Here is a 112,754-nt window from a genome sequence, read left to right as displayed (position 1 = left end):
AAGGAGCCCAGGCGCGCCAGGAAGGGGTTGACCCCGCCCCACTGCACCATGGTTTGCAGCAGCCCGGCATCCACCACGAAGCCGGCCGTGCCGACCAGTCCGAAGCGCAGCAGCCGACCCGTCAATCCTGGCTCCCGACTGACGCGCCTACCGTGCCGGGCAGGCCGCTGCACGGAATGCCGAGATAAATCAGCCGGCGTGCTTCCTGCCGGGTGTGGGTGACGTTCTCAAGGATGAGGCCGCAGGTCAGGGACAGGCTGGACAGGAGCCCCAGGCCGGCGGCCAGCACGGCGGTGGGCAGCCGTGGCACCAAGCCAGTTTCGACATAGGTCACGGCCAGCGGCACGGCCAACGCCACGGCCAGCAGGGCGAGCAATGCGCTGATCAGGCTGAAAAACAGCAGGGGGCGTTCGAGCCGGAACAAGCGCACGATGGTGTTCAGAATGCGCAAGCCATCGCGGATGGTGTTGAGCTTGCTGAAGGAGCCTTCTGGCCGCGCCTTGTACGGGGTATCGACTTCCGCCACCGGCATGCGCAGCTCGAGTGCATGCACCGTCAGCTCGGTCTCGGTCTCGAAACCCCGCGCCAGGGCGGGGAAGGATTTCACGTAGCGGCGGGAAAACACCCGGTAGCCCGACAGCATGTCGGTGAAGCGCCGCCCGAACAGACGGGCTACGAAGCCCGTCAGCATGCGATTGCCCAAGCGGTGTCCCAGGCGGTAGCTGTACTCTTCGATGCTTTCGCGGCGCCCGACGACCATGTCCAGGCCCTCGGCCAGCAGCAGGTCAATCATTTGCGGGCTGCTTTCGGCGTGGTACGTGGCATCGCCATCGACCAGGACGTAGATGTCGGCCTCGACGTCGGCAAACATGCGTCGCATGACGTTTCCCTTGCCTTGCAGGGGTACATGGCGCACCACGGCGCCCAGACTGCGCGCGATGGCCACGGTGTTGTCACGCGAATTGTTGTCGAACACGTAGATCGTCGCCTGCGGCAGAACCCGCTGGAAATCACGCACGACCGTCCCAATCGCCACTTCTTCGTTGAAGCAGGGTATCAATACCGCAAGACGCAATTTGTTATTCATAAAAGAACCTAGCTGGCCCAATAAAAGCGGAACTCCCCCATCCCCTGCAACAAGGATACCGTCTGTAACACAAGACCCAAAATCAACAAGGGCGCACGCCACCGCTGAAACACCTTTCCGAACGGCGCCGCACAAACCAGCGCCCAGCCGATCAGCAAAAAGACGAGCTGGAAGTAGCGGCCTTGCACGCCCTGGATGACGGCAGCGTTCGACGGCGAAAAGCTGAGCCAGAAGGCCAGGAAGATGACGCCTGTGAACAGCGCGGCGAGTGCCACCATGAACGCGGAGGCACGCAGATCTCGGGGCTGATGGCCGTCGGATGCGGCAATCGCAAGCATCGTTGCCAAGCCGGCCCAGGACAGCGCCCTGGGCGCATTGGTCATAAAGGGCGGCGGATACCCCCCCATCCGGCCCCAACCGTCCAGCCACATCACGGGCAGTTGATGGAGCAGGCTGTGAACAAAGTATTCCAGGCCGGCAAGCGGGGCATGCACGATGCTCAGCAGTACAGCCTTCGGGGCCGCATCAGTCCCCCAATAACGCCCCGGCATGAAGGGGTAGACGGCATTCCAGGCCAGCGTAAGCACCAACCCTGCACCAATGGCCGCCAGCAAGAAAAAACCTCGCCCACGACGACCGCCGAAATGCCGCGCCGGCACGAGCAGCGCCATGCCGGCCAGCAACAGATAAATCGGTTTCAGCAGGGACAACGACACCAGCATCAGCCCGAGGCCCAAACGCCCGCGGCGTGACAGGCGGGCCGAATCATCGAAGCGCAGCCGGAGGCACCAGGCGAAGAGCAAGGCCGGCAGGGCAAAATTGAGCGGGTCTGCGCTCACCGATGCCGCCAGATACAGCGCGGGGGCCGTGAGCGCCAGCATCACCACCAGGCGCCGCCCGCAGGGTGCCACCCAAGCCGCTGCTGCCATCAGCGCCACATACGCCAGCAGGTTGGCCATACGGCCAGCGATCATCTGCTCGAAGACTCCGCCTCCCAGATGACGCGCCACTGCGATCCCGGAGGCCTGTGGCAGGTACGCCAACGGTGAAAATGAGGCGCTGCTTGGAAACGAGGCCCGTGCCATGCCCTCGTTGTCTGCAAGCGCTGCCGAGACTTGCCTGGCCTGGCTGAGGCTGAACGCGGAGGAGCGTTCGAAGTGGGAATTCGCCCAGCGGGCGAATTCAAGTGCGGCTACGTCTATTTCTCCGCCATAGTCCTGCCCCTCACGCCGGTCAGCAAGAAACTGACCATGCGAGACCTGCACCGCCCGTTGCCAGTGATAGACCTCGTCTGGTGCATTCAGTGCCGGCGACAGGAAGCACATGGCCATGCCGACGCAAACTGCCAGAACCGCCATCGCTCCCAGCAAGCGGCGGGAGTATCGAAATGCGTGTCCGCCGTTGGCGAATGGTTGTCCTGGCTCCGGGTGGACAGACCCATTGGCGTGAAATGCCATGCCCCAAATGCCTCCTCTCACCCATTAGGGATCTTTTCATTAAGGTCTGGTCGGGCGTGCAGGCGCCCCCACCGCCACGCAATTGCCAGGCAAATCATGCACCACGGCGGCGCCGGCGCCGATGACCGCGTTGGCCCCCACGCTGACGCGGGGCCGAAAGCAGGCCCCGGTGCCGACATCGACCGCCTCGCCCAGCGTCACCCCCCCCGGCAGATGCACGCCGGGGCCGAGGCTGACGTATTCGCCCAGCACGCAGTCGTGACTGATGGTGCAGGCCAGGTTGATGCTGGCATGGCGTCCAATGGTGACATCGACATTGATGCAGGCGCCGGCAAACACCACACTGCCGGGCCCCAGGTGAACCCCTTCCGCCAGCCAGGCCCGCGGGTGGACCAAGGTGGCAAAGCGCAGCCCGGGGTGCTGCTGCCGCAATTGGGCTGCGATCCTGCGGCGAGCCCGGGAATCGCCTACGGCGACGATGCAGTGGGCGCCCGGGTGGGCGGCCAGCGCCTGCTGGCTGTCCCCCAGCCAGGGGGCAGGCAGGGGCATGGGATTCCCGGGGGCGGCGCCGGGGTCGGCCATGAAACCGAGCAGCTGCCAGCTGCCGGGCTGGGCCTGGTTGATGTCGCGCACCAGCTGCGCCACTTCGCGCGCGTGGCCTCCGGCACCGAAGAGGATGAGGGGCGTCATGGCAGCGGATTCTCTTCCATCGGCACCGGCAGCCCGAGCCGCTGGGCCACGCTGCGCAGGATGCGCTGGCGTTCGCCGATCTGCCGCTCGAGGGCGTACAGCTCGCGCGTGAACACCTGCCCGGCCTGGCCGATGCGGGTCAGCACCGCGGGGTCCGCGAGTATCTGGCGGATGCGGATTTCGATTTGCTGCGCCAGAGAAACCTCGGAGGCGGCGTCGAGCATCAGCATGGATTCGCCATCGACGTAGCCGGGATTTTGCTGCAGGGCATCGGTGGCCATGACGGCAACGCCGCACAGGGCGGCCTCTACGCAGCAACCGGTGGGGAAACCGTCGAAATTGCCGGGATGCAGGAGGTAGGGCTGGTTGGGCGAGACGATCAGGTCCATGCGGGCATAGAACTGACGCAAGTCCTGCGTGGTCAGCCGGCCGTGGAACTGGATGCGGTCGCCCAGCGCGCTGACGTCGATTTCTTCGGGTGTGAAGCCACCGCCCACGATGTGCCAGCGCAACCGGGCGCAGTCCGCCAACGCCAGGGCCGCCGCGATGAATGCGGGGTAGCCCTTGTTCGCGCCCTGGGGCATGTAACGCTCGGCCACGAAGCAGATGTCCAGCACCGCCTTGTCGGCCATGGCGTCGCGCGCGGGCGCCTCGACCTCGAGATAGAGCGGATTGACCACCACGCCGTCGATGCGGTGCAGGGGGGGCAAGGCCAGGCCACGCCCCGCGGCAAACCGCTGCACATAGTCCTGCGTGACGCCTTGGGTGACGATGAGGGCCTGCAACAGCGGGCAGGCCAGCACCGCGGCCAGCTTGGCGTCGCTCTCCGGCTCATCGAGGCCGAAGCCACCGCCGGGGTACAGGGTCAGCACGAAAGGCACCCGGTACTGCTGCAGCGCCGGCAAGAACTGGTGCGCGTTGTTCAGGAAGTTCAGGAACGCCAGCCCTGCTCCTGCCAGCCAGGCCGGTGCAAACGGCCGCACCCGATGGGCGAGCGCCGGGTAATGCTCGGCATAGCGCGCATGCTGCGAGGCAAAGTCGCCCAGGCTGGAGAGCACCGACAGCTGCGGAAAGGCCGCGAGGTGGGCGTTGTATTCGGCCACCCGAAAACCCGTGAGCAGGTTGGGGAAAAAATCGTCCAGCACGAGCCATGGGGCATGCGGGATGACGCTCAGGTCCTGCGGGGGTTCGATCAGGTCGCTGAGCGGAAAATGCGCACGCGGCATGACGTGCAATGTGGCGACGTCATCGGCCCACAGGTGGAACACGGCGTCGGTGTAATGCGCCACATCGGCCATGCTCGCCGCCAGCACGGTCAGGGCATAGTCGCCCTGGTGCAGGTGCACGGGAATGTCGAAGGCCAGTTCAAGCACCTCGCCCGACTGCCAGGCGCGGCCATGCACCTCGGGGCGGTCGCTGCTGTGGCCGCCCAGGATATGCTGGTTTTGCCGATTCTTGATGTGATACGACACGACCAGGTGCCGGCAGGGCTGGCGCAGCTGCAGGCGCAGGCGCAGGTGCAGGGTGTCGCCGTGCTGGGCTCGGGCTTCGGTGCCGAACATGCCCGCCACGCCCCAGCCGACCGCGAGCAGTGCGACCGCGCCCGTGCCTACGCCGGACGGCAACAGCGCCTCAGCGTCGGACGCGGCAGCGGCGGCCGGCGCATCCGTGGGCAGGTCGTGGGCTGCGTTGGCCTGGCGGATCCAGTCGTGGTCGTAATCGCGCGTGACTTCCGGAGTGGCTCCGAGGGCGCGCACTCGTCCGTGATCAAGCCAGAGCGCGCGCTGGCACAAGGCCTTGACGGCCGCGATGTCGTGGCTGATGAACAGCAGGGTGAGGCCGTCGTCCAGCATCCGGCGCATGCGGGTCATGCACTTGGCCTGGAACAGGGCATCGCCCACGGCCAGGGCTTCGTCCACGATGAGGATGTCGGGGTTGACGTGCACCACCACGGCGAACGCCAGCCGCACATACATGCCGCTGGAATAGGTCTTGACGGGCTGGTCGATGAAGGGGCCGATATCGGCGAAGGCGATGATGTCATCGAGCCGTTCGGCAATCTCACGCTGGCTCAAGCCAAGGATGGCGGCATTGATGACGATGTTTTCGCGTCCGGTGAATTCGGGATTGAAGCCGGTGCCCAGCTCCAGCAGGGCGGCAATGCGTCCGTTCACCTGCACTTGCCCGGCCGAGGGCGTCAGGGTTCCGCAGATGATCTGCAGCAGCGTGGACTTGCCCGCGCCGTTGCGCCCGATGATGCCCAGGGTCTGTCCCCGCGCCAGCTCGAACGAGACGTCGCTCAAGGCCGCGAACTCTCGGAAGTAGTTCTTGCGCCCACGCCACAGCGATTGCAGCAGGCGATGGTGCGGTTTGTCGTACAAGCGGTAGGTCTTGCCCAGGCCCTGCGCGCGGATCGCCCAGCCGCCGGATGGTATTTCAGATGACATCGGCAAACCCCTTGCGCGCGCGCTGAAAAATCCACCAGCCGGCCCAGAGCGTGGCCAGACACCCCGCTGCATGGGCACTCCAGTGAGCCCAATTCAAGCCCTGTCCATGGACCAGCAGGCTGCGGGTTGCCTCGATGGGCACCGTGAGCGGATTGAGCAGCAGCCAATGCTGCCAGTTGGGCGGCAGGCTCTCCAACGGGTAGAAGACCGGGGAGAGAAACAACAGCAATGTCGCGACGAATCCGGTGAGTTGGGCCAGGTCGCGCAAATACACCGTGAGGGCCGCAAGCATGAGGGCAATACCCGCCACCAGCGCCACCAGCGGCAGCCATGCCAGCGGCCATAACCAGGCGGTCGCCGGCAAGCCCTGGGTGAGCACCAGGGCCAGCAGCAGCACGGCCGAGCCAATGAGGAACTGCACGACCGCCGTACCCACCACGGCCAGCGGCAGCAGTTCCATTGGGAACACGACCTTCTTGACATAGCTGGGCTGGGCCAGCACGGCCGCAGGCGCACGCGACAGGCATTCGCCCAGCATGCCGTGCAACAGCATCCCGGCAAACAGGGACAGCGCAAACGCGGGGCTCAGCGCCCCGTCACCCACCTTGCGCACCGGCGTGAAAACATAGCCGAAAACGAATACATAGACCGCCAACATCACGCAGGGCAGCAGCAAGGACCAGAGCAGGCCCATCAGGGAGCCTCGGTACCGGCTGGCGACATCTCGCCGCACCAGTTGGCGGAGCAAAAAACGGTGATGCCAGAGGCTGCGCAGTAACTGCAGCGGGCTGCTCGACGGTCGCAGCCCAATGCTGCTGGAATGAGTGTTCACGATAGGAAGCGGTTCACACGGTGGCGGGGATGGCAGGGGCGTCACCCAGAAGCTTGGCCGCGACATCGGCGGCCCAAGCAAAGCCCGGGCCGCAAGAGTCCAGGAACCCACCCTGCCAGACCATCTCGGAAGCGTTGGCGGGCATGCAGGAGGTTTCGCCATGGTCGAAGGCTTGCGTCAGTGTGCGCAATGCGGCGGAGAACCCTTCCGGGTTGGGCGGCGAAGCCGACACCAATAGCGGCGAAACGCCGGAGAGATCCTTGTTCGCAAAGCGGTTCACGACCACCCGGGCGCCGAAGGCGGCCATCTCCAATGGCGGATAGCTGGGGTGTGGCGAGACCATCAGCGAGAAACCCACCGCCGTGCGGCACAACAGGTCGGCATAGGCTTCGATGCTCAGTTTACCAACGCTGTGCAGCGTGCAGCCGCTGCCGAGATCGATCGGAGCGAACGCTTCGCCTGCGGACAAAATGCGCCATTGGCGGGCCTGAGGGTAGTGCCTGGCCCAGAGTCGCAACGACGCCACGATCAGGCTGAAGGCGTTGCGCTCGGTGCCAGGACGGCCATAGACCAGCAGAATCCGCTCCTTGGCAAAGGTTTCGCAACGCGCGCGGGCGGCCGCAAGGGCGGGATGCAAGCGTGGCTGCAGGACCTCCTTGACGGGAAACGCATAGCCTTGTGCAGCCAGGTAGTCGGCAAGCCAATGCGAGTTCATCAGCGCGATGGTTCTGCCAGGCTGCTCATAGGTCGCCTGGGCCAGCAGGTAGCGCGACGACCATGGGTAGAAGCCTGGCTCGTAGTCCTGGATCAGGTACAGGAGGCGCCGGGCAGACGCCTCGGGCACCTGTGCTCGCTGCCAATTCAACAGTGCAAAGGCGTTGTGGGCCGTCCACCATGCCGTGGCCATGAAATGGTCCTGGGCATGAACAGCCAGCGTCTGTCCCCAGCGGGAGCCTGCGGCAACGATGTGATCGCACGGCGGTGACTCACTGGCCATGGGCACGATGGGCCAGGCACCGTAGTAGGCATCGCTGCGGGGCTCCGGCGTCGCCTCGTCCGTCACGATGATGCGCGCTTGGTCAAAGTACGGCCGCAGGGCATCGAAGACTTGCAGGGCGGTTTCGATGCCGCCAAATACGTGCCGTTGCGAGACCGCGGGCACCATCAGGTTGAGGCGGGTACCGCCCTGCGCCACGGCCGGCCGTGGATCGATCGGCAGGACCTCTGCAATGTCATGGTTTGGCGAGGCCGTGGACATAGCCTGCTGCTGGCGGTACGCCACGGCCAGTTTCTGCAGGCCGCTGCGCACGGGCTGGTAGCGCGCCAGTCGCGCCAACACGCGGGCCGTGGTTTGGGTGAATGAGTAAGCCATGCCTTGAACTGCTGCGCCCGCTTACTGCGCCCCGGGCACATGCCCACCGGGGACCCTTGGCCGCGGAGTACTGGCCGACAGGTCCAGGTTGGGGTTGTAGAAAGGATCGCCCTCCAGGCGGTATGGCGCGTATTTGAGCGCGGACTGCTGGAAATCGACTTCCGGCACATGGGGGCTGCGGGTTTTGCTCTCGAGATGCAGGAGCCTTGCCGCCGGCAGGTAGACGTTGAGCAGGCCTTGCTTGTGCGCGCGGATGCCCAATTCGACATCGCTGCCGCAGATTTCAAAGGCTTCATCGAACCCGCCCAGGGCATCGAAACGCGCGGTCGCCACGGCCACACAGGCGCCGGTATTGGCCAGGACATTGCGCGGCACGACACTGGACACGAAGGGCGTCGGGTAATGCTGAACCGGTTCGCCCTTGAAGACATGGTCGGCCCAGCCCCCCATGCCCACCACCACGCCAGCATGCTGAATGGTGCGATCGGGGTACAGGAGCAGGGCACCGACGGTGGCCACGTCGGGCAAGAGCGCATATTCGACCAGGCGCACCAGCCAATCGGGGGTGATGATTTCGGTGTCGTTGTTCAGGAAGACCAGCACTTGCCCGCGCGCGTGGCTGCGGCCAATGTTGTTGAGTCGGGACCAGTTGAAGGGAATGTCGGCGGCAATGACGCGTACGCGTGCGTCCTGGGTCAGGCGCTGGAAACAGGCCTGGGTTTCTGGTTCGGTGGAGCCATTGTCGAGCACCAGGATCTCGTATGCGATCCCGGTGGTGTGGCGATGGATACTTTGGATACAGGCGTCCAGCAGATCGGCCTTGTCACGCGTGGGGATGATGATGCTGGCCACGGTGCCCGCCGGCACGCGGAACCTCGGTTGGTACACAAAGGCGTGGTCGCCGTCATCGACCCGGTCAAACTGCTCCCCATATCGGCTGGCTAAGTGGCGTGCCACGGCTTGCCTGCCCGCCAGATGTGCGTAAGGCTTGGACTGCGGACTGGCGGAGGTGGAGGCGGCATGGATGCGCCAGTGGTAGAGCACTTCGGGAATGTGCTCGATCTTGGCGCCCTGCGCGGCCAACCGCAAGACGAGGTCGTGGTCTTGGCTGCCCTGGCTTCCCTCCAGAAGCCCTCCCAGTCGCTCCAGCCACGCCCGGCGCACGCACATGATGTGCCCCACATAGTTTTGCGCCCATTGCAACGTGGGGGACCACTGGGGTTTGAAAAGCGGCAGGCAGCGCCTGCCCTGCTCATCGAGCTTGTCCTCGTCGGAGTAAATGAAGTCTGGAGCCGACGGCGCATTGATGGCCTGCGCCAGCCGCAGCAGGGCCTGCGGCGCGAGGACGTCATCGTGATCGAGGAACACGACAAACTCGCCCTGGGCCAGCGCGAGGGCATCGTTCGTGGCGTGGACGATGTGGCCCGCCGTCTCGCGGCGCGTCACTTTGATTTTGTCGCTTTGATCTTGCAGCGTTTGCAGCCGCTGCCGCGTGTCCGCCCGGCTGGAGGCGTCGTCGCAGATGCAAAGCTCCCAATGCCCGTACCACTGGCCTTGCACGGAATCGACGGCCGCCTGCAAAAAATGAGGGGGGGTGTCATGCACCGGCATGACGATGGAAATCAGCGGCCGGCGCGGCAGCTCGTTGATCAGCATGCCGGCCCGCGCATGCAGCCCCTGCAGCTGCGAGGCTTCCGCCTTCAGCCATTGCCCATAGGCCGTCTTGACGCCGCCAGACTGGGCGCGGCGCCACCGAGCCGCCAGTTTCCGGACCACTGCGCGGGGCCCGGTCCTGCAGGCACGCAGAACCTGGGCCAGCTTGCGCAGGGGCACCGTCAGCCTCCATGAGCGCGAGGCTTGCATGCCTTGCGCCGTGGCTTGCCATTGCGCCGCTGCGGTACGGGCCGAATCCAACTCCAGCCGCAGCGCATCGACTTGCTCCAGCCAGCCCAGCTTTTGGCGCTCCAACTGCTGGCGCGCATGCTCGTGGCGAATGACTTGCTCCAGCCAGCCCAGCTTTTGGCGCTCCAACTGCTGGCGCGCATGCTCGTGGCGAATGAAGCGCGCCAGGTAATGCAGTCGATCAAGCGCATGTTCCGGTAGCGCCTGCCCCGCCGCGGCCCATTTTTTCTGGTAGGTGCGCAGCACGTGGTAAGCCTCTGCGTGGTTGCGCAGCGCACCGCCCAGGATGGTGTTGCGCCCATGCAGGCGATATTCCAGCAGGGCCTGGTCATGCAGGAATTGGAACGCCCGTGGCTGCTCCATGGCGACCCGCAGCGCGTAGTCCCAGTCCGGCACGTAACGCAGACGCTTGAAAGGCCCCAGCCGCTGCCAAAGCGTGCGGGACATGAAAAAATTGGACGTGGAAACCGTGAAGTTGCCCCACAGCAGCGTCTGAAGCGCGGGATTCACGCCACTGGACTGCGCGGCCCGCCAGCGCTGCAAGATGTCACCGTACATGGCATTCCACCAGTACGACTCGGGGAAAAAGTTGCCGTCGCCATCGATCAGGCGCAAGCCTGTGACGATGAAAACCTCATCGGCAGCCGCCTGCGCGGTATCCACCAAACGCTGCAGGCGCTCGGGCGCGTAGCGATCATCCGAATTCAGGATCGCGAGATAAGGGGTCCGGGCCATTGCCAGGCCCCGGTTCAGGGTGGCGTGCGAGCCGGCATTGGCCTGGGTCAACAGGCGAATGCGGGGATCACCGTGTTGTGCCGCGTAGGCCTGCAAGACAGCCCAGGTATCGTCGGTGGAACCATCGTCGATCACGATGAGTTCCCAGCGGGTGAAGGTTTGGGCGCGGACACTGTCCATCGCTTCAACCACATACTTGGCGTGGTTGTAGGCAGGCAGGATCACCGTCACCAGGGCAACTGAATCCGCATCTTCGGGACTGATGGCTGTCATTAACTTAGATAATTTTCAATGGAATGATTCGAAACACCCTCAGCCTCAGCGCTCCGCAATACCGCCGGCACGCCCCATGAGGCCATGCAGCAGGCCACGGGTTATTTTCTCCAGGTGCCGCAGCCTGGGTGCGGTGACCAGCACATGAAAACCCATCTTGAGCAGCAACCGCCAGGCAGACACCAATTTCCAATTCAATGGCACCCATGGCTCGCGATAAAGCAGCATGGCGTTTCGCGCATGGAAGTAATGCCGCAGGGGTGAGTGGCTGAGGTACTCACGCCCCAAAAAACGCACGGGCTTGTCGCCCAGCTGATGTTCCAGATGCGCCGCGCAGACACCGTACATGCGGTAACCGGCATGGCGTGCACGCAAGCACCATTCGACATCGACAAAGTCGATGAAAAAATCCTCACGCATGGCGCCCACATGGTCCAACACGCCCATGGGAATGAGACAACCCGAAGCGATGAGATGATCGACCTCCACCGCCTCGCCACCATCGAAGCAGTTCAGCCAGATCCTTCTCAGGCCGACGGTACGGACGAACGGGCTTTTGTTTTTGCCTCTGCGCGCATCGGTGTAATGGGGACCTACGGCACCCGCATGCGGCCATGCCTCGAGCGCGCGGAGCAACTGGGCAACCATATTCTGCGCTGGAATACTGTCATGATCCATGAGCAGCACGTGGCTGCCTCCCATGGACCTTGCCCATTCGATACCGCGATTCTGTGCATGGGCAATGCCCATGTTCTGTCCCAGGGCGATGCAATGCACCTGGCACGCAGGCCACTTTCCAGCCCAATCCAGAACCTCCGCTCCGGGACTGTTGTCCACCACTACGATGGAATGCACTTGTGGCAACAACGCGGCAAACTGCTCATGCAGTTTTTCCAGGTTGGGGCGATAGGCCACCACAACCGCTATGATTTTCGACATGCAGGCCATTGGCGTTCTTATCGTCGAGAGAACCTGACGTAAAGACCTTCGTCAACCCTGCCACCGGCCGAACCGCCGGCGATACAGACCGCAGCCCGATTCACGCGGGCAACTCTGCCTGCTGCAGCAGTTTGCCCGCACCGTCCTTTGCGGACAATGTGGGACGCATTCCCAGATCAGGCCAAGCGATGGCCAATGTTGGATCGTTCCACGCGATGCAGCGCTCGTACTGGGGCGCATAGTAATCGGTGGTTTTGTACAAGAAGTCGGCCGTATCACTGAGCACCACGAAACCGTGGGCAAAACCGGGCGGCACCCAGAGCTGGCGGTGGTTCTCGGCACTCAACTCGACACCGACCCATTGGCCGAATGTCGCAGAAGATTTTCGAATGTCCACGGCAACGTCGAACACCGCCCCCTGCACCACGCGCACCAGCTTGCCTTGGGGTTGTTGAATTTGATAATGCAGGCCACGCAGCACCCCTTTCGTGCTGCGGCTGTGATTGTCTTGCACAAAATGATGGTTGGTACCCGTGACCTCGTTGAAGGCGCGCTGGTTGAAGCTCTCGAAAAAAAATCCGCGTGCGTCGCCGAACACTTTAGGCTCGATCAGCACGACATCAGGAATGGCGAGGCGGGTAGCTTGCATAGGGAGCTCAATAGATTTTTTCGTTCAAAATGCGCATCAGATACTTCCCATAACCATTCTTGGTCAATGGCTGTGCCAAGCGCTCCAGTTGCGCGGCATCGACCCACCGATGGCGCCACGCGATTTCCTCGGGGCAGGCGATTTTCAATCCTTGCCGATTCTCAAGCGTGGCGATGAACTGACCCGCCTCGAGCAGGCTTTCATGCGTGCCGGTGTCCAGCCAGGCATAGCCGCGGCCCATGATTTCCACCTGCAACAGGCCTTGTTCGAGGTACAGCCGGTTCAGGTCGGTGATCTCCAGCTCGCCGCGCGGCGAGGGCTGGAGGCCCTTGGCCAGCTCCACCACCTGCGCGTCGTAGAAGTACAGGCCGGTGACGGCGTAGTTGGACTTGGGGGCCTGCGGCTTTTCTTCGAGCGACAGCACCCTGCCCTGGGCGTCGAACTCGGCCACGCCGTAGCGCTCGGGGTCGTGCACGTGGTAGGCAAAGACGCTGGCGCCCTCGGTGCGGGCGTTGGCATTGGCCAGCAGCTCATGGAAGTCGTGGCCGTAAAAAATGTTGTCGCCCAGCACCAGGGCGCTGGGCGCGCCATTCAGGAACCGCTCGCCGATCAGGAAGGCCTGGGCCAGGCCGTCGGGGCTGGGCTGCACGGCATATTGCAGGTTGAGGCCCCATTGGCTGCCGTCACCCAGCAGTTGCTCGAACCGCGGGGTGTCCTGCGGCGTGCTGATGATGAGGATGTCGCGGATGCCCGCCAGCATCAGCGTGCTGAGCGGGTAGTAGATCATGGGCTTGTCGTACACCGGCAGCAGTTGCTTGCTGATGGCCAGCGTGGCCGGGTGCAGACGGGTGCCGGAGCCGCCGGCGAGGATGATGCCTTTGCGTGTCGTCATGGGGCGTTTCACAAGATTTCGGTCAGCATGCGCGCCACGCCCTGCTGCCAGGACGGCAGGGTGAGGCCGAAGGTGTCGCGCAGCCGGGCGGTGTCCAGGCGCGAATTGTGGGGGCGCGCGGCCGGCGTGGGGAAGGCGCTGGTGGGCACGGGCGCGATCTCTTTCGCTTTGATTTCGATAGCTGCCTGGACTTGCGCGGCGTGCTCCAGCACGTATTTGGCATACGCATGCCAGGTGGTCTCGCCCGCCGCCACGCAGTGGTACAGGCCACCGTCCTCGGGGCGGCGTTGCAGCTGGCGGATGGCGTGGGCGGTCACGTCGGCCAGCAGGTCGGCGCCGGTGGGGGCGCCCCATTGGTCGTCGATGACGGTCAGGCGTTCACGCTCCTGCGCGAGGCGCAGCATGGTCTTGGCAAAGTTGCCGCCGCGTGCGGCATAGACCCAGCTGGTGCGCAGGATGAGGTGGCGGCACCCTGTCTGCTGGATGTGCTGTTCGCCCTCCAGCTTGGTGGCGCCATAGACTGACAGCGGAGCCGGCGCATCGGTTTCCACCCAAGGCCGCGTGCCGCTGCCGTCGAACACGTAGTCGGTGCTGTAGTGAACCAGCCAGGCACCCAGGCGCGCAGCTTCTTCTGCCAGCACGCCGGGCGTGGTGGCATTGAGCAGCCGGGCAATCTCGGGTTCGCTCTCGGCCTTGTCCACGGCAGTGTGGGCGGCGGCGTTGACGATGACGTCAGGCCGCAGGGCGCGCACGGTCTCGCGCACGCCTTCCGGGTTGGCAAAGTCGCCGCAGTGCTCGGTGCTGTCGTGGTCCAGCGCGGTGACCCGGCCCAGCACGGCCAGGCTGCGCTGCAGTTCCCAGCCCACCTGGCCGCTCTTGCCCAGCAAGAGGATGTTCATGCCGCAGCGCCTTCGTATTGCTTTTGCACCCACTCGCGGTAGGCACCGCTTTGCACCTGGGCCACCCATTCGGGGTGGTCCAGGTACCACTGCACGGTCTTGCGGATGCCGGTCTCAAAGGTTTCCGCGGGCTTCCAGCCCAGTTCGCGCTCGAGCTTGCGCGCGTCGATGGCGTAGCGCCGGTCGTGGCCAGGGCGGTCGGTCACGTAGGTGATCTGCGTCGTGTAGCTCTGGCCGTCGCTGCGCGGGCGCAACTCGTCCAGCAGGGCGCACACGGTGTTGACGATGTCGATGTTGGGCTTTTCGTTCCAGCCGCCTACGTTGTAGGTCTCGCCCAGCCGGCCCGCCTGCAGCACGCGCCGGATGGCGCTGCAATGGTCCTTGACGTACAGCCAGTCCCGGATCTGCATGCCGTCGCCATACACGGGCAGGCTCTTGCCTGCCAGGGCGTTGACGATCATCAGCGGGATGAGCTTTTCCGGAAAGTGCAGCGGGCCGTAGTTGTTGCTGCAGTTGGTGGTGAGTACCGGCAGGCCGTAGGTGTGGTGCCAGGCGCGTACCAAGTGGTCACTGGCCGCCTTGCTGGCGGAGTACGGGCTGTTGGGCTCGTAGTTGTGCTCTTCGGTGAAGGCCGCAGCAGCCGGCGCCAGACTGCCATAGACTTCGTCGGTGCTCACGTGCAGGAAGCGGAATGCTTCTTTTTGTGTAGCTGGCAGCGCTTGCCAGTAGTGCCTGGCGGCCTCCAAAAGCCTGAAGGTGCCGACGACGTTGGTCTGGATGAAGTCCTCGGGGCCGTGGATGGAGCGGTCTACGTGGGATTCGGCGGCGAAGTTGATCACGGCGCGTGGCTGGTGCTCGGCCAGCAGGCGTTCGAGCAAGGCGGTGTCGCCAATGTCGCCCTGCACAAAGATGTGGCGGGGGTTGCCCTGCACGCTATCGAGGTTGTGCAGGTTGCCAGCGTAGGTGAGCTTGTCGAGGTTGACCACGGGCTCGTCGCCGTTGGCTATCCAGTCGAGCACGAAGTTGGCGCCAATGAAGCCTGCGCCGCCTGTTACCAGAATCATGGGTGGAAATCCTTCGCCAGAACCGTCTGCAGACCGGACTGCCTGCGGGGACAAAGCCTTGGATTATCCCATCGGCATGCACATGCCTGTAACAAACTCCCGTGACGGGATTTAGGGCGCTGCACCTACATGCGCACGCTGGAGGGCGCCCACAATCACCATTCAGGCCAATGCACAAGGAGTCTCCTATGCCCCACGTTCCTCCCGACGACGACACCGACCCCGCGCGCGAATTCCCACGCATGGCCCGGGAGTCCGCACAGCAAATCTGGCTGGCTGGCCTGGGCGCCTTTGCCAAGGCCCAGGCCGAGGGCGGCAAGGTCTTTGAGGCCCTGGTGCGCGAGGGCATGGCACTGCAGCGCAAAACCCAGGACACCGCCCAGGAGCATTGGGGCGAGGCCGCGCAGCGCATGGGGCAGATGGCCTCGGGACTGGGCGAGCGCGCCGCCGGCCAGTGGGACCGGCTGGAGGGCATCTTCGAGGAGCGCGTGTCCAAAGCCCTGCAGCGCCTCGGCGTACCCACCGCGCAGGAAGTGCAAGCCCTGCACGAGCGCATCGACGCCCTCACGCAGGAATTGCAAGCGTTGCAGGAGCGCCAAGCCGACCGCGACGGCGTGACAACAGCGCCGCCGCCGTCGCGCCCATCCACCCACGAGGGTTGAACGACCCTCCGCATCAACCCGGCTGTGCACCCGCGGGCGACTGGAGTAGATTTCCGGAGCACGACAACGCCCCCGATGGGAGGAGACAGCCCATGGCGAAGAAAGCTCCCCGCCGCACCGCCGAGCGCATCCTGGAGTCCAGCCTGGCGCTGTTCAACCGCTTTGGCGAGCCCAACGTCTCCACCACGGCCATCGCCGCGGACCTGCACATCAGCGCTGGCAACCTCTATTACCACTACCCTGCCAAGGACGAGATCGTCAACGCGCTCTTCGCGCGCTACGACGAGGCGCTGAGCGGCCTGCTGCACGCGGGTGCGGACGTGCAGGACGTGGAGGACGCGTGGTTCTTCATGCACACGCTGTTCGAGTTGATCTGGCAGTACCGCTTCTTCTACCGCGACCTGAACAACCTGCTGTCGTGCAACCGCCGGCTGGAAGAGCAGTTCCCCGTGCTGCTACAGGCCAAGACTGCCGCCATGCACGATCTGCTGCAGGCACTGCGGCGCCGTGGCGCCTTGCAGATGGAACCGGCGGACGCCATGCAGCCTACCGCGACCAGCATGGTGGTGGTGCTGACCTACTGGCTCAGCTTCGAGTATGTGCGCGCCCCGCGCCAGGCACTGGAACCCGAGAGCGCGCAGGCTGCGCTGCTGCACGGCGCGCGGCATGTGCTGGGGCTGCTCATGCCCTACCTGGAGCCCACCCAGCGTGCGCACCTGGCGCGGCTGGTCGGGGCCTACGACCAGGCCACTTAACACCCGCGCTGGCGGGCCGTGTCAGGCCGGCAGCTCGGCAAACCGGCGCGCCGCGATCTCCAGCAGGCCGTCAAAGATCAGGTTTTCCACCAACTCGAACGGGCGCGTCATGCTTGGCGCCATCTTCCAGCCCGCGCCACCGGTCATCATGCAGGCGGGTTCCTGCCCGCAGTGCTGCCGCAGGTGCTGGTACATGCGCTCCACCGCGCCGGCAATGGCATAGGTGCCGCCGCTGGTCAGCGCATCGCTGGTGTTGGATGGGAACAGGCGCACCTCGCCCGTGGGCACGTGCAGCCCCGCGGTGCCGGACTCCAGCGCGCGCAGCATGATGCCGTGGCCGGGCAGGATCAGGCCGCCCAGGAAGCGCCCCTCCGCGTCCAGGGCCTCCACCGTCACGGCGGTGCCCACCATCACCACGATCAGCGGCCGCGCGGGCCCCTGGGCCAGCAGGCGGTGGCGCGCACCGATCATGGCCACCCAGCGGTCCGCGCCCAGGCGGGTGGGATGGTCGTAGCCGTTGATGACGCCGGCTTCCTGCGCCGACGGCACCACCCAGCGCGCGGGCACGTCCCACAGCTCCATCTGCTCGGCCACGCGGCGCTTGACCGCGTCGCCCGCCACCACGCAGCCCAGCATATGCCGGGGCGCGGGCAGGTGGGACCACGGGCCCTCGGCCAGGCGTTCGATATGGTCCAGGAATTCAGCGCCATGGGCCAGCAGGCCGGCACCGGGCTGCGCTGCGTCGAACAACGCCCACTTGAGACGGGTGTTGCCCACGTCGATGGCCAGGAAAGTCATGGCGCGGATTATCCGTTTTTTGCCTTTGCCTCCCGCAGAGCGCCGCAAATGCACGCGCTGCCGCCGGCGCGGGCGTTTTTCCGACATGGCGGTGCCGGACAGTACGGCTATAGTGGTCCCGACCGTTTCTGCAACCCCCAGAAGGAGAGAAAGCCATGGGTCTTTTCAGTTTCATCAAGGAAGCCGGCGAGAAGCTGTTTGGCGGCAAGGACGCGCAGGCTTCCACAGCCGCCGCGCCCACGCAGGCCGAGCTCAACGACAAGGCGGGCAAGGCCATCGAGGCCTACATCGCGTCGCAGAACCTGGGCGTGAGCGACGTGCAGGTCCAGTTCGAAGGCCCCGAGGGCAAGGTGACGGTGAAGGGCACCGCACCTACGCAAGCGGCCAAGGAAAAAGTCACCCTCTGCTGCGGCAACGTGGCCAGCGTGACCAGCGTGGACAACCAGATGAGCGTGACCAACCCCGAGCCCGAAGCGCAGTACCACGACGTGGTGCGCGGCGACACGCTGAGCGCCATCGCCAAGAAGTTCTATGGCGACGCCAACAAGTACCCGGTGATCTTCGAGGCCAACAAGCCCATGCTGACCCACCCCGACAAGATCTACCCCGGCCAGAAGCTGCGCATTCCACCGCTGGCCAAGTAAGCCCCGGCAATCTCAAGCCAAAACGGCTGCCAGCGCTTGCACATCAAGCGCTGGCAGCTATTTTTTTGAGAGCAAAAAACTCCAGCAACCCGCTCAGCCCTGCCGCCACGGCAGGCCGCGAAAGCGCCAGCCGCTGCGCCGGTTGCGCTGGCCGTTCTCGTCCGGCTCGCCCTCGAAGCCTTCCAGGATGTTGTAGGCCGTGATGCCCAGCTCGGTCGCGCGCCGCGCCGCGGCCACCGAGCGCACGCCGCTGCGGCACAACAGCACCGCCGTGCCGCCGGGCGGCACTGCCGCGCGCAACTGCGCGTCAAAATCGGCATTGGGCTGCATGCCGGGCCATTGCTTCCAGGCCGCGGCCACGGCGCCGGGCACGAAGCCCACCCAGTCGCGCTCGGCATCGGTGCGCACGTCCACCAGCACCGCCTGGCCGGCGCGCACCCATTGCCACGCCAGCGGCGGGCTCACGTCGCCGGCGTAGCCCTCGGCGGGCAGGGGTTGCTCAGAAGCGTGGAGGTCGGGCGTGGGCGTGTTCATGGCGGCCATTCTGGCAGACCATGGCCGCCGCGCGCCCATCAGTCCCAGGGCGGCGCGGGCTGCTCGCGCAGGCTGCGGCGCAGCGCGGCGTAGTCGGGCACCACGGTGGCCACGGTGTCCCAGAAGCGCGGGCTGTGGTCCATCACGCGCAGGTGCGACAGCTCGTGCGCGACCACGTAGTCGATGATGGCCGGGCGGTAGTGCATGAGCCGCCAGTTCAGCCGGATGGAGCCGTCGGCCCGCGCGCTGCCCCAGCGGGTGTTGGCGCTGGACAGGCGCAGCCGCGTCCAGCGCACATCCAGCAGCGGCGCGAAGTGGTGCAGCCGCTCGGTGAAGCAGCGGCGCGCATCGCGCATCAGCCAGGCCTGCACCGCGTCGCGCACCTGGGCGGGCGCGGCGCTGCGCGCCAGGGCGATGCGCAGCGCGCGACCGGTTGCGCCGCCCTGCTCCTCGAGCGCTCCACCGCGCGCGGCGAAGCCGTGCGTAGGGTCCAGCACCACGGTGAGCGGCTCGCCCAGGTAGGGCAGCACGGCGCCGTCGCCCCAGACGATGCGCGCGCGCTCTTCCTGCTGGCGGCGCGCCTGCTGCTCGCCAAGCTTGCGCAGGATCCACGGCGCCTTGTCGCGCAGCGCGGCATCCACGCCCGCCAGCGTGACCCAGGAGGGCGCGCGCACGGACAGGCCTTCGGGCCCCACGGTGAAGCCGATGGAGCGCCGGCGCGCACGCTGCAGCGCATAGGCCACCACCGCGTCGCCCAGCAGCACCTCGCGGCTGGCCGCCGGGTGGCGGAACACGGCGGGCGTGAGCAGATCGCCCAGCGGCGGCGCTGGCGCTACTAATAAAGGAGCTTCTGGCGCTTGCTGGACGGGCGCTATCGCCCTTTTTGGCTGTGGCACTCCGGAATCCGGGCTGCTCCCGCCGCCCAGGAAGTCCAGCGCCAGCTGCACCAGCCGCTGCATGTCAGCCGGCGGCGGGGGGGTAGGCGTCGGGGTCCAGGCGGCGCATCTCGCCCTCGATCCAGGCCTCGACCTCGCGCATCAGCTCGTCAGGCTTGCGCCCCTCGGTGGGGATGGGCCGGCCGACGGACACGTGCACCACCCCCGGGCGCTTGATGAAGGCCTTGCGCGGCCAGACCGTGGCCGAGGTCACGGCGATCGGCACCACGGGCACGCCGGCGTCGATGGCCAGGCGCGTGCCGCCGCTCTTGTAGTCGCCCTTGGCGCCGCGCTCGACGCGCGTGCCCTCGGGAAACATGATGACCCAGGTGCCCTTGGACAGCAGGCGGCGGCCCTGCTGCAGCACCTTGGCAAAGGCGCGGGCGCGCTGGCCACGGTCGATGTGGATCATGTCCAGGCTGCCGATGGACCAGCCGAAGAACGGCACGGAAAGCAGTTCCTTCTTGAACACGTAGGCCAGCGGGTGCGGCATGATCGCCGGCATCAGGAAGGTCTCGTAGGTGGACTGGTGCTTGACCAGCAGCACCGCGCCCTGCTGCTCGCCCTGGGGCAGGTGCTCCATGCCGGTGATCTGCGTGCGGATGCCCAGCAGCCAGCGCGCCGAGTCGATGCACAGCTTCAGCCAGGCGCGCGCCACGCGGTAGCGCGCCGCCGGGCTGCCGCCCAGCACACGCACCAGCAAGATGCCCAGGGTGTAGGGGACTACGGTGACGACCATCACCAGCAGATGAAGAATGGAGCGGATCAGTGCCATGAAGCAGTTTTCAGTGTTTTTGGCCTCTAGCGCCCATACAGTAAGCGCCAGCAGCTATCAATTCAATAGTCTTCGCATCACAGGGCCACGGGCAGGCTGGCGCCGTTCTGCGGGGCGATGAAATCCGCCAGCGCGCCCAGGCTGGCATGGGCGCGCGTGCCGGCGGGCCAGCCGGGCGGCAGGCTCTGGCGCGGGTCCAGGTGGGCCGAGCGACCGGTGCAGACCATGTGCAGTTGCGCGCCCAGCTCGCTCGCCGCCTGCAGGTGGGCCGCACTGCTGCCCGCCACCAGAATTTCCTGCCCCTCCGCGCCGTAGCGATCGCGGATCTGCTCCATCAGGCCCGGAGCGGGCTTGCGGCAGTGGCATTGCTCGCTCTCGGTGTGGGGGCAGTAGAACACCGCGTCGATGCGCCCACCCAGCGTGGCCAGCTGCCGGTGCATCTTCGCGTGGATGGCCACCAGGGTCTGCGCATCGAAGAGGCCGCGGCCCAGGCCCGGCTGGTTGGTGGCCACCACCACATGCCAGCCCGCGTGGTTCAGCCGCGCCACGGCCTCCAGCGCGCCAGGCACCGGCACCCATTCGTCGGGCGAGGCGATGAAGCCATCGCCCAGCGCGTTGAGCGTTCCGTCTCGTTCCAGGATGGCGAGTTTCATGGCGCGATTATCAAAGCAACGCTGCCGCGCCGCCCGCGTCCGCCGTCACCGGCGTAACGGTCCAGGCCCCACAGCCGCGCACGGTCACACCGCCAGGCGCGAGAGGTCGGCCACGCGGTTCATCGCCATGTGCAGCTTCTTGAGCAGGCCCTGGCGGTTCAGGCGCAACGCCAGCTCCTCGGCATTGACCATCACGTCGTCGAAGAACGCGTCCACGGGCGCGCGCAGCACGGCCAGGGTTTGCAGGCTGGCGGTGTAGTCGCCGCTGTCGAACTGGGCGTTGGCCTCGGGCACGAAGCGCTGCAGCGCGGCGTACAGGTCCTTCTCGGCGGGCTCCTGCAGCAGTTCCTCATTCACGTGCGGATCCACCTCGCCGGCCTTCTTCAGGATGTTGGTCACGCGCTTGTTGGCAGCGGCCAGCGCGGGCGCTTCTTCCAGTTGGGTGAAAGCACGCACGGCCTCCAACTGGCGGGGCACCAGGGCCAGGCGCTGCGGGCGCAGGGCGATGACGGCGTCCACCTCCTGCGCGCTGTATCCCTGCTCGCGCAGGGAGCCAGCCAGGCGGTCGTAGATGAAGTCGGCCAACTGGGCGCTGGTGTCCTCGATCTTGTCGCCGAAAGCCGGCACGGCGCTGGCCAGCAGCGCATCCAGATCCAGCGGCAACTCCTTCTCGACCAGCATGCGGATCACGCCCAGCGCATGGCGGCGCAGCGCAAACGGGTCGCGGTCGCCCGTGGGCAGGTTGCCGATGCCGAACATGCCCACCAGCGTCTCCAGCTTGTCGGCCAGCGCGACGACCACGCCCACGTTCTCGCGCGGCAGCGCGTCGCCGGCAAAGCGGGGCTTGTAATGGTCCTCGATGGCGTGCGCCACCTCGTCGGGCAGGCCGTCGCTCACCGCGTAGTAGCCTCCCATGATGCCCTGCAGCTCGGGGAACTCGCCCACCATGTCGGTGACCAGGTCGGTCTTGGCCAGCAGCGCGGCGTTGTCCACGCAGGTCAGCAGATAGTCCTGGGCGATCTCGCCTTCCTGGGAGTCCAGCGCCGCGTTGCCTTGCGCAAGCGCCGTGAACAGCTGCGTGGCGATGGCCTTGGCGATATGGCGCACGCGCTCCACGCGTTCGCCCTGCGTGCCCAGCTTGTTGTGGTAGACCACCTTGGCCAGTTGCTCCACGCGGCTGACCAGGGTCTTCTTGCGGTCCTGGTCGAAGAAGAACTTGGCGTCCGCCAGGCGCGGGCGCACCACGCGCTCGTTGCCCTGGATGACGGCGCTGGCGTCCTGCGGGCTGATGTTGCTCACCACCAGGAACTGGTGGGTGAGCTTGCCCTCGGCATCCAGCAGCGGGAAGTACTTCTGGTTGGCCTTCATGGTGAGGATCAGGCACTCCTGCGGCACGGCGAGGAACTCCTTCTCGAATTCGCAGACCAGCACGTTCGGGCGCTCGACCAGCGCCGTTACTTCGTCCAGCAGGGCGGCGTCTTCGATCGGCCGCACGCCACCGCCTACACGGTCGGCGGCCGCCTGCAGCTGGCGCGCGATCTCGGCGCGGCGCTCGGCAAAGCTAGCAATCACCGCGCCTTCGCTGCGCAGTTGCTCGGCGTAGCTGTCGGCGCTCTGGATCACGACCGGGTCCACGGAGGCCTCGAAGCGGTGGCCGTGCGTGGTGTTGCCGGCCGTCAGGCCCAGGGCCTGCACGCCGACGAGCACCTGCGTGCCGTGGAGCGCCACCAGGCCGTGCGCCGGGCGCACGAAATGCACGCTGGTCCAACCGTCCTGCAGCTGGTAGCGCATCACCTTCGGGATCGGCAGCTTGGCAATGGCTTCGTCCAGCGCCTTCTGCAGGCCGTCGGCCAGCAGCGCGCCCTTGGCCATGCTTTCAAAGAACAGCACCTCGGCCTTGCCGTCGTGCACGCGCTTGAGCTGCGGCACGCTGGCGGCGTCGGCGCCCAGCGCGGTCAGCTTCTTGAGCAGCGCCGGCGTGGGCTGGCCGCTCGCATCCAGACCCACGGCCACGGGCATGAGCTTTTGCGACACCGCCTTGTCGGCCGCGGCGGGCAGCACTTCGGTGATGTGCGCCGCCAGCCGGCGCGGCGAGGCAAAGGCGGTGAGCTGCGAATGTGCCGAGGTCAGGCCTTGCGCCTGCAGTTGCTCCAGCAGCACGCCCGCAAAGGCATCGCCGAGCTTTTGCAGGGCCTTCGGGGGCAGTTCTTCGACAAACAGTTCGACAAGAAGATTCTGGTGATTCATGGTGTGTTTCTCGCTGCGCGGCGCGTGCGCTCAGGCGGCCTTCTTGTTCTGTTGTTCCGCGGCCTTGGCCAGTTCGGCCAGCACCTCGTCGGCATGCGCCTTGGGCGCCATGGGGAAGCCCAGGCGCGCACGGCTGTCCAGGTAGGCCTTGGCCACGGCGCGCGCCAGGTTGCGGATGCGGCCGATGTAAGCGGCGCGCTCGGTCACGGAGATCGCCCCGCGCGCATCCAGCAGGTTGAACGTGTGCGCCGCCTTGAGCACCTGCTCGTAGGCCGGCAGCGCGAGCTGCTCGCCCATCAGGTGGTTGGCCTGCTTTTCATGGGCGCCGAAGGCGGTGAAGAGGAACTCGGCGTCGGAATGCTCGAAGTTGTAGGTGGACTGCTCCACCTCGTTCTGGTGGTACACGTCGCCATAGGTCAATTTCGCGCCATTCGGGCCCTCGGTCCAGGTCAGGTTGTAGACGTTGTCCACGCCCTGCAGGTACATGGCCAGGCGCTCCAGGCCGTAAGTGATCTCGCCCGTGGCGGGCTTGCAGTCGATGCCGCCGACCTGCTGGAAATAGGTGAACTGCGTCACCTCCATGCCGTTGAGCCACACCTCCCAGCCCAGGCCCCAGGCGCCCAGCGTGGGGTTCTCCCAGTCGTCCTCGACGAAGCGGATGTCGTTCTTCTTGAGGTCAAAGCCCAAGGCTTCGAGCGAGCCCAGGTACAGCTCCAGGATGTTGTCGGGCGCGGGCTTGAGCACCACCTGGTACTGGTAGTAATGCTGCAGGCGGTTGGGGTTCTCGCCATAGCGACCGTCCTTGGGGCGGCGGCTGGGCTGCACGTAGGCGGCCTTCCAGGGCTCCGGGCCCAGAGCTCTCAAAAACGTAGCTGTATGCGACGTACCGGCGCCCACTTCCATGTCATAGGGCTGCAAGAGTGCGCAACCCTGGTCGGCCCAGTAGGACTGCAGTTTGAGGATGATTTGTTGGAATGTCAGCATGGCTGTGTGTCTGAGAGAGCGGGCGCGCTCGCACGCGCGAACCGGCAATTTTAGGCGTCCAAGCAAAACGGGGGCCGCAGCCCCCGTCGTACCTGGCCCGAGGCCGTCACTGGCCTTGCCAGCGGCGCAGCACCAGGCTGGCGTTGGTGCCGCCAAAGCCGAAGCTGTTGGACAGCACGTGGGTCAACTGCGCGTCGCGCGTCTGGGTCACCAGCGGCATGGAGCCGAGCAGCGGGTCGGGTGTCTCCACGTTGGCCGAACCGGCGATGAAGCCCTTGTTCAGCATGATCAGGCAGTAGATCGCTTCCTGCACGCCGGTGGCGCCCAGCGAATGGCCGGTGAGCGACTTGGTGCTGGAGAACGGCGGCACGGCCTCGCCGAACACCGCCTGCATGGCACGCACTTCCTGCATGTCGCCCACAGGCGTGGAGGTGCCATGGGTGTTGATGTAGTCGATGGGTGCGCCCAGTCCTTCCATGGCCTGCTGCATGCAGGCGATGGCGCCGTCGCCCGACGGGGCCACCATGTCCTCACCGTCGCTCGTGGCGCCGAAGCCCACGACCTCACCCAGGATGGTGGCGCCGCGTGCCAGTGCATGCTCCAGGCTTTCCAGCACCACGGCACCACCGCCGCCGGCGATCACGAAGCCGTCGCGGTTGGCGTCATAGGCGCGCGAGGCCTTCTCGGGCGTGGCGTTGTACTTGCTGGACATGGCGCCCATGCCGTCGAACAGCAGCGACATGCCCCAGGACAGCTCTTCGCCGCCGCCGGCGAACATCACGTCTTGCAGGCCCCAGGCGATCTGCTGCGCAGCGGCGCCGATGCAGTGCGCCGAGGTGGAGCAGGCCGAGGTAATGGAATAGTTGATGCCCTTGACCTTGAAGTTGGTTGCGAGGCACGCCGAGACGGTGGAGCTCATGCAGCGCGTGACCTGGTAGGGTCCCACGCGGCGGATGCCCTTTTCGCGCAGCGTGTCGGCCGCCTCGATCTGGTTGGCGGGAGAGCCGCCGCCCGAGCCCATGATGAGGCCGGTGCGCGGGTGGCTGACCTGTTCGGGGGTGAGGCCGGCCTGCTGGATGGCGTCTTCCAGGGCAATCTGCGCATAGGCCGCGGCGTCGCCCATGAAACGCAGCTGCTTGCGGTCGATGCGCGCCTCGACGTCGATCTCAGGCACACCCGCCACCTGGCTGCGCAGGCCTAGCTCGGTGAACTGGGGCACGGCCTTGATGCCGGAGCGGCTGGCGCGCAGCGCCTCCTCCACGGTCTGCAGATCGTTGCCAATGCACGAGACGATGCCCGCGCCCGTGATCACCACCCGTTTCTTGGTCATGCTGCGCTTCCCTGTGCGTCGCCTTCGCGCAGGAACAGACCCACGCGCAGGTCGTTGGCCACGTAGATTTCCTTGCCGTCGGCCAGCAGGCGTGCATCGCCGATGGCCATGTTGAGTTTGCGCTTGATGACGCGCTTGAGGTCGATTTCGTAAGTCACGAGCTTCACGTCCGGGCCCACCTCGCCGGTGAACTTGACCTCGCCCGCGCCCAGCGCGCGGCCACGGCCCGGCAGGCGCAGCCAGGTGAGATAGAAGCCGATGAGCTGCCACATGGCATCCAGCCCCAGGCAGCCGGGCATGACCGGGTCACCCTGGAAATGGCAGGCAAAGAACCACAGGTCGGGCTTGACGTCGAGTTCGGCCACGATCTTTCCCAGGCCATGCGCGCCGCCGTCGGTGTCGATGTGCGTGATGCGATCGAACATCAGCATGGGGGGCAGGGGCAGGCGCCCGCTGTCCGGACCGAACAACCGGCCCTCGCCCGAGGCGATGAGTTGTTCGTACGAGAAGGAATCAGCCATTGTCAATCGTGCTCCAGACGGCCCGTGCCGTCGCGGTAGGTGGTTGTCGTTGATGCAAAAAAATCAGCGCGCGGCCCGCGGCCACGGGCGGCGAAGGCCCTCTATTATCCAGGCTCGCGCGCGCTCTGGCCTGTAACCGTGCCCCGGGAAAGCCCGCTGGCTACCGCGCCGGGATGATCTGGATCAATTTCCAGCCCGCGCCCGCCCTGTGCGCCCGCGCAGGCACCAGGCCAGCCCCGCCACTGCAAACCCGAGCGCCCACAGGGGCCAAAGCCCCCAGCGCGCCACCCACCGGGCGTACGGCGTGGCGGCGCCACCACGCCCCTGCACCTGGGCGCGCAGCACGCCGCGCTGATAGGCCGGCATGCGGTGCGTGACCTGCCCGCGGTGGTCGATCACCGCCGTGGCGCCGGTGTTGGTGGCACGCACCATGGGACGCTCGAACTCCAGCGCGCGCAGACGGCTGATGGCCAGGTGCTGGTCCACCGCCACGGTGTTGCCGAACCAGCCGATGTTGCTCAGGTTCACGAGGATGGTCGGGCTGCTCGCCGGGTCGAGAAAGCGCACGCCGATTTCCTCGCCGAACAAGTCCTCGTAGCAGATATTGGGCGCTATGCGCTCGCCGGCCCACGCCAGCGCCGGCTGACCCACCGCGCCGCGGTTGAAGTCGCCCAGGGGGATGTTCATCATCTCGGTGAACCAGCGGAAGAACGGCGGGATGAACTCGCCGAACGGCACCAGATGGTGCTTGTCGTAGCGGTAGGGCTGCGGCTGCTCTGGCGCAAAGCCCAGCACCGAGTTGGTATAGCCCTCTTCCAGGCTGCCCAGCGGGATGCCCAGCAGCAGCGCCTGGCCGCCCGCGGCATAGCGCTCGGCCATGCCCTCCAAATAGCCGGGCACCAGCTGCTGCGGCAGCAGGGGGATGGCCGTCTCGGGCGCCACCACCAGGCTGGCCTTGGCCGCGTGGATCTGGTCGTAATACCACTGCAGCGCCATCGGCACGCCACTGCCGGGCTGGAACTTCTCGTCCTGCGGGATGTTGCCCTGCAGCAGCGCCAGCGACAGCGGCGCATGCACGGGCGGCGGGGCACCGCAGCCCTCGACGGCGCAGTGGCGCTGCCAGGCGGCCCCTGCCCCCACGGCCGTGAGCGCCAGGACCAGCGCCCAGGCACGTGCGTTGCGCAGGTCGGCGCGGCGCGCCTGCGCCAGCAACATGGCCAAGAGCGCCGCCGCGGCACCGATGCCGTACACGCCCACGCTGCGCGCCAGCGCGGCCAGGGGCCCCTGCACATGCGCGTAGCCGCCTGCGCCCCACGGAAAGCCGGTCCACCATTGGCCGCGCGCCAATTCCGCCAACAACCACAGCGCAGCAAAAACGATAGCTGCCAGCGCTCTATGGACGGGCGCTAGAGCCCAAAAACATGCAGAAACCGCTGCGTAATAACTGCCGAGGAACGCCGCCAGCCCCAGCACCGCCAGCACGGCCAGCGGCGCGGCCAGTCCCCCATACGTGTGCATGGAGATGAACAGCCACCAGAACGTGCCCGCGAGCCACGCCGTGGCGAACACCCAGCCCAGCAGGCCGGCCCGGCGTGTACCACCGGCGCCCAGCAGCACATGCGCCCACAAGGCCAGCGACAGGATCTGCAGCCACCACAGCGGCTGTCCGCCCCAGGGCCAGGCCAGCGATGCGGCCTGCGCCAGCCCGGCCACCAGTGCCAGCACCCAGGGCAACGGGCCGCGGCGCGGTGCGTGCGCGGCCAGGGGCGGTGCGACGGCCATCAGCGTTCGGACTCGGGCGTGGCCGCCGCCGGTGCGACCTTGAACCAGCGCACCGACCCGCCCTTGGTGTGCATCACCACAAACTGCAGGCCGCCGAGCACCACGGACTCTCCCTTGCGCGGCATGCGGCCCAGCTCGTGCGCGATCAGGCCGCCGATGGTGTCAAAGCTCTCATCGGGGTCGCTGCCCTGCAGCGCCACGCCGAAGGCCTCGGCCACGCGCTCCACGGGCGTGTCGCCGCTCACGCGGAAGGTGCGGTCGGCCAGGCCGAAGATGTCGCCCTCGTCCTCGGGGATGTCGAATTCGTCCTCGATCTCGCCCACGATCTGCTCGATCACGTCCTCGAACGTCACCAGACCGGCGATGCGGCCGAACTCGTCGATGGCGATGGCCATGTGGTTGCGCGTGTTGCGAAACTCACGCCCCAGGTCATGCAGGCCCTTGCTCTCGGGCACGAACAGCGCCGGGCGCACCAGCGTGCGCACGTTCAGCCCCGGCGAGCGCCAGAGCTTGAGCAGATCCTTGGCCAGCAGGATGCCGATGATGTTGTCGCGCTCGCCCTGGTACACCGGAAAGCGCGAGTGCGCGGTGTGCAGCACCTGGTGCATGAGCTCGTCCACCGGCGCGTCGATGTCCAGCATGTCCATGCGTGGCGCGGGCACCAGCACGTCGCCCGCGGTCATCTCGGCCATGCGCAGCACGCGCTCCAGCATCACCCGCGCATCGGCATTGATGACGTCGTTGTCCTCGGCCTCGGCCAGCGTGGCGATGAGCTCGGCCGTCGAGTCCGGCCCGGGGTTGATGAACTCGACGAGGCGCTGCAGGAACGTGCGCTTGTCCTCCTTGTCGGAGGCGCGCGCAGGGTGGGGGTCGGACACGGGGACGGGTGCAGGTTGTGCAGGGAGTGGATCAGCCCCCAAGGATAGCGGATCGCCCCGCGCACCCGCGGGGCACGCCGGGGGCGCGCCTGCCTACTCGGCGGCCTGGTGGCGGCCGTCGCGCACGCCCTGGCGGATTTCCTGCAGGTCGGCCAGGAAACGCCAGAACTGCCGCGCCTGCTTCTTGAGCTGGTAGTCCACTTCGCCGAAATGCTCGGCCATGATCTCGGACACGCGCGTGTCGAAGCGCGCGGGCGGCAACTGCAAGTACGCCTCGGACTCGGATCCGTCGCGGCGCACCGTGGCGCCGGCATTGCGCGCGATCTTGAGCATGGCCGTGTTCTCGGTGAGCGCGTGGATGAACATCATGCTCACGCCGCGGTTGCGCGCCAGCATCACCGCGCGCTCGAACAGCCGCGCGCCGTAGCCGCGCCCGCGCGCCGTGGCCGAGACCGAGACGCCGAACTCGGCGCAGCTTTCGTACTCACCCGATGGCGCAAACGCCACATGGGCCATGGCGATCAACTCCAGGCGGCGGTTGAAGATGCCGAACACCTCGTCGCGCGAGAAGTCCAGCAACTCGGCGTAGCGGCGCACCTGGTCGTCGTTGGCGGCGTAGCCAAAGCGCAGGTAGCGGTCGCGCGGCTCCAGGCGCAGCAGGTGGGCGGCAATGCGCTCGCGGTGCTGCGGGCCGAGCGAACGGATGGGCACCATCACAGTGTTCATGGCAAAACCTCGGTGGAAGCGTCCCCCGGCGGCGGGGCGCAGCATTTGTCGCCCTGCATTCCAGGAAGCGCGAAGCCAGTCTTTGGTTGAAAGCATGATGCGGCCGATTCTAGGGTTTTCCCTAGGAATCTGGGGCGCATATGCTGCAATGCAACAAAAAAGTGGGGGAAATCGGATCCAAGGGAAAAATGGCCTCTAGCCCTTACCCAGTAAGCGCAAGCAGCTATCAATACAGGACTTCCTCTGTCCGCCACGCGACTGCCGTGCCTTTTTTATCTACACCGGCAGGGCGGTAGTGGCCTTGACCCGGTCCAGCACGAAGCTGGTCTTGCAGTCCTGCACGCTGGGGTGCTTGAGCAGCGTGTCCATGATGAAGCGGCTGTAGTGCGCCATGTCGGCCACCACCACGCGCAGCAGGTAGTCCATCTCGCCGGTGAGCGACGCGCACTCCACCACCTCGGGCCAGGTCTGCACGCTGGCGCGGAACAGGTCCATCGGGTTGCGCTTGTGGCTCTCGGTGTGCTTTTCCAGGCGCACGTTCAGGTAGGCGGTCAGTCCCAGGCCCACGCGCTCGGGGCGTACCAGTGCCACGTAGCGGTCGATCACGCCCTCTTCCTCCAGCCGCTTGGCGCGGCGCAACACGGCGCTGGGCGACAGGCCCACCTGTTCGCCGATCACGTCATAGGTCTCGCGGCCGTTGTCCTGCAGGCGGCGCAGGATGGCACGGTCCAGCTTGTCGAGGGCGGGGGTGCGTTCGCTCATGGCGGCGGATTCTAGGCAAGCGCCGCACGAGACGCACCCGCGTGTTCTTTAACGCGAAATGACTGCACATCGCATTGACGTTGCGCAACATTCCTGCATATCCACACTCAAACCCGTGCGCATTCGCCAGAAACATGAGCCCCGCCCCTCCTACAGTGAAGCGACACACCCTAAGGAGACTGCCGATGACTGCCGCCCTGCCCCTTCGCGCCACCCACGACGCCGACGCCTGGGAGAACCCCATGGGCCTGATGGGCTTCGAGTTCGTGGAGTTCACCTCGCCCACCCCGGGGCTACTAGAAGCGGTGTTCGAGAAGCTGGGCTTTACGCTCGTGGCGCGCCACCGGTCCAAGGACGTGCTGCTGTACCGGCAGAACCAGATCAACTTCATCCTGAACCGCGAGCCGGCCAGCCAGGCCGCGTACTTTGGCGCCGAACACGGCCCCTCGGCCTGCGGGCTGGCCTTTCGCGTGAAGGATTCGCACCAGGCCTACCGGCGTGCGCTGGAGCTGGGCGCCCAGCCGATCGAGATCCCCACCGGTCCCATGGAACTGCGCCTGCCGGCCATCAAGGGCATCGGCGGCGCGCCGCTGTACCTGATCGACCGCTTCGAGGACGGCAAGTCCATCTACGACATCGACTTCGACTTCCTGCCCGGCGTGGACCGGCGCCCGGTGGGGCACGGCCTGAACGAGATCGACCACCTCACGCACAACGTGTACCGGGGCCGCATGGGATTCTGGGCCAATTTCTACGAAAAGCTCTTCAACTTCCGCGAGATCCGCTACTTCGACATCCAGGGCGAGTACACGGGCCTGACGTCGAAGGCCATGACCGCGCCGGACGGCAAGATCCGCATCCCGCTGAACGAAGAGGCCAAGCAGGGCGGCGGGCAGATCGAGGAATTCCTGATGCAGTTCAACGGCGAGGGCATCCAGCACATCGCGCTGATCTGCGACTCGCTCGTCGAGGTGGTGGACAAGCTGGGGCTGGCGGGCGTGCCCCTGGCCCCGGCGCCCAACGACATCTATTACGACATGCTGGACACCCGCCTGCCGGGTCACGGCCAGAACGTGGCGGAACTACAGGCGCGCGGCATCCTGCTGGACGGCACCACGGCTGACGGCACACCCCGTCTGCTGCTGCAGATCTTCTCCACGCCCATGCTGGGGCCGGTGTTCTTTGAGTTCATCGAACGCCAGGGCAACTACCGCGAGGGTTTCGGCGAAGGCAACTTCAAGGCGCTGTTCGAATCGCTGGAGCGTGACCAGATCCGGCGCGGCGTCCTGCAGACCCAGGCGTGAGCCCTGGGCGCGGCCCGCCATGGAATGACGCACTGCAACAACGGCTTTCTATACTGAGCGCCCTTTCAAAGAGACTCGGGAGAAATTCAATGTTGCGTCGCCGTCAATTGGTGGGTTCCCTTGCGCTGTGCATGGCTTGCGCCGTACAGGCACAGAACGCATCCGCCCCCATGACCATCGTGGTGCCCTACGCGGCCGGAGGCCCGCTCGACAAGAGCGCGCGCATCCTGGCCGAAGGGGCACAGGCCCAGCTCGGGCCCATCCAGGTGCAGAACAAGCCGGGCGCCGGCGGCAACCTGGGCGCAGACACGGTGGCCAAGGCGCCCAAGGGCGGCAACCTGCTGGTGATGGGTGCGGTCGCCACCCATGCCGTGAACCCCTGGCTGTACAAGAATTTCCCCTACGACCCGGTCAAGGATTTCACGCCCATCGTGCTCGTCGCCCGCACACCGAACGTGCTGGTGATGAGCGCCGAACGGGCCAAGGCGTTGGATATCAGCACCACCACCGACCTCGTGAAGTACATGAAGGCCCACCCGGACCAGCTCAAGTACGGCTCGGGCGGCAACGGCAGCATCGGCCACATCGCCGGGGAGATGTTCAAGTCGCTCACCAACACGCGCATGCCCCATGCGCCCTTCCAGGGCGCGGGTCCGGCGCTCAAAGCGCTACAGGACGGCGGCGTGGACATCGTGTTCGACAACCTGGCGTCGTCACTGCCGCTGATCCAGGGCGGCAAGCTTAAGGCGCTGGGCGTGACATCGCTGGGCAGCGACGACGCCCTGCCCCACGTGCCCAGCATCAACAGCGAGGTGCCCGGCTTCAACGTGTCCACCTGGTTCGGGCTGTTTGCCCCCGCCACGCTGCCCGCCGCCGATGCACAGAAATACGCCACGGCGTTCTCGAAAGCCATGCACTCGCCGGCCGGCAAGGCGCAGTTCCAGAAGATGGGCCTGACGCCCGAAGAACTCACGCTGGGCGGCTTCGGCAGCTTCGTGCGCTCGGAACTGGGCAAGTACGAATTCCTCATCAAGGCCGCCAAGATCCACATCGACTGAACGCCGTCCTGCACTCCCGCCCGCCGGCCCACACCAGGCCGGCGGTGCACGACGACGGCGTGGTTCCAACAAGGAGACAAGCACCATGGGACAAGCCCCCGTCGTCTACGGACAATCCAGCCGCCCGCCGCGCGGCGACTATTCGCGTGCGCAGGAGGATTACACCTGCGCGCAGAACTTCGCAGCCTACACCGCCGCCGACCACGACACCTACCACCGCCTGTACCAGCGCCAGTCGGCCCAGCTGCAGGGCCTGGCGAGCGAGGCCTTCATCCAGGCCCTGCCGCTGCTGGGCGCCAAGGAGCGCATCCCGCGCTTCGATGACGTGAACGAGCGCCTGTACCGCGCCACGCGCTGGGAGCTGGTGGCCGTGCCGGGACTGATCCCCGAGGTGCCGTTCTTCTCGCTGCTGGCGAACCGCAAATTCCCGGTCACCGACTGGATCCGCACGCCCCAGGAGTTCGACTACATCGTCGAGCCCGACGTGTTCCACGACCTGTTCGGCCACGTGCCGCTGCTGTTCAACCCGGTGTTTGCCGACTATGTGCAGCGCTATGGCGAAGGAGGCCTGAAAGCGGCGGGACTGGGCGCCTGCGAGATGCTCTCGCGGCTGTACTGGTACACGATCGAGTTCGGCCTGATCCGCGAGCAAGGCGGGCTGCGCGCCTGTGGCGCGGGCATCCTCAGCTCGCGCGGCGAACTGCCCTACGCCGTGCACAGCCCCGAGCCGCAGCGCCTGCCACTGGAGCTGGAACGCACCATGCGCACGCGCTACAAGATCGACACCTACCAGCAGACCTACTTCGTGATCGACAGCTTCGAGCAGCTGTTCGAACTCACGGCGCAGGATTTCGCGCCGATCTACGAACGGCTGCGCGGCCAGCCCGAGTTCGCGGCCGATGCGCGCGAGCCGCTCCCGGCCTGAAGCGCGTCGCCGACACGCTCAGGGCTGCTCGAGCAGCGCCAGGCAGTCCTGCAGCACGCGCGGGTGAAACGCCATCTCCACGTGCGCCACCCCCTCGATGAAGCGGTTGTCCGCGCCCTGCAGCATTGCGGCCGCGGGCGGATAGACCACGTTGTCGCAGTTGGAGTACCAGCACACGAAGACTGCGGCGCGTGCCGGCGGCTCGTCTTGACCCAACTGGCGCACCCAGGGGCCGTGCAACCGCATCTGCCGGCCATTGGTGCTGCGTGCGCCGCGCGCGGGCCAGGTGCCGTGGTGCGGCGATCCCAGCGTGACGATGCGGTGCACGCGCTGCTCGCTGCCCGGCACGGCGCGCAGCCAGGCGCGTGCGGCCAGACCGCCCATGCTGTGGCCCACGATCAGCGGCACCCGCCCAGTGGCCTCGGCCACGCGGCGCACGGCATCGTCGATGGTGCGGCAGTAATCGTCGATGGAGCCGAAGGCGGGCTCCAGCGTCACGGCCACAAAGGCATGGCCGCGCGCACGCAGCAGCGCCAGCCAGGGCGTCCAGAACCCTCGGTTGCACAGGAAGCCGTGCACCAGCACCACGCCGCGCGGGCCGGGCACGTCCGACGCGCGCGGTGGCAGCCAGTCCGACACGGCCTGGTGGCGGAACGGCTGCCACCAACCGAAGACCAGGCTGGCCCAGCGTGACTCGGCCCACCAGGCGCGCAGCAACTGCCCGGCGCGCGGACGCGGCGTCGCATCCCCCCGGCAAACCCAGGCCATCAAGAAAAATTGCGGCGCCATGCCCAGGCGGAACATCAGCGGGACCGCGGCCACGCCCGCCAGCGCCAGCGCCGGCGAACGGGCCCAGAACCAGGCCATCCAGCCCGCGATCAACAGCAGATGCACGGCCACCGCCCAGCGTTGCCAACGCGCGTTCGTCATGAAGCTCCCTTGTGGTGGTTGTGGTGTGTCGCTTGGGTGACCTCTGCGGCATCCGGACTAGGACAAGCCCGGTATGGCGCGTGCAAGGCCACTTCCACAATCGGTGCGATCTTGCCCCATACCGCAACGAGGACCCTTGCATGGAACGAATCTGGCTCAAGAACTACCCCGCTGGCGTGCCGCACGACGTGGATGCCGATGCCTACCCCTCGGTGGCGCAGATGCTGGAGGAGTCCTTCCACCGCCACGCCGACAGCCCGTTCTCGGTGTGCATGGACCGGTGGATGAGCTACCGCGAACTCGACCGCCTGTCAGCCCGGCTCGGCGCGTGGCTACAGGGCCAGGGTCTCGCGCCCGGTGCGCGCGTGGCCATCATGCTGCCCAACGTGCCGCAGTTCGCGGTGACCATGGCCGCCGTGCTGCGCGCGGGCTACACGTGCGTGAACGTGAACCCGCTGTACACCGCGCGCGAGCTGGAGCACCAGCTCAAGGACTCGGGCGCCACGGCCATCGTCATCCTGGAGAACTTCGCGCACACGCTGGCCGAGGTGATCGACCACACGGCCGTGCAGCACGTGGTGATCGCCTCCATGGGCGACCTGCTGGGCGCCTGGTACGGACGCTGGATCACCTTTGCCGTGCGCCACCTGGCCAAGATGGTGCCCGCGTACGAGCTGCCCCTGACGGGCGGGCGCCAAGTGATCAGTTTCAAGCGCGCGCTGGCCCTGGGCGAGCGGCGCACGCTGACCCCGGCGCGCGTCGCGCCCGACACGCCGGCCTTCCTGCAGTACACGGGCGGCACCACGGGCCTGTCCAAAGGCGCAGTGCTCACCCAGCGCAACATCGTCGCCGCGACGCTGCAGGCCGAGGCCTGGTTCACCCCCGCGCTGGGCAAGATCGGCGACCTGAGCCGCGCCAACAGCATTGCCGCGCTGCCGCTGTACCACATCTTCGCGCTCACGCTGTGCCTGCTGGCCATCCGCCAGGGCTCGCGCCTGACGCTGATCCCGAACCCGCGGGACATCCCCAAGTTCGTGGAGGTGCTGAAGAAGCGCCCCTTCCACATGCTGCCCGCCGTGAACACGCTGTTCAACGCACTGCTGCAGAACCCGCAGTTCCGCCATCTGGATTTCTCGCAGCTGTGCGTGGCGCAGGCCGGCGGCATGGCCGCGACCGAGGCCACGGCCCAGCAGTGGAAGTCCGTGACGGGCGCCACCATGATCGAAGGCTGGGGCATGAGCGAGACCTGCGCCATCGGCACCAACAACCCGGTGAACAGCACCGCCTTCAGCGGCAGCATCGGCCTGCCGCTGCCGGGCATCGACATCGCCATCAAGGACGACGCAGGCGCGAGCCTGCCCATCGGCTCGGCGGGCGAAATCTGCATCAAGGGCCCCAACGTGATGCCCGGCTACTACAACCAACCCGAGGAAAATGCCAAGGCCTTCACGCCCGACGGCTTCATGCGCACGGGCGACATCGGCGTGATGGACGAGGAGGGCTATACGCGCATCATCGACCGCAAGAAGGACATGATCCTGGTGAGCGGCTTCAACGTCTTCCCCAACGAACTGGAGCAGGTGGTGGCCCTGTGCCCGGGCGTGCTGGAATGCGCCGCCGTGGGCGTGGCCGACGACAAGCAGGGCGAAGCCATCAAGGTGTTCGTGGTGCGCAGCGACCCCTCGCTGACCGAGGACGACGTGGTGCGCTACTGCCATGAACACCTGACCGGCTACAAGCGGCCAAAATACATCGAATTCCGCGACGAACTGCCCAAGACCAACGTGGGCAAGATCCTGCGACGGGAGCTGCGCGACGGCAAGTGATGCCGCGCTCCGGTTACTCCAATTTTCATAGCTGATGCCGCTTGTTCCACCTGCCCTACCACCGGAAATCATTGTCATCGAGCGCGGCTGGCTGTCGGCCAACAACGTGCTGCTGTTGGGGCGCGACTGCACGGCGCTGGTGGACAGCGGCTACTGCGCCCACGCGCCGCAAACCGTGGCGCTGGTGGAGTCGGCGCTGGACGGGCGTGTGCTGGACCAGTTGCTCAATACCCACCTGCACAGCGACCATTGCGGCGGCAATGCCGCGCTGCAGGCGCGCTGGCCGCAGCTTGCCACCCGCATCCCCCCGGGGCAGTGGGCACAGGTGCAGGACTGGGACCCGGTGGCGCTGAGCTACGTGCCCACCGGCCAGGAGTGCCCGCGCTTTCGTGCCGACGGCGTGCTGCCCCCCGGCACCGAGGTGCAGCTGGGCGACCGCGCGTGGCAGGTGCACGCAGCCCCGGGGCATGACACCCATGCCGTGGTGCTGTTCGAGCCGCACGCCCGCGTGCTGATCTCGGGCGACGCGCTCTGGGAGAACGGCTTCGGCGTGGTGTTCCCCGAACTGGACGGCGAGCAGGCCTTTGCCGAGGTGGGCGCCACGCTGGATCTGATCGAGCGGCTGAACCCGCTCACCGTGATCCCCGGCCACGGCAGCGTGTTTGGCGACGTGCCCGCCGCGCTGGCGCGGGCGCGGCGCCGGCTGGCGGGTTTCGAGGCCGACCCGGTCAAACACGCGCGCCACGCGGCCAAGGTGCTGCTCAAGTACAAGCTGCTGGAATGGCAGCAGGCGCCGCTGGCGCAAGTGCATGCCTGGTTGGCGGCCACACCGTACTTCGGCCTGCTGCACCAGCGACACTTTGCGCAGCAGACCGCATCCGTCTGGGCCGAGCAGCTGATGCAGGAACTGGTGGACGCCGGCGCGGCCCGGCGCGAGGGCGGCGCGCTGCTCAACGCCTGATCGCCCTGCCGCCGTGTGCCATCCGGCAGCGGGATATGCGCCAGCATTGGCCGAATGCTTGCCGCGCTGGGCGGGACTTGGCGGGACTTCGCGCGCCCAACCGTGTGTTTGTTGCCAAACCACCACAAAACACCACTGCTGCTGACGTTTCCGCCACTGTGGGTGAGGCATTTTTGCACTTATTGACGCAAACGAGATTGATTCGCAACAATAATCCCTAGCGAATAATTCCAACCTCTCGTTTCCAGCAATGCCCTCCTCCTCCCCTCTCAAGAAGCCCAAGAGCCTGCGCATGGCCGCAGCCCTGCTGCCGCTGAGCGCCATCGCCCAGGTGCAGCCCACGCCCGCCCCCGTCACCACCCTGCCCACGGTGACGGTGCAGGAGCAGGCCATCGATCCCAACCCCAACGCCGAGGTCGGCGCGCCCTACAAGGCCAAGACCTCCGCCGACACGCGCCACACCCGCCCGCTGGCCGAGACGCCGCAGACCATCCAAGTGGTCACCGGCGAGGCCATCCGCGACTCCGGCGCCACCGACCTCAAGCAGATCCTGGCCGCGCAGCCCGGCATCACCCTGGGCACGGGCGAAAACGGCAACGCCTTTGGCGACCGCTACATCATCCGCGGCCAGGAGGCGCGCTCGGACGTGTTCGTGGACGGCCTGCGCGACCCCGGCATGACCACGCGCGAGAGCTTCGCCATCGAGCAGGTGGAAGTCACCAAGGGCCCCAACTCCAGCTTCGCGGGCCGCGGCTCGGCAGGCGGCGCGGTGAACGCCGTGACCAAGCAGGCCACGCTGGACTATGACTTCACACGCGTGTCCGCCGGCGTGGGCACCGACAGCCACCACCGCGTGACGCTGGACATGAACAAGGGCTTCACCGACAAGTTCGCCCTGCGCGCCAACGCCCTGACCTCGGGCGAGGACGTGCCGGGCCGCAGCCCCTCGCAGCGCCGCCGCGACGGCCTGGCGCTGTCGGGCCTATGGGAGCTGAACCAAGACCTGTCCGTCACGCTGGACTACTATGGCCTGCGCGCCAAGGACAAGCATCCCGACCTGGGCGGCTACCTCGTGGGCACGGTGCCCAACCGCCGCCCCGCCACGGGTGTGCCGGTCTATGCGCAGAACAGCGACTTCCTGAATTCCGACGTGGACACGGTCACCGCGCGCATCGCCTACCGCTTTGCGCCCGACCTCAAACTCACCAGCCTGACGCGCTACGGCCAGTCGGACAACCGCTACGCCACCACGGGAGCCTCCAACGGCACGGTGCTGGACGCGGCCAACAACCCGATCGGCACGGCCGGCGTGCTGGACGGCGGCCACACCGGCTGGCAGGACGTGAAATATTTCGCGCACCAGAGCAACCTGCGCTGGGACAAGCAGATCGGCAGCCTCAAGCATGAATTCATCTTCGGCTTCGAATACACCGACCACAAGGTGAAGTCCGGCAACTACGGCGTGACCAACACCGGCGCCACCAACTGCCGCGTTTCGGGCCGCAACGGCCCGCAGGCCGGCTGGTGCATCACTGATCTGAACGGCAACCCCGTGAGCAACCTGGGCGACCTGGCCGGCCGCAGCTACGAACGCCGCAGTTGGACACGCGACTGGCGCGTGAAGACCTTCGCGCTGTCGGCCATGGACACGGTGGACCTGACCGACCAGTGGACCGTGTTCGGCGGCCTGCGCGCCGACCACTACGACCTGTCGCTGGACACCCGCAACAACCAGACGGGCGCGATCACGGGCAACTACGGCTTCAACGACACACTGCTCAACGGCCACCTGGGTGTGAGCTACAAGATCAACCCCATGGGTATGGTCTATGCAAGCTACGGCACGGCGCAGGACATCAACGGCGGCGAACCCGACACCGGCACGAGCAGCGGCTACGGCGGCCTGGTGATCCACAACGGCAGCGCCGCCGGCGCCAAGCCCGAGACCTCGCAGAACATCGAGCTGGGCACCAAGTGGAACCTGCTGGACGACAAGCTGCTGGCCACCGCCGCCGTGTTCCAGACCACCAAGGACGACGTGATGGAGGGCGCCAACTACGACACTGAAGGCACCTTCAATACCGGCAAGAACCGCGTGCGCGGCATCGAACTGGGCCTGGCCGGCAATCTCACCAAGAACTTCCAGCTGCAAGCCGGAGCGGCGATCATGAAATCCAAGGTGCTGCGCTCGGCCGTGGCGTCCAACGTGGGCAACCCGCTGTCCAACTTCGCCGACCGCTCCTTCACCGTACAGGGCAAGTACCAGCTCACGCGCGACTTCTCCTTCGGCGCCGTGGCGCGCTACGAGAGCAGCCGCTGCGGCGGCCAGCCCGACACCGGCGCCGGCTACACCAACGGCATGTGCTCGCAGCCGGTGCCCTCGTTCAGCGTGTACGACCTGTTCGCGTCCTACCGCATCAACAAGCACGCCGACCTGCGCCTGAACGTGCTGAACGTGACCGACAAGGACTACTACACCGCCGTGTACCGCTCGGGCGCCTTCCTGTACAAGGGCGACGGCCGCGCAGTGCGCCTGACGCTGAACCTGGACTTGTAATCAAATCGGCCGCTAGCGCTTGATGGACAAGCGCTGGCAGCTATCAAATTTGATGACACCACATATTCCCGCAGGCGTCTGGAACGCCATCGACTACGAGCGGCTCGCGCCCCAGCACATGGACGCGGGCCGTCTTGCCTATGTGGCCGGCGGCTGCGGCTGGGACCGCACGGTGGCCGCCAACCGCGCCGCCTTCACCGCCTGGGCCATCGTGCCGCGCCTGCTGCGCGACGTGCGCGGCGGCCACACGCGGCTCACGCTGGGTGGGCTGGACCTGCCCCACCCGCTGCTGCTGGCCCCGGTGGCGCACCAGCGCCTGGCCCACTCCGAGGCAGAAGTCGCCACCGCCCGCGCCGCCCAGGCCACGGGCACCTGCCTGGTGGCCAGCACGCTGTCATCGTGCACGCTGGAGGCAATCGCGGGTGCCGCCGGCCCCGCGCGCTGGTTCCAGCTGTACCTGCAGCCCGAGCGAGAACACACGCTCGCCCTACTGCGCCGCGCCGAGGCCGCGGGCTACCGCGCCATCGTGCTCACGCTGGACGCCAGCATCCAGCTGGCCAGCCGCAGCGCGCTGCAGGCGGGTTTTGTGATGCCCGCCGACTGCACGCCCGCCAACCTGGCGGCCTACCCACCGCCCGCGCCGCCCGTACTGGGCGCGGACGACAGCCGCATCTTCCAGGGCGCCATGCGCCACGCCCCTACCTGGGACGACCTGCGCTGGCTGCTGGGCGAGACCCGCCTGCCCGTATGGATCAAGGGCGTCATGCACCCCGACGACGCCCGCGCGCTGCAGGCGGCGGGCGCGGCCGGCCTCATCGTCTCCAACCACGGCGGGCGCAGCCTGGACGGGGCACCCGCGTCCCTGCATCGCCTGCCCGCCGTGCGCGCCGCCGTGGGCGAGGGCTACCCCGTGCTGCTGGACGGCGGCGTGCGCAGCGGCGCCGACGCCTTCAAGGCCCTGGCACTGGGGGCCGACGCCGTGCTCATCGGCCGCCTGCAGATGTACGCCCTGGCCGTGGCGGGTGCGCTGGGCGTGGCCCACATGCTGCAGCTGCTGACCGAGGAGCTGCACGCCTGCATGGCCCAGGCCGGCTGTGCCCAGCTCTGCGACATCACCCCCAATTGCCTCACACCGCAACCACCATGCTGATCTCCATCGACCAGGTCCTCTCCAAGACGGAGGTGCGCGACTTTCGCGCCCAACTGGACGCCGCCGCCTGGGAGGACGGCGCCGCCACCGCCGGCACGCTGGCCAAGAGCGTCAAGCGCAACCAGCAGATCACCGACGGCAGCGAACTCTGCCAGCGCCTGGGCCAGCACATCCTGCGCCGGCTGAGCAGCACGCCGCTGTTCATCAGCGCCGCGCTGCCGCGCACCATCTACCCGCCGAAGTTCAACCGCTACGCCGACGGCGGCACCTACGGCGCGCACGTGGACAGCGCGCTCATGTTCCTGCCCGGCAGCCACCAGCAGATGCGCACCGACCTGTCGGCCACGCTGTTCCTGGCCGAGCCCGAGGAATACGACGGCGGCGAGCTGGAGGTGGAGGGCCCCTTCGGCGTGCAGGCCGTGAAGCTGGCCGCCGGCGACATGGTGCTGTACCCCTCCAGCAGCCTGCACCGCGTCACGCCCGTCACGCGCGGCGCGCGCGTGGCATCGTTCTTCTGGATCGAGAGCCTGGTGCAGGACGAGGGCGAGCGCACGCTGCTGTTCGACCTGGACCAGTCCATCCAGCAACTCACGCCGCTGGTGGCGCCCGACGACCCGCGCCTGGTACAGCTCACGGGCGTGTACCACAACCTGCTGCGCCGCTGGGCCAGGCCCTGAGCACACCGGCGAACGATCACCGCAACCCATTCCTTCCCGCCAAGAAAGAGAGCCCCGCATGACATCCTGGATCCCGCACATCGCCGCCCTGGCGCTCGCCGTCTCGGCCAGCAGCGCCTTCGCCCACGGCAAGGTCACCTGCCCCGAGCATCCCCCCGCCGAATGGCGACCGCACACCGAGCTGGAGCAGAAGCTCGTGAAGGAAGGCTGGACCGTGCGCCGCATGGAAAAGACCGAAACCTGCTACGAGGTCTACGGCAAAGACCCGCAGGGCAAGCGCGTGGAAGCCTTCTTCGACCCCAAGACGCTTGAGCGCGTTCAAGACTGACGGTGCGCGCGCCGCTGGCGCACCGCTGCGCGTGTGGGACCGGCCCGTGCGCCTGCTGCACTGGGGCCTGGCCGCGTGCGTGGCCATGGCCTGGTGGAGCAGCGACGACACCGGTCCGCTGCACGAGCGCGTGGGCTACGTGGCCCTGGCCCTGCTGGCCGCGCGCGTGGCGTGGGGATTCGGCGGCAGCCGCTATGCGCGCTTCGCCCAGTTCGTGCGCACGCCTGCGGCCACGCTGGCCTATGCGCGCCTGGCGCTGGCGGGCCATGCGCCGCGCTACCTCGGCCACAACCCGCTGGGCGCCTGGATGGTGCTGGCACTGCTGGCGATCATGGCGTTGCTGGGCTTCACGGGCTGGCTCTACACCACCGACCGGTTCTGGGGCTATGGCTGGCTGGCCCACCTGCACCAGTCCCTGGGCTGGGCCCTGCTGGCCTGCGTGGCCCTGCATGTGGGCGGTGTGCTATGGACCTGCCTGCAGCACCGCGAGAACCTGGTGCGCGCCATGGTCACCGGCCGCAAGGCGCCGCCGCGGGGTGACGATGTGGCATGAAAAATGGCTCCAGCGCTTACCCTGCAAGCGCTAAAAGCTCCTTTTTATATAGCGCAGCAGGCCCTCAAGGCAGATTCAAGGCAGATCCTTGTTCGGCTCCGGCGCGCGCGCGTCGCGCGGGCCCACGGTGCCCAGCCGGCTCTTGAGCGACTGCGGCTGGCCGGTGAGGATGGCGGCGTAGTTCACCGTATTGGCCAGCACCTTCTTCACATAGTCGCGCGTCTCGCTGAAGGGCACGTTCTCGGCCCAGATGGCCGCGTCCAGCACCGGGCCGTTGCGCCAGTTGCGCGGGCGGCCCGGGCCGGCGTTGTAGGCTGCCGCCGCCAGGGGCATGGAACCGTCGAAGTCGTCCAGCGCCAGCTTCAGATAGGCGGTGCCGATGGTGATGTTGGTGTCGCGGTCGTAGAGCTGCTGGGGGGAGAAGCCCTCCAGGCCGATCTTGCGCGCCGTCCAGCGCGCGGTGGCGGGCATCACCTGCATCAGGCCCGACGCGCCCACGCCCGAGCGGGCATCCATGATGAAGCGGCTTTCCTGGCGGATCAGGCCATAGACATAGGCCGGGTCCAGCCCGATGCCGCGCGCGCGCTCCACCACGGCGGAGCGGAACGGCATCGGAAAGCGCTGCGCCGCGTCGATCACGCCCTTGGTGCGCTCGCTGGTGTTGATGCAGCGGTCCCACACCTCGCGCTGGCAGGCGAAGTCGGCCGCCGCCAGCAGCTCGCGCTCGCCCATGCCGCCAGGGGTGTGCAGGTTGGTGGTGTAGTTCCACTCGCGCACGCCTTCGCTGCGCAGGCCCATCAGGATGGCGTACAGCGCACGGTTCAGGCCGGGGTTGGCGCGCGCGGTGGCTTTTTCTTCCTCGGTCAGCGGTGCGGGCGCCGGGGGCGGCGTGACGCGCTCGCCCAGCTCCTCCAGCGCCAGCTGTTCATAAAAACCCGTGGTGCCGGCGATGCGCGCATACAGCTGGCGCGCGGCCGCACGATCCTCGTCGCCGGGACGGTTGGCCATGAGGGCGCGCGCCTTCCAGTACGTCCAGACGCTTTCCTGGCGCGCCGCGGGGCTCATGGCATCGATGCTGCGGCCCACCAGCTTCCATTGCCCGGCCCGCAGCGCGGCGCGCGCGCGCCAGGCCAGCATGTCGTCGGTCAGGTCGGCATCGCGGCCCACGTTGGCGTAGTAGCTGAGCGCATCGGGCGACAGCGCCGTGGCGGCCTGCTTGCCGATCAGGCCCCAGAGCCAGTTGCGCTCCTCGGCCGACAGGTGCGGCCCCCATTTGCTGTCCAGCAGGCTGGCGGCGTTGGCGACATCGCTCATGGCCATGCGGGTCAGCGCCAGCACCACCAGTTCCTGGCGCTCCTTGCCACGCGCCGTGGCGCGGCCCGTGAGGTACTTGGTGGGCGAATCCAGCGCCTCGCGCAGTTGCGGCAGCGCATCGGGCGCGACGATTTCCACCGCCTTGCGCACCACGCGCAGGCGGTTGGCCTCTGCGCCCAGACGCGCCTTGCGCCACACGTCCAGGGGCTTGATTTTCTTGGCGGCCAGCATCTCGGCGGCGGCACTGGAGCAGCCGTCGTCCAGCTCGCGCAGCGCATACCAGTGGCGCAGCATCTCGGCGCCGGCACTCTCGGCGGCCGTGCCCTTGATCTGCTCGATCGCGAGCGCGTAGCAATGCACTTCGCGGTCATCGCCCATGCGGAACTGCGGGTGAAATTCTGCGAACTGGTCCCAGTCGCGGCGTTGGCCCAGCAGCAGCAGCCAGTCGTTGCGCAGGCGGTCTTCCTGGTAGGTGCCAGCCCAGCGCTGCAGGAAGGCGGTCACTTCGGAGGGTTGGGCCTCCTCCAGCCGCGCACGCAGTTCCCAGTACGCGGCCCAGGGCTCCAGGGCATGGCCGCGCGCGCCCGGCAGCAGCGCGGCAAGCCTCTGCTTGTCGCCCTTGCGGAAGGCCTTTTGCATCTCCAGGACGGTGTCATCGCCGCGGTTTTGCGCCCCGGCCCACGGTGCGGCGGTGGCCAGCGCAGCGCCGGCGATCAGCGGTGTCAGAATCTTCATCCAAAGCATTGGGGGATTATGTGATGGACAAAGCAGCCCTGCGCCGCGCATTGGTAGAACAGCGCCTGAATCTGCCGGACCGCCTGCAGCGCGCCGACCAGTTGCAACGCGTGATGCGCATCTGGCTGGTGGACCGCCCGGACACCATCATCGGCGCCTACTGGCCGATCAAGGGTGAGTTCGATCCGCTGCCCGCGCTGCACCGCTGGAAGGAAGATGGCGAGTTGCTGGACGAGCCCCAGCTGCGCCGCATCGGCCTGCCCGTGGTGGACAAGGTGCACAAGACGCTCACCTTCCACGCCTGGTATCCCGGCTGCCCCATGGAGGAAGACGCCTACGGCATCCCCAAGCCCAAGGACACCGAGCTCATCCACCCCACGCTGCTGTTCGTGCCCTGCGTGGGCTACGGCCCGGGCGGCTACCGCCTGGGCTACGGCGGGGGCTTCTACGACCGCACGCTGGCTGCGCTGCAGCCCCGCCCCGCCACCGTGGGCCTGGGGTTCACCCACGGCTACCTGGACGACTTCGAGCCCGAGGCACACGATCTGCCGCTGGACGCCATCCTGAACGACAACGGGGTGGTGTGGCCGGTTTGATGAAGCCCCAGAGCAGCGCCCATGGCACCCCTGGTCGTCCGGGTGCGCCTTATGCCTGCGCTGCGCTACCCACCACAACCACCCGCACCTTTTGGGTTGCGTTGAGCAGAGCCGCGGGGAGCGTCTGGTCAGTCACCAACACCTGCACCTGGTCCCAGGGCAGGCTGGTAATGAGGCCAGGCGCCTCGAATTTGCTGCTATCGGCCACCACGATGACCGTGCCCGCATGTAGGCAGACGGCCTGTTTGAACTCTACTTCGAAGGGGTCAAAGTCCAGGCAACCGCCACGCGAGCTGAGCGACGCCACCGAGACCACCAGGTAGTCGGGGTGCAACTGGGTCGCAAAACGCACAGCATTGGCCCCAGCCAGGGTCAGGTCGCTGCTGCGCAGCGTGCCGCCAGGAAGCATCACCGTGTGGCGCTCACCGCCTTGTGCCAGCGTTCGCGCCACCTCGAGGGATGGCGTCGCCACAGTCAACCCGCGCCGTTCTGCCAATGCCTCCGCAATGAAACATGCGGTGCTGCTGTTGTCCAGCACGAGGCTGGCACCGTCCGGCAACAAGGCCGAAACCTGCCGCGCGAGTCGGCGTTTGATGGCCACATTGCTGCGCAAACGCAACTGGAACGGCGACTCCTGCACATCTCGGTGCAGGCTCACGCCACCGTGGAATTTCTGCACAATGCCTTCGTCTGCCAGGGCCTGCAGGTCGCGCCGTACGGTTTCGCCCGAAACACCCAGCCGCTGCGCGAGCTCCACCGTGCCAATCGACGGCGTTGCCCGCAAGATCTCCACGATGCGTTCTTGGCGCGTGCTCAAAATGGGAGGCGGGGTCATTGCGTCAACCTTGTGCCGCAAGCGCCGCGCCTGTCGACCCGTCAAAAACCCGCAGCCGCGACAAATCCGGCGTGAGCTCGATGGATTGATCAGGCGCCAAGGCTGCGTCAGCTTCGGTGCGCACCAGCACATCCCCGCCACCCAGCCGTATCTGAGCATAAGCCTCGGCGCCCAGGCGCTCGACGCGCTGCACCAGCCCCGACCAGCCCAGCGGCACATCAGGCGCTGCGCTGGCCGAGATGCTCAACTCTTCAGGCCGCAGGCCCAGCACCGCACCGGGCTGCAGCGCCGCGCTGCCGTAGCGATCGTTCAGCCAGGCGCGGGCCGCGGGCATGCCATCGGGCACCGGCAAGAAGTTCATCTCCGGCGATCCGATGAAGGAAGCCACAAAGCGGTCAGCAGGCCGCCGGTACACCTCCATCGGGGCGCCCACCTGGCGCAAACGGCCTTTGTCCATCACGGCAATGCGCGTGCCCAGCGTCATGGCCTCCACCTGGTCGTGCGTGACATACACGATGGTGATGCCCAACTCCGCATGCAAGCGCTCGAGTTCGGCGCGCATGTGAGTGCGCAGCTTGGCGTCGAGATTGGACAGCGGTTCGTCAAACAGAAACACCTTGGGTTTGCGCACCAGCGCGCGGCCGATAGCCACACGCTGGCGCTGGCCGCCGGAGAGTTCGTTGGGCCGGCGCTGCAGCAAATCGGAGATCTGCAGCCGCCCGGCTGCTTCCTGCACGCGCTGATCCACTTCGCTGCGCGAAAGTTTGCTGGTGCGCAGCAGACCGAAGGCCATGTTCATGTAGACCGTCATGTGCGGATACAGCGCGTAGGACTGGAAGACCATGGCGATGTCACGCTCGTGCGGTTCGGCATGGGTCACATCGCGATCAGCAATCAGGAGCCGGCCCTCGCTGATGTCCTCCAGACCGGCGATCATGCGGAGCGTGGTGGATTTGCCGCAACCCGAAGGACCGACCAGCACCATGAACTCGCCCGCCTGCACTTCGAGGTCGAGTCGTTCCACGGCAACATGGTCTGGGTAGCGCTTGCTGATGCCCTGCAGGGAAATGGCAGACATGGTCTTGAATGATATGGCGATGGGTTATTTGAGGCCAGCGTGCATGAAGCTGTCGACAAAGCGGCGCTGGAAGATCAGAAACAGCAGCATCAGCGGCGCAATGACCACCATGGTGGCTGCCATGAGGCGCGGCCAGTCGGCACCACTGTCGGCTTTGGCCAGCAGGCCCAGACCGATCGGTAGGGTGCGTACCGCCTCGCTGTTGGTGACCAGCAAGGGCCACATATAGTCGTTCCAGTGCGTCACCACTGAAATCATGCCGAAAGCCACCAGAGTGGGCTTGACCAGCGGCAGGTAGACATGCCACAGCGTGGCCCAGTGGCCGCAGCCGTCCAGCCGCGCCGCGTCGGCGAGGTCTTGTGGCACCTGGCGAAATGCCTGGCGCAGCATGAAGGTGCCGTAGCCACTGGCGATGAAGGGCACCAGCAGCGCCCACAGGCTGTTGAGCAAACCGAGTTCGCGCACAGTGATGAAGTTGGTGAGGAAGGTAGCGTAGATGGGGAACATCACCTGCAGCAAAAAGAGGCCGAACAACAAGTCTCGCCCAGGAAAACGCAGCCGCGCGAACGCGTAGGCGGCCAGCGTGATCGTGGTCAGCTGCGCTAGCAGGATGCCGCCCGTCACGAGCAATGAGTTGAGCAAATAGGTGCCAAACGGGGCCACCGCCAATGCCGCCGGGTAGTTCTTCCACTGCAGCACCTGCGGCAGCAGGCCGGCGGCAGGGTCGAAAATTTCGGCGCGCGTCTTGAATGAGGTAACGATCATCCACACCAGCGGACTGAGCCACAGCAGCATGGCCGGCAGCAGCAGCCAGTGCATCCAGCGCGAGCGGGCAAACAGGAGTCGGGTGGCTGTCATGTTCAACGCCCCATGTAGTGAACGCGGCGCCCCAGCGTGACGGCCACGATGCCAATCAGCCCGATGACAACCAGCAGCAAAATATTGGCGATTGCCGATGCAGTGCCGATGTCCTGGAACTGGAAGGCGTTCTGATAGATGTAGAAAGTCAGCACGTTGGTGGCATCGGCGGGGCCGCCCTGCGTCATTACGAACACATAGTCAAAAATCTGGTACGAATGCAGCACGCCAATGATCACCACAAAGTACAGGGTGGGCGAGATCAGCGGCACAGTGATGTGAACCAGTTGCCTGAAGCCGGAGACACCGTCGAGCCGGGCTGCCTCATGAAGGTCACGCGGCACCAGTTGCAGCGCGGCCAGCAGAATCAGCATGAAGTACCCGGCGTATTTCCAGATGCTCATGAAAATGATGGCTGGCAAGGCCCACTGACTGTCGTACAGCCACTCCAGCTTGGGCAGTCCCAGCAACTCCATCAAGCCGTTGATGGGGCCATAGCCCGGAGCGTACAAAAACACCCACACCATCCCGGCGGCAACGGACGGGATCATCACCGGGTAAAAGAATGTGGACCGGTACAGCGCCGTTGCGCTGAGCCGGCGATCCAGGGCCACGGCCAGCACCAGCGCCAGACCGATTGAAGTAGGCACGGTCACAACCATGTAGACCACGGTGTTGCGCAGCGACTGCCAGAACAATGCGTCGTTCCACAACCGCGCGTAATTCTCCCAGCCGACAAAAAATATCTCGGGTGAGCCGAGTTGCACGTCGAAGAACCCGTAGATCAGCGACCGGATGATGGGCCAGTACGTGAATACAGCCAGGAAAACCAGCGAGGGCGCGAGCATCACCGCGGCGGTGATGAGTTCGCGCCGCCGCTGGCGGCGCCAGCTCGCGGACATGGTTTCCCGGGTGTCGGCCAGGAGCTTGCTCATGGTGTCATCAGCCGCGCCGGCGAATCAGGCGCTGGATTTCAAGGTTGGACTTGGCAGTGGCTTCGCGCAGCGCGGCGTCGGGCTTCAATTCACCGGCGAGCGTGCGGTCGATCGCACTTTGCAGGTGTGCGCGCACCTTGTGGTACCCCGGCACCTGCAAGAAAGCGCCAGCCACTTCTGCCGTCACGAACGCAGTGCGCGCCTCAGGCAACTTGGCCACATGTGCCTTGAGCGCCGGAGTCTCCCAGGACGACTTGCGGGCAGCCAGATAACCGGTGTCGATGCACCATTGCGCCTGGTTCTGCGTGTTGGTCATCCAGCGGGCAAAGGTCCATGCAGCGCGCTTGTGGGCGTCAGGCTGCTTCTTAGCAATCAGGATCGGCCCACCGCCCATGGTGGAGCCCAGTTGCTTGCCCTTGGGCATGGGCACCACGCCCACCGGGAACGAGGCGGACTTCAGGATGTTGGTCATCGAACCGGTGGAGTGGTAGAGCATTGCCGTGCGCCCTGCCATGAAGTCGTTGGCCGAGCTCTCCCAGGTGGAGGCCCCAGGCATCAACTTGGCCTGCGCCATGCGCAGCCAGAACTCCAGCGCATGCAGGCTCTCGGGCGCATCAAAGGCGACCTTGTCCTTGGTCCAGAACACCAGTCCGTTCTGGCGCACGAAACTCTCGAAAATCCAGTCGTGCCAACCACCGCCAATCGTCAGACCCCACTGCGACACGGTGTCGCCCTGGCGCACGCTCAAAGCCTTGGCGGCCGCCTCAAGCTCACTCCAGTTGGTGGGGGCGGCCTTGATGCCAGCCTTCTCGAAAGCCGCCTTGTTGTAGTACAGCACCGGCGTGCTGCACTGGAAAGGCAGGCCATAGAGCTTGTTGTCCGACATGCAGGTGCCCAGGAAACCTGGCATGAAGTCCTGGAAGATGTCATCGGCCTTGGCCAGTGCAGTCACGTCCTCCAGCGCGTCCATGCCCAGGAACGTCGTGAGCATGGAGTTGATCGGAAGCCAGCTGGCCGGCGGGTCGCCTACACCCAGCGCCGTCATCACCTTCTGCTCAGTGTTGTCGTAGCTGCCTGCGTAGATGGCTTCGACCTGAATGTCACTGTGCGCAGCATTGAAGCTGCTGATCATTTTGGAGACCAGGCGATTGATGTCACCCGAGACACCCACCGGGTACATGAAGGCCAGCTTGACCTGTTGTTGCCCGGAGGCAAACAGGGGCATGCCGCCCAGCATTGCAGCAGCCGACACGCTCGCGCTGCTCTTGAGAAACTGACGGCGCGCAGAAGAGACTTCTGCAGCCGGGCGAGGCATTGAGGGGGTGAAACGAGACATGACACGACTCCTTCAGGACATGGGGGAGGTAACACAACGCACGAAAACCAGCCCGCATGTTCTTTGCAGATCATGACAAACACGTTAAATCCACAAAATATTGCAATTTCACAATAATTTTTGTGGATTTTATTGAAATAAGCCTAAACTCAGCCCACATGCTCAACCCTTTGCTAATCGCCCAGCTGTCGGATTGCCACATCGGCACGGGCCCGAATTTTTTGAACGGGCGCATCGACACGGAGTCCGCGTTGCGCCGGGCGGTGGCGCACGTCGCGCTGCTGCAACCCAGCCCGGACCTAGTGATCCTGACCGGCGATCTGACCGAGCATGGCAGCGCCGCCGAATATGCGGTGGTAGCCGATGCGTTGGCTCCCTTGCAAATGCCGGTCTATGCCGTGCCGGGCAACCATGACGACCCCCTCAGGGCACGCGAAGCCCTCGCACCGTACATGCCGGCAGGGGCGGACAGCCCTGGCGATGCATGCTGCTATCACCTGCAGCACCAGGGCCTGCATCTCGTGGCACTCGACACGGTGGTGCCCCGGCAATCGCACGGCATGCTGGATGCCGCGCAGCTTTCCTGGCTGGCCCGCACCCTGGACGCTTGCAAAGGGGAGCCGGTGCTGATCTTCATGCACCATCCACCTCTGGCCACCGGCATCGAAGCCATGGATGCCTGCAGCCTGGTGTCCGGTTGCGATGAATTCGCAGCGTTGATCCGCCGCCATGGCTTGATCCAGGGAGTGTTGTGTGGCCACCTGCACCGCGCCGTGCAAATGCAGCTTGGCGGCGCTCCAGTGCACGTAGCGCCCTCGGTGGCGCATCAGATCGCGCTCGATTTGCGCCCTGGAGCGCCGCTGCGGGCGCGGCTTGAGCCTCCCAAAATTTCACTGCACCGCTGGTCTCCTTTGCATGGTCTGTGCACACACTCGAGCTACGTTGAAACCTTCGGCACGGACTGGCCTTTGTGACAACACCACCCTACCTCTTGGCGTGGCGGATGTCCGAAACCGCACGCATCCGCCCCACGGATCACCTGCGCAGACACGGCAAACCAACATGACTGCACTGGCCCTATTCGACCTGGATCACACCTTGCTGGATGGCGACAGCGATGACCTGTGGTGTCGCTTCCTCGTGCGCCACGGTCTCGTAAATGCCGACATCCAGCAACGCAACGCGCAAATGCTGGCTGACTATGGTTCGGGCAAGGTCAGCGTCGAAGCGTACAGCGGCTTTTATGCCCGTCTGCTGGCCAATCGCACTCCATCCGAATGGGCGCACTGGCAAGACCGGTTTCTGGCCGAAGAAATCATGCCCCGCTTGCCGCCAACGGCACGCGCCCTGGTGGACTCACACCGCCGTGCCGGCCATACCCCGGTGCTCACCACCGCCAGCAACCGTGTCATTGCCGAGCGAACCGCCGCCGAACTGGGGTTTGCGCAGTTTCTGTCTACCGAATTGGCGCTAGCTAACGATGTGTTCACCGGGGAAGTTCGCGGCACACCCAACATGCGCGACGGCAAGCTGGCACGCATACAGGCATGGCTGCAAGAACAAGACCTTCCCGAAAACGCGCTGGACTCAGCCTGGTTTTACAGCGATTCGATCAACGACTTGCCGCTGCTCAGCGCGGTGGGCCACCCGGTCGCGGTGAATCCGGACAAGCAGTTGCTGCAACATGCCTTGACCAAAGGCTGGCCCGTGCTGGACATTCTGGGGCAAAGTTCACCCTGACTTCAAAAAATCCGCGGCGCTCGGCCAATAGAACCAACGGCGTCAGCACCTGCTGCAAGCGCTGATTCACGGGCAGATGCCGATGACCTGCGGGCAGCGCGCGGTAAGCTGGCACCAGCAGGGGCGCCGGCTTCGCGCATGGCTGTCTGGGCGACCTCGAGCCCGATGCGCACGACCTGCCGCTTGGCGCCGTCCTGAACAACAACGCGGTGGTGGGGCCAGTGTGAGGGTGACATCCCCTGTGCGGCCGCGCGGCGGGGGGCACTTACGCGTCATCTGCGGACCCGGCCTGCTGTGCGGCCGTCGGACAGGTAGCCCCACAGCCATTTCACCGGGAAAGGAATTCCGTCATGCTCCAGCTCTACATCGGCAACAAGAACTACTCCTCCTGGTCCATGCGCCCCTGGGTGCTGCTGCGCCAGGCCGGCATCGCGTTCGAGGAAGTGCCCGTGCGCTTTGACAGCTTCGATGCCAATTCGCAGTTCAAGCGGCAGCTCAAGGCCGTCACCCCCGTGGCCAAGGTGCCCGTGCTGGTGGATGGGGACATCACCGTCTGGGACAGCCTGGCCATCGCCGAATACCTGGCCGAGCAGTACCCCGACAAGCATCTGTGGCCCCAGGACAAGGCCGCGCGCGCCCGCGCCCGCAGCGTGGTGGCCGAGATGCACAGCGGCTTCGGCGCGCTGCGCAGCCACTGCGGCATGAACATCGAGGCCCGCCTGCCCGAAGTGGGCGAGATCGTGTGGCGCGACCAGCCCGCCGTGCGCGCCGACGTGCAGCGCCTGGTGGACATGTGGAGCGAGCTGCTGGACCAGTACGGCGGCCCCATGCTGTTCGGCCAGTTCAGCATTGCCGACGCGTTCTATGCGCCGGTGTGCATGCGTCTGGCCACCTTTGCCCTGCCCGTGCCTGAACGCATCACCGCCTATGTGCAGCGCGTGCAGCAGTTGCCGGGCGTGAAGGCCTGGATCGACGGCGCACTGGCCGAGCAGGACTTCGTGCCGTTCGACGAGCCCTACCGCGCACGGCGCGGCTAGGGCCTGTTCACACTATTTTTGCCAGTGCGAATGGCGTGAAAACCGCGCCAATCTAGGCGCGTGACGACGCCAAGGCCGGGGCCTTGGCTAGGAGGGCAACGACGAATGGCGCGGTTTTCACTCCGTTCCCTCCGGGTTGCGATCAAAAAGGGCCATTCGCGGCGTTGCCAAGCCTCGCTGGGGTAGCACCCCAGCTTCGTTTGGCGCCTTGCGCCTGGCCCTTTTTGATCGCAACGCATCTGGCAAAAATAGTGTGAACAGGCCCTAGCCCGCCGGCGCAGTGCCATGAAACTGCACATCCTGTCCGACCTGCACCTGGGCGTGCAGGGCATGGAGCACCCGCGCACCGACGCGGATGTGGTGATCCTCGCGGGCGACATTGCCCGCCCCGCGGCCGCCGTGGCCTGGGCCCAGGGCTTCGCCAAGCCGGTGCTGTACGTGCCGGGCAACCACGAGTTCTACGGCTCCAGCCTGCAGGACACCGCGCAAGAGCTGCGCCGTCTGTGCGAGGGCGGCCCCGTGCACCTGCTGGACAACCGCAGCCTGGTGCTGCAGGGCGTGCGCTTCATCGGCAGCACGCTGTGGAGCGACTTCCGCGTGGCCGGCGATGGCGCCGCCCGCACCGAGGCCATGGCCCAGGCCCAGCAGTTCATGCGCGACTTCAGCCGCATACGCGCGGGTGGTGAAGACGGCGGGGCGCTCTTCACGCCGCAGCATGCGGCCGAACTGTTCGACGCCAACGCCCGCTGGCTGGCGCGCGAACTCGCCCAGCCCTTTGCCGGCCCCACCGTGGTCATCACCCACCACGCGCCTTCGCCATGCAGCATCCACCCGCGCTTTGCGGGCTCGCCCATCAACGCCGCCTTCGTGTCCGACGCACAGGCCCTGGTCGAGGGCAGCGGCGCGCGGCTATGGGTGCATGGGCACACGCACGACAGCTTCGACTACCGGCTGCACGGCACACGCGTGCTGTGCAACCCGCGCGGCTATGCCAAGGATGGGCAGGTGGAGAACGCGCGGTTCAACCCCCACCTGGTTGTAGAGGTGGCGTAATCACCAGTCAGGCCAACGCGCCGAAAGGCTTGCACCACGGCCGACGACACCATCCACCTGCGTGCCCGCGTCCCGCTGGCCGAGGGCACCATGGCTTTTCACCTGGACAAGCCTGCGGGTTGCCCCTGCAAACCTGCCGTGGTCGCACGCTGCGCGCGGCGGACGACGCCGGCATCGACGAGGATGATCTGCGCAGCGAAGAATGCTTCGGCTACTACCACCTGCGCCCTGCCTCGTCCAGCGGTGCGGCAGTCCTGGCGATGACGTGCGGACAGCGACCGATTCCAGGTTGAATACACTGCCCCCATGCAGATTTACATGGTGGGCGGCGCCGTGCGCGACCGGCTGTTGGGCCGCCCCGTCAATGACCACGACTGGGTCGTCGTCGGCGCCACGCCCGACGACATGGTGGCACGCGGCTACCTGCCCGTGGGGCGCGACTTCCCCGTCTTCCTCCACCCCGAGACGCGCGAGGAATACGCGCTGGCGCGCACCGAGCGCAAGAGCGGGCGCGGCTACCGCGGCTTCGTGGTGCAGACGTCGCCCGACGTGACACTGGAAGAAGACCTGTCACGGCGCGACCTTACTATCAATGCAATAGCTGCCAGCGCTGACTGGACGGGCGCTGAAGACCTGTTCGACCCTTATGGCGGCGCGCGCGACCTGCAAGCGCGGGTACTGCGCCATGTGACCGACTCCTTCCGCGAGGACCCGGTGCGCATCCTGCGCGTGGCGCGCTTTGCGGCGCGTTTCACCGACTTCACCGTGGCGCCCGAGACGATGCAGCTCATGCGCGAGATGGTGCACGACGGCGAGGCCGACCACCTGGTGCCCGAGCGCGTGTGGCAGGAGCTGGCGCGCGGGCTCATGGAGCCGCAGCCCTCGCGCATGTTCGACGTGCTGCGCGACTGCGGCGCGCTGGCCGTGGTGCTGCCCGAGGTCGAGCGCCTGTGGGGCGTACCCCAGCGCCCCGAGTACCACCCCGAGGTGGACACCGGCGTGCACCTGATGATGGTGCTGGACATGGCAGCCCATTTGCAGGCCCCGCTCACCGTGCGCTTCGCCTGCCTCACGCACGACTTGGGAAAAGGCACCACGCCGCACGACGTGCTGCCGCGCCATATCGGCCATGAGCAGCGCAGCGCGCGGCTGCTCAAGGCCGTGTGCGAACGCTTGCGCGTGCCGGTGGAATGCCGCGAACTGGCCGACGTGGTGGCGCGCGAGCACGGCAACATCCACCGCAGCGGCGACCTGGGCGCGGCCGCGCTGGTGCGCCTGCTGGAGCGCTGCGACGCCATCCGCAAACCCGCGCGGCTGGACGAAATCCTGCTGGCCTGTGAATGCGATGCGCGCGGACGCCTGGGTTTTGCCGATCGGCCCTACCCGCAGCGCGCGCGCATCAACGCCGCGCTCGCGGCCGTGCAGTCGGTCACCACCAGCAGCGTGGCTGCGCACGCTGCGCAACTGGGCCTGAGCGGCCCCAAGGTGGGCGAGATGATTCACGCCGCCCGCGTACAGGCCGTGGCCGACTGGCTTCATGCCACCGCGCAGCCTGCCCCAGAGCCTCGGGGCAACGCTGGCTGAGCACCTGTGATGCCTCGCCCCGGTGAGGATTGACTGCGGATACGCAGCAACAGCCATCCGTATGGCGAATCGTCAGCACCGCGGCCCCACAACAGGCGCGAGCGCCACGCGAGGGTTGGTTCCGCAGCGCCTTACACCGACTGCACCCAGCGCGCGATATCGGCCGCACCCAGCGCACCAGAGATGCGCGCTGCCTCCTGTCCGCCGCGAAACAGGATCATCGTCGGGATGCTGCGGATGCCGTAGCGCGCCGCGATCGCGGGGTGCGCCTCGGTATCCAGCTTGGCCAGCCGCATGCGCGGCTCCAACTCGCGCGCAGCCTGCGCGAAGGCTGGCGCCATCTGGCGGCAGGGGCCGCACCACGGCGCCCAGAAGTCCACCACCACCGGCAGGTGGCTGCGCGCTACGTGCCGGTCGAAGCTGGCCGCATCCAGCGCCAGCGGTTCGCCCGTGAACAGCGGCCGGTGGCAGCTGCCGCAGTCGGGCGCACTGCCCAGTTGCGCAGCCTGCACGCGGTTGGTGGTGTGGCAGTGGGGGCAGACGACATGCAGTGCTTCGGGGGAACTCATGGGCAGGGCCTCGCGTGGATTGGCGATACCTGGCAAATTGCGGGCGAGGGGTCAGGTTTTCAATGCCTACGGCCCTGCGGGTAACCGGCCTACAGTGGCCGCGCACGTGCAGGGTTAAGGTTGCGGGCGATGCCCACGCCGCCTCTGCCGACTTCCCGCCACGCCCTGTTCCTCGACTTCGACGGCACGCTGGCCGACATTGCCGCACAGCCGCATGCCGTGCAGCTGCCGCCCGGTGTGGTGGACTGCCTGCAAGCACTGCATGTGCGGCTGGAGGGGGCGCTGGCCATCGTCACCGGCCGCACCATGGCCGATATCGACCATTTTTTGGACCCGCTGCGCCTGCCCGTGGCCTGCGAGCATGGCGCGCAGTACCGCCTCGGCAACGGGCGCAGCGGCGGCCTGCCGGCGCTGCCACTGCAGCCGCTGCTGGCCGCGCTGCGCCCGCTGATGGCGCAGCACCCCGAGTTGCTGCTGGAGGCCAAGAGCGCCGGCCTGGCGCTGCACTACCGACAGGCGCCGCAATTGCAGGCGCTGTGCCTGCAGGCGATCACACAGGCGCTGCGCGAGGTGCCGGGGGCCGAGTTGCTGCACGGCAAGTTCGTGTACGAGATCAAGCCCGTGGGGCCGGACAAGGGTCGCGCGATCACGGACTTCATGCGCCTGGCTCCCTTCGCCGGGCGCGCGCCGCTGTTCGTGGGTGACGACGTGACGGACGAAGCCGGCTTTGCCGCCGCACAGTCGCTGGGGGGGCTGGGCATCAAGGTGGGCGAAGGCGCCACGCGCGCCCACGCGCGGCTGGCCACGCCCGCCGCCGTGCGCCAATGGCTGCAGCAGGCCGTGGGCGAGGAGATCACATGACGAGCAAAGCACCTCACGTGGGCGCCACCGCCATGGCCGCACCGTCACTGGCGCTGGGAATGATCGGCAATTGCACCATCAGCGCGCTGGTGGATGCGCGCGCCTGCATTGTCTGGAGCTGCATGCCACGCTTTGACGGCGACCCGGTGTTCAATGCGCTGGTCCAGCCCGGCCCCGATGGCAGCCGCTTCGCCATCGAGCTGGAGGACTTCGCCCGCAGCGAGCAGTGGTACGAGCCCAATACCGCCGTGCTGCGCACGCACCTGACCGACGCGCATGGCAATTGCCTGGAGGTGACCGACTTCTGCCCGCGCTTCTTCGCACGTTCTCGCGCCTTTCGCCCCGTGATGCTGGTGCGCCGCGTGCGACCGGTGCGCGGGGCCCCGCGCATCCGCGTGCTGGTACAGCCGCGCTACGACTGGGGCATGGCCCTGCCCGCCCTCACGCGCGGCAGCAACCACATCCGCTACGTGGGGGGCGACTTCACGCTGCGGCTGAACACCGACGCGCCTGTGGCCTACGTGCTCTCGGGGGAACCCTTTGTAGCGGGGCGCGAATACAACTTCCTGCTCGGTGCAGACGAAACGCTCTCCGGCGGCATTGGCGACACCGCACGCCACTATGAGCAAGAGACCGTGTCGTACTGGAAGCACTGGACCCAGCGCCTGCATCTGCCGCTGCAGTGGCAGGAGGCCGTGATCCGCTCGGCCATCACGCTGAAGATGTCGCTGTTCGAGGACACGGGCGCCATCGTCGCGGCGATGACCACGAGCATCCCCGAATCCGCGCACAGCGGCCGCAACTGGGATTACCGCTACTGCTGGCTGCGCGACGCGTTCTTCGTGGTGCGCGCGCTCAACAGCCTGTCGGAAGTGGGCACCATGGAGGACTACCTGCGCTGGCTCGGCAACATCGTGGCCAAAACTGGCAGCGGCCACATTCAGCCGCTGTACGGCATCGGGCTGGAGCACGAGCTGCCCGAATCCGTCCTGCCCCACTTGGCCGGCTACCGCGGCATGGGCCCGGTGCGCGTGGGCAACCAGGCGGCAGAGCACTTCCAGCACGACGTGTACGGCAACATCGTGCTGGGCGCGGCGCAGTCCTTCCACGACCGGCGGCTGCTGCACCCCGCCGGAGCCGCAGAGTTCGAGCGCCTGGAGCGCGTGGGCGAGCTGGCCGTGCAGGTGTACGGCAAGCCCGACGCGGGCATGTGGGAGCTGCGCACGCGCGCGCGCATCCACACCTCATCAGCCCTCATGAGCTGGGCGGCCTGCGACCGGCTGGCCAAGATCGCACGCGCCCTGCAACTGCCCGAGCGCGCCCATTACTGGCAGCAACATGCGCAGCGCATGCATGGCGAAATCCTGGAGCGCTCGTGGCACGCCCAGCGCCAGGTGTTTGCCGAGAGCTTTGGCGGCAGCGAGCTGGACGCCAGCGTGCTGCTGATGGCCGAGGTGGGCCTGATCCACCCCACCGATCCGCGCTTCGTGAGCACGCTGGACGCCATGGAGCACACGCTGTGCGACGGCCCCTTCATGCGCCGCTACGAAGCGGCGGACGACTTCGGCAAGCCCGAGACCGCGTTCAACATCTGCACCTTCTGGCGCATCGACGCGCTGGCGCGCACCGGCCGGCGCGAGCAGGCGCAGGAGATCTTCGAGGCCATGCTGGCCGTGCGCAACCCGCTGGGGCTGCTGTCCGAAGACACCCACGCCGCCACGGGCGAGATGTGGGGCAACTTCCCTCAAACCTATTCCATGGTGGGCATCATCAATGCCGCCATGCGGCTGTCCGCCCCCTGGGACAGCGTGATCTGACCTGGAGCCTTCCTGCATGAGCCGACTCGTCGTCATCTCCAACCGCCTGGCCGACCCGCGCAAGAGCGCTGCCGGCGGCCTGGCCGTGGCCCTGGGCGACGCGCTGGCACGCACGGGCGGCCTGTGGTTCGGTTGGAGCGGCACCGTCACCCGGGACGGCACGCCCGGCGAAGGTGCGTTGCAAACACACCAAGCCGGCAACGTGACCCTGGCCACCGTGGACCTGTGCAAGGCGGACCACGCGGCCTATTACCAGGGCTACGCCAACAGCGTGCTGTGGCCGGTGCTGCACTACCGGCTGGACCTGGCCGACTTCAGCGCCAATTACAGCGAGGGCTACCGCCGCGTGAACCAGATGTTCGCGCGCAAGCTGCTGCCGCTGCTGCGCGAGGACGACGTGATCTGGGTGCACGACTACCACCTGATCCCGCTGGCGGCGGAGCTGCGTGCGCTGGGTTGCCGCCAGCGCATCGGATTTTTCCTGCATGTGCCCGTTCCGCCGCCGCTCATCCTCGCAGCGCTGCCGCAACACGAGTGGCTGATGCGTTCGTTCTTTGCCTACGACCTGGTGGGCCTGCAAAGCGAGGCCGACGTCGTCCACTTCACACGCTACATGGTCAACGAAGCCCATGCGCAAGAGCTGGACGGGCAGCGCCTGCGCGCCTTCAACGCCACCGTGCGCGTGGCGGCCTTCCCCATCGGCATCGATGTGCAGGAGTTCCAGCGCCTGGGCCGCGCACCCGATGCCGTGCAGACCTGCGAAGCCCTGCGCGCGGAGTATTCACGCCGCCAACTGTTGCTGGGCATCGACCGGCTGGACTACTCCAAGGGCATCCCGCACCGCGTGCGCGCCTTCCGCCAGCTGCTGGAACGCTACCCCGAGAACGAGCACAGCGCCACACTGGTGATGATCGCCTCGCCCTCGCGCGACGACGTGCACGCCTATGCCGACCTGCGCCAGGAGCTGGAGGGCCTGTGCGGCGCCATCAACGGCGACTATGGCGATCTGGACTGGATGCCGCTGCGCTACATCCACCGCACCGTCGCCCGCAAGCGCGTGCCCGGCCTGTGCCGCGCGGCACGCGTGGGGCTGGTCACGCCGCTGCGCGACGGCATGAACCTGGTGGCCAAGGAATACGTGGTGGCGCAAGAGCCCGAGGACCCGGGCGTGCTGGTGCTGTCGCGCTTTGCCGGCGCGGCCGAGCAACTCAAGGAGGCCTTGCTGGTCAACCCCTACGACACCCAGGGCATGGCCGACGCGATCCAGACCGCGCTGCGCATGCCGCTGTCCGAGCGCCAGTGGCGCCATGAACGGCTCATGGAACGCATCCAGCGCCAGGACGTGCACTGGTGGCGCAACAGCTTCCTGCAGGCGCTGCGCGACGAGGCTGCGCCGCCGGCCACCGCGCCGGCTGGGGCCGTGGCAGCCACTTGAGGGTTGTTTGGGTGCACGCGTCCTGCGCGCAGCGGCCCCGCCACGCCCCAGCCGGTCAAGGCTGCAGCTGTGGAGTTCAGCCCGGCTGCTGCAGCAGAGCCAACGCCGCGTAGTCGCCCACCTGGGCGCCCAGCCCCGCAGGCACCAGCTCTACCCCGGCGGTGAGCGCGGGGAAGTAGCGCGCCAGCTGCGCACGCAGCAGCGGCAGCAGCAGCGCCTGGTGGTGCAGGAACACGGCACCGCCCAGGCTGATGCGCCGCAGGTCCAACGTGGCCACCAGGTTGTACAGCAGCCGTCCCATCAGCACGCACAGCGCCTGCACTTCGGCCAGCGCGGCAGCGTCACCCGCGTCCGCCGCCGCCATCAGCGCGGGCGCCTCCCAGCCCAGTCGGCGCGGCAGCGCACTGCCCGCAACCAGCGACTCCACATCGCCCTGGTTACCGCAGCCGCACAGCGCCACGTCGCTGCCCGCGTCGGGGTCGCCCACGTAGCTGTGGCCGGCATGGCCCGCGTTGCCGTTCTTGCCGCGCAGCACGCAGCCGTCCACGCACAGGCCGACGCCGATGCCGGTGCTCCAGGTCACGTAGGCGCAATCGTCCTCCCCCCGCAGCGCTCCCCACAGCCGCTCGGCCTGCAGCGCGGCGACGGCATCGTTGGCAACATGCACGCGGTCTGCGCGCAGCGCCTGCGCCAAGGGCGCCTGCAGCGGCACCCGGGTCCAGTCGTTGCCCAGGCCGCGCGGCGCACCGGCGAGCCCTCCGCAGATGTTGGGGTTGACCACTTCGACCATGCCCGCATGTCGCACGAATGGCCCGCAGGACGCCACGCCCACACCCGCCAGATCCGAACGCGTGATGCCCTGCCGCGTGCAGGCGGCATCCAGCAGCCGAAGCACCTGCTGGGCCAGCGCATCCGGCGCACCGGTCTTGGCGGTGGGCTCCGCCACGCGCGTGAGCAACACCGGCGGCCCGCTGCCGTTGGCAGGGTCCGCCAGGCACACGGCCACTTTGGTGCCGCCAATGTCCACGCCGGCATGCAGGCCCGGCGACTGGGAGGTAGGAGGTTGCTGCGGCATGGGGCCCATCATGGCGCAACCGCGGCCGCCTCGGCTGTAGGGCAAAAGCGTTTATCTCAATTGATAGCTGCTCGCGCTTGTCCAGCAAGGGTTAGCGCCATAAAAGGCTCACAACCATTTGACCGCTAGGCTGAGCAGGAAGCTCAGCAGCACGGTGCTGGCCAGCGGAATGAACCAGTCGCGCCCGAAGAGGCGGAACTGAAAATCCCCCGGCAGCCGGCCCAGCCCCAGGCGGCGCAGCCAGGGGGTGAGCCCGTTGATGAGCACCAGGGCGAGGAAGACGACGAGAAGCCAGCGCAGCATGGGCCGAGTGTAGGCGCCTGCAGCCCGCGTGGCGTGCCGCTAGGGCCTGTGATGGAAGGAGTCGCGAAGCTCATGACAGCCTGCCCATCAAGGCGCGTGACGCAGTGCGTGCGCCCGCACGCACAAGGAACGCAACACCGAGGGGGCTGTCATGAGCTTCCCTTCGGGTTGCCTCGCAAAGGGGCCGTCTGCGGCGTTGCCCGCGCTGGCAAGGCACGAGCCTTGCGGCGCGCAAGCGCCTGGCATCCACCTTCTTTGCGAGGCAATGCGATCCCCTTCCATAGTGTTCACAGGCCCTAGCGCTGCACGCCCCAGCGCCGCACCGTCAGGCGCTCCAGCGTGTGAAATCCCAGGTTCTCCACCGCCAGGCCGATGGCGATCACTATGGCGAGGCCCGCGAAGACCTTGTCTGTGTAGAGCTCATTGCGGTTCTGGAAGATGTACCAGCCCAGGCCGCCCTGCCCCGAAGACGCGCCGAACACCAGTTCCGCCGCGATCAGCGTGCGCCAGGCGAAGGCCCCAGCCGATCTTCAACCCCGACAGGATGGACGGCAGCGCCGCGGGCACCAGCAGTTGCAGCACGTAGCGCAGCCCCTTCAGGCCGTAGTTGCGCCCCGCCATGCGCAGCGTTTCGGGCACGCCTTGAAAGCCCGCGTACGTGTTGAGCGCCAGCGGCCACAGCACGGAATGCACCAGCACGAACACCAGGCTGCCCTCGGATCGTGAGGACCAAACCATCTATAGAAACCTCAGAGCCGGTGGCTCCGGTCACCCTGCGCAAAGCCCATGGGCCGCCATGGCGCGGCGGCCCCCACGGCCAGCACCTTGAACAGCTCGCCCATCTCGTGCTCCATCATCAACTTGGCCGCTTGGGCGCGCTGGGTCTGCGTCAACTGCTCCAGTTCGGATAGCAGACCGCAGTTGATGAGAAAGTGCGCCTGCGTCGTGTAGCCCAGCACCTGCAACCCCGCGTCCTGCGCGGCCAGGGCCATCGCGGTGAAGTTGACGTGCGCGGTGATGTCCTTGAGGCCTACGTCCGCCAGCGGGTCGGAATCCACCTGGTGCCCGCGGTGGCACACCAGCGTGCCCATGTGCCGCTGGGGGTGGTAGTACTCGTCCTCGCCAAAGCCGTAATCGATCAGGAAGGCCGCGCCGCGCACGAGGTGCTGGGCCAGCGTGCGCATGAAGGCCTCGCCCTGGGGGTGGATCTCGGTGAGGTAGTCGTGCGGGCCGTCGATCTCCACCGGCGGGCGCAGCGGGGTGGGACGGTCTTCCCACACGAAGCCACCCTCCGTGCCATTCAGGGCCACGCCGCGCTCGTGCCACAGGCCCGCGCGGCGCTGCAGCAGTTGCACGGGCATGGCGTCCAGCACCTCGTTGCCCACCACCACGCCCTGCATCTGATCGGGCAGGCGGTCAACCCAGTGCACGCGGTCGCCCCAGGCCGCCAGCGTGGCCTGCTGGCGTGCGCGCAGGCTGCCCGACAGGTCCACGATGGTGTAGCGCCGCACACGGTCGCCCAACGCGCCCAGCAACTGCGCGGCCAGCGCGCCGCTGCCGGCGCCAAACTCCCAGACCTCGTCCGTGGCGGTGGCGTCCAGTGCCTCGCGCACCTGGCGGGCCAGCACGCGGCCGAAGACGGGGGACAGCTCGGGCGCGGTCACGAAGTCGCTGCCGCTGGCGGGCATGGCGCCGAACTTCGGCAGGTCGCCCGCGTAATAGCCCAGGCCCGGCGTGTACAACGCCAGCGCCATGAACCGGTCGAAGCCGATCCAGCCTCCCGCCTCGGCAATGGCCTTGGCGACATGGGTCTGCAGGGTGCTCGGTAAAATTGTGGGTTTGCTCGTCACGCGCCCGATTGTCCCCCCAATGACCTCTCCTGCCCGCCCCCGCACCGTGCTGGTGACAGGCGCCGCCCGGCGCCTGGGCCGCAGCATTGCGCTGGCGCTGGCGGCCGGGGGCTGGCAGGTGGCCGTGCATTACCGGTCTTCGCAACAGGACGCTCTTGAAACCGTAGCTGCTTGCGCAGAACTGGCGGGTGCTAGCGCGCATTTTGATGCTGATTTTGCCGATGAAGCGGCCGTGCGCGCCCTGTTGCCGCGCGTGGTGGCGCACTTCGGTGCGGTGGATGCGGTGGTCAACAGCGCCTCGCTGTTCGAACACGACACGGCCGCCAGCTTCAGCTACGCGCTGCTGGAGCAGCACCTGCGCAGCAACACCGGCGCACCGGTGCTGCTGGCGCAGGCGCTGCATGCCCATCTGGAGCAGCGCGCCGCCGAGGGCGAAGCCGACGTGCAAGGCGCGGTGGTGAACCTGCTGGACCAGAAGCTGTGGAACCAGAACCCGGACTTCCTGAGCTACACCCTCTCCAAGGCCGCGCTGGAAGCCGCCGGCACCATGCTAGCCATGGCGCTCGCGCCGCGCGTGCGCGTGGTGGGCGTGGCGCCGGGGCTCACCCTCACCAGCCATCTGCTGACGGGCGAGCGCTTTGAGCGCATGCACGCACTGAGCCCGCTGGGCCGCTCGTCCACGCCGGAAGACGTGGCCGCCGCCGTGCGTTTCGCGCTGGACAATCGCTCGCTCACCGGCACCACGCTGCTGGTGGACGGCGGCCAGCACCTGATGCGCTTCGAGCGCGACTTCTCCCTGATGTGAACCCCGCACGCCCCGCCATGCACACCGCCGCCGGCACCCAGATCCTCACGCTCACCGGTTTGCGCTTCGACGCGAACCTGGGCATCCTCGCGCACGAAAAAAACGCGCCCCAGCCCATCCAGGTGGACGCCGAGCTGAACCTGGGCACCCAGCCCCTGGCGCCGCGCGACGACGACATCCAGCACGTGCTGGACTACCGCAAGGTGCGCCAGATCATCATCGACGAGTGCACGGCCGAGCATGTGAACCTGCTGGAGAGCCTGATCGGCAAGCTGGCCAACCGGCTGATGCAGCTGCCTGGCGTGCTGGGCGTGCGCGTGAAGATCGCCAAACTGGAAATTTTTGATGACTGCGAAGTCGCCATTCGCGTCGAGACAGGACAGTGGTAAACCCATGAACACCGCCAACAACACCCTTCCCACCGCCGCCGACTGGGCCGGCGAAGATGCCGCGCCAGATGCGGCCGACACACGCAAGATCGAGCGCGAGTCCCACAAGCTGGAAAAGCGCCTGTGCCGCGAGGTGGGCCGTGCCATCACCGACTTCAACATGATCGAGGAAGGCGACAAGATCATGGTGTGCATGTCCGGCGGCAAGGACAGCTACACGCTGCTGGACATCCTGCGCAAGCTGCAAAAGCGCGCGCCGGTGAAGTTCGACATCGTGGCCGTGAACCTGGACCAGAAGCAGCCCGGGTTCCCCGAGCATGTGCTGCCGGACTATTTCAAGAGCATCGGCGTGCAGTACCACATCGAGAACCAGGACACCTACAGCGTCGTCAAGCGCGTGGTGCCCGAGGGCAAGACCACCTGCAGCCTGTGCTCGCGCCTGCGCCGCGCCATCCTCTACAAGGTGGCGGACGACCTGGGCTGCACCAAGCTGGCGCTGGGCCACCACCGCGACGACATCGTCGCCACGCTGATGCTCAACATGTTCTACGGCGGCCGCATGAAGGGCATGCCGCCGAAGCTGGTCAGCGACGACGGCAAGCATGTGGTGATTCGCCCGCTGTGCTACGTGCCCGAGAAAGACACGGCGCGCTGGGCGCAGTACCAGCAGTTCCCCATCATTCCCTGCAACCTGTGCGGCAGCCAGGACGGCCTTCAGCGCGTGGCCGTCAACGAAATGCTGCGCGAATGGGACAAGAAATTCCCGGGCCGCATCGAGAGCATGCTGCGCGCCATGGGCCACGTGGTGACCACGCACCTGATGGACCCCCACCTGCACGACTTCAAGAACGCCAAGGCCACCGGCATTGCCGACCCGAATGGCGACATGGCGTTCGATCACGAGGAATTTCCGGTCGCACCCGCGCTGCCTGGCCTGCAGGTGGTGCAACTGGGCTGAACGCAGCGCCGCGCAACGCCGTACCATCACAGGCGCGGGGCCTGATGCCCCGGGGAGATACCGCCATGGCCTTCCTGCGCCACATTCCTGCCCTCGCGCTGAGCGCCGCGGCCGCACTGCTGGCCGGCTGCGCCGGTCCGCGCCTGGTGGAGAGCGACGTCAGCAGCTTCTCCACCCTCAGCGCTCTGCCCAGCCCACCCACCTACCGCTTCGAGCGGCTGCCCTCGCAGCAGGCGCAGGCCGCAGCGTTTGCACCCATCGAGGCCCTGGCCGAACAGGCGCTTGCGCGCGTGGGCCTGCGCCGCGACGACACCCAGCCACGGCTGGTTGCACAGATCGGTGCCGAGGGCGGCTACGCCACACCGCGCTACTGGCCCTATGCGCCCGATCCGTTCTACGGCCGCTTCGGCTGGGGCCTGGGCTACGGCGGTGGCTGGGGTTTTGGCGGCATGGGCTGGATGATGGACGGCCCGCCCACCCTCTACCACCGCAAGGTCAGTCTGATGCTGCGCGACGCCGCTTCGCAGCAGGTGGTGTACGAAACCTCGGCCGTGTACGAGGACGTGTGGACGGATGATCCCGCCATCTACGGCGTGCTGTTCGACCAGGCGCTCACCGGCTTCCCGCGCCCCCCAGCGGGGCAGCGCAAGGTCCGCACAGAAATCACGCCACAACGCTGACTCCCCCGCGACCTGAAAGGACCCGCCATGCGAAGCTCCATCCGACACCTTGTTCTGTGCGCCTGCCTGGGCACCGCGAGCCTGGTCGCCCAGGCATCCGGCCTGGGCGACACCCTGCGCGGCGCGACCAGCGGGGGTGCCAGCCCCTCCACGCTCGGCGGAATGTTGGGTGGGGGCACTGCGCCGTCGGCCCTGTCCGCCATGGGTTTGAGTGGATCGGCCACCCCCAGCAACGCTGCCGGCGTGATCACCTACTGCATGAAGAACAACTATCTGAATGCCGACAAGGCCGCACTGGTCAAACAGCAGCTGCTGGGCAAGATGGGCCTGGGCGCGGCCCAGCCCGAGCCCCGCGACGAGGGCTACCTGAGCGGCCTGTCGGGCATGGTCAGCGGTTCCAACGGCAAGCAGTTCAACCTGAACCGCCTCAAGGGCGACCTGAAGGAAAAGGCCTGCGACTTCGTGCTCGACAACGCCAGTTCCCTGCTCTGACCCCACGCCTGCGCTCTTTTCCATGCACGCCACCCGCATCATCGCCATCCGCCACGGCGAAACCGCCTGGAATGTGGACACCCGCATCCAGGGCCATCTGGACATACCGCTCAACGACACCGGCCTGTGGCAGGCCCGGCAGGTGGGGCAGGCGCTGGCCGACGAAGCGGTGGCCGCCATCTACAGCAGCGACCTGCAGCGCGCCTACGCCACGGCCGAAGCCGTGGCACGCACCACGGGCGCGCCCCTCACGCCCGTGCCCGGCCTGCGCGAGCGCAGCTTTGGCAGCTTCCAGGGGCGCACCTTCCAGCAGATCGAGACCGAGTCCCCCGAGCAGGCCCTGCGCTGGCGCAAGCGCGATCCCCACTTCGTGCCCGACGGCGGCGGCGAGTCGCTGGACATGCTGCGCGAGCGCATTGCTGTCACGGTGGACGGCATTGCCGCGCGCCACGCCGGAGAGCAGATCGTGCTGGTGGCCCATGGCGGGGTGATGGACGTGCTCTACCGCCTGGCCACGCGGCTGGACCTGCAGGCCCCACGCACCTGGCAGCTGACCAACGCCGCCATCAACCGGCTGCTGTGGACCGAGGGCAACGGGCTCACCCTGGTGGGCTGGGCCGACACGCAACACCTGGAGAACGCGAGCCGCGATGAGATCCACTCCTGAGCATCCGCCCGAACACCTGCGCGCCACCGTCGGGCTGCGCGTGGACCTGATCGACACGCCAGCACTCGTCGTCGACCTGGATGCCATGGAGCGCAACATCCAGCGCATGGCCGAATTCGCGCACAAGCACCAGGTGCGCTGGCGACCCCACGCCAAGATGCACAAGAGCGCCGAGATCGCCCTGCAGCTGGAAAAGGCCGGGGCGCGCGGCCACTGCGTGCAGAAGGTGTCCGAGGCCGAGGCGCTCGCCGCCGGCGGCGTGGCCGACCTGTACATCAGCAACGAGGTACTGGGGGGAGCCAAACTATTGCGCGCAGCACGCCTGGCCGCGCAATTGGCCGCCCGCGGCGGGCGGCTGGGCATCGCGGTGGACAGCGAAGAAGGCATCACCCGCCTGTCCGAAGCCATGCGCGTGGCGGGCAGCGACGCCGGCATCGACGTGTTCGTGGAGATCGACGTCGGCCAGGGCCGCTGCGGCGTGCCGCCCGGCCCGGCGGCGCTCGCCCTGGCCCAGGCCGTAGCGGCCCAGCCGCGCCTGCATTTCGCAGGCCTGCAGGCTTACCACGGCAGCGCACAGCACCTGCGCAGTGCAGCCGAACGGCGCGTGGCGATCGTCCACGCGGTGCAGGCCGCCGCCGACACCCGCACGCTGATCGAGGCCGCGGGCCTGCCCGTGCCGCTGGTCACGGGCTCCGGCACGGGCACGCTGGTGCACGAGGCCGCCAGCGGGGTGTATGGAGAACTGCAGGCCGGCTCGTTCCTCTTCATGGACGCGGACTACGCCGCCAATGAACGCGAAGGCGCCCAGCCCGCCTTCGAGCATGCGCTGTTCGTGAAGACGCAGGTGATCTCTGCACGACCCACGCATGTGGTGTGCGACGCAGGGCACAAGAGCCACGCCATCGACTCCGGCATGCCGCTGGTCTGGGGCCTGCCGCCGGAACGCGCCCTGCGCTACGCCAACGGCGGCGACGAACACGGCGTCCTGCACGCAGCTGGCCCCAAGGCGCGCCTGCCGGCCCTGGGCCGCATGCTGTGGCTGGTACCCGGCCACTGTGACCCCACGGTGAACCTGCACGACTACCTGATTGGCGTGCGCGGCGGCCTGGCGCACGGCGTGGTGGAGCGCATCATTCGCGTGGATGCACGCGGCGCGGTGACGTAAGCGCCAAGCTTGAGCACTGCCGAGTGCTCGTCCATGGCGGCTGCGGCGAGTACGTGATCGATGCGGGCACGTAAAGTCTGCACGCTGTCACCTCCATAGCCAAAACCAAGAGCGCTACCGCATCCATGGCAGTGCGGCGACCCACCAAGCCGCACCGCCGGATCGCACGCGCGACCGACGTTCCAAGGCGCCTCGGCAGGCGGTAAAAAGGGAGAAATAGGCCTTCGGGCCAATCTGGATCCGCGCAAAAAGCTCCTAAAAGATGAGCGCTTGTGCATCAATTTCCTAACTGCCATCTCGCCCTTTCTGCTGGCACAACGCGCATTCTCCCTACCGCACTGGATGGAACCAGCAATTAAATTGCGATCAATTTAATTGCTGGCAATAATAGAGCCCATGCCCTCCCGCAACACCGCCACGCCACCCAACCCGCCCGAACTGCTGCTGGACAACCAACTGTGCTTCGCGCTGTATTCCGCGTCGTTGGCCATGACCAAGCTCTACAAGCCGCTGCTCGACACCCTGGGCCTGACCTATCCGCAGTACCTGGTGATGTTGGCGCTGTGGGAGCGTGACGGGCTCACCGTCTCCGAGCTGGGCGAGCGCCTGTTCCTCGACTCGGGCACGCTCACACCGCTGCTCAAGCGCCTGGAATCCGCAGGTTTGCTGGCGAGGCTGCGCGACGTGCAGGACGAGCGCCGCGTGCGCATCACGCTCACCGGCCAGGGGCGTGCGCTGCGTGATGGCGCCCAGCCCATCCCGCACTGCGTGCTGGCCCGCACGCAGTGCACACCCACCGACAGTGGCGCCCTGACCGCGCAGCTCCATGCGCTGCGCGACCGGCTCGTGCAGCCGCAGGCCTGACACCGTTTTCCCTCATGCCCCCGTTGGCGGGGCCTTTGTTCCACTCTGAAAGGATGCACCCATGACCACGCTCGACAAGGTTCTCTACACCGCCCGCGCCCACACCACCGGCGGGCGCGACGGCGCATCGCGCAGCGATGACGGACGGCTGCAGGTCCAGCTGTCCTCGCCCGGCGGCAGCGGCACGGGCACCAACCCCGAGCAGCTTTTCGCCGCCGGCTACTCGGCCTGCTTCATCGGCGCCATCAAGGCCGTCGCCGCGAAGCAAAAGCTGACCCTGCCCCAGGACTTGGCCATCGACGCCGAGGTGGACCTGGGCACGATCCCCAATGCCTACGGCATCGCCGCACGCCTGAAGGTGCACCTGCCCGGCATGGACCGCGACCAGGCGCAGCAGTTGGTCAACGACGCGCACCAGGTCTGCCCCTACTCCAACGCCACACGCGGCAACATCGACGTGACGCTGACCCTGGCCTGAGGCACCGTAGCGGGCGGCGCAGTTCTCCGCGTTTTCCCTAGTCTGGCGGGATACCCATTGCAAGCGAGCGCTCAGCTTCCGGGTTCATCATGCGCGGTCTGTCCCCCGCTTCGCCTGCATTGCCCGCGCCATGAAAATCGCCCTGCTGTCCGACATCCACGCCAACCTGCCCGCCTTCGACGCTTGCCTGGAGCATGCGCGAGCGCACGGTGCACAGCAGTTCGCGCTGCTGGGCGACCTGGTGGGCTATGGCGCGGACCCCGGCCCGGTGCTCGACCGGGCCATGCAGCTGGCCGCCGCGGGCGCACTGTGCGTGCGCGGCAACCATGACGCAGCCGCCCTCGCCCCGCCCGCCGTCGCCCAAAACCTGGGCGACCAGAGCGCACAGTGGACCCATCCGCACTTGGACGAGCGCCAGCGTGCCTTCCTGGCCGGCCTGCCGCTGACCGAGCGCCTGGGGCCCGACGCGCTGCTAGTGCACGCCAGCGCCGACGGCCCCGAACGCTGGCACTACATCACCGACAGCAACGCCGCCGAGCGCTGCATGACCGCCGCCACGCGCATCGACCCGTCCATCCGCTACGTCTTCTGCGGCCACGTGCATGAGCAGGCGCTGTACTTCCTCACGCCCACGGCCAAGTTGATGCGCTTTTCGCCCCAGCCGGGCGTGCCCGTGCCCGTGCCGCCGCACCGCCAGTGGCTGGCCATCGCCGGCTCGTGCGGCCAGCCGCGCGATGGCGACACGCGCGCCATGTATGCCCTGTTCGACCCGGACGCCGCCACCATCACCTTCCAGCGCGTGGCCTACAACCATGCCGCCGCCGCGGCCGCCGTGCGCGCCAGCGGTCTTCCCACGTTCTTTGCCGACCGGCTGGAGCGCGGGCGCTGAGCCCGCCTTTTCCACCCTTCAGGACCAGACACACCACCGCCCCATGAAGCTGCTCACGCCCGGCACTGAGATCGACGGCTTCGTGGTGCATGAGTGCATCCACGCGGGCGGCATGGCGCACATCTACCGCGTGGGCTATGCCAATGCGTCGCGTGACCCGGGCTTTCCCATGGCCATGAAGATCCCGCGCATGACGGCAGGCGACGGGGCTGAGAACATCGTGGGTTTCGAGGTCGAGCTGACCATCCTGCCCACGCTGTCGGGCCACCACGCGCCGCGCTTCGTGGCGGCGGGTGACCTGATGCGGCTGCCCTACCTGGTCATGGAATACGTGCACGGCGATACGCTGCAGCATTGGCTGGACGATCGCCCGCCGGGCGACACCGCTGCGCGCAGTGCGGAGACCATCGCCCGCATCGGCGGCGCCATGGCGCTGGCCGCGCACAGCATCCACCAGCAGAACGTCTGCCACCTGGACCTGAAGCCCGCCAACGTGCTGCTGCGCCCCGACGGCAGCGTGGTGCTGCTGGACTTCGGCCTGTCCTGCCACGCGCACTACCCCGACCTGCTGGCCGAGGAAATGCGCCAGGCCGTGGGCTCGCCCACCTGGATCGCGCCCGAGCAGGTGGTGGGCGTGCGCGGCGACCTGCGCAGCGACATCTTCGCGATCGGCGTCATGCTCTACGAGATGGCCACGGGCGAACTGCCTTTCGGCTCGCCCACCACACAGGGCGGCATGCGCCAGCGCCTGTGGATGACACCTGCGCCGCCGCGCCAGTACCGCCCCGACCTGCCCGAGTGGCTGCAGGAGGTGATCCTGCGTTGTCTAGAACCCGAAGCCGCGCAGCGCTACCCTTCGGCCGCGCACTTGGCCTTTGACTTGGCCAACCCCGACCAGGTGCCCATCACCGAGCGCGGCCGGCGCCTGCGCGGGCCCGGCGTGGGCGCGCACTTCAAGCGTTGGATCAAGGCTGCGGGCATGCACTACCAGCCCAGCCCGCTGCCGGCGCGCCAGATCGCCGAGGTGCCCATCCTCATGGTGGCCGTGCCGCACGACGACGTGACGGACGCCACGCTGTACTCCTTGCGCGAAGCGGTTGCCCGTTCGCTGGGCATACGCCCCGGCGCGCGGCTGGCCTGCGTGACGGTGATCTCGCCCTCGGCCAGCAGCACGTCCGACAGCACGCGCAGCGAGACCATGCTGCACCGCACGCACCTGGCGCGGCTCAAGCAGTGGGCAGCGGGGCTGGACCTGTCGCGCCACAGCGCCAGCTACCACGTGCTGGAGGCCAGCGACGTGGCCCAGGCCCTGGTCCGCTATGCCGAGGGCAACCGCGTGAGCATGATGATCCTGGGCGCCGCCACGCACGGGCTGCAGTTGCAGCGCTTCATCGACACCGTGCCCATCCGTGTGGCGCGGGATGCCCCCTGCACCGTCATCCTGGTCAAGCAGCAACTGCCTTTCGACGCGCTGGGCCAGTGACCCCGCGGGGCTGCCGCAAGCGTGACAATCACGCCATGACCGCGCCCCACACCGATGACACGCTCCACCCCTACGCCAGCCTCACGCCCGACCTGGTGCTGGACGCGCTGGCCAGCGTCGGCTTGTATGGCGACGGCCGGCTGATGGCCCTGGGCTCCTACGAGAACCGCGTGTATCAGGCCACGCTGGAAGACGGCAGTCGCGTGGTGGCCAAGTTCTACCGCCCGGGGCGCTGGAGCGAGGCGCAGATCCTGGAGGAACACGCCTTCGCCCAGGAGCTGGCCGATGCCGAGGTGCCCGTGGTCGCGCCCCTGCTGCTGCACGGCCGCAGCCTGCACCGGCATGCGGGCTTCGACTTTGCCGTCAGTCCCTGGCGCGGCGGGCGCACGCCCGAGCTCGACGACTTCGAGGTGCTGGAGTGGCTGGGCCGCTACCTCGCACGCATCCACAACGTGGGCGCAGCCCGGCCCTTCGCGCAGCGCCCGGCGCTGGACCTGCAGACGTTAGGCCAAGAGCCGCACGACTGGCTGCTGGGCGCACAGATCATTCCCCTGGACCAACAGACGGCATGGCGCGATGCCTGCGAACAAGCTCTCGAATTAATAGCTGCTGGCGCTTGTCTATCGGGCGCTACAGGCCAATTTGGCTTGAAATACGCGAGCAACATCCGCCTGCACGGTGACTGCCACCCCGGCAACGTGCTGTGGACGCCCGTGGACGACGCCGGCCACGGCGGCCCGCATTTCGTGGACCTGGACGACGCGCGCATGGGCCCGGCCGTGCAGGACCTGTGGATGCTGCTGTCAGGTGAGCGCCGCCAGCGCACCCTGCAACTGTCCGCCCTGCTGGACGGCTACGAGCAACTGCGCCCCTTCGATCGGCGCGAGCTCGCGCTCATCGAGCCGCTGCGCACACTGCGCCTGATCCACTACAGCGCGTGGCTGGCGCGGCGCTGGAGTGACCCGATCTTTCCGATCAACTTTCCCTGGTTCGGCAGCAGCGACTACTGGCGCGGCCAAGTGGACATGCTGCATGAGCAGATCGAGGCCATGCAGGAGGAGCCGCTGGCCGCATGAGGCGGCGCCCGCCTCAGCGCTGCGGGCGGGACCGCAGGAACGGCCTCCTAGTGTCGTGAGTTAAAAATTCATTGAATTATTTTCTGCCAATGCAGTCAGTCGTGTAGTGTGTTGCACGACGAGGTGCCCATGAGCGGAAGACCAAAGACTCCATTGGTGTTGAGCGCGACGGAGCGCGAACAACTGATCGCGCTGACCAAGCGTCGCAAGACAGCGCAGGCCCTGGCCTTGCGAGCACGCATTGTGCTGGCCTGTGCCGAGGGCCTGGAAAACAAGGTGGTGGCAGCGCGTCAACGGGTCACTCAGCAAACGGTATCGAAGTGGCGCGGTCGGTTTGTCCAGCTGCGCCTGGACGGTCTGTTTGATGCGCCGCGCCCGGGTGCGCCGCGTACGATTGACGATGCCCGAGTCGATGCCGTCATTGCCAAGACGCTGGAGTGTGTGCCCGCCGGTGCCACGCACTGGAGCACGCGCAGCATGGCGCGCGCCATGGATGTGTCACAGACGGCTGTGAGCCGAATCTGGCGGGCTTTTGGCTTGCAGCCGCACCGCCAGGAAACATTCAAACTCTCCAGTGATCCGCTGTTCGTCGAGAAGGTGCGCGACATTGTCGGCCTGTACCTGGATCCGCCGCTCAAGGCGATGGTGTTGTGCGTGGATGAGAAGAGCCAGATCCAGGCGCTGGACCGCACACAGCCGATACTACCGCTGGCACCGGGCATTGCCGAGCGGCGCACCCACGATTACATGCGCCACGGCACGACGACGCTGTTTGCGGCGCTGGACATTGCCACGGGCGAAGTGATCGGGGAGTTGCATCGGCGCCATCGCAGCGCGGAGTTCCTGCAATTTCTGCGTACCATCGAAGCCAACGTGCCTGCGGGGCTGGACGTGCATCTGGTGATGGACAACTACGGCACGCACAAGACCGCCTCAATCAGGGCATGGTTCGCCAGACACCCCAGGTTTCACGTGCACTTCACTCCCACCTCGGCATCCTGGCTGAACCAGGTAGAGCGTTGGTTCGCTACCCTCACTGAGAAGTACATCCGTCGCGGCACGCACAGATCAACAAGACAGCTCGAACAAGCAATCCGCCAATACCTCAAACTCAACAACGCTGATCCAAAACCATTCGTCTGGGCCAAGTCTGCCCAAGACATCCTTGCAAGCGTTGAAAGATTTTGTCTGCGAATTTCTAACTCAGGACACTAGAATCGGCCGCATGAAACGCTATGAGGCCCTCGCGGCGGACATCGAAGCTTCCATCCGTGACGGCGTGCTCCGCCCCGGCGACCGCCTGCCCTCGGTGCGCCACACTTGCACAAGCCGCGGCATCAGCGCCTCCACGGTGTTCCAGGCCTACTACCTGCTGGAGGCGCGCGGCCTGGTGCGTGCGCGCGAACGCTCGGGCTACTACGTGAGCGAGGGCGCGCGCAAGCGCCCGCCCGAGCCGGAGCTGGCCTCGCAGCCGCAGGACGCGTCGATCGCCGTGGACGTGAGCGAACTCGTGTTCGAGGTGCTCGAAGCCAGCATGGCGCGCGACGTGGTCGCCTTCGGCTCGGCCTTTCCCAGCCCGCTGCTGTTCCCGCTGTCCCGCCTGGGGCAAGCCGTGGCCGCCAGCGCCCAGGCGCTCGACCCGTGGAGCACGGTGGACGACCTCTCGCCCGGCAACCCGGCGCTGCGCCGGCAGATCGCGCTGCGCTACCTTGCCGACGGCCTGCAGGTGCGCACCGACGAGATCATCGTCACCAACGGCGCGCTGGAGGCGTTGAACCTGTGCCTGGCGGCAGTCACGCGCCCGGGCGACTCCGTGGTGGTCGAATCACCCACGTTCTACGCGGCGCTGCAGACGCTGGAGCGCATGGGCCTGCAGGCCATTGAGGTGCCGACCCACCCGCGCGAGGGCATAGACCTGGCGGCGCTGGAGCACGCCATCGCGCGCCACGGCCCCAGGGCCTGCTGGCTCATGACCACCTTCCAGAACCCGCTGGGCGGCCTGATGCCAGAGGCCAAGAAGCAGGCCCTGGTGGAGCTGCTCACGCGCCACGGCGTGCCGCTGATCGAGGACGACGTGTATGCCGAGCTGTACTTCGGCGACAGGCGCCCGCTGCCCGCCAAGGCCTTCGACCGTGAGGGGCTGGTGTTGCACTGCTCCTCGTTCTCCAAATGCCTGGCGCCGGGCTATCGCATCGGCTGGGCCGCGCCGGGCCGCTTCGCGCAAGCCGTGGCGCGCCAGAAGCTGACCACCACGCTGGGCGCATCGGCGCCCGTGCAGCTGGCGCTGGCCACATATCTGGAGCGCGGCGGCTTCGACAAGCACCTGCGCCGCCTGCGCCAAACCCTGGCCGCGCGCCAGGCGCTCGTGGCCGAGGCCGTGGCCGCGCACTTCCCGCCAGGCACGCGCGCCACGCAGCCGGCGGGCGGCTACTTCCTGTGGCTAGAGCTACCCGATGGCACCGACACGCTGCGGCTGCACCGTCAGGCGCTGCAGCACGGCATCAGCATCGCGCCGGGCCCGATCTTTTCGGCCTCGCGCAGCTTCGCGCACTGCCTGCGGCTGAACTACGGCCAGGAATGGAACGCGCGCAGCGAAGCCGCGCTGGCCACGCTGGGCCGCCTCGCGGTGAAGTGAAACAACCCCCTGTGGCGCTACGCGCCTTCCCCCTTCTCTCGCATCGCTACGCGATGCGGGAAGGGGGACGCAGCCCTCGCTGCGGGGCGGCCCTTGCTCGGCTGCCCTGGCTTGGGTAGCGCCAGTTTCATGCGTCGCGGGTTGCGTGACGCTCTGAGGGAGGCACGGTGTGAGCTAGGCGGTCAGGCCCGCCAGGCCCATCAGTCCCCGGAGCAACCACGCCACGATGCCCAGGGTGGTGACGCTGGCGGCCCAGATCAGCACCAGCCAGCCGATGCGCCGCAGCCAGGGCTTGCGCGGGGCGGGCGGCGCCATCAGTGGTAGCCCTCGCCCGGGCGCACCTTGCCGCGGAACACGTAGTACGACCAGGCCGTATAGGCCAGGATGATCGGGATGATGAGCAGCGCGCCCACGAGCGTGAAGCCCAGGCTCTGCGGCGGCGCGGCCGCTTCGCGCAGGGTGATGGCCGGCGGGATGATGTGCGGCCACAGGCTGATGCCCAGGCCGCTGTAGCCCAGGAACAGCAGGCACAGCGTGAGCAGGAACGGCGCCGCGCCGGGATTGCCGCCGCGCAGGCTGCGCAGGATGCCGACGGCCGTGACCAGCACCAGCAGCGGAACGGGCGCGAAGAACGCGAGGTTGGGCCAGCTGAACCAGCGCTGCGCGATGGCCGCGTGGGTCAGCGGGGTCCACACGCTCACGATGACGATGGCCGCCAGCAGCGCCAGCGTGGCCGGGCGGGCCAGCGCCACCATGCGATCGTGCAGCGCGCCCTCGGTCTTGATGATGAGCCAGGTGGCCCCGAGCAGCGCATAGGCCAGCAGCAGCGCCAGCCCCGTGAACAGACTGAACGGCGTGATCCAGGCCAGCGCGCCGCCCGTGGCGACGCCATCGCGCACCTCGAAGCCGTTCAGGAACGCCCCCAGCACCACGCCCTGGAAGAACGTGGCCACGTAGGAACCGCCCATGAAGGCGATGTCCCAGAAGGGCTTGTGGTGCTCGTCCGCCTTGAAGCGGAACTCGAAGGCCACGCCACGCCAGATGAGGCCCAGCAGCATGAGCAGCAGCGGCAGGTACAGCGCGCTGAGCACCACGGCGTAGGCCAGCGGAAAGGCGGCCATGAGTCCGGCGCCGCCCAGCACCAGCCAGGTCTCGTTGCCGTCCCACACAGGGGCCACGGTGTTGACCATGACGTCGCGGTCCTCGCGCGCCTTCACGAACGGGAACAGGATGCCTATGCCCAGGTCGAACCCGTCCATGATCACGTACATCATCAGCCCGAAGGCAATGATGATGATCCAGACGACCGGTAGATCGATGCCCATGGTTCAGCCCTTCCGAGGAGTGGTGTGGATGGCGCCGGCCGGTGCGTCCGGGGCGGCGGACAGCGGCCGTGCTGGCCGGCGCTGCGGCGCATCGGAGCCGTCATCGCCCGTATCGTCATAGACGTCGGGCCCCAGGGCCACGAGCTTGAGCAGGTAGCGCGTGCCGATGCCGAACACGATGAAGTACGCCACGACAAAGATGATCAGCGAGGTGCCCAGCACCAGCGCGGAGTGGTTGGACACCGCGTCCTGCGTGCGCATGACGCCATAGACGATCCAGGGCTGGCGGCCGATCTCGGTGGTGAACCAGCCCGCGAGGATGGCGATCAGCCCCGTCGGTCCCATCCAGACCGCAAAGCGCAGAAAGAGCCGCGAGCGGTACAGCCCGCGGCGCCAGCGCAGCCAGGCGCTGCACAGCCCCAGCAGCAGCATCAGCATGCCCAGCCCCACCATGAGGCGGAAGCTCCAGAACACGATGGCGGCATTGGGCCGATCCTGCGGCGCGAACTCCTTGAGGCCCTGGTACTGCCCGTCCCACGAGTGCGTGAGGATCAGGCTGCCGAGCCGGGGAATCTCCAGCGCGTAGCGCGTGGTCTCGGCCTCCATGTCGGGCCAGCCGACAAGGGTGAGCGGCACGCCCTCGCCCGGCTTGCTCTCCCAGTGCCCCTCCATCGCCGCCAGCTTGGCCGGCTGGTGCTGAAGCGTGTTCAGGCCGTGCAAATCGCCGATGGCGACCTGCACGGGCGCCACCACGAGAAGCATCCACATGGCCATGGACAGCATGGTGCGCACGCGCGGGTTGTCGTTGCCGCGCAGTAGGTGCCACGCCGCCGACGCGCCCACGAACAGCGCGGTGGACAGGAACGCCGCCACCGTCATGTGGGCGAGCCGGTAGGGAAAGGACGGGTTGAAGATGACCTCGAACCAGTCCGTCGGGACCACCACGTTGTTGACGATCTCGAAACCCTGGGGCGTCTGCATCCAGCTGTTGGAGGCCAGGATCCAGGTGGCCGACACCAGCGTACCCAGGGCCACCATCACGGTGGCGAAGAAATGCAGGCCGGGGCCGACCTTGCGCCAGCCGAACAGCATCACGCCGAGAAAGCCCGCCTCCAGGAAGAAAGCCGTGAGCACCTCGTAGGCCAGCAGCGGCCCGGTGATGCTGCCCGCGAAGGCCGAGTAATGGCTCCAGTTGGTGCCGAACTGGTAGGCCATGACCAGCCCCGAAACCACGCCCATGGCGAAGTTGACCGCGAAGATCTTCGACCAGAAGTGGTACAGGTCGCGGTACACCGGGTTCTTGCGCCACAGCCACAGCCCTTCGAGGACGGCCAGGTAGCTCGCCAGCCCGATGGTGATGGCCGGAAAGATGATGTGCATCGAAATGGTGAAGCCGAACTGGATGCGGGCCAGTTCCAGCGCGGTGAATCCAAGCATTGCGCGTCTCCTTCAAACGTACAGCGCGGTGCACATGGGTGGTTCGACGGCTCCTGTTGCATCCCAGGCGCGATGCCTGGAGCGCCGCAGTATCCGCCAGCACGCCCACCCTGTCGAGGGCAGGCCGCCGCGCCCCTGGCGGCCAGACCACCTCATCGCGGCACCAGGAAGATGGCCTTCTCCGTCACGCGCGCCGGCGTGTCGCCGAGCGCCTCGACATCGAAGAGCACCGGGTGCGAACCCGGTGGCATGGAGCCGTAGGGAATGCGCAGGCGCACGGGTACCCAGCGCGCCTGCGCGGCGCCGATCTCCACCTCGGGTTCGGACGCCACCTCCAGCCCCGCGATGCCGCTCGCGCCGATGCGGTAGCGCTGCGGCGCCTCGGTGGCGTTCATGATCTGCAGGCGGTAGATGTTCTCCAGCTTGCCGCCCGCCACGATGCGCGAGAGCGCGGCGCGGTCGCGCACCACGTCCACCTTGAGCGGCGTGCGCAGCGCCATGCTGGCGAGCATGGCCACGCTCAGGGCGAGCAGCACCGCCGTATAAATCAGCACGCGCGGGCGCGCCACGCGGCGCAGCATCTGCCAACCGCTCCAGCGCCCGGCCATGCCGTTGTGCGTGGCGTAGCGGATCAGGCCGCGCGCCAGGCCCACCTTGTCCATCACGCTGTTGCAGGCATCCACGCACAGGCCGCAGCCTATGCACTCGTACTGCAGCCCCTCGCGGATGTCTATGCCCACGGGGCAGACCTGCACGCACAGCGTGCAGTCTATGCAGTCGCCCTGCCCCTGCGCGGGCGCGGCCGTCTTGCTGCGCGGCCCGCGCGTCTCACCGCGCTGCGCGTCGTAGGTGACGATCAGCGTGTCCTTGTCGAACATCGCGCTCTGGAAGCGCGCATACGGGCACATGTACTTGCACACCTGCTCGCGCAGGAAGCCCGCGTTGCCGTACGTGGCCAGGCCGTAGAACAGCACCCAGAAGATCTGCCAGCCGCCCTGCAGCGCCAGCAGTTCGCCACCCAGTTCACGGATGGGCACGAAGTAGCCCACGAAGGTGAAGCCGGTCCACAGCGAGAAGGCGATCCAGACCAACTGCTTGGCCGACTTCTTCCACAGCTTCTCGGCCGTCCAGCCGCCGTTGTCCAGGCGCAGGCGCGCGCTGCGGTCGCCCTCGATGCGGTGCTCTATCCACAGGAAGATTTCGGTATAGACCGTCTGCGGGCAGGCAAAGCCGCACCACAGCCGCCCGGCGACGGCGGTGAACAAAAACAGCGCCAGCGCCGAGATGATGAGCAGACCCGTGAGGTAGATGAAGTCCTGCGGGTACAGCACCAGGCCGAACAGGTAAAAGCGCCGCGCGCCCAGGTCGAACAGCACCATCTGGCGCTGCCCCCACTCCAGCCATGGCAGGCCGTAGAACACGATCTGCGTGGCCCACACCATGAGCCAGCGCCAGCGCGCGAAGGTGCCGCGAATGGAGCGCGGATAGATCTTCTGCTGCGCCTCGTACAGCGAAGTGGACTCGGGAACGATCGGTATGGTTTTGCGCGGCGCCCCGTTGCGGGGCAGGCGCTCTGGATGGGACATGGGGGCCTCTGAGCTGTGGCGCCGGGCGACACCACAGCGGGCCCCCGCGCCTGTCAGGGACTATCGCGCGCGCGACGCGGCGGGTACAGCAGCAGATGCGCCCCAATCAGGCATACCAGATGCCGCCATCCCTCCCATCGCTCAGGCCAGCAGCGCGTTCACGCGCTTTACGTACGCGGCCGGGTCCTCAGGCAGGCCGCCCTCAGCGAGCAGCGCCTGGTCGAACAGGATGTGTGCCAGGTCGTGAAAGTGCACGCTGCCGTCCAGCTTCTTGACCAGCGCATGCTCGGGGTTCACTTCCAGCACGGGCTTGGCGTCAGGCGCGCTCTGGCCGGCCTGCTTGAGCAGGCGCGCGAGCTGCGTGCTCATGCCGCCGTCCTGCACCACCAGGCAAGCGGGTGAATCGACCAGGCGCGTGGTCACGCGCACGTCCTCGGCCTTGTCCTTGAGGGCTTCCTTGAGCTTGGCGAGCATGGGCTTGAAGGCCTCGGCGGCCTCCTCGGCGGCCTTCTTCTCGGCCTCGTCCTGCAGCTTGCCCAGATCCACCGCGCCCTTGGCCACGGACTGCAGGGGCGTGCCGTCGAAGTCCTGCAGGTAGTTCAGCGCCCACTCGTCCACGCGGTCGGTCATGAGCAGCACCTCGATGCCCTTCTTCTTGAAGACTTCGAGCTGCGGGCTGTTCTTGGCGGCGGCCAGCGTGTCGGCGGTGATGTAGTAGATGGCCTCCTGGCCCTCCTTCATGCGCGCCTTGTAGTCGGCAAAGGAAACGCTCGGCGTATCCGATGTGGTGGAGGCAAAGCGCAGCAGCTTGGCCAGACGTTCGCGGTTGGCGAAGTCCTCGCCCAGGCCTTCCTTGAGCACGGCGCCGAACTCGGCGTAGAACTGGGTGTACTTGCCTTCCTTGGCCTTGTCCTCGGCGCTGACCACGTCCTGCACGCCATCGGCGCCTTCCGCCGCTGCCTCATGCTTGTCGTGCTTGGCCAGGTCCTCGAGCATGGACAGCACGCGCTTGACCGAGCCGTCGCGGATCAGGCGCACGTCGCGGCTTTCCTGCAGCAGCTCGCGGCTCACGTTCAGCGGCAGGTCGGCGGAGTCGATCACGCCCTTGACGAAGCGCAGGTAGCTGGGCATGAGCGACTCGGCGTCGTCCATGATGAACACGCGCTTGACGTACAGCTTCACGCCGGCCTTCTTGTCGCGGTTCCACAGGTCGAACGGCGCCTTGGCGGGGATGTACAGCAGCTGCGTGTACTCGGTGTTGCCCTCGACGCGGTTGTGGCTCCAGGTGAGCGGGTTCTCGAAGTCGTGGCTGATGGACTTGTAGAAGTCCTGGTACTGCTCGTCGGTGATGTCCTTCTTGGGCCGCGTCCACAGGGCGCTGGCCTTGTTCACGGTTTCCCACTCGCCGGTCTTCACCATCTGGCCCGGCTCACCTTCCTTCTCGCTCTCCTTCCACTCCTCCTTTTCCATGAGGATGGGCAGGCTGATGTGGTCGGAATACTTGCCGATCACCTGCTTGATCTTCCAGGCGTTGAGGAACTCCTCGGCATCCTCGCGCAGGTGCAGGATCACGCTGGTGCCGCGCGCCGCACGCTCGATGGCCTCCACCTCGAAGTCACCCGCGCCGCCGCTGGCCCAGCGCACGCCTTCGCTGGCGGGCAGGCCCGCGCGGCGGCTCTCGACCGTGATGCGGTCGGCCACGATGAAGCCCGAGTAGAAGCCCACACCGAACTGGCCGATCAGCTGCGCGTCGGCCTTCTGGTCGCCCGACAGGCGGTTCATGAAGTCGCGCGTACCGCTCTTGGCGATCGTGCCCAGGTGGTCAATGGCCTCCTGCTCGCTCATGCCGATGCCGTTGTCGGTGATGGTCAGCGTGCGCGCTTCCTTGTCGAAGGACACGCGCACCTCCAGGTTGGGCGCATCCTCGTACAGCGCGGCATTGTTCAGCGCTTCAAAGCGCAGCTTGTCGCAGGCGTCCGAGGCGTTGGAGACCAGCTCGCGCAGGAAGATCTCTTTGTTGGAATACAGCGAATGCGTGACCAGGTGCAGCAGTTGCGCCACTTCGGCCTGGAAGGAATGGGTGTGCTTGCTCATAGGTGTTTTTCAAACAAAGGCAACGGGAAAGAAATCACAGGGGATTCAACCATGTTCTCCGGCGCGGCCGGAACGCATGCGCAGGTGGGGGCGCCGCGGCCGGCTTCAAGGGGCGCGGCGCCGCGATACGCCACCAACCGATGCCACGCTGGCCGCATGCCCCAGCGTCGGCGCGATCCTGGGCGCGGTGATCTACAACGCACCGCTGTCGAGCGGCAGCAGCGACTGAACGCCCACCGCAGCCATCAAAAAAGAGAGCGGCTTGCGCTCTTCTTTTCTGCATTTCAAAGGGTTTTGAACTGCAAACACCCTTTTGGCGAGCGCTAACAGCTCCTGATTTAATAGCTTAAAAGCGCTCACCCGGCGCCAGGTAGCGCCACTGGCCCGGCGGCAGCTTGCCCAGCAGCACCTGGCCGATGCGGATGCGCTTGAGGCCCACCACCTTGAGGCCCACCAGCTCGCACATGCGGCGGATCTGGCGCTTTTTGCCCTCGCGCAGCACGAAGCGCAGTTGCTCGGGGTTCTGCCACTCCACCACCGCCGGCTTGAGCTGCTGGCCGTCCAGCGCCAGGCCATGGTTCAGCAGCGCCAGCTTGTCGGCCGGGAAGACGGCGCGCACATCCTGCGCGCGATCGCCGTACTGCACGCGCACCAGGTACTCCTTGTCCACCGTTGAGTCCTCGCCGATGAGCTGGCGCGCCACGCGGCCGTCCTGCGTCAGCACCAGCAGGCCCACGGAGTCGATGTCCAGCCGCCCGCAGGGTGCCAGGCCCTTGAGTTGCGCCGGCGAAAAGCGCGTGCGGCTCTCATCGTCCTTCCAGTGCGTACGTGGGTTGATCAGCGCCACGGCCGGCGTGTGGCCGTCCTCGGCCTGGCCGCTCACATAGCCCATGGGCTTGTGCAGCAGGATGGTCACCTGCTGGCGCTGGTGGCCCTGGGCCGCGCGGTCCACGTCGATGCGGTCGTGCGGCCCCACCTGCAGCCCCATGGCCGCCACCTGCCCGTTGACGCGCACCCAGCCCTGGGCGATCCAGTCGTCGGCCTCGCGGCGCGAGCACAGCCCCAGATCGGCCATGCGCTTGTTCAGGCGCATGCGGCCGTCTGCAGGCGCCTGCGCAGCGCCAGCGGGCGCACGGGTGGCAGGAGGGCGCGGCGCGGCCGGCGCGTGCCGGCTCGCCGTACGGGAGGCGCCGGCCGCGCCGCTGGGTGCGGCCGTGCCGGCCGTGCGGCCTGCGGACCGGCCCGGCGCCTTGCCGGTAGCCACAGGTGCTGCGGGCGTGGTCTGCTTGCGCAGCACCAGCCGCGGGCGCAGCGGAGTGGGGGAAGCAGAAGCGGACGGTGCGGGGACGGACCGTGCGGGGGGACGGGCGGGCGTTTCGGGCATGGCGCTATTGTCTCGCGCCATGGAGCGCGCCGCGCCCCACCCCATCCACCGCGCCTTCAGATCATGGCGGCGGGCTCGTTCTCGTCGGCCGGCGCCCTGCGCGGTGAAGCGCGGCGCCGGGGCCCGGGGCGGCCCGCGTCCGCCGGCTCCATCCGCCTGAACAGGCTGGTGCGCAGCGCCTGCAGGTCCAGCACGCGCAGGCCGCCGTACTCCACGCGGATCGCCCCCTGCGCTTCCAGGGTCGCCAGGGCCTCGTTCACACGTTGGCGCGACAGGCCGACCAGGTAGGCCAGCTCCTGCTGGGTGATGCGCAGCACTTCCCCGACGCCCGGGTAGAGCACGGGGTTGAACAGCGCCGCCAGGCTGCGCGCCACGCGCAGGTCGGGGTTGGTGAGGCGGTCGATTTCCCGCGCGGCGATGAACTGCGCCAGGCGCTCGTTGAGCTGGTTCATCACGAAGCGGTTGAAGCCGATGGAATGGTCCAGCAGCCAATGGAAGGTGTCGATGGGCAGGCCCGCCACCACGCTCTTGCGCAGGGCCTGGATGTTGTAGCGGTAGGGCTCGCGCTTGACCGCCGTGCCTTCGCCGAACCAGCCGCCGGGCGGCACGCCGGTGAAGGTCATGGTCAGCCCGTCGGCGTTGTCCGCGCTCATCTTGAGCAGGCCCTCGACCACGCCAAACCAGTACGTCACCGGCCGGCCCACACGGCACACGTAGTCGCCCGGCTGGGCATCGCCGACGGCCAGCGCGGCCACCGCCCGTTCGCGCTCGGCGGGCTGCAGCAACGCCATCCAGGGAATGCCGCTGAGTTCTTGGGCCGTGGGCGGGCGGCGCCGCTGGTGCAGGGATGCGTCTTGGCTCATGCGCGCAAGCATGCGGTCAAAGCGCGCAGCGGGGCAGCGGGAATACCACGAACCAACGCCCGGCCGGTCCGAGGTATCGGCACACTCGTATGCTATTTATTTAATAGCTGCCAGCGCTTATTGATTCTGGGTTCAAGCCCTGTTTGACTACAAACCCATCACTGCGTCGGCAAGGCATAGCGGTAGCCGCGAAACGCCCACACGGTGCGCGCCGGCTCGATGCGCTCCAGCACCAGGCCGGGGGCGGCGGTATCCCCCTCGTGCAGCACCTGGCCGTTGACGATCACCATGCGGTACACGGGGTTGGACGAGTAGGTCACGCCCGCGAGCTGTAGCGTGGGCAGTTGCTCACGCACGCTCGCCGGCAGGTCGGCCTGGGCAAAGACGGTTCCCGTCGATTCCTGCGGCGCCGGTGCCGGCGGCGCAGCGCGCGGGGCCGGTGCGCGGGCAGGCGCCGCGGGGGCCGGCGCGCTGCGCTCGGGCCGGAGGGCAGGCGCTTCGGCGCGGGCGGAGCGCTCGGGCGTGGGTTTGGATGCTGGTGCCGGTGCTCGCGCTGGCGCTGGCGCTGGCGTTGGCGTTGGCGTTGGCGTTGGCGTTGGCGTTGGTGTTGGCGTTAGTGTTGGTGTTGGTGTGGATGCGGGCGCAGTTTCGGGCGCAGGCGCTGCCCCATGGGCCGGCACGGCCATCGGCGCGGCGGCGGCTGGAGCGGCAGGCGCCGGTATCGCGGGGGCGGGCGCAGGCACCACCGCGGCCACCGTCGCACTGGGCGCACGCACCAGCCACCAGGCGCCGGCTGCCGCCCCTACGCCCGCCAGCGCTGCAAGCACCATCCAGGGCAGCCCCCGCGCCGGTGCGGCGCGCTGCACGGTGGGCACCGCCACGGGCGACGCGGGGGTATGCAGGCCGGGCACGCTGCCACGGCCGCGCTCGGCCTGGGCGCGCCGCAGCGCGTCAAGAATGTAGGACATGGGTTCAGGCTCCGCTGAGCAAACGCGGCTCCGGCACGCCTGCGGCGCGGTTGAGCAACATCAGGGTCAAGGGACCAGCGCGGCCATCGGGCGTGAGGCCCTGGCCCAGCTGAAATTGGTGGATGCGCGCGCGGCGCGCGGCGGGCGTTGCGGTACGGGCTGCGGCGGTGCCCGCGCCGGCGGCCGCCAGTTGCTGGTCCAGCCAAGCGGCGCCCGCGGCAGTGGCGGTGACGTCGCCCGAATCGGCCAGCTCGGCAGGGGCCTTCCACAGCGTGGCAACCTCGCCGCGCCACAGCGGCGCAAGCTCCGTCACGCGCACCTGCAGCGTCTGGCCCTGCACGCCTTCCAGCGTGGCGGTGCCGTCATCCAGCCGGCGCAGCAAGACCGCCACCTCAGGCGCCAGGGCCTCGCCCTGCGCATCGCCCTCGGCGGGCCGCAGCATCAGCAGCACGGGCCGGTCGAGCTGGCGCAGCAGGTTCAGGCTGGCGCGGCGGCTGCGGTAGCAGCGCAGGCCCTCGGACGCCAGCGCGGTGCAAGGGTCCGCGGCGCCGTCGGGCACGCTCGCCTGCCACTGCCGGGCCAGCGCCTGCCAGGCCGCCGGCGCCTGCGCCACGGGCTGGATGGCCAGGAACTGCGCCAATGTCGGCGGGAGGGCCGGCGCGTCGGGCGCAGAAGCGGCCGAGGCGGGGGATGACGCGGGCACGGCCGCAGCCGACGCGGCCATGGCCGGCCTCTGTGTCTGTGCCTGCGCCTGTGTGGAGCCGGCGCCACCGTCTGCAAGCGGCCACCAGCCCAGCGCCCAGGCCAGCCCGCCCAGCGCCGCCGCGCCCACCAGCCCACCGGTTCCAGCGGCGAGCCAGCGCCCTGCCGCGCCGGGGCGCACCGTGGCGGGCGCATCGAACACCTCGCGCGCGGCGCGGCGCACCATGGCATCGGTCACCTCGCGCACACCCGCGCCGTAAGCACCCAGCAGTGCACGGTCGCACAGCAGGTTGATGCGCCGCGGCACGCCACCCGTGAGCGCGTGCACACGCGCCAGCGCCCGCTGCTGAAAAGGCAGCGGCCCTTGCAACCCGGCCACGGCCAGGCGGTGGGCGATGTACTGGCGTGTTTCGTCGGCGCTCAAGGCGTCCAGGTGGTAGCGCGCGATCACGCGCTGCGCGAGCTGCTCCAGCTCCGGCGCCGCCACCATCGCACGCAGCTCGGGCTGGCCGATGAGGATGATCTGCAGCAGCTTGCGCTCGCTGGTCTCGAGGTTGGTGAGCAGGCGCAGTTGTTCCAGCACATCGGGTGCGAGGTTCTGCGCCTCGTCGATGATGAGCACGTTGTTGCGCCCCGCCGCGTGCTGCTGCAGCAAGAAGTCGTTGAGCGGGTCCAGGCAGTCCTTCACGGTCTCCGCCCCCGGTATGGCGGGGCGGTGCGCCACGCCGAATTCGTCGCAGATGGAGCGCAGCAGCTCAGGCACCGTGAGCTTCGGATTGAAGATGTAAGCAACGTTGCACTGCGGCGGAATCTGTTCCAGGAAGCAGCGGCACACCGTGGTCTTGCCGGTGCCGATCTCGCCGGTGAGCAGCACGAAGCCGCCGCCCGCATCCAGGCCGTACAGCAGGTGGGCCAGGGCTTCGCGATGGCGCTCGCTCATGAAGAGGTAGCGCGGGTCGGGCGCGATGGAAAAAGGCGGGTGTTCGAGTCCGAAGAACGGGGCGTACATGGCGGCGAGCATAGCGCCCTCGCCTGTCGCGCCCATGAACCCCTCAGCTCCCCGCGATCACCACCTGTCGAGGGCGGTCAGGGTTAGACCCCTGAGGACTAACCCTTGAATTGTCATCGTAAAGACAAGATAACGTCAAAGTCGTTTCTACCATTGGTTGCAAACCGGCAGCGGACTTCTTGTTTCCCGTGCGCTGCCCTCCACAGACCCTGATAGGAACCGGAATGAAGACCACATTCCCCCATCTACTGCTACAGCACGCCGCCCAGCGCCCCGACGCTGCAGCACTGCGCGAGAAAGAATATGGCATCTGGCAGACCTGGAGCTGGAAGGACGCCGCGGACGAGGTGCGCCACATGGCCTGCGGCCTGCTGTCGCTGGGCTTTGCCAAGGGCCAGAACCTGGCGCTGATCAGCGACAACCGGCCACACCTGTACATGGGCTTCGTGGCCGTGCAAAGCGTGGGGGGCGTGCCGATTCCGCTGTACCAGGACGCCGTGGCCGCTGAGATGACCTTCGTCATCCAGGACGCGGAGATTGCCTTCGCGTTTGCCGAAAACCAGGAACAGGTGGACAAGCTGCTGGAAGTGCGCGAATCGGTATCCGGCATCCAGCACATCATCTATGACGACCCGCGCGGCCTGCGCCACTACGACCAGCCGGGCCTCATCAGCACCGCGCAGCTGGTGGCGCGCGGCGCCGAGTGGGACAAGGCCCACCCCGGCGCATGGGATGCCCTGGTGGAGCAGATCGACCCGCAGGACGTGTCGGTGATCCTCTACACCTCGGGCACCACGGGCAAGCCCAAGGGCGTGTGCCAGACGCATGCCAGCTTCATCGCCTCTGCGCAAGGCGCGGTGGAGGTGGACCGCCTGGGCCCGCAGGACAACGTGATTTCCTACCTGCCCCCGGCATGGGTGGGGGACCACCTGTTCTCGCTCGCGCAGTGGATGGTGGCCGGCTTCACCATCAACTGCCCCGAGTCGGCCAGCACCGTCTCCATCGACCTGCGCGAGATCGGCCCCACCTACTACTTCGCCCCGCCGCGCGTGTTCGAAGGCATGCTGACGTCGGTCTCCATCCGCATGGAAGACGCCGCTGCGCCCAAGCGCTGGCTGTTCGAGAAATGCATGCAGCTGGCGCGCCGCGTGGGCTCCGACCTCCTGGACGGCAAGCCCGTGGGCGCAATCGACCGCCTCAAGTACCGCCTGGCCGATCTCGCCATCTACGGACCGCTGCGCAATGTGATGGGCCTGTCGCGCATCCGCGTGGCCTACACGGCGGGCGCGGCCATCGGGCCCGACCTGTTCCGCTTCTTCCGCTCCATCGGCATCAATCTCAAGCAGCTCTACGGTCAGACGGAAACCTGCGCCTACGTCTGCCTGCAGCGCGATGGCCAGGTGGACCTGAACACCGTGGGCCAGGCGGCCCCCGGCATCGAGCTGAAGATCGCCGACAACGGCGAGGTGCTGGTCAAGGGCGTGTCGGTGCTCAAGGAGTACTACAAGCGGCCCGACGCCACCGCCGAGGTGATCGACGCCGAAGGCTACTTCCACACCGGCGATGCCGGCGTGATCGACGCCAACGGCCAGCTGCGCATCATCGACCGCGCCAAGGACGTGGGCAAGACGGCCAGCGGCGCCATGTTCGCGCCCAACTACATCGAGAACAAGCTCAAGTTCTTCCCGCACATCAAGGAAGCCGTCTGCTTCGGCAACCAGCGCGATCAGGTCTGTGCCTTCATCAACATCGACTACGAGGCCGTGGGCAACTGGGCCGAGCGCCAGGGCATCCCTTACGGCGGCTATGTGGACCTGGCCTCCAAGCCCAAGGTGATCGAGCTGATCGCCGACTGCATCTCGCAAGTGAACGCCGATCTAGCCGCCGAAGCTGGCATGGCCGACACGCAGGTCGCGCGCTTCCTGGTGCTGCACAAGGAGCTGGACCCCGACGACGACGAACTGACCCGCACGCGCAAGGTGCGCCGCAATTTCATCGCCGAGAAGTACGGCGTGCTGGTGGATGCGCTGTACACGGGCAAGGCCGAGCAGTTCATCGAAACGCAGGTGAAGTTCGAGGACGGGCGCAAGGGCAGCGTGAGCGCCACGCTGAAGATCACCGACGCCAAGACCTTCCCCGCCACCCGGGCGGCCGCATGACACGCAACGAGGCAGCAGACACATGACCAGCAAGAAGATTGGCGACGTCATCCTCGACGTCAAGAACATCAGCCTGCGGTTCGGCGGCGTCAAGGCGCTCACCGACATTTCGTTCAACGTGCGCGAGCACGAGATCCGCTCGATCATCGGCCCCAACGGCGCGGGCAAGAGCTCCATGCTCAACTGCATCAACGGCGTGTACACGCCGTCCGAGGGCTCCATCACCTTCCGCGGCCAGACCTTCGGCCACATGAACAGCCGCCAGGTCGCCGAGATGGGCATCGCGCGCACCTTCCAGAACCTGGCGTTGTTCAAGGGCATGAGCGTGATCGACAACATCATGACCGGGCGCAACCTCAAGATCAAAAGCAACCTGCTCCTGCAGGCACTGCGCATCGGACCGGCCGAGCGCGAGGAGATCGCCCACCGCGAGAAGGTCGAACACATCATCGACTTCCTGGAGATCCAGGCGCACCGCAAGACCCCCGTCGGCCAGCTGCCCTACGGCCTGCAAAAGCGCGTGGACTTGGGCCGGGCCCTCGCCATGGAACCCCAGGTGCTGCTGCTCGATGAACCCATGGCCGGCATGAACGTGGAGGAGAAGCAGGACATGTGCCGCTTCATCCTGGATGTGAACGACGAGTTCGGCACCACCATCGTCCTCATCGAACACGACATGGGCGTGGTGATGGACATCAGCGACCGCGTCGTGGTGCTGGACTACGGCAAAAAGATCGGTGACGGCGCGCCGGACGAAGTGCGCAACAACGAAGACGTGATTCGCGCCTACCTGGGCACCAGCCACTGAGGGCAAGCAAATGGCATTCTTTCTCGAAACCCTGATCGGCGGCCTGATGGCCGGCATGCTCTACGCGCTGGTGGCACTCGGCTTCGTGCTGATCTTCAAGGCCTCGGGCGTCTTCAACTTCGCGCAGGGTGCCATGGTGCTGTTCGCGGCCCTGGCCATGGCGCGCTTTGCCGAGTGGATCCCGGCGTGGACCGGCATCAGCAACCCCATCGTGGCCAATCTGGCCGCGTTCCTGATCGCGGGCCTGTGCATGTTCGCAGTGGCCTGGTTCATCGAGCGCCTCGTGCTGCGCCACCTCGTGAACCAGGAAGGCGCCACGCTGCTCATGGCCACGCTGGGCATCACCTACTTCCTGGAAGGCCTGGGCCAGACCCTCTTCGGCAGCGACATCTACAAGATCGACATCGGCATGCCCAAGGACCCGGTGTTCCTGCTGGACACCGTGTTCGAGGGCGGCGTGCTCGTGAACAAGGAAGACGTGATTGCCGCAGGCATTGCCGCCGCCCTGGTGGTGGTGCTGAGCATCTTCTTTCAAAAGACCAAGACCGGCCGCGCATTGCGCGCCGTGGCCGACGACCACCAGGCGGCGCAGTCCATCGGCATCCCGCTCAACCACATCTGGGTCATCGTGTGGTGTGTCGCCGGTGTCGTGGCACTGGTGGCCGGGATGATCTGGGGCTCCAAGCTGGGCGTGCAGTTCTCGCTGACCACGGTGGCGCTGCGCGCGCTGCCGGTCGTGATCCTGGGCGGCCTGACCTCGGTGCCGGGCGCCATCATCGGCGGGCTGATCATCGGCGTGGGCGAGAAGCTCTCCGAGGTGTACCTGGGCCCCTTCGTGGGCGGCGGCATCGAGATCTGGTTTGCCTACGTGCTGGCCCTCGTGTTCCTGCTGTTCCGGCCCCAAGGTTTGTTCGGCGAGAAGATCATCGATCGCGTATGACATACGCGATCAACCCGCAGGGTTCTTCGCCGCAGGCGAAGGATGGTCTTCCGGCGAGGGCACGCAGTGCCCGCAGCCAAAAGATCATCGCCCTTGGTTGAAAGATTTGGAGTAAATAATGTTCTACCGCGAAAACGGCCAGTTCAAAACCACCTACAAGGCCGACCAGCAGATCTTTCCCATCACCCAGGACCGCATCGCCATCCTGCTGCTGTTGGCCGTGGCCTTCGTGGCGGTGCCCGCGATGGCGTCGGACTACTTCTACCGCGCCATCCTGATCCCGCTGGTCATCATGTCCATGGCCGCGCTGGGCGTGAACATCCTCGTGGGCTACTGCGGGCAGATCTCGCTGGGCTCGGGCGCCTTCATGGCGGTGGGCGCCTACGGGGCCTTCAACTTCTTCGTGCGCTTCCCCGGGATGCCGCTGGTCGCGGCCCTCATCCTGGGCGGGCTGTGCGCCACGTTCTTCGGCATCCTGTTCGGGCTACCCAGCCTGCGCGTGAAAGGGCTGTACCTGGCCGTGGCCACGCTGGCGGCGCAGTTCTTCAGCGACTGGATGTTCCTGCGCATCAAGTGGTTCACCAACAATTCCGACTCCGGCTCGGTCTCGGTCAGCAACCTGCAGGTCTTCGGCATGCCGCTGGACAGCGCCATGGCCAAGTACCTGTTCTGCCTGACGCTCCTGGTGGTCGTGGCCCTGCTGGCCAAGAACCTGGTGCGCGGCGCCATCGGCCGCGAATGGATGGCCATCCGCGACATGGACGTGGCCGCCGCGGTGATCGGCATCCGCCCGATGTACGCCAAGCTCAGCGCCTTCGCTGTCAGCTCCTTCATCGTCGGCATGGCGGGCGCGCTGTGGGCCTTCGTGCACCTGGGTTCGTGGGAGCCGGCGGCGTTCTCGGTCGAGATGTCGTTCCGCCTGCTGTTCATGGTCATCATCGGCGGCATGGGCTCCATCATGGGCGCGTTCTTCGGCGCGGCCTTCATCGTGGTGCTGCCCATCTTCCTGAACCAGTTCCTGCCCGCGGTGGCCGGCCTGTTCGGCGTGGACATCTCCACCGCCGCCGTGTCGCATGCGGAACTGATGATCTTCGGCGCGCTGATCGTGTGGTTCCTCATCGTGGAGCCCCACGGCTTGGCCAAGCTGTGGTCCATCGGCAAGCAGAAGATGCGCGTGTGGCCCTTCCCCCATTGATGCCATTGCAAGGTGTGTTCCGCGCCGACCGGCGCAATTCAGGCGACGTTCCATCCAACCACAAGGAGACAAGACCATGAAATTCACCCGACTCGCTGCGGCCGCCACGGTGGCCTGCACCCTGGCCGGCTTTGCAGGCGCCGCCGCCGCCCAGGCCAAGGAACAGTTCTTCCCCCTGCTGTCGTACCGCACGGGCCCCTACGCACCCAACGGCGTGCCATGGGCCAACGGCAAGCAGGACTACATCAAGATGATCAACGCGCGCGACGGCGGCGTGAACGGCGTGAAGCTGACCTGGGAAGAGTGCGAGACCGGCTACGCCACCGACCGCGGCGTGGAGTGCTACGAGCGTCTGAAGAGCCGCCCCGGCGTGACGCTGTTCGACCCGCAGGCCACCGGCATCACCTTCGCGCTGACCGAGAAGGCGCCCGTGGACAAGATCCCGCTGATGACGCTGGGCTACGGCCTGTCGGTCGCGCAGGACGGCATGGCGTTCAAGTGGAACTTCCCCTACATGGGCAGCTACTGGACCGGTGCCGACATCCTGATCCAGCACATCGGCAAGAGTGCCGGCGGCCTGGACAAGCTCAAGGGCAAGAAGATCGCGCTGGTCTACCACGACAGCCCGTTCGGCAAGGAGCCGATCCCCCTGCTGCAGGAGCGCTCCAAGATGCACGGCTTCGAGCTGCAGATGCTGCCCGTGACCGCGCCCGGCGTGGAGCAGAAGGCCACCTGGCTGCAGGTGCGCCAGAGCCGCCCCGACTACGTGCTGCTGTGGGGCTGGGGCGTGATGAACTCCACCGCCCTGAAGGAAGCCCAGGCCACCGGCTACCCGCGCGACAAGATGTACGGCGTGTGGTGGGCCGGTGCCGAGCCGGACGTGCGCGACGTGGGCGATGGCGCCAAGGGCTACCACGCACTGGCGCTCAACGGCCATGGCACGCAGTCCAAGGTCATGCAGGACATCCTCAAGCACGTGCACGGCGCCAACCAGGGCACGGGCCCCAAGGACGAAGTGGGCTCGGTGCTGTACACGCGCGGCGTGATCATCCAGATGCTGGGCGTGGAGGCCGTGCGCCGCGCGCAGGAGCGCTTCGGCAAGGGCAAGGTCATGACCGGCGAGCAGGTGCGTTGGGGCATGGAAAACCTGGCGCTGGACCAGAAAAAACTGGACGCGCTGGGCTTCACCGACCTGATGCGCCCGCTGTCCACCAGCTGCGCGGACCACATGGGTTCTACCTGGGCCCGCGTGCACACCTGGGACGGCAAGCAGTGGAAGTTCTCGTCCGACTGGTACCAGGCCGATGAGCAGGTCATCAAGCCTATGGTCAAGGCCGGCGCGGACAAGTACCTCGCCGACAAGAAGATGTCCCGGCGCGAAGCGGGCGACTGCCAGTCCTAAGGACGTCCCCTGAGGCGCTGCGCGCCATCGTCCTTCTCATCGGGAAGGGGGATGGCGCCGGTGGTCGGGCAAGACCCGTTCCACGGCGCCCGCTGGCGCGGGTTGCGCCAGGTTCAAGCGGCTGCGCAGGGCAGCCGCCAATCGAGAGGGCTGTGGCGACAGCCCTGCCGATTGGCACCACTACAAGGGCAAGGCTATGGAGTCCAGAAACATCGTTCTCAGCGTCAATGGCATCGAGGTCATCTACAACCATGTGATCCTGGTGCTCAAGGGCGTGTCGCTGCAACTGCCCGAGAAGGGCATCGTCGCCCTGCTGGGCGGCAACGGCGCGGGCAAGACGACCACGCTGCGCGCGATCTCCAACCTGCTCAAGGGCGAGCGCGGCGAGGTCACCAAGGGCAGCATCGAGCTGCGCGGCGAGCAGATCCAGAACCTCTCGCCCGCCGACCTGGTCAAGCGCGGCGTGGTGCAGGTCATGGAGGGGCGCCACTGCTTCGCCCACCTGACCATCGAGGAAAACCTGCTCACCGGCGCCTACACCCGCACCGACAAGGCCGAGATCGCGGCCAACCTGGAGAAGGTCTACACCTACTTCCCGCGCCTGAAGACGCGGCGCACCAGCCAGGCGGCCTACACCTCGGGTGGCGAGCAGCAGATGTGCGCCATCGGCCGGGCCATCATGTGCAACCCCTCCATCGTGCTGCTGGACGAGCCCTCGATGGGCCTGGCGCCGCAGATCGTGGAAGAGGTGTTCAACATCGTGAAGGATCTCAACGCCAAGGAAGGCACCACCTTCCTGCTGGCCGAGCAGAACACCAACATGGCCCTGAAGTACGCCGACTACGGCTACATCATGGAAAGCGGCCGCATCGTCATGGACGGGCCCGCGCAGGAGCTGGCCAGCAACGAGGACGTCAAGGAGTTCTACCTGGGCGTGGGCGGCGGCGAGCGCAAGAGCTTCAAGGACGTCAAGAGCTACAAGCGCCGCAAGCGCTGGCTGGCCTAATTACTCTCAAATTAATAGCTGCTAGCGCTTGACAGGCAAGCGCTTAAGGCCGATTTTGCCCTAAACCCCTCCCAACGACAGGAGACCCAGGCATGAGCATGTTCTACGACGCCCTGGAAACCCGCGCCCCCGCCGAGCGCGAAGCCGCCCTCATGGCGGCCCTGCCCCGGCAGATCGCCCACGCCCAGCAGGCCAGCCCCGCCTTCGCCGACATCCTGGCGGGCGTGGACGCCACCACCATCACCGACCGCGCCGCGCTGGCCCGCCTGCCCGTCACGCGCAAGTACGAACTGCTGGAGCGCCAGCAGGCGCAGCGCGGCCAGAATGCGTTCGGCGGCTTCAGCGCCCTGGCATTCGGGCGCCACATGCCCCGCGTGTTCGCCAGCCCCGGCACCATCTATGAGCCCGAGGGCGCGCGGCCGGACTACTGGCGCATGGCACGCGCCATGTATGCCGCGGGGTTTCGCCCCGGCGAGCTGATCCACAACAGCTTCAGCTACCACTTCGTGCCTGCCGGATCGATGATGGAGACTGGCGCCCACGCGCTGGGCTGCACGGTCTTTCCGGGCGGCACGGGGCAGACCGAGCAGCAGGTGCAGGCCATGGCCGAGCTGCGCCCGGCCGGCTACATCGGCACGCCCAGCTTCCTGAAGATCATCCTCGACAAGGCCCACGAACACGGCGTGGCGCTGCCCAGCGTGACCAAGGCGCTGGTCTCGGGCGAGGCCTTCCCGCCCTCGCTGCGCGACTGGCTGGCCGCGCGCGGCGTGACGGGCTACCAGTGCTACGCCACGGCAGACCTGGGCCTGATCGCCTATGAGACCAGCGCGCGCGAAGGCCTGGTGCTGGACGAGGGCGTGATCGTCGAGATCGTGCGCCCGGGCACCGGCGACCCGGTGCCCGAGGGCGAAGTGGGCGAGCTGGTCATCACCACGCTGAACCCCGACTACCCGCTGATCCGCTTCGGCACCGGCGACCTGTCGGCCGTATTGCCGGGCCAGTGCCCCACGGGCCGCACCAACACCCGCATCAAGGGCTGGATGGGCCGCGCGGACCAGACCACCAAAGTGCGCGGCATGTTCGTGCACCCCGGCCAGATTGCCAGCGTGGTCAAGCGCTTCCCCCAAGTGCAGCGCGCGCGGCTGGTGGTCAGCGGCGAGATGGCCAACGACCAGATGGTGCTGCAGGTGGAGACCACGGAAACCGCCGCAGGCATGGCCCAGCAACTGGCCGAAGCGCTGCGCGAAGTGACCAAGCTGCGCGGCGACGTGCAGATGGTGCCTCCCGGCAGCCTGCCCAACGACGGCAAGGTCATCGAAGACGCGCGCAGCTACCGCTGATGCCCCGCGGGGCGGCCGGCCGGCGCCGTCCGTCGCCACGGCGTCGTGCGCGGCACACAAGCCGCCCGCAGCCGCGTCAACCCCCTGGGGTCAAACGTCGCCCATTTGTCAGGCGGTGCGGCCTCGGGGGTTTCCTTGATGTCCGGCACGCCGTTTCTCTCTATGATTGCGCCTCTTTTCCAAGGAGCATCATGAGAACGACATTCAAGATCGCCGTGGGAGCGGCCGCCATCCTGGCTGCATTCGGCGCATCCGCCCAGGCCTATCCGGTCAAAGACAAGAACATCACCATCGTCGTGCCCTTCTCGGCCGGCGGCCCCACCGACCGCGTGGCCCGTGACCTGGCAGAGGCCCTGCGCAAGCCCCTGGGCGGTGCCACGGTCGTCGTCGAAAACGCCGCCGGTGCAGGCAGCACCATTGGCGCAGCCAAGGTGGCCCGTGCACAGCCGGACGGCTACACCCTGCTGCTGAACCACATCGGCATGGCCACCATCCCCACGCTGTACCGCAAGCTGTCGTTCAACGTGTTGAACGACTTCGAGTTCCTGGGTATCGTCAACGACGTGCCCATGACCATCATCTCGCGCCCGACGCTGGAGGCCAAGAACTACAAGGAATTGGCCACCTGGATTGCGCAGAACAAGGAAAAGGTGAACCTGGGCCACTCCGGCCTGGGCTCGGCCGGCCATCTGTGCGGCCTGATGTTCCAGCACGCGCTGCAGTCGCACATGACGCCCGTGGCCTACAAGGGCGCGGCGCCCGCCATCACCGACCTGATTGGCGGCCAGATCGACCTGATGTGCGACCAGACCACCAACACCACGACGCAGATCGAGGGCAAGAAGGTCAAGGCCTTTGCCGTGACCACCAACCAGCGCCTGACGATGCCGTCGCTCAAGGACTTGCCGACGCTGCAGGAAAGCGGCCTGAAAGACTTCAACGTCTCCGTCTGGCATGGCCTGTATGCCCCCAAGGGCACGCCCGCCGCCGTGCTGACGCGCATCAACGAAGCGCTGCAAGTGGCCGTGAAGGATCCTGACTTCATCAAGAAGCAGGAAGGCCTGGGCGCCGTGGTGGTGGCCGACAAGCGCGTGCTGCCGGCCGAACACAAGAAGTTCGTGCAGTCCGAAATCGAAAAGTGGGGCATGGTGATCAAGGCAGCCGGCACTTACGCCGACTGATCTGCGCCAGCGCGGCGGGCGCGTCCGTCCGCCCGCCTTTCCTACCAACGCCCGGTGCCCGCGCACCGGGCGTTTTTTCATGGGAACTGCGGGTAATCCTGCTGCCCCTGCGCGGCTGCGGCGCCTACAACCGAAGCCTTCTTTCACGCTTTTTGGAAAGACCGCATGCCGCACACATCCAGCCCACGCCGCACCCCACCGCGCCGCCAGGCCCTGCGCGCCATCGGGGCGCTTCTCGCATTGGGCCTGGGCGCCACGGGCGCCGCGTATGCCCAAGCCAGCCCATGGCCGGCCAAGCCGGTCCGCATCGTGGTGCCGTTCGCCGCCGGGGGTACCACCGACATCCTGGCGCGTGCCATTGCACCCGAGCTGGGCAAGGCCTTTGGCCAGCAGTTCATCGTGGACAACCGCGGCGGCGCGGGAGGCAACATCGGTGCCGAACTGGTGGCCAGGTCCGCCCCTGACGGATACACGCTGCTGATGGGCACCGTGGGCACGCATGGCATCAACCGCGCGCTGTACAAGCAGCTACCCTACGACCCGATCAAGGACTTCGCGCCCGTGACGCTTGTCGCGTCGGTGCCCAACGTGATGGTCATGAACACCGAGAAGGCGCGCAGCCTGGGCATCAACACCGTGCAGGACTTCATCCGCTATGCCCAAGCCAACCCGGGCAAGCTCAACATGGCGTCCAGCGGCAACGGCACCTCGATCCACCTGGCCGGCGAGCTGTTCAAAAGCATGACCGGCACCTACATGCTGCACATGCCCTACCGCGGATCTGCGCCCGCGCTGCTGGACATGGTGGGCGGCAACATGGACGTGATGTTCGACAACCTGCCCTCCTCCATGGCCCATATCAAGGGCGGCAAGCTCAAGGCGCTGGCGGTCACCAGCGCGAAACGCTCCACCGCCCTGCCCGACGTCCCCACGGTGGAAGAGGCCGGCGGCCCCGCGCTCAAGGGCTTCGAAGCCAGTTCATGGTTCGGACTGCTGGCGCCCGCGGGCACGCCGGCCGACATCGTCCAGCGCGTCCAGCAGGAGGTGGCCAAGGCGCTGGCCACCCCTGCCGTCAAGGAGCGACTGCTGTCCCAGGGAGCGATTCCCGGCGGCAATACCAGCGCCGAATTTGCCAGCCTGATCGACCGCGAGCACCGCAAATGGGCGCAGGTGGTGAAGGCGTCGGGTGCGAAGGTGGATTGAAGAGCGGATGCGCGCGCCCGCCAGGGCGCGCTGCGCGTCACCAGACCACGTCGCAATCCTCGGCGGCGCTGCGGCGCAGCATGTCGATGAAGGGCGCCGCGCGCTGGCGCAGGCGCACGCCGTCGCCGCGAGGGGCCTCTTCCTCGGTCTGATCGTCCTCGTCCGGGGCGGTGGCCGCTGCAGCGGCCTCTTCAACCGCTACCGCCTCTTCCAGCGCGCGGATGGCGGCAGGAATCTGCGCGGCGGTGATGATGCCGTGCGGCTCATTCGGCGACTTGCCGATGATCTCCAGCAGCTGTTTGCCATTGGGCTCAAGCATGATGACGTCGGCGGTGGCGCGGGATTTGAATTTGAAAAGCATCGAAGTTCCAGGACAAAGGATCAGTGGGTGGCCGCAGGGCCTTCGTACATGTAGGCGCGGCTGAAAGGATAGTCGGACTGCGCACCCTTGAGCACGCCATCTTCCACGTGGCCCGTGGGCCGCACGGCCAGCATCTGGTGCAGCGCGGTCCAGCCGCGCTCGAAGGCCAGGGCGCAGCCCGCCAGGTACAGCCGGTAGGCGCGCAGCGCCTTCTCGCCGCGTTCCTTGCCGTGCTGCGCGACCAGCACGCTGCGCGCCTCGTCCTGACGGGCCTCCAGCGCATCCGACCAGGCCCACAGCGTGCGGGCGTAGTGGGGACGCAGGTTCTCCGTGTCCACCATCTCCAGCCCGGCCCGGGCCATGTCGTGCAGCACCGCGCTCACATGCAGTAGTTCGCCGCCGGGGAAGATGTAGCGCTCGATGAAATCGCCCAAGCCGGCGCCCAGCCGGGGGTTGTCCAGCCCGCCCGATGTGATGCCGTGGTTGAGCAGCAGGCCGCCCGGGCGCAGCAGACGGTGCACGGTGGCGAAGTACCGCTCCATCTGCGAACGGCCCACATGTTCGAACATGCCGACCGAGGCAATCTTGTCGAACGGCTGCTCCACCTGCAGTTCACGGTAGTCCAGCAACTGCATGCGCACACGACCCTGTAGGCCGCGCTCCGCGATGAGCCGCTGCACATGCGCATGCTGGTTGCGCGACAGCGTGATGCCCGTGGCGTCCACACCATACTCCTGCGCGGCCCACAGCAGCAGCCCGCCCCAGCCGGCGCCAATGTCCAGAAAGCGGTCGCCGGGACGCAGCAGGAGCTTGCGGCAGATGTGGTCCAGCTTGGCCTCCTGTGCCTGGGCCAAGCTCATGTCAGGCGTGCGGTAATAGGCGCAGGAATAGACGCGCCGCGGGTCCAGCCACAGGGCGTAGAAGTCGTCGGACAGGTCGTAGTGGAACTGGATATTGCGTGCGTCATGGGACAGGGTGTGCGCCGCCATCGAGCGCGCACGCAGCAACACGCGCTGCCACCCAGTCGCCGGTCCCTCGTGCGTGGGGTTCTGCTTGAGCAGCGCCGCGGCCGCCGTCATCAACTGGCGCATGCTGCCTTCCAACGCTACGCGGCCTTCGACGATGGCCGCGCCCACGTTGCCAATCTCACCCATGGCCAGGGCCACCACGGCCATGCGGTCGCGAAAACGCAACCGCAGGTCGGCATTGGCGTCACCCAGGCGCGCGCCGTCGGGCAGTTCGACAGCTACCCCTACAGGGGAAAGCGCCAGGCTGGCCTCCAGGGAGTGGAGCAGATGCTTCATGACATGTCCCTCGGTCTCCATGACAACTGCCATTCTTGAAGGGCGCGGGCAGGCCCGTCAATGGGCGCTGGCCGACATGCCGGCAAGGTGCTGTCTGACAGGTGCCGCGCGCACCGCCACCGGCAATGGCGCGGCAAAATTGCGGTGGATGTCCCGCCAGACATGCGCCACCAGCTCATTGATTAATAGCATATTTGGTATCACGGCTGGCACACCCCTCGGCCTTGGAAGGGCGCTCGCGGCTATGGCCTAATAGGGAGTTTTCACCGTTTTCATTTCAGGAGCCATCATGGGCAACAAAATCGTCACCGAAGCCGACCGTAAGCGCACACCCCGTCCCACCCCCATGCCCGGCATGGCAGTGACCACGCACGGCCGCGGCCAGCGCGTGAGCCTGGAGCGCGGCGTGGCCACGCGCAGCAAGAAAAACCCCGGCAAGCGCGCCAACCAGGGCGGCTGATCGCCCCTTTTTGCCCGGCTTAGCCTGCAAGCCCTCTTCGGAGGGCTTTTTCATGGGCGGCACTGCACGCCGCCCGTGCCGCACCATCGCCGCATTCCCGCTACCGGAAGGCCCCATGCCCCAGACGCCCGCGCCACTGTCTCCCGAAGATGCCGCCGCGCTGTACCAGGCCCTGCGCGCCGAGGGCATGGCCGACGCCCTCACCACGCTGCACATCGGTGGCGCGCACACGCGGCTGCTGAGCGGCGCCGCAGACGCGCCCGCGCTGCTGCGCACGCTGGACATCGGCGCGCGCGTGACGGCCGCCACCTGCTTTGCCCACCAGCCGCCCACGGAGGCCGAGATGGAGCACGCGATCATGCTGGTGGAAGATGCGGTGATGCCGGTGCGCGACCTGCTGGCGCCCGGCTCCACGCTCTACACAGCCGACGGCGGCATACGCCAGATCGCGCTGGCTGCGGGCCTACCGGCGCAGCCGGAGTTGCGCCTGCCGCTGGAAGCGGTGGAGCACACCTTCAACCGCCTGGCCGCCCTCAGCCTGGGGCGCCCCGCCACGCAGGACACCCTTGCGCAGGACAACGCCTTCGCGGCCACGCTGCTCATCCTGCGCGAGTGCCTGCACCATCTGGGGTTCGACCACATCGTGGTCCGGTCCGACGCGGTGGTCTAGGGCCTGTTCACACTATTTTCGCCAGTGCGAATAGCGTGAGCAGGCCTTAAGCCGGCTTTGGGGCGCGCATCAGCCCGCAGCGGGGGGTGTGAACGCGGCGCGCGCGGCCTCTGCCGCAGCGCGTGCGCCGCAGCCCTCCAGGTGGTCGTTGACCAGCCCCATGGCCTGCATGAAGGCATACATGGTGGTCGGACCCACGAAGCTGAACCCACGCTTCTTCATATCCTTGGACAGCGCCACCGACGCCGCCGAGGTGGTCATCGCACGCACCGCAGGCAGCGTCATGCGCTCGGGCCGCTGCTGCGCGGCCAGGGGCGCATAGCGCCACACATAGTGCGCCAGCGACCCGAACTCGCGGCGCAGCTCCAGCACGCGGCGCGCATTGTTGATGGCCGACTCGATCTTGCCGCGGTGGCGCACGATACCGGCGTTGCCCATCAGTTGGTCCACCTCGGCGGCGCCGAAGTCTGCCAGCGGCTCGGCCTCGAACTGCGCCAGCGCCGCGCGGAAGGCCTCGCGCTTGTTCAGGATGGTGATCCACGACAAGCCGGCCTGGAACCCCTCCAGGCAGAGCTTCTCGAACAGGCGGCGCTCGTCTGTCACCGGGAAGCCCCATTCGTGGTCGTGGTAGTGCCGGTACAGCGGGCTGGCGCGGCACCAGAAGCAGCGCGCATGGCCGCCCTCGTCGGTGAACAGGCCACTGGCCTCGTCCGGGGGGGAGGGTTCGGTGGTTTCGAGCATGGGGGCATTGTGGGGGTTGGGTCGCATGGCGCAAGAACGTCTTGCTATGCTTGGCCGCACCCGCCTCCGCCACCATGAGCACATCCACCCCATCGCCCCGGCGCCCGTGGCCGCTGCTGGCAGCCGCGCTGCTGCTGGGCGGCTGCGCCCAGTCGGGCGGCACGTTGGGCTACTACTGGCAGTCCCTGCGCGGGCACCTGGAGATCATGAACGCCGCGCGCCCGGCGCAGGAGTGGATCACCCACCCCGACACCTCCGCGCCGCTGCGCGAGCGGCTGCAGCTGGCCCAGCGCGCCCGGGCGTTCGCGGTGGACGAGCTGGCCCTGCCCGACAACGCCAGCTACCGCCGCTATGCGCGCCTGGACCGCACGGCTGCCGTGTGGAACGTGGCGGCGGCGGGCCCCTATTCGCTCACGCTGCACCGCTGGTGCTTTCCGATCACCGGCTGCATCGGCTACCGCGGCTACTTCGACGAGCCCGGCGCACGGGCCGAGGCCGCGCGCCTGGCGGCCACCGGACTGGAGGTCAGCGTGTACGGCGTACCCGCGTATTCCACGCTGGGCTACAGCAACTGGATGGGGGGCGACCCGCTGCTGTCCACCTTCATCGGCTGGCCCGAGGGCGACTTCGTGCGGCTGCTGCTGCACGAATTGGCGCACCAGGTGGCGTATGCCGAGGGCGATACCGCCTTCAACGAATCCTACGCCACGGCAGTGGAGCGGCTGGGCGTGCAGCGCTGGCTGCAGCAGCACGCCACCCCGGCCACCCGCGCCCAGTTCGCGGCCAGCGAGGAGCGCCGCGCGCAATGGCGCGCGCTGACCCAGGTAACGCGCCAGCGCCTGGCCGAGATTTATGCATCAAATGGGGCTGTAGCGCCCGACTATCAAGCGCTATCAGCTATGAAAAAAGAAGCAATGCAGGACTTCCGCGCCGCCTATGCCACGCTGCGCGCGCGCTGGCTGGCCGCACACGTCCCCGAGGCACAGCTGGCGACGCTGGACCGTTGGGTGCGCGATGCCAACAACGCCAGCTTCGCCGCGCAGGCGGCTTATGACGAAGGGGTGCCCGCGTTCATGGCGCTGTTCGAGCGCGAGGGGCGCGACTGGCCGCGCTTTCATGCAGCCGTGCGGGCGCTGGCCCAGGCGCCGCAGGCCGAGCGCACCGCCGCGCTGCAGGCGCTGGCGCCACAGCCGCCCCGGGTGGCCCACGGCGGAGGCTGACGCCGCGTTGCCCGCCCCCGCGTGCCTGCTGCGGCTTCGCGGCCTGGGGGACGGTTGGCCCGCACGCTGGCGGGCCCACAGCGCTCAGCCGCGCAGGGATTCGATCAAGTCGATGTACTGCTGCTTGGCCTCGTCGCCGGACGTGCCCTTGAGCTTTTCCCAAGCGTCCCACTTGGCGCGCCCCACGATGTCAGAGAAGCTCGGCTTCTTCTCGGCGTTGTCGCCGGCGGTGGCCTGCTTGTACAACGCATAGATCTTCAGCAGCGTCGGGTTGTCGGGGCGCTCGCTGAGGTTCTTGGAATTGGCCACGGCGGCCTCGAAGGTGGCGTTCAGATCGGACATGGAGTGTCTCCGGTTCAGGGTTGGTATCGCCGCACAGTGTAGTCAAAACACGAACGACCGTTCTTTTTTAAAGCCTCCCCAGGATCACGCCATGCACAGCCCATCCACGGCCTGGAACAGCACCTGCCGCGCCTGGCTGATCACCTGGCCCTTCCAGGCGTCGGTGTCGGTGTAGAAGGCCTCGCGCATCTGGGCATGGACCCGCGCAGCCAGGGCGGGCGATGCCTCGGGATGCCGGTGCAGCCAATGGTCCGCCCGCAGCGCCTGCAGCACGGCGGGCGCGGGCTGCGTGCCGAACTCCAGCGTGAGGGCCGTGACCTCCGCCTGCGGGCACTCTTCATAGGCGCTGTGGCACATCAGCCCCGTGAGCGGCGCGGAGGTGGAGGAGCCGTCTTCGGTGGACGTGACCGGCGTGGCGCCACCCCCGTCCCACCAGCGGCGCGCACGCGCCAGGGCCTGCGCCTCGTCGCGCCCCGCATGGATGCGCTCGCCATGGCCGCTCGGCCCCAGGCCCGTGTGCAGGTCCACCCAGGCGATGCGTTCGGCGCGCGCGCCCTCGCGACGCAGCACGGCGCGCAACGTGCAGTTGCTCCAGGTGGGCGCCGTGCCGCCGAAGTACAGGCCGTCCGGGTGCTGGTACTGCCCGCGGGTGATCGCCGCCTGCAGCGCCTGCAAGCCGTGCGCATCCAGCAGAACGCGCAAGGCCTGCGTATTGGCCTCGCTGGGCGGCCATTCGGGCGGCAACAAAACGGGGTGCAGCGCACTGTAGGCGGGGTTGGCCGGCAACGGCTGGCTGAAGTCCACGAAGTTGCGATTCAGGTCCACGTTTTCGTGTGTCACGCGGCGCAGGTGGGCGAAGCCGTACGGGTTGAGCGCATGCAGGTAGAGCACGGCCACACGCTGCGCCCGTGCCTTGGCGCGCCACTCGCCATCCTGCAGCGCGAACACCTGCACGCCACTGCCGCACAAGCCCTCCACGCCGTGGCAGCCGCTGCTCACGATGAGCAGACGGGGCGCGTCAAGCGGCCCATCCCGCACCACGTCCAGCGCCAGCGTCTCGCCGTTGGGGCCGCACAGCGGATGCACCTGCGGCTGCAGCGCCAGACCGGCCACCGCCGCGGCGCCAACAAATTGGGCCCGCGCCTGTGCGTAACTTGCGGCGAACGCCTGCGGGATACCGATCATCGAAACCCCCTTTGGACATGTAAAAAAGGCCCCACCGCGCAACGGTGGAGCCTGGGCATGTCAGCCGTGTGAATGCCGCCTCACGGGGACCCGGAGCCTCTCAGGCCGTGGGCTGTGCCAGCCATTGGCGCGCCAGTTCCACCCAATAGGTGCCGCCCAGCGGAATCAGCGCATCGTTGAAGTCGTAGCTGGGGTTGTGCAGTGTGCAGGGACCGCCGCCGTGGCCCATGGCGCGGTGGTCGCCGTCGCCGTTGGCGATGAACACATAGGCGCCCGGCTTGGCCTGCAGCATGAAGGAAAAATCCTCCGCACCCCCGGTGGGCTCCTGCGCCAGCACCTTGTCTTCACCCACGATGCCCACCATCACCTGGCGCGCGAACTCGGCCTCGGCCGGCGAGTTGATGGTGGGGGGGTAATTGCGCACGAACTCGAATTCGCAGCGCGCCTCGAACGCGGCGCAGGTGTGCTCGGCCACCTGCCGCATGCGGCGCTCGATCATGTCCAGCAGCTCGGTGGAGAAGGTGCGCACCGTGCCCTGCAGCTCGCAGCTGTCGGGCACTACGTTGGTGGCCTCGCCGGCGTGGATCATCGTCACCGAGATCACGCCCGCCTCGATGGGCTTCTTGTTGCGGCTGATGATGTTCTGGAACGCCTGCACCATCTGGCAGGCCACGGGCACGGGGTCGATGCCCATGTGCGGCATGGCGCCGTGGCTGCCCTTGCCGCGGATGGTGATCTTGAACTCATTGCTTGACGCCATCACCGGGCCGGGGCTCACGGCAAAGCTGCCGGCCGGCATGCCCGGCCAGTTGTGCATGCCGAACACCGCCTGCATGGGGAACCGCTCAAACAGGCCGTCCTTGATCATCTCGCGTGCGCCGCCGCCACCCTCTTCCGCCGGCTGGAAGATCAAATACACGGTGCCGTCGAAGTCGCGGTGCTTGGAGAAATACTGCGCCGCCGCCAACAGCATGGCCGTGTGGCCGTCGTGGCCGCAGGCGTGCATCCGGCCCTGGTGCTTGCTCGCATGGGCGAAGGTGTTGAACTCCTGCATGGGCAGGGCGTCGATGTCTGCGCGCAGGCCCACGGCGCGGCCGCAGGCACCGCCGTCACGGCCGTGCACGATGCCCACCACACCGGTGGTGCCCAGGCCGCGGTGGATGGGGATGCCCCATTCGGTGAGCTTGGCCGCGATCACGTCGGCCGTGCGCACCTCCTGAAAGCACAGTTCGGGATGGGCATGGATGTCGCGCCGCACCTCGGCGATGGCGGCCGCTTCGCGGGCGATGGAGTCGATGATGTTCATGGGGATCGGGCCTGTCGTCCTGGGAATGCCACAGTCTAGCCGTGCTCCCCGATCCGCGCCGAAGCGGGCCCGAAGCCCCTGCGGCCCGCCGATGGCGCCGGCGGGCGCGGGGCGCTCAGGTGCGCACGCGGCCGTCGCCGGTGAGCATGGACATCTCCACGAAGCGCGAGCCCTCATGGTCGGATGGGCTGAAGTTGACCGTAAAACCGCCCACCGAACCGCGCAGGGATTCCAGCCCCGCCACCAGGCTCTCGCGCGTGAGCTTGCCGCTGGCGTGCGCCTGCGCGTTGCGCAGCCCCTCGATGAAGACGCGCGCGGCCAGGTAGCCCTCCATGCTGGAGTAGTTGGCCTGCACGTTGCCGCCCTTCTTGATGGCCTCTTGGAATTCACGCGTGATCTGGCGCGACTGTTGGTAGGGCGAAGGCACCACCTGCGACACCACCACGCCCGCGCCGTTGGCGCCCAGCGCATCCGCCAGCGCCTGCGTGCCCACGAAGGACACGTTGTAGAACTTGCCGCCGTACCCCGCCTTGCGCGCGGCCAGCACGAACGCCGCACTGGCGGCATAGGCACCGATCTGCACGATGGCCACGGGCTGCGCCGCCACCAGCGGCGCCACGGCAGCCGTCACGTTGGCGGAGTTGCGCGCCACCGTGCCGGTCGCCACGGGCGCCAGCTTGCGCGTGGCCAGTGCGCGGGTCACGGCGTCCAGGCCAGCCTTGCCATAGGCGTCGTCCTGGTAGAAGACGCCGATGCGGTCCAGCCCCAGGTTGGTGAGCTGGCGCACGATGAGTTCGGCCTCGTCCGCGTAGGAGGCGCGCACGTGGAAGGCCAGGCGGTTGAACGGCTGGCGCAGGGATTCCGCGCCCGTGACGGGCGCGAAGAATGGCACCTTGGCCTGCGTGAACAGTGGTTGCGCGGCCAGGCTGGTGGGCGTGCCCACGTAGCCAAAGAGGGCCAGCACGTCCTCATTGATCAAGCGGCGCGTGTTCTCGGCGCAGCGGTCGGGCTCGTAGCCGTCGTCCAGCGAGCGCAGCTCGATGGTCCGCCGCCCGATGCCGCCCTGGGCGTTGACCTGGTCGAACGCCAGCTTGGCACCCGCCTGGAACTGCAGGCCCAATTGGCTGGCAGGCCCGGTCAGGGCCGCGGATTGGCCCAGCACAATGCGCGTGTCGCTCTGCGCGCGCGCCAGGGATGCGCCGGTCAGCAGGGCCGCGCCCATCCCTGCCGAGAATTGCCGGCGGCTCAACCGCGTTGAATGCATAGAAAACCCTCAGAGTAAACCATTATTGAAATAAATAAGGCACTGCGTTAAACGGAGTGCCCGGCGCGAAGTTTACCGAAGCCCGTTTCCCCCGGTCCACCCCTCACCAAAGTCCCCACACATGCTCCCCACTCCCGTCCCCGACGCTTCGGCCACCCACCAGGTGCGCGGCGCCTGCCCCCACGACTGCCCCGATACCTGCGCCCTGATCACCACCGTGGAGAACGGCCGCGCCGTGCGCGTACAGGGCAACCCGGCGCATGCGCAGACCGGCGGCGTGCTGTGCGCCAAGGTGTCGAAGTACGCCGAGCGCACCCACCATGCCGAGCGCATCCTCACGCCCCTCAGGCGCTCGGGCCCCAAGGGCAGCGGGCAGTTCACGCCGGTGAGCTGGGACGAAGCGCTGGGGGACATCGCGGCGCGCCTTGCGCACATCGCCGCGCGCGCCCCCCAGGCCATCCAGCCTTACAGCTACGCGGGCACCATGGGACTGGTGCAGGGCGAGAGCATGGACCGGCGCTTCTTCCACCGCCTGGGCGCGTCGCTGCTGGCGCGCACCATCTGCGCCACGGCCGGCGGCGAAGGCCTGGTGCACACGCTGGGTGCCAAGGTGGGAATGAAGGTGGAGTTCTTCGCCGAGGCCCAGCTCATCCTGATCTGGGGCAGCAACTCCATCGGCAGCAACCTGCATTTCTGGCGCATCGCGCAGCAGGCCAAGCGCGACGGCGCCCGCCTGGTCTGCATCGACCCGCGCAAGAGCGAGACGGCCGAGAAATGCCATGAGCACCTGCAGCTGCGCCCGGGGACCGACGCCGCGCTGGCCCTGGCGCTGATGCACGAACTGATCGTGCACGACTGGCTGGACCACGACTACCTCGCCCGGCACACACTGGGCTGGGAGCAACTGCGCGAGCGCGCCCTGCAGTGGCCGCCCGAGCGCGCGGCCGAGGTCTGCGGCCTGCCCGTGGAGCAGATCCGCCGGCTGGCGCACGACTACGGCACCACGCGGCCCGCCGCCATCCGCCTGAACTACGGCGTGCAGCGCGCGCACGGCGGCGGCAACGCGGTGCGCGCCGTGGCCTGCCTGCCTGCGCTCACCGGTGCCTGGCGCCACCGCGCGGGCGGCGTGCTGCTGTCCAGCTCCGGCCACTACCCGGTGCAGCGGGCGCAGCTGCAGCGCCCCGACCTGCTGGCCGGCCGCCGGCCGCGCAGCATCAACATGGTGACCATCGGCGACGACCTGCTGCGCGACGCCTCCCCCGCCTTCGGCCCGCGCGTCGAGGCCCTGGTGGTCTACAACAGCAACCCCGTGGCCGTGGCGCCGGACTCCGCCAAGGTGGTGCAGGGCTTTGCACGCGAGGATTTGTTCACCGTGGTGCTGGAGCATTTTCAGACCGACACCGCCGACTGGGCCGACTACATCCTGCCCGCCACCACCCAGCTGGAGCACTGGGACGTGCACCTGTCCTACGGCCACACGGACGTGCTGCTCAACCGCCCCGCGATTGCCCCCCTGGGCCAGGCGCGCAGCAATGCGCAGATCTTCCGCGACCTGGCCGCGCGCATGGGCTTCACCGAACCCTGCTTTGCCGACAGCGACGAGGCACTGTGCCGCCAGGCCTATGGCGACAGGGTGGACTTCGATCTGCTGCTGGAACAGGGCTTCGCGCCCCTGTCCGTGCCCGATGCGCCGTTCGCCGACGGCGGCTTTCCCACGCCCTCGGGCCAATGCGAGTTCTACAGCCAGCGGCTGGCCGACCAGGGGCTGGATCCGCTGCCGGGCTACGTGCCCAACCACGAGGGCGCGGGCACCTCGGCCGACTACCCGCTGGCCATGATCTCGCCGCCGGCGCGCAACTTCCTCAACTCCACCTTCGTGAACCTGCAGAGCCTGCGCGACATCGAAGGCCGCCCGCTGCTGGAGATCCACCCCGAAGATGCCGCGGCGCGCGGCATTGCCGACGGCGCCCTGGTGCGCGTGTTCAACGACCGCGGCAGCTACGCCTGCCACGCCGCGCTCAACGGACGCGCCCGTCCCGGCGTGGTGAACGGCCTGGGCGTGTGGTGGCGCAAGCTGGGCCACAACGGCACCAACGTGAACGAACTGACCAGCCAGGCCCTGACCGACCTGGGCGCGGGGCCCACGTTCTACGACTGCCGGGTGCAGGTGGAGCCGCTGGCCTCATAACTATCAAAAAGTGAGCTGTTAGCGCTTGACTGCCAAGCGCTACAGCCACTTTTGCCACCAAACCTCAATCCAGCTTCACGCCCGTGGCGGCAATGACCGGCCCCCAGCGCCGCGCCTCGGCGCGGGCCAGCGCGTGGAACTGCTCGGGCGTGCCGGCCAGCGGTTCCATGCCAAAGGCCCGCATGCGCTCCACCACCTCGGGCGCGGCCAACGCCTGATTCAGCGCGGCATTCAGCCGTGCGGTGATGGCCGTCGGCAGCCCGGCCGGGCCCAGCAGGCCCTGAAACGCATAGACCTCGGCATCGGCCACGCCCACCTCTGCCAGCGTGGGCACGTGCGGCAGCGCAGCCGCACGCCGGGCGGCGCCGATGGCCAGCGCACGCACCTTGCCCGACTGGATCACCGGCAGGCCGGCCGCAAGGTCCAGGAACATGCAGGGCACCTGGCCACCCATCACGTCCTGCACCGCCGGGGCCGCGCCGCGGTAGGGGATGTGCGTGAGGAAGGTCTGCGTGCGGTGCTTAAACAGCTCCATCGCCAGGTGGTGCGGCGAGCCGTTGCCGGGCGAGGCGTAGTTCACCTGGCCGGGGTGGGCCTTCACATAGGCCAGGAAGTCCTGGAAGGTCTGCGCCGCGAACGCCGGATTCACCACCAGCACCAGAGGAAAGCGCGACAGCCCGCCGATGTACGTGAAGTCCTTGTCCGGGTGGAAGGGCAGCCGGCGGTACAGGTGCTCGTTGTAGGCCAGCAGCGCGTTGTCCGCCGACATGACGGTGTAGCCGTCCGGCTTGGCGGTGGCGACGATCTGGCTGCCGATGTTGGTAGACGCGCCAGGCCGGTTGTCCACCACGATCTGCTGGCCCAGCCCGCCGCGCATGGCCTCGGCCACGGTGCGCGCCAGCACGTCGGTGCCGCCGCCCGCCGGGTAGGGCACCACCCAGCGGATGGGTTGGCTGGGATAGCCCGTGTCGGCACGCGCCCACGGCGCTGCTGCCGTGGCGGCACAGGCCGCCAGGAAGGTTCTGCGTTCCATCGGTTGTCTCCTTGCTCTTTTATTAATAGCTGTTCGCGCTTGATGGACGAGCGCTACGGCCCAAAATGACCTCAAACTACTGCGGCGCGGCAATGGTCTGGTCGATGGCGCCGAACAGGCTCTGGCCGGCCTTGTTCTTCATCTCGATGCGGATGGTGTCGCCATAGCGCATGAACTCGGTGCTGGGCTGGCCGTCCTGGATGGTCTCGATGCAGCGCTTTTCGGCAATGCAGCTGTAGCCCTTGGCCCAGTCCTTGTTGCTCACCGTGCCGCTGCCCACGATGGAGCCGGCGCGCACGTTGCGTGTCTTGGCGATGTGCGCGATGAGCTGGCCGAAGTGGAAGGTCATCTCCGGCCCCGCGTCGCACATGCCCACCTTGCGGCCGTTCCAGGTGGACTGCAGCGTGAGGTGCACGCGCCCGCCCTGCCAGGCGTCGCCCAGCTCGTCCAGCGTCACCGCCACGGGGCTAAAGGCGGTCGCCGGCTTGGACTGGAAGAAACCGAAGCCCTTGGCCAGTTCCGCCGGGATCAGGTTGCGCAGGCTGACGTCGTTGGCCAGCATCACCAGGCGGATGCCGTCCAGGGCCTGCTCCGGGCTGGCGCCCATCTTCACGTCGCCGGTGACGACGGCAATCTCGGCCTCAAAGTCGATGCCCATGGCCTCGCTGGGCACCACCACGTCGTCGCAGGGGCCGATGAAGTCGTCGCTGCCGCCCTGGTACATGAGCGGATCGGTGTAGAAGCTGGCGGGCACCTCGGCATTGCGCGCCTTGCGCACCAGCTCCACGTGGTTGATGTAGGCCGAGCCGTCCGCCCACTGGTAGGCGCGCGGCAGCGGCGCCATGCACTGCTGCGGATCGAAGGGGAACGGATGGCGCGCGCGGCCGGCATTGAGCTGGTCGTACAGGTCCTGCAACTGGGGCGCCATGAAGTTCCAGTCGTCCAGCACCTGCTGCAGGCGGCTGGCAATGCCGGTCGCATAATGGGCCGTGCCCAGATCGCGCGACACCACGACAAGCTGGCCGTCGCGCGATCCGTCTTTGTAGGTAGCAAGTTTCATGGGCCTGGGTCTCCGGGTGAATGCATCGCCTGCGCCGCGCGAGCCCTCTCGCCTGGCACAAATTACGATCCAGTGAATTGATTTAACTAAACAAAACTCCAAAATTCTAGTGCAGATGGACAAGGAACGCGTCGGCATTCAGTCGGTGGAGGTGGGGTTCGCGCTGCTGGACGCGCTGTCGCGCGCCCGCGGGCCGCTGATGCTCAAGGACCTGGCGCAGGAGGCCGGCATGAGCGCGGCCAAGGCCCACCGCTACCTGGTGAGCTTTCAGCGCCTGGGCCTGGTGGTGCAGGACGCCCGCAACGCCCGTTACGACCTGGGCCCTGCGGCACTCAAGTTAGGGCTTGCTTCGCTGGCACGCCTCGATGCCATGCGGCTGGCGCGCGAGCGCATGGCGCCACTCATGGATGCGCTGGGCCACACGCTGGCGCTGGCCGTCTGGGGCAACCATGGACCGACCATCGTGCACTGGGAGGAGGCGCCACGCGCGCTCACGGCCAACCTGCGCCTGGGCGACGTGATGCCGCTGCTCAGCTCCGCCACGGGCCGCTGCTTTGCCGCTTACCTGCCACGCGAGAAGACCGCCGCGCTGCTGGCCGAGGAACTCGCGCTCGCCACCCGCCAGGGCCGCGCCGACCTGCCGCACGACGAGGCCGGCGTGCAGGCACTGCTGCACGAGGTGCGCGAGCGCCGCTGCGCGCGGGTGCTGGACACGCTGCTGCCGGGCATCCACGCTTTCTGCGCGCCCGTGTTCGACGCCGGCGGCCACCTGGCCCTGGCCATCACCACGCTGGGCCCCGCCGCCACGTTCGATGCCGCCTGGGGCGGCGCGATAGAGGCCCCGCTGCGCGCCGCGGCGGAGCAGCTCTCGCGCGACCTGGGTCACGCCGCCACTCCCGGCTGAACGCATGCCGCGCCGCGCCCTGCTGCTGC

The 112,754-nt window shown here is 67.4% G+C and carries 108 protein-coding genes and 1 pseudogene (2 of these 109 only partly in view); 53 read left to right on the top strand and 56 right to left on the bottom strand.

The annotated features are described in order from the left end of the window. The 13 genes from K2L43_RS02960 to rfbB form a co-directional block, all read right to left on the bottom strand. Positions 1-125, bottom strand: the 5' portion of a protein-coding gene (locus tag K2L43_RS02960) for a GtrA family protein (RefSeq protein WP_011804008.1). Its footprint begins 259 nt before the window's first position; 125 of the gene's 384 nt are visible here — the first part of the coding sequence; it begins with the start codon at positions 123-125; the stop codon falls past the left edge of the window. Beyond that, positions 122-1,087: a glycosyltransferase family 2 protein gene (locus K2L43_RS02955; protein ID WP_103738559.1), complete on the bottom strand. Its 966-nt coding sequence runs from the start codon at positions 1,085-1,087 to the stop codon at positions 122-124. Before K2L43_RS02955 ends, K2L43_RS02960 begins: the two co-directional genes overlap by 4 nt. 8 nt (positions 1,088-1,095) lie before the next feature. Then, positions 1,096-2,544 carry a DUF2142 domain-containing protein gene (locus K2L43_RS02950; RefSeq protein WP_135149851.1) on the bottom strand — a complete coding sequence of 483 codons (1,449 nt, stop codon included), beginning with the start codon at positions 2,542-2,544 and terminating at the stop codon, positions 1,096-1,098. Positions 2,545-2,583: 39 nt separating this feature from the next. Further along, positions 2,584-3,234, bottom strand: a complete 651-nt coding sequence (locus K2L43_RS02945) for an acetyltransferase (RefSeq protein WP_011804005.1) — start codon at positions 3,232-3,234, stop codon at positions 2,584-2,586. Then, on the bottom strand, positions 3,231-5,681 hold the full coding sequence (locus tag K2L43_RS19180) for an ATP-binding cassette domain-containing protein (RefSeq protein ID WP_103738557.1): 2,451 nt from the start codon (positions 5,679-5,681) through the stop codon (positions 3,231-3,233). The genes K2L43_RS02945 and K2L43_RS19180 overlap by 4 nt, the downstream gene beginning before the upstream one ends. Beyond that, entirely contained in the window at positions 5,671-6,579 is a 909-nt protein-coding gene (locus K2L43_RS02935) for an ABC transporter permease (protein ID WP_255580517.1), read from the bottom strand. The genes K2L43_RS19180 and K2L43_RS02935 overlap by 11 nt, the downstream gene beginning before the upstream one ends. Continuing rightward, the gene (locus tag K2L43_RS02930; protein WP_172751393.1) at positions 6,527-7,852 is read right to left on the bottom strand and encodes a glycosyltransferase family 4 protein; all 1,326 of its coding nucleotides are present in this window, start codon (positions 7,850-7,852) and stop codon (positions 6,527-6,529) included. The genes K2L43_RS02935 and K2L43_RS02930 overlap by 53 nt, the downstream gene beginning before the upstream one ends. Before the next feature lie 54 nt (positions 7,853-7,906). Next, a complete protein-coding gene (locus tag K2L43_RS02925) occupies positions 7,907-10,795 on the bottom strand; it encodes a glycosyltransferase (protein ID WP_172205792.1) in 2,889 nt (962 codons plus the stop codon). Between the two features lie 45 nt (positions 10,796-10,840). Next, the gene (locus K2L43_RS02920) at positions 10,841-11,734 is read right to left on the bottom strand and encodes a glycosyltransferase family 2 protein (protein ID WP_231403457.1); all 894 of its coding nucleotides are present in this window, start codon (positions 11,732-11,734) and stop codon (positions 10,841-10,843) included. Positions 11,735-11,834: 100 nt separating this feature from the next. Further along, positions 11,835-12,383, bottom strand: a complete 549-nt coding sequence (rfbC, locus tag K2L43_RS02915; RefSeq protein ID WP_011803999.1) for a dTDP-4-dehydrorhamnose 3,5-epimerase — start codon at positions 12,381-12,383, stop codon at positions 11,835-11,837. A 7-nt stretch (positions 12,384-12,390) separates the two neighbouring features. After that, positions 12,391-13,275: a glucose-1-phosphate thymidylyltransferase RfbA gene (gene rfbA / locus K2L43_RS02910; RefSeq protein ID WP_011803998.1), complete on the bottom strand. Its 885-nt coding sequence runs from the start codon at positions 13,273-13,275 to the stop codon at positions 12,391-12,393. Positions 13,276-13,283: 8 nt separating this feature from the next. Further along, positions 13,284-14,174 carry a dTDP-4-dehydrorhamnose reductase gene (gene rfbD, locus K2L43_RS02905; protein ID WP_220638473.1) on the bottom strand — a complete coding sequence of 297 codons (891 nt, stop codon included), beginning with the start codon at positions 14,172-14,174 and terminating at the stop codon, positions 13,284-13,286. Then, positions 14,171-15,238, bottom strand: a complete 1,068-nt coding sequence (gene rfbB / locus K2L43_RS02900) for a dTDP-glucose 4,6-dehydratase (protein WP_220638472.1) — start codon at positions 15,236-15,238, stop codon at positions 14,171-14,173. The genes rfbD and rfbB overlap by 4 nt, the downstream gene beginning before the upstream one ends. 188 nt (positions 15,239-15,426) lie before the next feature. On the opposite strand from rfbB, the gene K2L43_RS02895 reads away from it, so the two are divergent. Continuing rightward, positions 15,427-15,900, top strand: a complete 474-nt coding sequence (locus K2L43_RS02895; protein WP_123674923.1) for a phasin family protein — start codon at positions 15,427-15,429, stop codon at positions 15,898-15,900. A 92-nt stretch (positions 15,901-15,992) separates the two neighbouring features. Further along, the gene (locus K2L43_RS02890) at positions 15,993-16,655 is read left to right on the top strand and encodes a TetR/AcrR family transcriptional regulator (protein ID WP_123674922.1); all 663 of its coding nucleotides are present in this window, start codon (positions 15,993-15,995) and stop codon (positions 16,653-16,655) included. 21 nt (positions 16,656-16,676) lie between these two features. Here K2L43_RS02890 and K2L43_RS02885 read toward each other — a convergent pair whose 3' ends face one another. Beyond that, positions 16,677-17,453 carry a type III pantothenate kinase gene (locus tag K2L43_RS02885; protein WP_011803993.1) on the bottom strand — a complete coding sequence of 259 codons (777 nt, stop codon included), beginning with the start codon at positions 17,451-17,453 and terminating at the stop codon, positions 16,677-16,679. 155 nt (positions 17,454-17,608) lie between these two features. On the opposite strand from K2L43_RS02885, the gene lysM reads away from it, so the two are divergent. Beyond that, positions 17,609-18,097 carry a peptidoglycan-binding protein LysM gene (gene lysM / locus K2L43_RS02880; RefSeq protein ID WP_172205784.1) on the top strand — a complete coding sequence of 163 codons (489 nt, stop codon included), beginning with the start codon at positions 17,609-17,611 and terminating at the stop codon, positions 18,095-18,097. Between the two features lie 93 nt (positions 18,098-18,190). Here lysM and K2L43_RS02875 read toward each other — a convergent pair whose 3' ends face one another. The 12 genes from K2L43_RS02875 to K2L43_RS02820 form a co-directional block, all read right to left on the bottom strand. After that, entirely contained in the window at positions 18,191-18,640 is a 450-nt protein-coding gene (locus K2L43_RS02875; protein ID WP_370567729.1) for a rhodanese-like domain-containing protein, read from the bottom strand. A gap of 29 nt (positions 18,641-18,669) precedes the next feature. Then, complete coding sequence (locus K2L43_RS02870; RefSeq protein ID WP_088887696.1) at positions 18,670-19,590, bottom strand: M48 family metallopeptidase; 921 nt, start codon at positions 19,588-19,590, stop codon at positions 18,670-18,672. Between the two features lies 1 nt (position 19,591). Then, complete coding sequence (locus tag K2L43_RS02865; RefSeq protein ID WP_220638471.1) at positions 19,592-20,341, bottom strand: 1-acyl-sn-glycerol-3-phosphate acyltransferase; 750 nt, start codon at positions 20,339-20,341, stop codon at positions 19,592-19,594. Positions 20,342-20,418: 77 nt separating this feature from the next. Further along, positions 20,419-20,994: a D-glycero-beta-D-manno-heptose 1,7-bisphosphate 7-phosphatase gene (gene gmhB / locus K2L43_RS02860; protein ID WP_220638470.1), complete on the bottom strand. Its 576-nt coding sequence runs from the start codon at positions 20,992-20,994 to the stop codon at positions 20,419-20,421. An 84-nt stretch (positions 20,995-21,078) separates the two neighbouring features. Continuing rightward, positions 21,079-23,241, bottom strand: a complete 2,163-nt coding sequence (gene glyS / locus K2L43_RS02855; protein ID WP_103738548.1) for a glycine--tRNA ligase subunit beta — start codon at positions 23,239-23,241, stop codon at positions 21,079-21,081. 30 nt (positions 23,242-23,271) lie between these two features. Continuing rightward, positions 23,272-24,225, bottom strand: coding sequence for a glycine--tRNA ligase subunit alpha (gene glyQ, locus K2L43_RS02850; protein ID WP_011803986.1), 954 nt, complete (start codon positions 24,223-24,225; stop codon positions 23,272-23,274). A gap of 106 nt (positions 24,226-24,331) precedes the next feature. After that, complete coding sequence (gene fabB, locus K2L43_RS02845; RefSeq protein ID WP_011803985.1) at positions 24,332-25,555, bottom strand: beta-ketoacyl-ACP synthase I; 1,224 nt, start codon at positions 25,553-25,555, stop codon at positions 24,332-24,334. Continuing rightward, positions 25,552-26,076: a bifunctional 3-hydroxydecanoyl-ACP dehydratase/trans-2-decenoyl-ACP isomerase gene (gene fabA, locus K2L43_RS02840; RefSeq protein ID WP_220638469.1), complete on the bottom strand. Its 525-nt coding sequence runs from the start codon at positions 26,074-26,076 to the stop codon at positions 25,552-25,554. The genes fabB and fabA overlap by 4 nt, the downstream gene beginning before the upstream one ends. Before the next feature lie 183 nt (positions 26,077-26,259). After that, complete coding sequence (lnt, locus tag K2L43_RS02835; RefSeq protein WP_220638468.1) at positions 26,260-27,858, bottom strand: apolipoprotein N-acyltransferase; 1,599 nt, start codon at positions 27,856-27,858, stop codon at positions 26,260-26,262. Further along, positions 27,858-28,736, bottom strand: coding sequence for an HlyC/CorC family transporter (locus K2L43_RS02830; RefSeq protein ID WP_041835866.1), 879 nt, complete (start codon positions 28,734-28,736; stop codon positions 27,858-27,860). The genes lnt and K2L43_RS02830 overlap by 1 nt, the downstream gene beginning before the upstream one ends. Before the next feature lie 93 nt (positions 28,737-28,829). Further along, on the bottom strand, positions 28,830-29,558 hold the full coding sequence (locus tag K2L43_RS02825; protein ID WP_196994450.1) for a GNAT family N-acetyltransferase: 729 nt from the start codon (positions 29,556-29,558) through the stop codon (positions 28,830-28,832). Positions 29,559-29,738: 180 nt separating this feature from the next. Then, complete coding sequence (locus tag K2L43_RS02820) at positions 29,739-30,224, bottom strand: Lrp/AsnC family transcriptional regulator (protein ID WP_011803980.1); 486 nt, start codon at positions 30,222-30,224, stop codon at positions 29,739-29,741. Positions 30,225-30,409: 185 nt separating this feature from the next. On the opposite strand from K2L43_RS02820, the gene hppD reads away from it, so the two are divergent. The 3 genes from hppD to phhA all read left to right on the top strand — a co-directional run bounded on the left by hppD (position 30,410) and on the right by phhA (position 33,511). Then, the gene (gene hppD / locus K2L43_RS02815) at positions 30,410-31,528 is read left to right on the top strand and encodes a 4-hydroxyphenylpyruvate dioxygenase (RefSeq protein ID WP_047350074.1); all 1,119 of its coding nucleotides are present in this window, start codon (positions 30,410-30,412) and stop codon (positions 31,526-31,528) included. A gap of 89 nt (positions 31,529-31,617) precedes the next feature. Beyond that, on the top strand, positions 31,618-32,586 hold the full coding sequence (locus K2L43_RS02810) for a tripartite tricarboxylate transporter substrate binding protein (RefSeq protein ID WP_103738544.1): 969 nt from the start codon (positions 31,618-31,620) through the stop codon (positions 32,584-32,586). Positions 32,587-32,671: 85 nt separating this feature from the next. Beyond that, the gene (gene phhA, locus K2L43_RS02805) at positions 32,672-33,511 is read left to right on the top strand and encodes a phenylalanine 4-monooxygenase (RefSeq protein WP_220638467.1); all 840 of its coding nucleotides are present in this window, start codon (positions 32,672-32,674) and stop codon (positions 33,509-33,511) included. Positions 33,512-33,529: 18 nt separating this feature from the next. On the opposite strand, the gene K2L43_RS02800 is transcribed toward phhA, so the two are convergent. After that, positions 33,530-34,441 carry a triacylglycerol lipase gene (locus K2L43_RS02800; RefSeq protein ID WP_220638466.1) on the bottom strand — a complete coding sequence of 304 codons (912 nt, stop codon included), beginning with the start codon at positions 34,439-34,441 and terminating at the stop codon, positions 33,530-33,532. A gap of 140 nt (positions 34,442-34,581) precedes the next feature. On the opposite strand from K2L43_RS02800, the gene K2L43_RS02795 reads away from it, so the two are divergent. From K2L43_RS02795 to K2L43_RS02765, 7 genes are all read left to right on the top strand, one after another. Continuing rightward, entirely contained in the window at positions 34,582-36,267 is a 1,686-nt protein-coding gene (locus K2L43_RS02795; RefSeq protein ID WP_220638465.1) for an AMP-binding protein, read from the top strand. Between the two features lie 34 nt (positions 36,268-36,301). Next, positions 36,302-37,228, top strand: coding sequence for an MBL fold metallo-hydrolase (locus K2L43_RS02790; protein WP_103738540.1), 927 nt, complete (start codon positions 36,302-36,304; stop codon positions 37,226-37,228). Positions 37,229-37,478: 250 nt separating this feature from the next. Beyond that, positions 37,479-39,785 (top strand): TonB-dependent siderophore receptor, encoded by a 2,307-nt coding sequence (locus K2L43_RS02785; protein ID WP_011803973.1) that lies wholly within the window; start codon positions 37,479-37,481, stop codon positions 39,783-39,785. Positions 39,786-39,837: 52 nt separating this feature from the next. Further along, positions 39,838-40,935 (top strand): alpha-hydroxy acid oxidase, encoded by a 1,098-nt coding sequence (locus K2L43_RS02780; RefSeq protein WP_220638464.1) that lies wholly within the window; start codon positions 39,838-39,840, stop codon positions 40,933-40,935. Continuing rightward, a complete protein-coding gene (locus K2L43_RS02775; RefSeq protein ID WP_196994455.1) occupies positions 40,929-41,612 on the top strand; it encodes a Fe2+-dependent dioxygenase in 684 nt (227 codons plus the stop codon). The genes K2L43_RS02780 and K2L43_RS02775 overlap by 7 nt, the downstream gene beginning before the upstream one ends. 58 nt (positions 41,613-41,670) lie before the next feature. Beyond that, positions 41,671-41,940 (top strand): PepSY domain-containing protein, encoded by a 270-nt coding sequence (locus tag K2L43_RS02770; protein ID WP_011803970.1) that lies wholly within the window; start codon positions 41,671-41,673, stop codon positions 41,938-41,940. After that, positions 41,921-42,493, top strand: coding sequence for a cytochrome b/b6 domain-containing protein (locus K2L43_RS02765; protein WP_011803969.1), 573 nt, complete (start codon positions 41,921-41,923; stop codon positions 42,491-42,493). Before K2L43_RS02770 ends, K2L43_RS02765 begins: the two co-directional genes overlap by 20 nt. A gap of 75 nt (positions 42,494-42,568) precedes the next feature. On the opposite strand, the gene K2L43_RS02760 is transcribed toward K2L43_RS02765, so the two are convergent. After that, on the bottom strand, positions 42,569-44,551 hold the full coding sequence (locus K2L43_RS02760; RefSeq protein ID WP_220638463.1) for a lytic transglycosylase domain-containing protein: 1,983 nt from the start codon (positions 44,549-44,551) through the stop codon (positions 42,569-42,571). A 14-nt stretch (positions 44,552-44,565) separates the two neighbouring features. Here K2L43_RS02760 and K2L43_RS02755 point away from each other — a divergent pair, with 14 nt between their 5' ends. After that, the gene (locus K2L43_RS02755) at positions 44,566-45,138 is read left to right on the top strand and encodes a 5-formyltetrahydrofolate cyclo-ligase (RefSeq protein WP_103738534.1); all 573 of its coding nucleotides are present in this window, start codon (positions 44,566-44,568) and stop codon (positions 45,136-45,138) included. 49 nt (positions 45,139-45,187) lie between these two features. On the opposite strand, the gene K2L43_RS02750 is transcribed toward K2L43_RS02755, so the two are convergent. Genes K2L43_RS02750 through K2L43_RS02730 form a run of 5 tightly spaced genes read right to left on the bottom strand, consistent with a single transcriptional unit; the run spans position 45,188 to position 50,180 of the window. Continuing rightward, positions 45,188-45,973 (bottom strand): DeoR/GlpR family DNA-binding transcription regulator, encoded by a 786-nt coding sequence (locus K2L43_RS02750; RefSeq protein ID WP_220638462.1) that lies wholly within the window; start codon positions 45,971-45,973, stop codon positions 45,188-45,190. Between the two features lie 4 nt (positions 45,974-45,977). Continuing rightward, positions 45,978-47,051, bottom strand: a complete 1,074-nt coding sequence (locus K2L43_RS02745) for an ABC transporter ATP-binding protein (protein ID WP_220638461.1) — start codon at positions 47,049-47,051, stop codon at positions 45,978-45,980. Between the two features lie 24 nt (positions 47,052-47,075). Beyond that, positions 47,076-47,909, bottom strand: coding sequence for a carbohydrate ABC transporter permease (locus K2L43_RS02740; protein WP_220638460.1), 834 nt, complete (start codon positions 47,907-47,909; stop codon positions 47,076-47,078). Positions 47,910-47,911: 2 nt separating this feature from the next. Next, a complete protein-coding gene (locus K2L43_RS02735; RefSeq protein ID WP_220638459.1) occupies positions 47,912-48,844 on the bottom strand; it encodes a carbohydrate ABC transporter permease in 933 nt (310 codons plus the stop codon). A 7-nt stretch (positions 48,845-48,851) separates the two neighbouring features. Further along, positions 48,852-50,180 (bottom strand): ABC transporter substrate-binding protein, encoded by a 1,329-nt coding sequence (locus K2L43_RS02730; protein ID WP_220638458.1) that lies wholly within the window; start codon positions 50,178-50,180, stop codon positions 48,852-48,854. Positions 50,181-50,236: 56 nt separating this feature from the next. Between K2L43_RS02730 and K2L43_RS02725 the strand changes: the two genes are divergently transcribed. The 6 genes from K2L43_RS02725 (at position 50,237) to K2L43_RS02700 (ending at position 55,594) form a co-directional block, all read left to right on the top strand. Next, positions 50,237-51,154: a phosphodiesterase gene (locus tag K2L43_RS02725; RefSeq protein WP_220638457.1), complete on the top strand. Its 918-nt coding sequence runs from the start codon at positions 50,237-50,239 to the stop codon at positions 51,152-51,154. Between the two features lie 88 nt (positions 51,155-51,242). Further along, positions 51,243-51,920: an HAD family phosphatase gene (locus K2L43_RS02720; RefSeq protein WP_220638456.1), complete on the top strand. Its 678-nt coding sequence runs from the start codon at positions 51,243-51,245 to the stop codon at positions 51,918-51,920. A 350-nt stretch (positions 51,921-52,270) separates the two neighbouring features. Continuing rightward, entirely contained in the window at positions 52,271-52,957 is a 687-nt protein-coding gene (locus tag K2L43_RS02715) for a glutathione S-transferase family protein (protein WP_220638455.1), read from the top strand. A 285-nt stretch (positions 52,958-53,242) separates the two neighbouring features. Next, the gene (locus K2L43_RS02710) at positions 53,243-54,010 is read left to right on the top strand and encodes a metallophosphoesterase (protein WP_220638454.1); all 768 of its coding nucleotides are present in this window, start codon (positions 53,243-53,245) and stop codon (positions 54,008-54,010) included. 119 nt (positions 54,011-54,129) lie between these two features. Then, complete coding sequence (locus tag K2L43_RS02705) at positions 54,130-54,303, top strand: hypothetical protein (protein ID WP_220638453.1); 174 nt, start codon at positions 54,130-54,132, stop codon at positions 54,301-54,303. 13 nt (positions 54,304-54,316) lie between these two features. Further along, complete coding sequence (locus K2L43_RS02700) at positions 54,317-55,594, top strand: multifunctional CCA addition/repair protein (RefSeq protein WP_012655550.1); 1,278 nt, start codon at positions 54,317-54,319, stop codon at positions 55,592-55,594. A 131-nt stretch (positions 55,595-55,725) separates the two neighbouring features. Here K2L43_RS02700 and trxC read toward each other — a convergent pair whose 3' ends face one another. Continuing rightward, entirely contained in the window at positions 55,726-56,163 is a 438-nt protein-coding gene (gene trxC / locus K2L43_RS02695; protein ID WP_011803963.1) for a thioredoxin TrxC, read from the bottom strand. Positions 56,164-56,292: 129 nt separating this feature from the next. On the opposite strand from trxC, the gene otsB reads away from it, so the two are divergent. Genes otsB through otsA form a run of 3 tightly spaced genes read left to right on the top strand, consistent with a single transcriptional unit; the run spans position 56,293 to position 60,276 of the window. Next, on the top strand, positions 56,293-57,024 hold the full coding sequence (gene otsB, locus K2L43_RS02690; protein ID WP_220638452.1) for a trehalose-phosphatase: 732 nt from the start codon (positions 56,293-56,295) through the stop codon (positions 57,022-57,024). Next, positions 57,021-58,841 carry a glycoside hydrolase family 15 protein gene (locus K2L43_RS02685; RefSeq protein WP_103738529.1) on the top strand — a complete coding sequence of 607 codons (1,821 nt, stop codon included), beginning with the start codon at positions 57,021-57,023 and terminating at the stop codon, positions 58,839-58,841. Before otsB ends, K2L43_RS02685 begins: the two co-directional genes overlap by 4 nt. A gap of 16 nt (positions 58,842-58,857) precedes the next feature. Beyond that, entirely contained in the window at positions 58,858-60,276 is a 1,419-nt protein-coding gene (otsA, locus tag K2L43_RS02680) for an alpha,alpha-trehalose-phosphate synthase (UDP-forming) (protein WP_220638451.1), read from the top strand. A 76-nt stretch (positions 60,277-60,352) separates the two neighbouring features. Here otsA and K2L43_RS02675 read toward each other — a convergent pair whose 3' ends face one another. The 4 genes and pseudogenes from K2L43_RS02675 to K2L43_RS02660 all read right to left on the bottom strand — a co-directional run bounded on the left by K2L43_RS02675 (position 60,353) and on the right by K2L43_RS02660 (position 63,408). Beyond that, positions 60,353-61,363 (bottom strand): ROK family protein, encoded by a 1,011-nt coding sequence (locus tag K2L43_RS02675; protein ID WP_220638450.1) that lies wholly within the window; start codon positions 61,361-61,363, stop codon positions 60,353-60,355. A gap of 96 nt (positions 61,364-61,459) precedes the next feature. Beyond that, a complete protein-coding gene (locus K2L43_RS02670) occupies positions 61,460-61,654 on the bottom strand; it encodes a DUF2905 domain-containing protein (RefSeq protein WP_011803958.1) in 195 nt (64 codons plus the stop codon). Between the two features lie 296 nt (positions 61,655-61,950). Beyond that, positions 61,951-62,371: pseudogene (locus K2L43_RS02665) on the bottom strand (ABC transporter permease); the annotation flags it as partial. Positions 62,372-62,403: 32 nt separating this feature from the next. Then, positions 62,404-63,408, bottom strand: a complete 1,005-nt coding sequence (locus K2L43_RS02660; protein ID WP_370633107.1) for a class I SAM-dependent methyltransferase — start codon at positions 63,406-63,408, stop codon at positions 62,404-62,406. Between the two features lie 115 nt (positions 63,409-63,523). On the opposite strand from K2L43_RS02660, the gene K2L43_RS02655 reads away from it, so the two are divergent. From K2L43_RS02655 to K2L43_RS02590, 14 genes are all read left to right on the top strand, one after another. Further along, positions 63,524-64,309, top strand: a complete 786-nt coding sequence (locus K2L43_RS02655) for an SDR family oxidoreductase (RefSeq protein WP_220638449.1) — start codon at positions 63,524-63,526, stop codon at positions 64,307-64,309. A 17-nt stretch (positions 64,310-64,326) separates the two neighbouring features. Continuing rightward, positions 64,327-64,698: a dihydroneopterin aldolase gene (locus K2L43_RS02650; RefSeq protein ID WP_011803955.1), complete on the top strand. Its 372-nt coding sequence runs from the start codon at positions 64,327-64,329 to the stop codon at positions 64,696-64,698. Positions 64,699-64,702: 4 nt separating this feature from the next. After that, positions 64,703-65,656, top strand: coding sequence for a tRNA 2-thiocytidine(32) synthetase TtcA (gene ttcA / locus K2L43_RS02645; protein ID WP_011803954.1), 954 nt, complete (start codon positions 64,703-64,705; stop codon positions 65,654-65,656). Positions 65,657-65,721: 65 nt separating this feature from the next. Further along, positions 65,722-66,336 (top strand): DUF4136 domain-containing protein, encoded by a 615-nt coding sequence (locus tag K2L43_RS02640; protein WP_103738807.1) that lies wholly within the window; start codon positions 65,722-65,724, stop codon positions 66,334-66,336. Between the two features lie 27 nt (positions 66,337-66,363). Then, entirely contained in the window at positions 66,364-66,828 is a 465-nt protein-coding gene (locus K2L43_RS02635; protein WP_220638448.1) for a DUF2501 domain-containing protein, read from the top strand. Positions 66,829-66,850: 22 nt separating this feature from the next. Further along, on the top strand, positions 66,851-67,495 hold the full coding sequence (locus K2L43_RS02630; protein WP_011803951.1) for a histidine phosphatase family protein: 645 nt from the start codon (positions 66,851-66,853) through the stop codon (positions 67,493-67,495). Then, on the top strand, positions 67,479-68,660 hold the full coding sequence (locus K2L43_RS02625; RefSeq protein ID WP_220638447.1) for a DSD1 family PLP-dependent enzyme: 1,182 nt from the start codon (positions 67,479-67,481) through the stop codon (positions 68,658-68,660). Before K2L43_RS02630 ends, K2L43_RS02625 begins: the two co-directional genes overlap by 17 nt. Positions 68,661-69,056: 396 nt before the next feature. Then, entirely contained in the window at positions 69,057-69,524 is a 468-nt protein-coding gene (locus tag K2L43_RS02620; protein WP_220638446.1) for a MarR family winged helix-turn-helix transcriptional regulator, read from the top strand. A 61-nt stretch (positions 69,525-69,585) separates the two neighbouring features. Then, entirely contained in the window at positions 69,586-70,002 is a 417-nt protein-coding gene (locus tag K2L43_RS02615) for an organic hydroperoxide resistance protein (protein WP_196994470.1), read from the top strand. Positions 70,003-70,132: 130 nt separating this feature from the next. Beyond that, positions 70,133-70,891: a metallophosphoesterase gene (locus K2L43_RS02610; RefSeq protein ID WP_220638445.1), complete on the top strand. Its 759-nt coding sequence runs from the start codon at positions 70,133-70,135 to the stop codon at positions 70,889-70,891. A 43-nt stretch (positions 70,892-70,934) separates the two neighbouring features. After that, the gene (locus K2L43_RS02605; RefSeq protein WP_047349435.1) at positions 70,935-72,374 is read left to right on the top strand and encodes a bifunctional serine/threonine-protein kinase/universal stress protein; all 1,440 of its coding nucleotides are present in this window, start codon (positions 70,935-70,937) and stop codon (positions 72,372-72,374) included. A 35-nt stretch (positions 72,375-72,409) separates the two neighbouring features. Then, positions 72,410-73,450: a serine/threonine protein kinase gene (locus K2L43_RS02600; protein WP_220638444.1), complete on the top strand. Its 1,041-nt coding sequence runs from the start codon at positions 72,410-72,412 to the stop codon at positions 73,448-73,450. A 129-nt stretch (positions 73,451-73,579) separates the two neighbouring features. Continuing rightward, positions 73,580-74,665 (top strand): IS630 family transposase, encoded by a 1,086-nt coding sequence (locus K2L43_RS02595; RefSeq protein ID WP_011805018.1) that lies wholly within the window; start codon positions 73,580-73,582, stop codon positions 74,663-74,665. A 10-nt stretch (positions 74,666-74,675) separates the two neighbouring features. Continuing rightward, complete coding sequence (locus tag K2L43_RS02590; protein WP_047349433.1) at positions 74,676-76,085, top strand: PLP-dependent aminotransferase family protein; 1,410 nt, start codon at positions 74,676-74,678, stop codon at positions 76,083-76,085. Between the two features lie 174 nt (positions 76,086-76,259). On the opposite strand, the gene K2L43_RS02585 is transcribed toward K2L43_RS02590, so the two are convergent. The 5 genes from K2L43_RS02585 to htpG form a co-directional block, all read right to left on the bottom strand. Then, positions 76,260-76,400, bottom strand: a complete 141-nt coding sequence (locus K2L43_RS02585) for a DUF2474 domain-containing protein (protein WP_084001969.1) — start codon at positions 76,398-76,400, stop codon at positions 76,260-76,262. Continuing rightward, entirely contained in the window at positions 76,400-77,410 is a 1,011-nt protein-coding gene (gene cydB / locus K2L43_RS02580; RefSeq protein WP_047349432.1) for a cytochrome d ubiquinol oxidase subunit II, read from the bottom strand. Before cydB ends, K2L43_RS02585 begins: the two co-directional genes overlap by 1 nt. A gap of 3 nt (positions 77,411-77,413) precedes the next feature. After that, positions 77,414-78,847 carry a cytochrome ubiquinol oxidase subunit I gene (locus tag K2L43_RS02575; RefSeq protein WP_047349431.1) on the bottom strand — a complete coding sequence of 478 codons (1,434 nt, stop codon included), beginning with the start codon at positions 78,845-78,847 and terminating at the stop codon, positions 77,414-77,416. 152 nt (positions 78,848-78,999) lie between these two features. Then, positions 79,000-80,433: a cytochrome c oxidase accessory protein CcoG gene (gene ccoG / locus K2L43_RS02570; protein WP_220638443.1), complete on the bottom strand. Its 1,434-nt coding sequence runs from the start codon at positions 80,431-80,433 to the stop codon at positions 79,000-79,002. 141 nt (positions 80,434-80,574) lie between these two features. Next, positions 80,575-82,527, bottom strand: coding sequence for a molecular chaperone HtpG (gene htpG, locus K2L43_RS02565; protein WP_011803935.1), 1,953 nt, complete (start codon positions 82,525-82,527; stop codon positions 80,575-80,577). A gap of 76 nt (positions 82,528-82,603) precedes the next feature. Here htpG and K2L43_RS02560 point away from each other — a divergent pair, with 76 nt between their 5' ends. Continuing rightward, the gene (locus K2L43_RS02560) at positions 82,604-82,756 is read left to right on the top strand and encodes a hypothetical protein (RefSeq protein WP_220638442.1); all 153 of its coding nucleotides are present in this window, start codon (positions 82,604-82,606) and stop codon (positions 82,754-82,756) included. Positions 82,757-82,873: 117 nt separating this feature from the next. Here the strand turns inward: K2L43_RS02560 and K2L43_RS02555 are convergent, their stop codons facing one another. The 4 genes from K2L43_RS02555 to K2L43_RS02540 form a co-directional block, all read right to left on the bottom strand. After that, complete coding sequence (locus K2L43_RS02555) at positions 82,874-83,911, bottom strand: pseudouridine synthase (RefSeq protein ID WP_255580516.1); 1,038 nt, start codon at positions 83,909-83,911, stop codon at positions 82,874-82,876. A gap of 56 nt (positions 83,912-83,967) precedes the next feature. Further along, complete coding sequence (locus tag K2L43_RS02550; protein WP_220638441.1) at positions 83,968-84,774, bottom strand: Crp/Fnr family transcriptional regulator; 807 nt, start codon at positions 84,772-84,774, stop codon at positions 83,968-83,970. A gap of 158 nt (positions 84,775-84,932) precedes the next feature. Continuing rightward, positions 84,933-85,742 (bottom strand): general secretion pathway protein GspB, encoded by an 810-nt coding sequence (locus K2L43_RS02545; protein WP_220638440.1) that lies wholly within the window; start codon positions 85,740-85,742, stop codon positions 84,933-84,935. A gap of 4 nt (positions 85,743-85,746) precedes the next feature. Continuing rightward, the gene (locus K2L43_RS02540) at positions 85,747-87,453 is read right to left on the bottom strand and encodes an ExeA family protein (protein ID WP_220638961.1); all 1,707 of its coding nucleotides are present in this window, start codon (positions 87,451-87,453) and stop codon (positions 85,747-85,749) included. Positions 87,454-87,677: 224 nt separating this feature from the next. Here K2L43_RS02540 and K2L43_RS02535 point away from each other — a divergent pair, with 224 nt between their 5' ends. From K2L43_RS02535 to K2L43_RS02495, 9 genes are all read left to right on the top strand, one after another. Then, the gene (locus K2L43_RS02535) at positions 87,678-89,612 is read left to right on the top strand and encodes a long-chain fatty acid--CoA ligase (protein ID WP_220638439.1); all 1,935 of its coding nucleotides are present in this window, start codon (positions 87,678-87,680) and stop codon (positions 89,610-89,612) included. Between the two features lie 22 nt (positions 89,613-89,634). Continuing rightward, positions 89,635-90,420: an ABC transporter ATP-binding protein gene (locus K2L43_RS02530; protein ID WP_011803929.1), complete on the top strand. Its 786-nt coding sequence runs from the start codon at positions 89,635-89,637 to the stop codon at positions 90,418-90,420. 10 nt (positions 90,421-90,430) lie between these two features. Further along, complete coding sequence (locus K2L43_RS02525; RefSeq protein WP_011803928.1) at positions 90,431-91,360, top strand: branched-chain amino acid ABC transporter permease; 930 nt, start codon at positions 90,431-90,433, stop codon at positions 91,358-91,360. Between the two features lie 118 nt (positions 91,361-91,478). Next, positions 91,479-92,555 (top strand): branched-chain amino acid ABC transporter permease, encoded by a 1,077-nt coding sequence (locus K2L43_RS02520; protein ID WP_047350244.1) that lies wholly within the window; start codon positions 91,479-91,481, stop codon positions 92,553-92,555. Between the two features lie 76 nt (positions 92,556-92,631). Continuing rightward, on the top strand, positions 92,632-93,957 hold the full coding sequence (locus K2L43_RS02515; RefSeq protein WP_220638438.1) for an ABC transporter substrate-binding protein: 1,326 nt from the start codon (positions 92,632-92,634) through the stop codon (positions 93,955-93,957). Positions 93,958-94,153: 196 nt separating this feature from the next. Beyond that, positions 94,154-94,963 carry an ABC transporter ATP-binding protein gene (locus tag K2L43_RS02510; RefSeq protein WP_220638437.1) on the top strand — a complete coding sequence of 270 codons (810 nt, stop codon included), beginning with the start codon at positions 94,154-94,156 and terminating at the stop codon, positions 94,961-94,963. A gap of 92 nt (positions 94,964-95,055) precedes the next feature. Next, positions 95,056-96,303: a phenylacetate--CoA ligase family protein gene (locus tag K2L43_RS02505; RefSeq protein WP_220638436.1), complete on the top strand. Its 1,248-nt coding sequence runs from the start codon at positions 95,056-95,058 to the stop codon at positions 96,301-96,303. Positions 96,304-96,494: 191 nt separating this feature from the next. Then, positions 96,495-97,484 carry a tripartite tricarboxylate transporter substrate-binding protein gene (locus K2L43_RS02500; protein WP_011803923.1) on the top strand — a complete coding sequence of 330 codons (990 nt, stop codon included), beginning with the start codon at positions 96,495-96,497 and terminating at the stop codon, positions 97,482-97,484. A 165-nt stretch (positions 97,485-97,649) separates the two neighbouring features. Further along, the gene (locus tag K2L43_RS02495) at positions 97,650-98,687 is read left to right on the top strand and encodes a tripartite tricarboxylate transporter substrate binding protein (protein ID WP_220638435.1); all 1,038 of its coding nucleotides are present in this window, start codon (positions 97,650-97,652) and stop codon (positions 98,685-98,687) included. A gap of 37 nt (positions 98,688-98,724) precedes the next feature. Here the strand turns inward: K2L43_RS02495 and K2L43_RS02490 are convergent, their stop codons facing one another. Together K2L43_RS02490 and K2L43_RS02485 are read right to left on the bottom strand one after the other, a co-directional pair. Next, positions 98,725-99,048, bottom strand: coding sequence for a DUF1840 domain-containing protein (locus tag K2L43_RS02490; protein WP_011803921.1), 324 nt, complete (start codon positions 99,046-99,048; stop codon positions 98,725-98,727). Positions 99,049-99,068: 20 nt separating this feature from the next. Beyond that, a complete protein-coding gene (locus K2L43_RS02485) occupies positions 99,069-100,352 on the bottom strand; it encodes a class I SAM-dependent methyltransferase (protein ID WP_011803920.1) in 1,284 nt (427 codons plus the stop codon). Positions 100,353-100,641: 289 nt separating this feature from the next. Here K2L43_RS02485 and K2L43_RS02480 point away from each other — a divergent pair, with 289 nt between their 5' ends. Both K2L43_RS02480 and K2L43_RS02475 read left to right on the top strand, forming a co-directional pair. After that, entirely contained in the window at positions 100,642-100,812 is a 171-nt protein-coding gene (locus K2L43_RS02480) for a hypothetical protein (protein ID WP_011803919.1), read from the top strand. 115 nt (positions 100,813-100,927) lie between these two features. Further along, positions 100,928-101,482 carry a hypothetical protein gene (locus K2L43_RS02475; RefSeq protein WP_253940094.1) on the top strand — a complete coding sequence of 185 codons (555 nt, stop codon included), beginning with the start codon at positions 100,928-100,930 and terminating at the stop codon, positions 101,480-101,482. Positions 101,483-101,551: 69 nt separating this feature from the next. Here K2L43_RS02475 and K2L43_RS02470 read toward each other — a convergent pair whose 3' ends face one another. After that, positions 101,552-102,223, bottom strand: coding sequence for a DNA-3-methyladenine glycosylase I (locus tag K2L43_RS02470; RefSeq protein WP_220638434.1), 672 nt, complete (start codon positions 102,221-102,223; stop codon positions 101,552-101,554). 74 nt (positions 102,224-102,297) lie between these two features. Here K2L43_RS02470 and K2L43_RS02465 point away from each other — a divergent pair, with 74 nt between their 5' ends. Beyond that, the gene (locus K2L43_RS02465) at positions 102,298-103,443 is read left to right on the top strand and encodes an aminopeptidase (RefSeq protein WP_220638433.1); all 1,146 of its coding nucleotides are present in this window, start codon (positions 102,298-102,300) and stop codon (positions 103,441-103,443) included. Positions 103,444-103,527: 84 nt separating this feature from the next. Here the strand turns inward: K2L43_RS02465 and K2L43_RS02460 are convergent, their stop codons facing one another. The 4 genes from K2L43_RS02460 to K2L43_RS02445 all read right to left on the bottom strand — a co-directional run bounded on the left by K2L43_RS02460 (position 103,528) and on the right by K2L43_RS02445 (position 107,540). Next, positions 103,528-103,785, bottom strand: coding sequence for an acyl-CoA-binding protein (locus tag K2L43_RS02460; protein ID WP_220638432.1), 258 nt, complete (start codon positions 103,783-103,785; stop codon positions 103,528-103,530). Positions 103,786-103,869: 84 nt separating this feature from the next. Then, on the bottom strand, positions 103,870-104,970 hold the full coding sequence (locus K2L43_RS02455; RefSeq protein WP_220638431.1) for a M14 family metallopeptidase: 1,101 nt from the start codon (positions 104,968-104,970) through the stop codon (positions 103,870-103,872). A gap of 100 nt (positions 104,971-105,070) precedes the next feature. After that, on the bottom strand, positions 105,071-106,276 hold the full coding sequence (locus K2L43_RS02450; RefSeq protein WP_012655485.1) for a M20 aminoacylase family protein: 1,206 nt from the start codon (positions 106,274-106,276) through the stop codon (positions 105,071-105,073). 115 nt (positions 106,277-106,391) lie between these two features. Beyond that, on the bottom strand, positions 106,392-107,540 hold the full coding sequence (locus tag K2L43_RS02445) for an ABC transporter substrate-binding protein (protein ID WP_220638430.1): 1,149 nt from the start codon (positions 107,538-107,540) through the stop codon (positions 106,392-106,394). Between the two features lie 121 nt (positions 107,541-107,661). On the opposite strand from K2L43_RS02445, the gene K2L43_RS02440 reads away from it, so the two are divergent. Then, the gene (locus tag K2L43_RS02440) at positions 107,662-109,728 is read left to right on the top strand and encodes a molybdopterin-dependent oxidoreductase (protein WP_220638429.1); all 2,067 of its coding nucleotides are present in this window, start codon (positions 107,662-107,664) and stop codon (positions 109,726-109,728) included. 64 nt (positions 109,729-109,792) lie between these two features. On the opposite strand, the gene K2L43_RS02435 is transcribed toward K2L43_RS02440, so the two are convergent. Together K2L43_RS02435 and K2L43_RS02430 are read right to left on the bottom strand one after the other, a co-directional pair. Beyond that, the gene (locus tag K2L43_RS02435; RefSeq protein ID WP_220638428.1) at positions 109,793-110,761 is read right to left on the bottom strand and encodes a tripartite tricarboxylate transporter substrate binding protein; all 969 of its coding nucleotides are present in this window, start codon (positions 110,759-110,761) and stop codon (positions 109,793-109,795) included. A 76-nt stretch (positions 110,762-110,837) separates the two neighbouring features. Further along, positions 110,838-111,821: a fumarylacetoacetate hydrolase family protein gene (locus K2L43_RS02430; protein ID WP_011803909.1), complete on the bottom strand. Its 984-nt coding sequence runs from the start codon at positions 111,819-111,821 to the stop codon at positions 110,838-110,840. A gap of 115 nt (positions 111,822-111,936) precedes the next feature. Between K2L43_RS02430 and K2L43_RS02425 the strand changes: the two genes are divergently transcribed. Continuing rightward, a complete protein-coding gene (locus K2L43_RS02425; protein WP_103738175.1) occupies positions 111,937-112,725 on the top strand; it encodes an IclR family transcriptional regulator in 789 nt (262 codons plus the stop codon). A gap of 4 nt (positions 112,726-112,729) precedes the next feature. Beyond that, on the top strand, positions 112,730-112,754 hold the start of the coding sequence (locus K2L43_RS02420) for a DUF3108 domain-containing protein (RefSeq protein ID WP_220638427.1). It continues 1,184 nt past the right edge of the window; 25 of the gene's 1,209 nt are visible here — the first part of the coding sequence; its start codon is at positions 112,730-112,732; its stop codon lies off the right edge, out of view.

Origin of the sequence: Diaphorobacter sp. MNS-0, assembly GCF_019602835.1 — a bacterium.
Classification (GTDB): Bacteria; Pseudomonadota; Gammaproteobacteria; order Burkholderiales; family Burkholderiaceae_C; genus Diaphorobacter; species Diaphorobacter nitroreducens.
Note: the sequence above shows the minus strand (reverse complement) of the source record. Positions and strands in the feature narration are given on the sequence as shown.

Coding starts and splice junctions, on each gene's coding strand:
- K2L43_RS02495 (WP_220638435.1), top strand. CDS start 97,650: ATGCCGCACACATCCAGCCCACGCCGCACCCCACCGCGCCGCCAGGCC.
- K2L43_RS02520 (WP_047350244.1), top strand. CDS start 91,479: ATGTTCTACCGCGAAAACGGCCAGTTCAAAACCACCTACAAGGCCGAC.
- K2L43_RS02750 (WP_220638462.1), bottom strand. CDS start 45,973: ATGACCCCGCCTCCCATTTTGAGCACGCGCCAAGAACGCATCGTGGAG.
- K2L43_RS02770 (WP_011803970.1), top strand. CDS start 41,671: ATGACATCCTGGATCCCGCACATCGCCGCCCTGGCGCTCGCCGTCTCG.
- K2L43_RS02460 (WP_220638432.1), bottom strand. CDS start 103,785: ATGTCCGATCTGAACGCCACCTTCGAGGCCGCCGTGGCCAATTCCAAG.
- K2L43_RS02685 (WP_103738529.1), top strand. CDS start 57,021: ATGACGAGCAAAGCACCTCACGTGGGCGCCACCGCCATGGCCGCACCG.
- K2L43_RS02800 (WP_220638466.1), bottom strand. CDS start 34,441: ATGACGAACGCGCGTTGGCAACGCTGGGCGGTGGCCGTGCATCTGCTG.
- K2L43_RS02590 (WP_047349433.1), top strand. CDS start 74,676: ATGAAACGCTATGAGGCCCTCGCGGCGGACATCGAAGCTTCCATCCGT.
- K2L43_RS02870 (WP_088887696.1), bottom strand. CDS start 19,590: ATGCAGCGGCTGGTGCAGCTGGCGCTGGACTTCCTGGGCGGCGGGAGC.
- K2L43_RS02450 (WP_012655485.1), bottom strand. CDS start 106,276: ATGAACATCATCGACTCCATCGCCCGCGAAGCGGCCGCCATCGCCGAG.
- K2L43_RS02895 (WP_123674923.1), top strand. CDS start 15,427: ATGCCCCACGTTCCTCCCGACGACGACACCGACCCCGCGCGCGAATTC.
- ccoG (WP_220638443.1), bottom strand. CDS start 80,433: ATGTCCCATCCAGAGCGCCTGCCCCGCAACGGGGCGCCGCGCAAAACC.
- K2L43_RS02710 (WP_220638454.1), top strand. CDS start 53,243: ATGAAACTGCACATCCTGTCCGACCTGCACCTGGGCGTGCAGGGCATG.
- K2L43_RS02515 (WP_220638438.1), top strand. CDS start 92,632: ATGAAATTCACCCGACTCGCTGCGGCCGCCACGGTGGCCTGCACCCTG.
- K2L43_RS02720 (WP_220638456.1), top strand. CDS start 51,243: ATGACTGCACTGGCCCTATTCGACCTGGATCACACCTTGCTGGATGGC.
- rfbB (WP_220638472.1), bottom strand. CDS start 15,238: ATGATTCTGGTAACAGGCGGCGCAGGCTTCATTGGCGCCAACTTCGTG.
- K2L43_RS02505 (WP_220638436.1), top strand. CDS start 95,056: ATGAGCATGTTCTACGACGCCCTGGAAACCCGCGCCCCCGCCGAGCGC.
- K2L43_RS02595 (WP_011805018.1), top strand. CDS start 73,580: ATGAGCGGAAGACCAAAGACTCCATTGGTGTTGAGCGCGACGGAGCGC.
- K2L43_RS02620 (WP_220638446.1), top strand. CDS start 69,057: ATGCCCTCCCGCAACACCGCCACGCCACCCAACCCGCCCGAACTGCTG.
- K2L43_RS02670 (WP_011803958.1), bottom strand. CDS start 61,654: ATGCTGCGCTGGCTTCTCGTCGTCTTCCTCGCCCTGGTGCTCATCAAC.
- K2L43_RS02790 (WP_103738540.1), top strand. CDS start 36,302: ATGCCGCTTGTTCCACCTGCCCTACCACCGGAAATCATTGTCATCGAG.
- glyQ (WP_011803986.1), bottom strand. CDS start 24,225: ATGCTGACATTCCAACAAATCATCCTCAAACTGCAGTCCTACTGGGCC.
- cydB (WP_047349432.1), bottom strand. CDS start 77,410: ATGGGCATCGATCTACCGGTCGTCTGGATCATCATCATTGCCTTCGGG.
- K2L43_RS02780 (WP_220638464.1), top strand. CDS start 39,838: ATGACACCACATATTCCCGCAGGCGTCTGGAACGCCATCGACTACGAG.
- rfbC (WP_011803999.1), bottom strand. CDS start 12,383: ATGCAAGCTACCCGCCTCGCCATTCCTGATGTCGTGCTGATCGAGCCT.
- K2L43_RS02660 (WP_370633107.1), bottom strand. CDS start 63,408: ATGGCGCTGGCGTTGTACACGCCGGGCCTGGGCTATTACGCGGGCGAC.
- K2L43_RS02455 (WP_220638431.1), bottom strand. CDS start 104,970: ATGATCGGTATCCCGCAGGCGTTCGCCGCAAGTTACGCACAGGCGCGG.
- K2L43_RS02925 (WP_172205792.1), bottom strand. CDS start 10,795: ATGACAGCCATCAGTCCCGAAGATGCGGATTCAGTTGCCCTGGTGACG.
- K2L43_RS02475 (WP_253940094.1), top strand. CDS start 100,928: ATGCCCCAGACGCCCGCGCCACTGTCTCCCGAAGATGCCGCCGCGCTG.
- K2L43_RS02605 (WP_047349435.1), top strand. CDS start 70,935: ATGAAGCTGCTCACGCCCGGCACTGAGATCGACGGCTTCGTGGTGCAT.
- K2L43_RS02530 (WP_011803929.1), top strand. CDS start 89,635: ATGACCAGCAAGAAGATTGGCGACGTCATCCTCGACGTCAAGAACATC.
- K2L43_RS02700 (WP_012655550.1), top strand. CDS start 54,317: ATGCAGATTTACATGGTGGGCGGCGCCGTGCGCGACCGGCTGTTGGGC.
- K2L43_RS02545 (WP_220638440.1), bottom strand. CDS start 85,742: ATGTCCTACATTCTTGACGCGCTGCGGCGCGCCCAGGCCGAGCGCGGC.
- K2L43_RS02490 (WP_011803921.1), bottom strand. CDS start 99,048: ATGCTTTTCAAATTCAAATCCCGCGCCACCGCCGACGTCATCATGCTT.
- K2L43_RS02440 (WP_220638429.1), top strand. CDS start 107,662: ATGCTCCCCACTCCCGTCCCCGACGCTTCGGCCACCCACCAGGTGCGC.
- K2L43_RS02735 (WP_220638459.1), bottom strand. CDS start 48,844: ATGAGCAAGCTCCTGGCCGACACCCGGGAAACCATGTCCGCGAGCTGG.
- K2L43_RS02555 (WP_255580516.1), bottom strand. CDS start 83,911: ATGCCCGAAACGCCCGCCCGTCCCCCCGCACGGTCCGTCCCCGCACCG.
- K2L43_RS02820 (WP_011803980.1), bottom strand. CDS start 30,224: ATGAGCGAACGCACCCCCGCCCTCGACAAGCTGGACCGTGCCATCCTG.
- K2L43_RS02725 (WP_220638457.1), top strand. CDS start 50,237: ATGTTCTTTGCAGATCATGACAAACACGTTAAATCCACAAAATATTGC.
- K2L43_RS02535 (WP_220638439.1), top strand. CDS start 87,678: ATGAAGACCACATTCCCCCATCTACTGCTACAGCACGCCGCCCAGCGC.
- phhA (WP_220638467.1), top strand. CDS start 32,672: ATGGGACAAGCCCCCGTCGTCTACGGACAATCCAGCCGCCCGCCGCGC.
- K2L43_RS02785 (WP_011803973.1), top strand. CDS start 37,479: ATGCCCTCCTCCTCCCCTCTCAAGAAGCCCAAGAGCCTGCGCATGGCC.
- rfbA (WP_011803998.1), bottom strand. CDS start 13,275: ATGACGACACGCAAAGGCATCATCCTCGCCGGCGGCTCCGGCACCCGT.
- trxC (WP_011803963.1), bottom strand. CDS start 56,163: ATGAGTTCCCCCGAAGCACTGCATGTCGTCTGCCCCCACTGCCACACC.
- K2L43_RS02625 (WP_220638447.1), top strand. CDS start 67,479: ATGAGATCCACTCCTGAGCATCCGCCCGAACACCTGCGCGCCACCGTC.
- glyS (WP_103738548.1), bottom strand. CDS start 23,241: ATGAATCACCAGAATCTTCTTGTCGAACTGTTTGTCGAAGAACTGCCC.
- K2L43_RS02640 (WP_103738807.1), top strand. CDS start 65,722: ATGGCCTTCCTGCGCCACATTCCTGCCCTCGCGCTGAGCGCCGCGGCC.
- K2L43_RS02540 (WP_220638961.1), bottom strand. CDS start 87,453: ATGTACGCCCCGTTCTTCGGACTCGAACACCCGCCTTTTTCCATCGCG.
- K2L43_RS02715 (WP_220638455.1), top strand. CDS start 52,271: ATGCTCCAGCTCTACATCGGCAACAAGAACTACTCCTCCTGGTCCATG.
- K2L43_RS02435 (WP_220638428.1), bottom strand. CDS start 110,761: ATGGAACGCAGAACCTTCCTGGCGGCCTGTGCCGCCACGGCAGCAGCG.
- K2L43_RS02430 (WP_011803909.1), bottom strand. CDS start 111,821: ATGAAACTTGCTACCTACAAAGACGGATCGCGCGACGGCCAGCTTGTC.
- K2L43_RS02510 (WP_220638437.1), top strand. CDS start 94,154: ATGGAGTCCAGAAACATCGTTCTCAGCGTCAATGGCATCGAGGTCATC.
- K2L43_RS02525 (WP_011803928.1), top strand. CDS start 90,431: ATGGCATTCTTTCTCGAAACCCTGATCGGCGGCCTGATGGCCGGCATG.
- K2L43_RS02740 (WP_220638460.1), bottom strand. CDS start 47,909: ATGACAGCCACCCGACTCCTGTTTGCCCGCTCGCGCTGGATGCACTGG.
- rfbD (WP_220638473.1), bottom strand. CDS start 14,174: ATGAACATCCTCTTGCTGGGCAAGAGCGGCCAGGTGGGCTGGGAACTG.
- K2L43_RS02865 (WP_220638471.1), bottom strand. CDS start 20,341: ATGGCACTGATCCGCTCCATTCTTCATCTGCTGGTGATGGTCGTCACC.
- K2L43_RS02615 (WP_196994470.1), top strand. CDS start 69,586: ATGACCACGCTCGACAAGGTTCTCTACACCGCCCGCGCCCACACCACC.
- K2L43_RS02890 (WP_123674922.1), top strand. CDS start 15,993: ATGGCGAAGAAAGCTCCCCGCCGCACCGCCGAGCGCATCCTGGAGTCC.
- ttcA (WP_011803954.1), top strand. CDS start 64,703: ATGAACACCGCCAACAACACCCTTCCCACCGCCGCCGACTGGGCCGGC.
- K2L43_RS02445 (WP_220638430.1), bottom strand. CDS start 107,540: ATGCATTCAACGCGGTTGAGCCGCCGGCAATTCTCGGCAGGGATGGGC.
- K2L43_RS02825 (WP_196994450.1), bottom strand. CDS start 29,558: ATGCTTTCAACCAAAGACTGGCTTCGCGCTTCCTGGAATGCAGGGCGA.
- lnt (WP_220638468.1), bottom strand. CDS start 27,858: ATGGCCGTCGCACCGCCCCTGGCCGCGCACGCACCGCGCCGCGGCCCG.
- K2L43_RS02745 (WP_220638461.1), bottom strand. CDS start 47,051: ATGTCTGCCATTTCCCTGCAGGGCATCAGCAAGCGCTACCCAGACCAT.
- K2L43_RS02760 (WP_220638463.1), bottom strand. CDS start 44,551: ATGCTTTGGATGAAGATTCTGACACCGCTGATCGCCGGCGCTGCGCTG.
- K2L43_RS02730 (WP_220638458.1), bottom strand. CDS start 50,180: ATGTCTCGTTTCACCCCCTCAATGCCTCGCCCGGCTGCAGAAGTCTCT.
- K2L43_RS02675 (WP_220638450.1), bottom strand. CDS start 61,363: ATGATGGGCCCCATGCCGCAGCAACCTCCTACCTCCCAGTCGCCGGGC.
- K2L43_RS02795 (WP_220638465.1), top strand. CDS start 34,582: ATGGAACGAATCTGGCTCAAGAACTACCCCGCTGGCGTGCCGCACGAC.
- K2L43_RS02550 (WP_220638441.1), bottom strand. CDS start 84,774: ATGAGCCAAGACGCATCCCTGCACCAGCGGCGCCGCCCGCCCACGGCC.
- K2L43_RS02650 (WP_011803955.1), top strand. CDS start 64,327: ATGCACACCGCCGCCGGCACCCAGATCCTCACGCTCACCGGTTTGCGC.
- hppD (WP_047350074.1), top strand. CDS start 30,410: ATGACTGCCGCCCTGCCCCTTCGCGCCACCCACGACGCCGACGCCTGG.
- K2L43_RS02480 (WP_011803919.1), top strand. CDS start 100,642: ATGGGCAACAAAATCGTCACCGAAGCCGACCGTAAGCGCACACCCCGT.
- K2L43_RS02755 (WP_103738534.1), top strand. CDS start 44,566: ATGGACAAAGCAGCCCTGCGCCGCGCATTGGTAGAACAGCGCCTGAAT.
- otsA (WP_220638451.1), top strand. CDS start 58,858: ATGAGCCGACTCGTCGTCATCTCCAACCGCCTGGCCGACCCGCGCAAG.
- K2L43_RS02465 (WP_220638433.1), top strand. CDS start 102,298: ATGAGCACATCCACCCCATCGCCCCGGCGCCCGTGGCCGCTGCTGGCA.
- htpG (WP_011803935.1), bottom strand. CDS start 82,527: ATGAGCAAGCACACCCATTCCTTCCAGGCCGAAGTGGCGCAACTGCTG.
- gmhB (WP_220638470.1), bottom strand. CDS start 20,994: ATGAAACTCGCCATCCTGGAACGAGACGGAACGCTCAACGCGCTGGGC.
- K2L43_RS02955 (WP_103738559.1), bottom strand. CDS start 1,087: ATGAATAACAAATTGCGTCTTGCGGTATTGATACCCTGCTTCAACGAA.
- K2L43_RS02485 (WP_011803920.1), bottom strand. CDS start 100,352: ATGAAGCATCTGCTCCACTCCCTGGAGGCCAGCCTGGCGCTTTCCCCT.
- K2L43_RS02630 (WP_011803951.1), top strand. CDS start 66,851: ATGCACGCCACCCGCATCATCGCCATCCGCCACGGCGAAACCGCCTGG.
- fabA (WP_220638469.1), bottom strand. CDS start 26,076: ATGGCTGATTCCTTCTCGTACGAACAACTCATCGCCTCGGGCGAGGGC.
- fabB (WP_011803985.1), bottom strand. CDS start 25,555: ATGACCAAGAAACGGGTGGTGATCACGGGCGCGGGCATCGTCTCGTGC.
- K2L43_RS02920 (WP_231403457.1), bottom strand. CDS start 11,734: ATGTCGAAAATCATAGCGGTTGTGGTGGCCTATCGCCCCAACCTGGAA.
- otsB (WP_220638452.1), top strand. CDS start 56,293: ATGCCCACGCCGCCTCTGCCGACTTCCCGCCACGCCCTGTTCCTCGAC.
- K2L43_RS19180 (WP_103738557.1), bottom strand. CDS start 5,681: ATGTCATCTGAAATACCATCCGGCGGCTGGGCGATCCGCGCGCAGGGC.
- K2L43_RS02425 (WP_103738175.1), top strand. CDS start 111,937: ATGGACAAGGAACGCGTCGGCATTCAGTCGGTGGAGGTGGGGTTCGCG.
- K2L43_RS02875 (WP_370567729.1), bottom strand. CDS start 18,640: ATGGCCGCCATGAACACGCCCACGCCCGACCTCCACGCTTCTGAGCAA.
- K2L43_RS02945 (WP_011804005.1), bottom strand. CDS start 3,234: ATGACGCCCCTCATCCTCTTCGGTGCCGGAGGCCACGCGCGCGAAGTG.
- K2L43_RS02655 (WP_220638449.1), top strand. CDS start 63,524: ATGACCTCTCCTGCCCGCCCCCGCACCGTGCTGGTGACAGGCGCCGCC.
- K2L43_RS02775 (WP_196994455.1), top strand. CDS start 40,929: ATGCTGATCTCCATCGACCAGGTCCTCTCCAAGACGGAGGTGCGCGAC.
- K2L43_RS02600 (WP_220638444.1), top strand. CDS start 72,410: ATGACCGCGCCCCACACCGATGACACGCTCCACCCCTACGCCAGCCTC.
- K2L43_RS02585 (WP_084001969.1), bottom strand. CDS start 76,400: ATGGCGCCGCCCGCCCCGCGCAAGCCCTGGCTGCGGCGCATCGGCTGG.
- lysM (WP_172205784.1), top strand. CDS start 17,609: ATGGGTCTTTTCAGTTTCATCAAGGAAGCCGGCGAGAAGCTGTTTGGC.
- K2L43_RS02885 (WP_011803993.1), bottom strand. CDS start 17,453: ATGACTTTCCTGGCCATCGACGTGGGCAACACCCGTCTCAAGTGGGCG.
- K2L43_RS02935 (WP_255580517.1), bottom strand. CDS start 6,579: ATGTCGCGGCCAAGCTTCTGGGTGACGCCCCTGCCATCCCCGCCACCG.
- K2L43_RS02575 (WP_047349431.1), bottom strand. CDS start 78,847: ATGCTTGGATTCACCGCGCTGGAACTGGCCCGCATCCAGTTCGGCTTC.
- K2L43_RS02810 (WP_103738544.1), top strand. CDS start 31,618: ATGTTGCGTCGCCGTCAATTGGTGGGTTCCCTTGCGCTGTGCATGGCT.
- K2L43_RS02470 (WP_220638434.1), bottom strand. CDS start 102,223: ATGCTCGAAACCACCGAACCCTCCCCCCCGGACGAGGCCAGTGGCCTG.
- K2L43_RS02560 (WP_220638442.1), top strand. CDS start 82,604: ATGCGCAGGTGGGGGCGCCGCGGCCGGCTTCAAGGGGCGCGGCGCCGC.
- K2L43_RS02950 (WP_135149851.1), bottom strand. CDS start 2,544: ATGGCATTTCACGCCAATGGGTCTGTCCACCCGGAGCCAGGACAACCA.
- K2L43_RS02610 (WP_220638445.1), top strand. CDS start 70,133: ATGAAAATCGCCCTGCTGTCCGACATCCACGCCAACCTGCCCGCCTTC.
- K2L43_RS02635 (WP_220638448.1), top strand. CDS start 66,364: ATGCGAAGCTCCATCCGACACCTTGTTCTGTGCGCCTGCCTGGGCACC.
- K2L43_RS02500 (WP_011803923.1), top strand. CDS start 96,495: ATGAGAACGACATTCAAGATCGCCGTGGGAGCGGCCGCCATCCTGGCT.